General features: G+C 37.3%; 98 protein-coding genes, 1 tRNA gene and 1 pseudogene (2 of these 100 cut by a window edge). 60 read left to right on the top strand and 40 right to left on the bottom strand.

The features are described from left to right. The 10 genes from C7972_RS15685 to C7972_RS15730 all read left to right on the top strand — a co-directional run. Positions 1 to 187 carry the final stretch of an HAD family hydrolase gene (locus tag C7972_RS15685; protein WP_110357126.1) on the top strand. The gene continues 341 nt to the left of window position 1, outside the view, so the window shows 187 of its 528 coding nt (coding positions 342-528); its start codon lies off the left edge, out of view; the stop codon is at positions 185 to 187. Between the two features lie 4 nt (positions 188 to 191). Then, a complete protein-coding gene (locus C7972_RS15690) occupies positions 192 to 779 on the top strand; it encodes a Maf family nucleotide pyrophosphatase (protein WP_110357127.1) in 588 nt (195 codons plus the stop codon). Positions 780 to 814: 35 nt separating this feature from the next. After that, the gene (locus C7972_RS15695; protein ID WP_110357128.1) at positions 815 to 1,765 is read left to right on the top strand and encodes a septum formation inhibitor Maf; all 951 of its coding nucleotides are present in this window, start codon (positions 815 to 817) and stop codon (positions 1,763 to 1,765) included. A gap of 4 nt (positions 1,766 to 1,769) precedes the next feature. Then, entirely contained in the window at positions 1,770 to 2,318 is a 549-nt protein-coding gene (locus C7972_RS15700; RefSeq protein WP_110357129.1) for a mechanosensitive ion channel domain-containing protein, read from the top strand. Between the two features lie 77 nt (positions 2,319 to 2,395). Further along, positions 2,396 to 4,906: a PIG-L family deacetylase gene (locus tag C7972_RS15705; RefSeq protein WP_110357130.1), complete on the top strand. Its 2,511-nt coding sequence runs from the start codon at positions 2,396 to 2,398 to the stop codon at positions 4,904 to 4,906. Positions 4,907 to 5,031: 125 nt separating this feature from the next. After that, positions 5,032 to 6,738 (top strand): sodium:solute symporter, encoded by a 1,707-nt coding sequence (locus C7972_RS15710; protein WP_110357131.1) that lies wholly within the window; start codon positions 5,032 to 5,034, stop codon positions 6,736 to 6,738. Positions 6,739 to 6,969: 231 nt separating this feature from the next. Further along, positions 6,970 to 8,010: a LacI family DNA-binding transcriptional regulator gene (locus C7972_RS15715; protein ID WP_110357132.1), complete on the top strand. Its 1,041-nt coding sequence runs from the start codon at positions 6,970 to 6,972 to the stop codon at positions 8,008 to 8,010. A gap of 175 nt (positions 8,011 to 8,185) precedes the next feature. Then, on the top strand, positions 8,186 to 11,233 hold the full coding sequence (locus C7972_RS15720) for a SusC/RagA family TonB-linked outer membrane protein (RefSeq protein ID WP_110357133.1): 3,048 nt from the start codon (positions 8,186 to 8,188) through the stop codon (positions 11,231 to 11,233). 2 nt (positions 11,234 to 11,235) lie between these two features. After that, positions 11,236 to 12,837, top strand: coding sequence for a SusD/RagB family nutrient-binding outer membrane lipoprotein (locus C7972_RS15725; protein WP_110357134.1), 1,602 nt, complete (start codon positions 11,236 to 11,238; stop codon positions 12,835 to 12,837). An 88-nt stretch (positions 12,838 to 12,925) separates the two neighbouring features. Beyond that, the gene (locus C7972_RS15730) at positions 12,926 to 16,270 is read left to right on the top strand and encodes a VCBS repeat-containing protein (RefSeq protein ID WP_110357135.1); all 3,345 of its coding nucleotides are present in this window, start codon (positions 12,926 to 12,928) and stop codon (positions 16,268 to 16,270) included. A 211-nt stretch (positions 16,271 to 16,481) separates the two neighbouring features. Here C7972_RS15730 and C7972_RS15735 read toward each other — a convergent pair whose 3' ends face one another. After that, positions 16,482 to 17,327, bottom strand: coding sequence for a DUF2911 domain-containing protein (locus C7972_RS15735; protein WP_110357136.1), 846 nt, complete (start codon positions 17,325 to 17,327; stop codon positions 16,482 to 16,484). 440 nt (positions 17,328 to 17,767) lie between these two features. On the opposite strand from C7972_RS15735, the gene C7972_RS15740 reads away from it, so the two are divergent. The 10 genes from C7972_RS15740 to C7972_RS15785 all read left to right on the top strand — a co-directional run bounded on the left by C7972_RS15740 (position 17,768) and on the right by C7972_RS15785 (position 23,146). Next, positions 17,768 to 18,031 carry a hypothetical protein gene (locus tag C7972_RS15740; RefSeq protein WP_110357137.1) on the top strand — a complete coding sequence of 88 codons (264 nt, stop codon included), beginning with the start codon at positions 17,768 to 17,770 and terminating at the stop codon, positions 18,029 to 18,031. Between the two features lie 88 nt (positions 18,032 to 18,119). Next, complete coding sequence (locus tag C7972_RS15745; protein ID WP_110357138.1) at positions 18,120 to 18,716, top strand: Crp/Fnr family transcriptional regulator; 597 nt, start codon at positions 18,120 to 18,122, stop codon at positions 18,714 to 18,716. A gap of 76 nt (positions 18,717 to 18,792) precedes the next feature. Continuing rightward, positions 18,793 to 19,671 (top strand): pirin family protein, encoded by an 879-nt coding sequence (locus C7972_RS15750; RefSeq protein ID WP_110357139.1) that lies wholly within the window; start codon positions 18,793 to 18,795, stop codon positions 19,669 to 19,671. A 57-nt stretch (positions 19,672 to 19,728) separates the two neighbouring features. Next, positions 19,729 to 20,022: a GNAT family N-acetyltransferase gene (locus C7972_RS15755; protein ID WP_110357140.1), complete on the top strand. Its 294-nt coding sequence runs from the start codon at positions 19,729 to 19,731 to the stop codon at positions 20,020 to 20,022. A 2-nt stretch (positions 20,023 to 20,024) separates the two neighbouring features. Then, a complete protein-coding gene (locus tag C7972_RS15760; RefSeq protein ID WP_110357141.1) occupies positions 20,025 to 20,255 on the top strand; it encodes a (4Fe-4S)-binding protein in 231 nt (76 codons plus the stop codon). Positions 20,256 to 20,390: 135 nt separating this feature from the next. Beyond that, positions 20,391 to 20,933 (top strand): DUF3124 domain-containing protein, encoded by a 543-nt coding sequence (locus tag C7972_RS15765; protein ID WP_110357142.1) that lies wholly within the window; start codon positions 20,391 to 20,393, stop codon positions 20,931 to 20,933. Positions 20,934 to 21,040: 107 nt separating this feature from the next. Next, positions 21,041 to 21,331, top strand: a complete 291-nt coding sequence (locus C7972_RS15770; RefSeq protein WP_110357143.1) for a hypothetical protein — start codon at positions 21,041 to 21,043, stop codon at positions 21,329 to 21,331. A gap of 33 nt (positions 21,332 to 21,364) precedes the next feature. Next, on the top strand, positions 21,365 to 22,036 hold the full coding sequence (locus C7972_RS15775) for a lysoplasmalogenase (RefSeq protein ID WP_110357144.1): 672 nt from the start codon (positions 21,365 to 21,367) through the stop codon (positions 22,034 to 22,036). Between the two features lie 117 nt (positions 22,037 to 22,153). Next, a complete protein-coding gene (locus C7972_RS15780) occupies positions 22,154 to 22,600 on the top strand; it encodes a VOC family protein (RefSeq protein ID WP_110357145.1) in 447 nt (148 codons plus the stop codon). Positions 22,601 to 22,669: 69 nt separating this feature from the next. Beyond that, the gene (locus C7972_RS15785; RefSeq protein ID WP_110357146.1) at positions 22,670 to 23,146 is read left to right on the top strand and encodes a GAF domain-containing protein; all 477 of its coding nucleotides are present in this window, start codon (positions 22,670 to 22,672) and stop codon (positions 23,144 to 23,146) included. A 118-nt stretch (positions 23,147 to 23,264) separates the two neighbouring features. Here C7972_RS15785 and murA read toward each other — a convergent pair whose 3' ends face one another. The 3 genes from murA to C7972_RS15800 form a co-directional block, all read right to left on the bottom strand. Further along, a complete protein-coding gene (gene murA / locus C7972_RS15790; protein ID WP_110357147.1) occupies positions 23,265 to 24,572 on the bottom strand; it encodes a UDP-N-acetylglucosamine 1-carboxyvinyltransferase in 1,308 nt (435 codons plus the stop codon). A 15-nt stretch (positions 24,573 to 24,587) separates the two neighbouring features. Further along, complete coding sequence (locus tag C7972_RS15795) at positions 24,588 to 25,241, bottom strand: DUF4290 domain-containing protein (RefSeq protein WP_110357148.1); 654 nt, start codon at positions 25,239 to 25,241, stop codon at positions 24,588 to 24,590. Positions 25,242 to 25,328: 87 nt separating this feature from the next. Beyond that, positions 25,329 to 25,616: a DUF493 family protein gene (locus C7972_RS15800; RefSeq protein ID WP_110357149.1), complete on the bottom strand. Its 288-nt coding sequence runs from the start codon at positions 25,614 to 25,616 to the stop codon at positions 25,329 to 25,331. 115 nt (positions 25,617 to 25,731) lie between these two features. On the opposite strand from C7972_RS15800, the gene C7972_RS15805 reads away from it, so the two are divergent. The 5 genes from C7972_RS15805 (at position 25,732) to C7972_RS15825 (ending at position 30,248) form a co-directional block, all read left to right on the top strand. Next, on the top strand, positions 25,732 to 26,274 hold the full coding sequence (locus C7972_RS15805; RefSeq protein ID WP_110357150.1) for an AAA family ATPase: 543 nt from the start codon (positions 25,732 to 25,734) through the stop codon (positions 26,272 to 26,274). Continuing rightward, positions 26,274 to 28,178 (top strand): ATP-dependent DNA helicase RecQ, encoded by a 1,905-nt coding sequence (locus tag C7972_RS15810; RefSeq protein ID WP_110357151.1) that lies wholly within the window; start codon positions 26,274 to 26,276, stop codon positions 28,176 to 28,178. Before C7972_RS15805 ends, C7972_RS15810 begins: the two co-directional genes overlap by 1 nt. Further along, the gene (fmt, locus tag C7972_RS15815; RefSeq protein WP_110357152.1) at positions 28,175 to 29,122 is read left to right on the top strand and encodes a methionyl-tRNA formyltransferase; all 948 of its coding nucleotides are present in this window, start codon (positions 28,175 to 28,177) and stop codon (positions 29,120 to 29,122) included. Before C7972_RS15810 ends, fmt begins: the two co-directional genes overlap by 4 nt. Before the next feature lie 178 nt (positions 29,123 to 29,300). Beyond that, positions 29,301 to 29,573: an HU family DNA-binding protein gene (locus C7972_RS15820; protein WP_031443811.1), complete on the top strand. Its 273-nt coding sequence runs from the start codon at positions 29,301 to 29,303 to the stop codon at positions 29,571 to 29,573. 114 nt (positions 29,574 to 29,687) lie between these two features. Next, positions 29,688 to 30,248 (top strand): YqgE/AlgH family protein, encoded by a 561-nt coding sequence (locus tag C7972_RS15825; RefSeq protein ID WP_110357153.1) that lies wholly within the window; start codon positions 29,688 to 29,690, stop codon positions 30,246 to 30,248. Positions 30,249 to 30,250: 2 nt separating this feature from the next. On the opposite strand, the gene C7972_RS15830 is transcribed toward C7972_RS15825, so the two are convergent. Beyond that, complete coding sequence (locus tag C7972_RS15830) at positions 30,251 to 31,099, bottom strand: aminotransferase class IV (RefSeq protein ID WP_110357154.1); 849 nt, start codon at positions 31,097 to 31,099, stop codon at positions 30,251 to 30,253. 53 nt (positions 31,100 to 31,152) lie between these two features. Beyond that, positions 31,153 to 31,536: an START-like domain-containing protein gene (locus tag C7972_RS15835; RefSeq protein ID WP_110357155.1), complete on the bottom strand. Its 384-nt coding sequence runs from the start codon at positions 31,534 to 31,536 to the stop codon at positions 31,153 to 31,155. 135 nt (positions 31,537 to 31,671) lie between these two features. On the opposite strand from C7972_RS15835, the gene C7972_RS15840 reads away from it, so the two are divergent. Both C7972_RS15840 and C7972_RS15845 read left to right on the top strand, forming a co-directional pair. Then, positions 31,672 to 31,748: transfer RNA gene (locus C7972_RS15840), tRNA-Met, on the top strand. A gap of 1,023 nt (positions 31,749 to 32,771) precedes the next feature. Further along, entirely contained in the window at positions 32,772 to 34,421 is a 1,650-nt protein-coding gene (locus C7972_RS15845) for a sensor histidine kinase (RefSeq protein WP_157943814.1), read from the top strand. 72 nt (positions 34,422 to 34,493) lie between these two features. Here the strand turns inward: C7972_RS15845 and C7972_RS24335 are convergent, their stop codons facing one another. The 3 genes from C7972_RS24335 to C7972_RS23885 all read right to left on the bottom strand — a co-directional run bounded on the left by C7972_RS24335 (position 34,494) and on the right by C7972_RS23885 (position 35,721). Further along, the gene (locus C7972_RS24335; RefSeq protein WP_181422910.1) at positions 34,494 to 34,661 is read right to left on the bottom strand and encodes a DUF6747 family protein; all 168 of its coding nucleotides are present in this window, start codon (positions 34,659 to 34,661) and stop codon (positions 34,494 to 34,496) included. Between the two features lie 281 nt (positions 34,662 to 34,942). Next, positions 34,943 to 35,335 carry a response regulator gene (locus C7972_RS15850; RefSeq protein ID WP_103441856.1) on the bottom strand — a complete coding sequence of 131 codons (393 nt, stop codon included), beginning with the start codon at positions 35,333 to 35,335 and terminating at the stop codon, positions 34,943 to 34,945. A gap of 248 nt (positions 35,336 to 35,583) precedes the next feature. Continuing rightward, positions 35,584 to 35,721: a hypothetical protein gene (locus tag C7972_RS23885; RefSeq protein WP_181422911.1), complete on the bottom strand. Its 138-nt coding sequence runs from the start codon at positions 35,719 to 35,721 to the stop codon at positions 35,584 to 35,586. 330 nt (positions 35,722 to 36,051) lie between these two features. On the opposite strand from C7972_RS23885, the gene C7972_RS15855 reads away from it, so the two are divergent. Continuing rightward, entirely contained in the window at positions 36,052 to 36,744 is a 693-nt protein-coding gene (locus C7972_RS15855) for a LytTR family DNA-binding domain-containing protein (protein WP_110357156.1), read from the top strand. Between the two features lie 463 nt (positions 36,745 to 37,207). Here the strand turns inward: C7972_RS15855 and C7972_RS15860 are convergent, their stop codons facing one another. Continuing rightward, positions 37,208 to 38,047, bottom strand: coding sequence for a M23 family metallopeptidase (locus C7972_RS15860; RefSeq protein WP_110357157.1), 840 nt, complete (start codon positions 38,045 to 38,047; stop codon positions 37,208 to 37,210). A 61-nt stretch (positions 38,048 to 38,108) separates the two neighbouring features. On the opposite strand from C7972_RS15860, the gene C7972_RS15865 reads away from it, so the two are divergent. From C7972_RS15865 to C7972_RS15885, 5 genes are all read left to right on the top strand, one after another. Then, positions 38,109 to 39,332, top strand: coding sequence for a hypothetical protein (locus C7972_RS15865; protein ID WP_110357158.1), 1,224 nt, complete (start codon positions 38,109 to 38,111; stop codon positions 39,330 to 39,332). 123 nt (positions 39,333 to 39,455) lie between these two features. Next, positions 39,456 to 40,298, top strand: coding sequence for a hypothetical protein (locus C7972_RS15870; protein ID WP_110357159.1), 843 nt, complete (start codon positions 39,456 to 39,458; stop codon positions 40,296 to 40,298). Between the two features lie 67 nt (positions 40,299 to 40,365). Beyond that, positions 40,366 to 41,922: a toprim domain-containing protein gene (locus tag C7972_RS15875; protein ID WP_110357160.1), complete on the top strand. Its 1,557-nt coding sequence runs from the start codon at positions 40,366 to 40,368 to the stop codon at positions 41,920 to 41,922. Between the two features lie 76 nt (positions 41,923 to 41,998). Further along, positions 41,999 to 44,515, top strand: a complete 2,517-nt coding sequence (locus tag C7972_RS15880; RefSeq protein ID WP_110357161.1) for a type IV secretory system conjugative DNA transfer family protein — start codon at positions 41,999 to 42,001, stop codon at positions 44,513 to 44,515. Between the two features lie 21 nt (positions 44,516 to 44,536). Then, positions 44,537 to 44,935, top strand: a complete 399-nt coding sequence (locus C7972_RS15885) for a hypothetical protein (protein WP_110357162.1) — start codon at positions 44,537 to 44,539, stop codon at positions 44,933 to 44,935. Positions 44,936 to 45,309: 374 nt separating this feature from the next. Here the strand turns inward: C7972_RS15885 and C7972_RS15890 are convergent, their stop codons facing one another. From C7972_RS15890 to mobC, 8 genes are all read right to left on the bottom strand, one after another. Continuing rightward, entirely contained in the window at positions 45,310 to 48,414 is a 3,105-nt protein-coding gene (locus tag C7972_RS15890) for an ATP-dependent helicase (protein WP_110357163.1), read from the bottom strand. Positions 48,415 to 48,431: 17 nt separating this feature from the next. Then, positions 48,432 to 49,364: a 5'-nucleotidase gene (locus C7972_RS15895; RefSeq protein ID WP_110357164.1), complete on the bottom strand. Its 933-nt coding sequence runs from the start codon at positions 49,362 to 49,364 to the stop codon at positions 48,432 to 48,434. An 18-nt stretch (positions 49,365 to 49,382) separates the two neighbouring features. Then, positions 49,383 to 51,344, bottom strand: coding sequence for a DUF2779 domain-containing protein (locus C7972_RS15900; RefSeq protein WP_110357165.1), 1,962 nt, complete (start codon positions 51,342 to 51,344; stop codon positions 49,383 to 49,385). 86 nt (positions 51,345 to 51,430) lie between these two features. After that, on the bottom strand, positions 51,431 to 51,682 hold the full coding sequence (locus tag C7972_RS15905) for a hypothetical protein (RefSeq protein ID WP_110357166.1): 252 nt from the start codon (positions 51,680 to 51,682) through the stop codon (positions 51,431 to 51,433). A 5-nt stretch (positions 51,683 to 51,687) separates the two neighbouring features. Then, the gene (locus C7972_RS15910; RefSeq protein ID WP_110357167.1) at positions 51,688 to 54,870 is read right to left on the bottom strand and encodes an Eco57I restriction-modification methylase domain-containing protein; all 3,183 of its coding nucleotides are present in this window, start codon (positions 54,868 to 54,870) and stop codon (positions 51,688 to 51,690) included. 264 nt (positions 54,871 to 55,134) lie between these two features. After that, a complete protein-coding gene (locus C7972_RS15915; protein ID WP_110357168.1) occupies positions 55,135 to 56,220 on the bottom strand; it encodes a Fic family protein in 1,086 nt (361 codons plus the stop codon). Between the two features lie 173 nt (positions 56,221 to 56,393). After that, on the bottom strand, positions 56,394 to 58,688 hold the full coding sequence (locus C7972_RS15920; protein WP_110357169.1) for a relaxase/mobilization nuclease domain-containing protein: 2,295 nt from the start codon (positions 58,686 to 58,688) through the stop codon (positions 56,394 to 56,396). A 1-nt stretch (position 58,689) separates the two neighbouring features. After that, complete coding sequence (mobC, locus tag C7972_RS15925; RefSeq protein ID WP_103441843.1) at positions 58,690 to 59,073, bottom strand: plasmid mobilization relaxosome protein MobC; 384 nt, start codon at positions 59,071 to 59,073, stop codon at positions 58,690 to 58,692. A 163-nt stretch (positions 59,074 to 59,236) separates the two neighbouring features. Here mobC and C7972_RS15930 point away from each other — a divergent pair, with 163 nt between their 5' ends. The 14 genes from C7972_RS15930 (at position 59,237) to C7972_RS15995 (ending at position 72,375) form a co-directional block, all read left to right on the top strand. After that, complete coding sequence (locus tag C7972_RS15930; protein WP_110357170.1) at positions 59,237 to 59,464, top strand: hypothetical protein; 228 nt, start codon at positions 59,237 to 59,239, stop codon at positions 59,462 to 59,464. Between the two features lie 459 nt (positions 59,465 to 59,923). Next, a complete protein-coding gene (locus tag C7972_RS15935; RefSeq protein ID WP_110357171.1) occupies positions 59,924 to 60,607 on the top strand; it encodes a ParA family protein in 684 nt (227 codons plus the stop codon). Between the two features lie 11 nt (positions 60,608 to 60,618). Continuing rightward, positions 60,619 to 61,065, top strand: a complete 447-nt coding sequence (locus tag C7972_RS15940; RefSeq protein ID WP_110357172.1) for a hypothetical protein — start codon at positions 60,619 to 60,621, stop codon at positions 61,063 to 61,065. A 9-nt stretch (positions 61,066 to 61,074) separates the two neighbouring features. Then, positions 61,075 to 61,425, top strand: a complete 351-nt coding sequence (locus tag C7972_RS15945; RefSeq protein ID WP_146216337.1) for a hypothetical protein — start codon at positions 61,075 to 61,077, stop codon at positions 61,423 to 61,425. Further along, positions 61,397 to 61,717: a TrbC/VirB2 family protein gene (locus C7972_RS15950; RefSeq protein ID WP_157943811.1), complete on the top strand. Its 321-nt coding sequence runs from the start codon at positions 61,397 to 61,399 to the stop codon at positions 61,715 to 61,717. Before C7972_RS15945 ends, C7972_RS15950 begins: the two co-directional genes overlap by 29 nt. Positions 61,718 to 61,729: 12 nt before the next feature. Next, a complete protein-coding gene (locus C7972_RS15955) occupies positions 61,730 to 62,053 on the top strand; it encodes a DUF4133 domain-containing protein (RefSeq protein WP_110357175.1) in 324 nt (107 codons plus the stop codon). Continuing rightward, complete coding sequence (locus C7972_RS15960; RefSeq protein WP_110357176.1) at positions 62,038 to 64,572, top strand: TraG family conjugative transposon ATPase; 2,535 nt, start codon at positions 62,038 to 62,040, stop codon at positions 64,570 to 64,572. Before C7972_RS15955 ends, C7972_RS15960 begins: the two co-directional genes overlap by 16 nt. A 12-nt stretch (positions 64,573 to 64,584) precedes the next feature. After that, the gene (locus C7972_RS15965) at positions 64,585 to 65,202 is read left to right on the top strand and encodes a hypothetical protein (protein ID WP_110357177.1); all 618 of its coding nucleotides are present in this window, start codon (positions 64,585 to 64,587) and stop codon (positions 65,200 to 65,202) included. A gap of 7 nt (positions 65,203 to 65,209) precedes the next feature. Beyond that, positions 65,210 to 66,121, top strand: coding sequence for a type IV secretion system protein (locus C7972_RS15970; protein ID WP_103441835.1), 912 nt, complete (start codon positions 65,210 to 65,212; stop codon positions 66,119 to 66,121). 31 nt (positions 66,122 to 66,152) lie between these two features. Next, the gene (locus C7972_RS15975) at positions 66,153 to 66,785 is read left to right on the top strand and encodes a hypothetical protein (RefSeq protein WP_110357178.1); all 633 of its coding nucleotides are present in this window, start codon (positions 66,153 to 66,155) and stop codon (positions 66,783 to 66,785) included. Between the two features lie 10 nt (positions 66,786 to 66,795). Then, positions 66,796 to 67,806, top strand: a complete 1,011-nt coding sequence (gene traM / locus C7972_RS15980; protein ID WP_103441833.1) for a conjugative transposon protein TraM — start codon at positions 66,796 to 66,798, stop codon at positions 67,804 to 67,806. Positions 67,807 to 67,808: 2 nt separating this feature from the next. Next, positions 67,809 to 68,783, top strand: a complete 975-nt coding sequence (locus tag C7972_RS15985; protein ID WP_103441832.1) for a DUF4138 domain-containing protein — start codon at positions 67,809 to 67,811, stop codon at positions 68,781 to 68,783. Between the two features lie 2 nt (positions 68,784 to 68,785). Continuing rightward, positions 68,786 to 69,325: a conjugal transfer protein TraO gene (locus C7972_RS15990; RefSeq protein WP_103441831.1), complete on the top strand. Its 540-nt coding sequence runs from the start codon at positions 68,786 to 68,788 to the stop codon at positions 69,323 to 69,325. A gap of 11 nt (positions 69,326 to 69,336) precedes the next feature. Continuing rightward, complete coding sequence (locus C7972_RS15995) at positions 69,337 to 72,375, top strand: TraQ conjugal transfer family protein (protein ID WP_110357179.1); 3,039 nt, start codon at positions 69,337 to 69,339, stop codon at positions 72,373 to 72,375. 12 nt (positions 72,376 to 72,387) lie between these two features. On the opposite strand, the gene C7972_RS16000 is transcribed toward C7972_RS15995, so the two are convergent. From C7972_RS16000 to C7972_RS16050, 11 genes are all read right to left on the bottom strand, one after another. Then, positions 72,388 to 72,873, bottom strand: a complete 486-nt coding sequence (locus tag C7972_RS16000; protein WP_110357180.1) for a hypothetical protein — start codon at positions 72,871 to 72,873, stop codon at positions 72,388 to 72,390. Positions 72,874 to 73,208: 335 nt separating this feature from the next. Next, positions 73,209 to 73,403, bottom strand: a complete 195-nt coding sequence (locus tag C7972_RS16005; RefSeq protein WP_146216338.1) for a hypothetical protein — start codon at positions 73,401 to 73,403, stop codon at positions 73,209 to 73,211. Between the two features lie 82 nt (positions 73,404 to 73,485). Beyond that, entirely contained in the window at positions 73,486 to 73,947 is a 462-nt protein-coding gene (locus C7972_RS16010) for a RadC family protein (RefSeq protein WP_110357182.1), read from the bottom strand. 707 nt (positions 73,948 to 74,654) lie between these two features. After that, positions 74,655 to 75,002 (bottom strand): DNA-directed RNA polymerase subunit alpha C-terminal domain-containing protein, encoded by a 348-nt coding sequence (locus C7972_RS16015; RefSeq protein ID WP_110357183.1) that lies wholly within the window; start codon positions 75,000 to 75,002, stop codon positions 74,655 to 74,657. Between the two features lie 469 nt (positions 75,003 to 75,471). After that, the gene (locus C7972_RS16020; RefSeq protein WP_110357184.1) at positions 75,472 to 75,687 is read right to left on the bottom strand and encodes a hypothetical protein; all 216 of its coding nucleotides are present in this window, start codon (positions 75,685 to 75,687) and stop codon (positions 75,472 to 75,474) included. 183 nt (positions 75,688 to 75,870) lie between these two features. Further along, positions 75,871 to 76,083 (bottom strand): hypothetical protein, encoded by a 213-nt coding sequence (locus C7972_RS16025; RefSeq protein ID WP_110357185.1) that lies wholly within the window; start codon positions 76,081 to 76,083, stop codon positions 75,871 to 75,873. Positions 76,084 to 76,444: 361 nt separating this feature from the next. Beyond that, entirely contained in the window at positions 76,445 to 77,869 is a 1,425-nt protein-coding gene (locus C7972_RS16030; protein WP_110357186.1) for a hypothetical protein, read from the bottom strand. Beyond that, complete coding sequence (locus C7972_RS16035; protein WP_110357187.1) at positions 77,866 to 79,260, bottom strand: DUF4062 domain-containing protein; 1,395 nt, start codon at positions 79,258 to 79,260, stop codon at positions 77,866 to 77,868. The genes C7972_RS16030 and C7972_RS16035 overlap by 4 nt, the downstream gene beginning before the upstream one ends. 46 nt (positions 79,261 to 79,306) lie before the next feature. Next, positions 79,307 to 79,528: a hypothetical protein gene (locus C7972_RS16040; RefSeq protein ID WP_117018610.1), complete on the bottom strand. Its 222-nt coding sequence runs from the start codon at positions 79,526 to 79,528 to the stop codon at positions 79,307 to 79,309. A gap of 10 nt (positions 79,529 to 79,538) precedes the next feature. Then, positions 79,539 to 80,696, bottom strand: coding sequence for a S1C family serine protease (locus tag C7972_RS16045; RefSeq protein WP_110357189.1), 1,158 nt, complete (start codon positions 80,694 to 80,696; stop codon positions 79,539 to 79,541). A gap of 19 nt (positions 80,697 to 80,715) precedes the next feature. Beyond that, positions 80,716 to 81,285, bottom strand: coding sequence for a hypothetical protein (locus C7972_RS16050; protein WP_110357190.1), 570 nt, complete (start codon positions 81,283 to 81,285; stop codon positions 80,716 to 80,718). A gap of 408 nt (positions 81,286 to 81,693) precedes the next feature. Between C7972_RS16050 and C7972_RS16055 the strand changes: the two are divergent. After that, positions 81,694 to 81,948 (top strand): annotated as a pseudogene (locus C7972_RS16055) (transposase); the annotation flags it as partial. 118 nt (positions 81,949 to 82,066) lie between these two features. Here C7972_RS16055 and C7972_RS16060 read toward each other — a convergent pair. The 3 genes from C7972_RS16060 to C7972_RS16070 all read right to left on the bottom strand — a co-directional run bounded on the left by C7972_RS16060 (position 82,067) and on the right by C7972_RS16070 (position 83,943). Beyond that, the gene (locus C7972_RS16060; RefSeq protein ID WP_103441823.1) at positions 82,067 to 82,330 is read right to left on the bottom strand and encodes a hypothetical protein; all 264 of its coding nucleotides are present in this window, start codon (positions 82,328 to 82,330) and stop codon (positions 82,067 to 82,069) included. A gap of 2 nt (positions 82,331 to 82,332) precedes the next feature. Beyond that, a complete protein-coding gene (locus C7972_RS16065) occupies positions 82,333 to 82,602 on the bottom strand; it encodes a helix-turn-helix domain-containing protein (RefSeq protein ID WP_103441822.1) in 270 nt (89 codons plus the stop codon). Positions 82,603 to 82,731: 129 nt separating this feature from the next. Then, positions 82,732 to 83,943, bottom strand: coding sequence for a site-specific integrase (locus C7972_RS16070; protein ID WP_110357191.1), 1,212 nt, complete (start codon positions 83,941 to 83,943; stop codon positions 82,732 to 82,734). Between the two features lie 570 nt (positions 83,944 to 84,513). Here C7972_RS16070 and C7972_RS16075 point away from each other — a divergent pair. Beyond that, a complete protein-coding gene (locus C7972_RS16075; RefSeq protein ID WP_110357192.1) occupies positions 84,514 to 85,071 on the top strand; it encodes a hypothetical protein in 558 nt (185 codons plus the stop codon). Positions 85,072 to 85,518: 447 nt separating this feature from the next. Continuing rightward, on the top strand, positions 85,519 to 87,513 hold the full coding sequence (locus C7972_RS16080) for a YjhG/YagF family D-xylonate dehydratase (protein WP_110357193.1): 1,995 nt from the start codon (positions 85,519 to 85,521) through the stop codon (positions 87,511 to 87,513). Positions 87,514 to 88,165: 652 nt separating this feature from the next. Here the strand turns inward: C7972_RS16080 and C7972_RS16085 are convergent. Continuing rightward, positions 88,166 to 90,286: a thrombospondin type 3 repeat-containing protein gene (locus tag C7972_RS16085; RefSeq protein WP_110357194.1), complete on the bottom strand. Its 2,121-nt coding sequence runs from the start codon at positions 90,284 to 90,286 to the stop codon at positions 88,166 to 88,168. A gap of 342 nt (positions 90,287 to 90,628) precedes the next feature. On the opposite strand from C7972_RS16085, the gene C7972_RS16090 reads away from it, so the two are divergent. The 9 genes from C7972_RS16090 to C7972_RS16130 all read left to right on the top strand — a co-directional run bounded on the left by C7972_RS16090 (position 90,629) and on the right by C7972_RS16130 (position 101,038). Beyond that, positions 90,629 to 90,943, top strand: coding sequence for a hypothetical protein (locus C7972_RS16090; protein WP_110357195.1), 315 nt, complete (start codon positions 90,629 to 90,631; stop codon positions 90,941 to 90,943). Positions 90,944 to 91,157: 214 nt separating this feature from the next. After that, on the top strand, positions 91,158 to 91,700 hold the full coding sequence (locus C7972_RS16095) for a DUF2867 domain-containing protein (RefSeq protein ID WP_110357196.1): 543 nt from the start codon (positions 91,158 to 91,160) through the stop codon (positions 91,698 to 91,700). A 171-nt stretch (positions 91,701 to 91,871) separates the two neighbouring features. Further along, complete coding sequence (locus tag C7972_RS16100; protein ID WP_110357197.1) at positions 91,872 to 92,174, top strand: DUF1330 domain-containing protein; 303 nt, start codon at positions 91,872 to 91,874, stop codon at positions 92,172 to 92,174. 792 nt (positions 92,175 to 92,966) lie between these two features. After that, positions 92,967 to 94,181: a sensor histidine kinase KdpD gene (locus C7972_RS16105; protein ID WP_181422913.1), complete on the top strand. Its 1,215-nt coding sequence runs from the start codon at positions 92,967 to 92,969 to the stop codon at positions 94,179 to 94,181. A 582-nt stretch (positions 94,182 to 94,763) separates the two neighbouring features. Then, positions 94,764 to 95,831, top strand: a complete 1,068-nt coding sequence (locus C7972_RS16110; protein ID WP_181422914.1) for a serine hydrolase — start codon at positions 94,764 to 94,766, stop codon at positions 95,829 to 95,831. A 57-nt stretch (positions 95,832 to 95,888) separates the two neighbouring features. Further along, positions 95,889 to 96,929 carry a serine hydrolase gene (locus tag C7972_RS16115; RefSeq protein WP_110357200.1) on the top strand — a complete coding sequence of 347 codons (1,041 nt, stop codon included), beginning with the start codon at positions 95,889 to 95,891 and terminating at the stop codon, positions 96,927 to 96,929. 94 nt (positions 96,930 to 97,023) lie between these two features. Further along, a complete protein-coding gene (locus C7972_RS16120; RefSeq protein ID WP_110357201.1) occupies positions 97,024 to 98,454 on the top strand; it encodes a M43 family zinc metalloprotease in 1,431 nt (476 codons plus the stop codon). A 192-nt stretch (positions 98,455 to 98,646) separates the two neighbouring features. After that, positions 98,647 to 99,912: an alpha/beta hydrolase gene (locus C7972_RS16125; RefSeq protein ID WP_110357202.1), complete on the top strand. Its 1,266-nt coding sequence runs from the start codon at positions 98,647 to 98,649 to the stop codon at positions 99,910 to 99,912. A gap of 334 nt (positions 99,913 to 100,246) precedes the next feature. Continuing rightward, positions 100,247 to 101,038, top strand: coding sequence for a polysaccharide deacetylase family protein (locus tag C7972_RS16130; protein ID WP_110357203.1), 792 nt, complete (start codon positions 100,247 to 100,249; stop codon positions 101,036 to 101,038). A gap of 1,031 nt (positions 101,039 to 102,069) precedes the next feature. On the opposite strand, the gene C7972_RS16140 is transcribed toward C7972_RS16130, so the two are convergent. The 7 genes from C7972_RS16140 to C7972_RS16170 form a co-directional block, all read right to left on the bottom strand. After that, positions 102,070 to 103,020 carry a hypothetical protein gene (locus C7972_RS16140; RefSeq protein WP_110357205.1) on the bottom strand — a complete coding sequence of 317 codons (951 nt, stop codon included), beginning with the start codon at positions 103,018 to 103,020 and terminating at the stop codon, positions 102,070 to 102,072. 35 nt (positions 103,021 to 103,055) lie between these two features. Then, positions 103,056 to 104,249 carry an exo-beta-N-acetylmuramidase NamZ domain-containing protein gene (locus C7972_RS16145; protein ID WP_110357206.1) on the bottom strand — a complete coding sequence of 398 codons (1,194 nt, stop codon included), beginning with the start codon at positions 104,247 to 104,249 and terminating at the stop codon, positions 103,056 to 103,058. A 127-nt stretch (positions 104,250 to 104,376) separates the two neighbouring features. Continuing rightward, complete coding sequence (locus C7972_RS16150; RefSeq protein ID WP_110357207.1) at positions 104,377 to 106,650, bottom strand: DUF6259 domain-containing protein; 2,274 nt, start codon at positions 106,648 to 106,650, stop codon at positions 104,377 to 104,379. Positions 106,651 to 106,673: 23 nt separating this feature from the next. Beyond that, entirely contained in the window at positions 106,674 to 108,665 is a 1,992-nt protein-coding gene (locus C7972_RS16155; RefSeq protein ID WP_110357208.1) for a beta-galactosidase, read from the bottom strand. A gap of 217 nt (positions 108,666 to 108,882) precedes the next feature. Then, the gene (locus tag C7972_RS16160; RefSeq protein WP_110357209.1) at positions 108,883 to 110,325 is read right to left on the bottom strand and encodes a RagB/SusD family nutrient uptake outer membrane protein; all 1,443 of its coding nucleotides are present in this window, start codon (positions 110,323 to 110,325) and stop codon (positions 108,883 to 108,885) included. A gap of 30 nt (positions 110,326 to 110,355) precedes the next feature. Further along, positions 110,356 to 113,685, bottom strand: a complete 3,330-nt coding sequence (locus tag C7972_RS16165) for a TonB-dependent receptor (protein WP_110357210.1) — start codon at positions 113,683 to 113,685, stop codon at positions 110,356 to 110,358. A 130-nt stretch (positions 113,686 to 113,815) separates the two neighbouring features. Continuing rightward, positions 113,816 to 114,973, bottom strand: a complete 1,158-nt coding sequence (locus C7972_RS16170) for a FecR family protein (RefSeq protein ID WP_110357211.1) — start codon at positions 114,971 to 114,973, stop codon at positions 113,816 to 113,818. 165 nt (positions 114,974 to 115,138) lie between these two features. On the opposite strand from C7972_RS16170, the gene C7972_RS16175 reads away from it, so the two are divergent. Beyond that, a protein-coding gene (locus tag C7972_RS16175) for an RNA polymerase sigma factor (protein WP_110357212.1) crosses the window boundary here: on the top strand, positions 115,139 to 115,343 show its 5' portion. It continues 344 nt past the right edge of the window; only the first 205 of its 549 coding nucleotides appear in the window; the start codon lies at positions 115,139 to 115,141; its stop codon lies beyond the right edge, outside the window.

Below are 115,343 nucleotides of genomic sequence, written 5' to 3' on the forward strand. Positions count from 1 at the left end.
TGATATTCCCCCAATGAGGTTGGCGGGTATTCCTTGTTGTCCACAAAATGCTGTACCTGAGGTAAAGGCTATGTCCAAATACATTTCCCATAAACACGGAGGCGATGGCTGTGTAAGGGATGTTATAGAACAAGTACTGAAGGTAAGGGGGCATTGGGCCGAAAATTTCAGTGCCAAGAACGATTAACATTATGCCCAACAACAAACTAAAGGAATATCGGATTATACTTGCCTCGGCATCCCCTAGACGACAGCAGTTTTTTAGAGAAATGGAAATCGAATTTAAAGTACATCCGATACATGTAGACGAAATATATCCCGAGCATTTAAAGGGGGCGGAAATTTCGGATTATCTGGCAAAATTAAAGGCTGCTGGATATGAAAAAAAGCTGGATACCAGGGATATCCTCATAACGTCGGATACGGTAGTTTGGCATAACAATATATCGTTGGCAAAGCCTGCCGATCACGACGAAGCCTTTTCCATGCTAAGGACTCTTTCCAACGATTGGCACGAAGTAATTACCTCTGTCTGCCTTACCACCAAGGATCAACAACAGCTGGTGAATCAATGCACGAAGGTAAAATTCAAAAAATTGGACTACGCGGAAATAGAATACTATATCCAACACTATAACCCGTTTGACAAAGCCGGTGGCTATGGTATTCAGGATTGGATAGGGCTCATTGGAATTGAAGAAATACAGGGTTCCTATACCAATGTGGTTGGCTTGCCCACCCAATTGGTTTACAAAACGTTAATGGCCATGGCTGGTTAGTTTATTTTGAATAATTTTAGGAAAATTTTAATGCTATGCAACGTCTGCTTACTTTCATTTTTGTGCACATCTTAATTATATTTGTACTTTTAAGTGCTTGCAAGGAAAAACCAAGAGAAGCAGAGAACGTTTCCCTTGTAGGAGGTGATATAAAAATGTCCGTTGCCAAACCGGTTAAACCCGTCTTATCCGAGGAATTCAAGAATTACTGGTATGCAGGAAAGGCAGAGATAACTTCCTATAAATTGGATCAGGCCCGTTATGGTGAATTAAGGGAAGGTAATGCGGTTTTAATATATGTTACCGAACCATTTTTAGCGGACAAACAGGTGAAGGCCGATCAATCAAATCCCAATAACGTTTCTGTGTTGAAACTCAATAGCACAAAAAAGTTCCTAACCGGTATTTACCCCTATTCCATAATGAACAGTAGTTTTTATCCCGTATCGGATAAACAACATGCCATAAAGCTTTCCGCATCCGTGCAGGAATGGTGTGGCCAGGTATATACGCAGTTGAACAATAGGGATAAATTTGAAGTAAATTCCTTTTCCTATTTTGAAAGCGAAGGGGATCAAACCATCATTTTGGACAAAACGCATTTAGAAAACGAAATATGGAATAAAATAAGGATCAATCCCAACAACCTTCCTGTTGGCAACATCCATATGGTACCTTCCATGGAATATTTACGTCTGGCACACAAACAACTGAAAGCCTATGGCGCCAAAGCAGAATTGAATCTGGATGCTGATCCAAATACTTATAAAATCACCTACCCAGAATTGGATAGAACCTTGGCGATCAGCTTTTCCAAATCCTTCCCATATACCATTGAATATTGGTCCGAAAGTTATACCAGTGGGTTTGGATCCAAGGCAAAAATACTCACTACCAAGGCAACGAAAATAAAAACATTAAAAAGGGCTTATTGGCAGGAAAACAAAAATAGTGATGTATTTTTGCGCGATAGTTTAGGATTATAATTCTATGGAAACATTTTTTTTGGAGTACAAAAATGAACTTTTAGGCACGGCCATATGTTTATTGGTGCTATTGATTTTAAAATATTTAGGTACCAAGGCAATACAAAAAGTCGGCAAAATAAGTGATATAAATGAGGTTCGTACGCGCTTGATCGTTAAATATTCCACTGTTGGCCTCACTACTTTTGGAATAGTTGCCTTGATTTTGATCTGGGGGGTAGAAATGAAGGATATCGGCTTGGTGTTTTCCTCTGTTTTTGCTGTTATAGGTGTGGCCCTGTTTGCACAATGGTCCATATTGAGCAATGTTACGGCCGGGGTTATACTGTTTTTTTCCTTTCCATTTAAGATAGGTGATAAAATTAAAATAATGGATAAGGAAATTGAATTGCCCAACGAGGTATATCTTATAGAGGATATAAGGGCCTTTCATATACATCTTAGAAGAAGTAATGGAGAACTATTTACCTACCCTAACAACATGATGCTCCAGAAAGCCATAGCCTTGGCACAAACCTATGAAAACTCATTGGAAAGCAGTGAAGTTTTATAAGGTGTTAAAGTAGTTGTAAAAATTACGGCTTCGGATTTTATATTTTTATATTTGGAAACCAACTAAAACATATACGTATGCGCCTTCCTTGGGTATTCTTTATTGGGATACTATTCTCATTTCAACTTGCTGATGCTCAAGCACCTAAAAAGAATACTTCTTCGGATATTTTTCATGCCATTCAAAAATTGAATTTTTTGGGTTCGGCCCTTTATATCGCGGCTCATCCGGATGATGAAAACACACGGTTGATTTCCTATCTTTCCAATGAAACAAAAGCTAAAACGGCCTACTTATCCCTAACCCGCGGTGATGGAGGACAAAATTTAATCGGTCCCGAACTTAGAGAGCTGTTGGGGGTTTTGCGTACACAGGAACTATTGGCTGCCAGGCGTATAGACGGCGGGGAACAATTTTTTACGCGGGCTAATGATTTCGGGTACTCCAAGCACCCAAAGGAAACTCTTAAAATCTGGAACAAAGAGGCTGTGCTAAGTGATGTTATTTGGGTTATACGCAATTTTAAGCCAGATGTTATTATCAATAGATTTGACCACAGATCGCCAGGTTCTACACACGGCCATCATACTTCTTCGGCCATGCTGAGCTATGAGGCCTTCGATTTGGCCAACAACCCCAATATATATCCTGAACAATTAAAGAAGACGGATATTTGGCAGCCAAAAAGGCTTTTTTTTAATACCTCTTGGTGGTTTTATGGCAGTGAGGACAAGTTCCAAAAAGCGGACAAATCCAAGATGATCGATCTGGAGGTTGGGGTCTATTATCCTTTGAAGGGCTTATCCAACAATGAAATAGCATCTCTTGCAAGTAGTCAGCATTTGTGCCAAGGTTTTGGAAGGTTGGCAACGCGCGGTAGTGAAAAGGAATATATAGAACTTTTAAAAGGCGATCTCCCAAAGAATAGATCGGATATTTTCGACGGGATTAATACCACTTGGTCACGTGTTGAAGGAGGGGCAGCCGTTGGGAAGATTTTATATGAAATAGAAAATAACTTCGATTTTGCCCAACCGTCAAGACACCTGCCAAAGCTCATAGAAGGTTATAGGGCTATCTTAAAAATAAAGGACGAGCACTGGAAAGAAATCAAGAAAAAAGAATTGGAAGAAATCATACAAGCAGTCAGTGGACTCTATTTGGAGGCTACTTCCGCAGAATCCAATACCTACCCTGGAAGTAATATCGTTATAAATATTGAGGCTCTGAATAGAAGCAATGCCAAGATTAATCTTATAGCCGTTTCCACCAGCACCGATAATCGCATAATTAAAAAAATCGCCCTAAAAGAAAACCAGAAGGAGTTATTCCAAATGAATCTAAATGTTCCCGAAAATATAGGATACACTAGCCCATATTGGCTAAATGCCAAAGGCAGCACGGGAATGTATACGGTAGAGGATCAAAATCTAATAGGGAAACCGGAAACACCCAAAGCCTTTAAAGTAAATTTTGAACTGGATTTCAATGGGTTTACCATAAATATTGAAAAACCAATTGTATACAGATATTCCAAACCGGAAAAAGGTGAACTTTATCAACCCTTTGAGATATTGCCAGAGGCAACAGCTAGCTTTAAGGATAAGGTAATCATTTTTTCCAATTCCGAACCCAAGGAAATTCCTGTTACTATAAAAGCACTTAAAGACAATGTAAAGGGCGAATTGCAACTGTGTTTTGGAAAAGGTTGGAAAGTTGATCAGGAAATAAAACCTTTTGAAATAGCAAAAAAAGGCGACCAGCGAATATTGAAATTTGTCTTGACCCCACCTATGGTAGAAGATGAGAATTATATTTCCCCCATTATTAAAGTGGATGGCAAGGAAATATCCAAAGAATTGATAGAAATATCCTATGACCACATTCCCAAACAATCGGTGTTGATGCCTAGCGAAACCAAAGTGGTGCGTTTGGACATCGACAAGAATGGAGAAAATATTGGGTATATAGAGGGGGCTGGCGATGAAATACCTGAAAGTCTAACACAAATAGGATATAAGGTCCAAAAAATAGACCCTTCAGACATACAAGCCGGTTCCTTGACCAAGTTTGATGCCATTGTTGTAGGTATAAGGGCATACAACGTGGTGGATGAATTAAAATTTAAACAACGCTATTTATTGGATTATGTTAAGGATGGCGGCAACCTTATTGTTCAGTACAACACAGCTGGTAGAAATGGGTTGGACATGGAAAACCTTGCCCCCTACCCCCTGACCATTTCCCGGGATAGGGTTACGGATGAATCATCCAGTGTTGGCATACTGGCCAAAACACATCCCCTAGTTAATTATCCCAATAAAATAACCCAAGACGATTTTAATGGCTGGGTACAGGAACGTGGACTTTATTTCCCGAATCAATGGTCCAATGAATTTACGCCAATTCTAGCCATGAACGATGAAGGGGAATCGGCCTTATCAGGTAGTTTATTAGTTGCACCTTACGGCAAGGGGAACTATATTTATACGGGATTAAGTTTTTTTAGGGAGTTGCCGGCAGGTGTAACAGGAGCTTATAGACTGTTTGCCAACATGCTTTCCCTGAAACAAGAGACTCAAAAATAAGCTGTAGCTAATAAGAATCATTATGTTCGAAAAATTTGATTGGAAAAAAGAATATACGCTGGTAATAGCGCTCAATATTATCTATATAATTGTTTTTTATTTAATAATGACCGGAAACCGATAAAATGGCTGCAATAGATTGGATCATACTTGTCGGAACCCTTATTTTTATTGTTGGATATGGTGTTTGGAAAACAAAGGGCAGTAAGGATGTAACGGACTATGTCCTTGGTGGTCACGATGCCAAATGGTGGACCATAGGTTTGTCCGTAATGGCTACGCAGGCCAGTGCCATAACATTTTTGTCCACACCCGGACAGGCTTTTCATGATGGAATGGGGTTCGTTCAGTTTTATTTTGGCCTGCCATTGGCCATGATTATCATTTGTATTGTATTTGTTCCCATTTATCATCGTCTCAATGTATATACGGCTTATGAATTTTTGGAAAACCGCTTCGATCTAAAAACAAGGACCTTGGCGGCATTATTATTTTTAATTCAGCGCGGCCTTGCCGCAGGGATTACAATTTTTGCCCCTTCAATTATTCTTTCCGCTGTATTGGGTTGGGATTTAAAGACCCTAAATATTTTAATAGGCATTCTAGTGATAATTTATACCGTTTCGGGTGGTACCAGAGCGGTAAGTGTTACGCATAAACAACAAATGTTCATTATAATGACAGGGATGTTCATCGCGTTCTTTTTTATACTTGGTTATTTGCCTGCAGACATCACTTTTAGCAAGGCGCTGAAAATTGCTGGAGCCAGTGATAAATTGAATATTTTGGATTTTAGCATCAATACCACCAGTAGGTATACGTTTTGGAGTGGAATAACGGGCGGACTTTTCCTAGCCCTGGCCTACTTTGGTACGGACCAAAGCCAGGTTCAAAGATATCTCTCCGGAAAAACCGTAAGGGAAAGTCAACTTGGCTTAATTTTCAATGGATTGTTAAAAATACCCATGCAGTTCTTTATTTTATTGGTGGGGGTAATGGTGTTTATTTTTTTTCAGTTCAACCATTCTCCTTTAAATTTCAATCCCGCGGCTACCAATGCCATAATGGAATCTCCTTACTCGGAGGATTATAAGATATTGGAAGAGGAACAGTTGGTGTTGGAAGGTGAAAAAAGAATGGCCCAAAATAAATTTTCCGGGGCCCTTGATCTTAAGGAGTATGATGCTATTGAAGATGCCAAACAGCACATTGTAAATATAAACAACAAAGATAAGGAAAATAGAAAGGCAGCCCAGGCCCTAATTGCCATGGCCGATGACAGTGTAGAGACCAATGACAAGGATTATGTATTTATACATTTTATTTTAAATTTTCTCCCCAAAGGACTTATTGGACTTTTATTGGCGGTGATATTATCGGCAGCAATGTCCTCTACCGCCTCAGAATTAAATGCCTTGGGAACGGTTACCTCTTTGGACTTGTATAAGCGTAATAAAAAGGGTGAATTTACTCAGGCGCATTATGTAAAAGTTTCAAAGTTGTTTACCCTTATGTGGGGAGCTATAGCCATTTCAATTGCTTGTGTGGCCAATTTGTTCGATAATCTTATTCAATTAGTAAATATTATAGGGTCTATATTTTACGGAAACGTTCTTGGTATCTTTCTCATCGCCTTCTTTTTTAAATTCATTAAGGGAAATGCTGTTTTTGTAGCTGCCTTGATAACACAGTGCATCGTCATAATTGGTTTTAGTTATGACTGGATGTCCTATTTGTGGTTAAATGCCTTCGGTTGTTGTTTGATCATTATTTTGGCTACCATATTGGAAGGATTTGATCGCCTACTGAAAAACCCACCGGTTAAAGCTTAGTTTTTCTTCTCCCCTTTAGTGAAATGGGTATTGTATATGGAAAAAAACCAAAATTCTTTTCCTCGCTTTTTATCAGGATAGATTTGCGTTTTATGATTGTTATATACCGTAAAATGATGAAGCTAACGAAAATTTTAGGTAATATCTTAGGAATATTTCTATATTTAATGTTGAAAATCCATTAAGAGCTTCTTCATATGCCTAAAATTCTGTTCCAGAATCAACAATATAATGATTAAGGATAAATATACTATAAAGGACATTGCTCAAATGGCAGGTGTTTCCAAGGGAACAGTAGATAGGGTATTACATAAACGCGGGAAGGTTTCCAAAAGTGCCTTCGAGAAAGTGGATAAAATTCTTAAGGAAATAGATTATAGGCCCAATCCCATTGCCCGAAATCTTAAAAAGAATAAAACGTATAGTATACATGTACTACTTCCGGACCCCCATAAGGATCCCTATTGGATTCCTGCCAATGAAGGAGTGTTGGAGGCCGCAAATCAATTTACCCCTTTCGGAATACTTATAAGGAAGTACTTTTATGACCCTACGGATAAATCTTCCTTTTTGATCCAATCGGAAGAAGCTATTCTATCGCAACCTGATGTTCTTTTAATGGCTCCTATTTTTGAAAGTGAATCCCAAGTAATTTTGGGAAAATGTTGTAGGACCAAAATCCCTGTGGTGCTGTTCAACAACCATATGAACACATTCAAGGAACAGATTTTCATAGGTCAAGATCTGAAACAAAGCGGAAGGGTGGCAGCAAGTTTAATGGGCAAGATTATTGGGGAAAATGATGAAATAGCCATCATCCACATAAACAAAGAGCCCCATATGCAATCCAAGGAAAATGGTTTTGTAGAGTTTTTTAAGGAAAAGCCGGATAGAAATCATATTATGGTTTCCAAAACTTTTAATTCGGCCGATAAAATCGGTTTTAACCAAGAAGTATCCCAATTCATAAAAAGCCATCCTAGAATAAATGCATTTTTTGTAACCAATTCAAAAGCCTATATGTTGGTAGAAGCTTTCGAAAGTTTAGAAAAGAAAGATGGGATCATCATAGGATATGATTTATTAAAACCTAATATAAAGTATCTGGAACAAGGGGCGATAAAATTTTTGATCCATCAAAAATTAAAAAGACAAGCTTTTCTAAGCGTAAATTACTTGGCGGAACATTTTCTTTTTGGAAAACCATTGCCCTCTCAGGAACTACTCCCTATAGATATTATTACCACGGAAAACGCACATTACTACCTTTAAGTAGCCTTCGGAATCGTATTTTTCTTGACCACCGACCTTATAAAGATTAAGGTTTTATTTAATGTGCTCGTACACATTTATGCATTTACTATTTGTATTGTTAAAAAAAAAGATTAATTTCACTCTTAACTTAATATTAACAAACAACTAAATTATTAACTCAAACAATTTTATTATGGTCAAAAAATTGCTATTATTTTTTGTACTAGTGTTCGGAGCTTATCCGTTACTGGCGCAAAGCAAAACGGTGACAGGTACGGTCACCGATGCTACGGATGGTTCCCCTCTACCAGGAGTAAACGTATTGGTGCAAGGAACCACAACTGGATCTCAGACTGATTTTGATGGAAACTATTCTATTGAGGCAGCAAGCGGAGACGTATTGGTTTTTTCGTTCCTTGGAATGAAATCCCAATCGATAACTGTAGGTGCATCCAACAATTATGATGTATCCATGGAAGAAGATGCGGAACAACTGGGAGAAGTGGTTGTTACGGCTCTTGGAATCACTAAAGAACAACGTAAGGTAGGGTATTCGGTTACCACTGTAGACGCTGAAGATTTTACCAAAGCCAGAGAAGTGAATGTGGCCAATTCATTGGCAGGACGTGTTGCAGGGGTAAATATCAAGGGAACAAGTAGTGGCCCTGGTGGTACCTCTAAAATTTTCTTGCGTGGATTGTCAAGTACCTCAGGAGGTTCTCCTCTATTTGTTATTGATGGTGTTCCATTGGATAATACGCAACGAGGAAGTGCCGGCCAATGGGGTGGTGCTGACGGTGGAGATGGTATTGGGAATATAAATCCTGATGACATTGAAAAAATGACTGTCCTTAAAGGACAGTCTGCATCAGCTTTATATGGTTCTAGGGCGTCGAATGGTGTTATTTTAATTACAACAAAAAAAGGAAAGAAAGGTTCTGATTGGGAAGTGTCATACAACACAAATTATACTGTAGAACAAGGTGTTGATTTTACCGATTTTCAGGAGGAATACGGTCAGGGTGTAGGCGGTATAAAGCCTGCTACTGCGCCTGATGCACGTACTACCGCAAGATCCGCTTGGGGAGCCAAATTGGACGGCAGTCAAGTGGTTGGTTTCGATGGAAACCAGTACACCTATGATGTTGCCAAAAACAATTATCTTGATTTTTATAGGACCGGAAGTAATTTCACGAATACCATTGGGGTAACCAAAGGTGTAGGAGATGGTTCATTCAGAGTATCTGCTTCATATTTAGACGCTAAGTCCATTGTTCCTAACAGTGGTGTTAAAAGATATAATTTCATGTTTAGTGCCGATCAGAACATTACCGATAAACTTAATGTTTCTGCAAAGGTTACTTATATCGATGAACAGACTGACAATCGTCCGTTATTGAGTGATGGTCCCAAGAACCCGAATAACTTTTTGTTTTTGGCACCTAATGTGGATCCTACGATTTATGCTCCAGGTTATGATCCTGTCACTGGTGCTGAAACTGTATTTAGTGACGATATCTACGTTACCAATCCATATTTTATTGCTAACCAGGGAGTAAATGATTTTGGTAGGAAAAGAACGATATCCATTTTATCTACAAAATATAACTTTACTGATAATATTTATGCCATGGTGCGAATGGGTAATGATGTTGCCCATGATTCGGATTTTCAAGTTGATCCTTGGGGATTGGCCTACACTGGAGATCTAAAGGGTGGATTAGGCCGAAAAGGTCAATCTGAAACCGCTGAATTTAATTTGGAAGGATTGTTGGCAGGTTCTTTCGTTCTAAATGACGATTTGGAACTGGATGCCCTTTTAGGAACTAATTTAAGAAAAAACAAATATGAAACCGTTGGAGTAGGTGGTGGACGTTTCGTTCTACCTTATTTATATACACCTAACAATACAGAAACTCAATCGAGGAGTTATGGTTTTAATGAGCGAGAAGTACAATCTGCTTATTACTCTTTGGATTTGAGTTATAAAAAGTATTTGACTTTGAGTACTACTGGGCGATACGACACCTATTCCACATTACCTGCGGGTAACCGTGATATTTTTACTCCCTCCGTTACAGGTGCTTTTACCTTTTCGGACTTGGTGGATTCAGAGAGTCTTACCTATGGTAAATTTAGGGCGTCTTACGCTGTTACAAGTGGTGAACCGGAGAATCCTTATTTAACTCAAGTATATTACAATTCCGGAAACACGTTTAATGGAATACCTACTGGTTCTTCTCCAACAAGTTTACCTAACACGCTAAAACCATTTACCATTAGCGAATATGAATTTGGATTGGATCTTAAATTTTTTCAGAATAGGTTGGCTTTCGATATTTCTTATTTTGACAAGAAAACCAAAAATGAGATACAAAATGCACAGTACTCTATATCTTCCGGGTTTTCTTCTGGTGTAATTGGTAATGGATCTGTACAGAACAAAGGTTTGGAAGTATTGGTAACCGGTGTACCAATTCAGAATGATGATTTTTCATGGACTACTTCCTTGAACTTAACAACTTTGAAAAATGAGGTGTTAAAAACCGACTTGGCAGACAACCCCATTAATCTAGGACAGAACAGGGGTACTTTGGGTAATGCGGTTACCTCTTTTGTTGTAGGTGAGGCTGGTCCTCAAATCAGGGCTTATGACTATGAATATGACGCCAATGGCAACATAGTCGTGGATGCCAATGGTCTTCCTGTAAGGGGGGAGTTCAAGAATTTTGGTTCCGTGCTACCTAACCTTTACGGGGGTTGGAACAACGACTTTAGCTACAAAGGATTCAACCTTTCCTTCTTGATAGATTATAGTTTTGGAAACAAAGTGCTTTCTGCTACCGAATATTATTCTACTTGGAGAGGATTGAACAAGACAACCCTAGTAGGACGTGAAGGTGGAGTTACCACCAATGGGATTACTGCGGATGCTGAAACATATTACAAAGCTTTAGCACAAAATGTTACCGGTACAAGTGTTGTAGACGGGGACTTTATTAAATTACGCCAATTGGTTTTGGGCTATTCCCTACCTTCGGAAATGTTCCAGAATACAAAGGTACTTAAAGGAGTTAATATCTCCTTGGTTGCTAGAAACTTGGCTATCCTTATGAGAAATGCCAAAAATATTGATCCCGAGAATAATTTCGGTGCTAATATTAATTATACCGGTATTGAAGGAACTAGTTTGCCCTCCACTCGTAGTATAGGGTTAAATGTTAATTTTAAATTACAATAATTATGAAAAGATATCTTAATATATTATTTATAGGGTTCTTCTTAGTTTTATCATCATGCGATGATAATTTCGATGAAATAAATACTGACCCCAACAGAGCAGGTGCGGACATCTTTGATCCAAATTTAATATTGCCTAATGTTTTGGCTGGCTATGCCAATACCACAGTTGGGTACAGCGGATCTATTTTGTTTCAGAGCATGTGGACACAAACTTTGGCATCCACGACTACAGGCGGTGCAAACTATTATTCCAATGGGGACAAATATGTAGCTTCTGGGAGTATAAATTCCTATATCCAGAATGTCTGGAACAGTGATTTTGCCAATGCATCCAGGGCAGACCAAATGGAGAAATTGTCCAGTGATAATCCAGATTTGGTCAACTTACAGGCTTTGGGTAAGTTCATGAAAGTATTGAACTTGTCATTTATTACAGATATTTATGGGGATATTCCCTATTCAGAGGCATTAATGGCCGAAGAAGGTATTACACAACCTGTATATGATAAGCAGGAGGTTATATATCCAGCAATGCTTCAAGACCTGGAATCAGCATTGAATGCCTTGGACGCAGCTAAAAGGTCGCCTACCAATGACCCTCTTTATGCTGGGGATATAAGCAAATGGCGTAAATTTGGATATTCATTGATGCTTAAACTTGCTATGAGAATGGTGAATTCCAATCCCACTGAGGCCCAGTCCTATCTGGCCAAAGCCCTGGCAGGTGGAATTTTTGCAAGTACCGCAGATGAAGCTGTATTGCCGATGGATGCGGATAATTTTCCTAACACAAATGCTAACTCCTTAAGAACCGTTGATGATACTTATGAAGTCCGTTGGAGCAAACCACTAATAGATTACTTAGTTGCAAATGATGATCCACGATTGGGTATTTCTGCCGAAGTACCGCCTGCTGGTTTGACTGCAAACTTCGATCCCAATTCTGTGGGAGATTCAGATCCAGCTATTCAAATAGGGTTGCCAAACGGTTACGACACCAGTGGGGGCGCTACTGATATAAGTAATCACCCTGATTTTCCCGGACCATCTGGAACTGGAGATGACGAAGCCAAAATTGGTAATTATTCAAGGCCCACAGGAATATACAGGGAAAGAAGTGCTCCTATTTTTATACTCACCTATGGAGAAATACAATTACTATTGGCCGATGCTGCTGCTAGAGGTTATACTACTCCTGGAAGTGCTGCCGAACATTATAGTAACGGAATAGTAGGAGTTATGCTGTCCATGAATTCCTTTGGTTCAGCTACCCAATTAACTGAGGCGGATGCCCTTGCCTTTGCTGCTGCCAATCCTTTGGATGAGAGTTCCACGGAATCATCTTTGGAGATGATCAACGAACAATTCTGGGCTTCAACTGGGCTTATGGGTAATTTTGTTGAAACCTGGAACAACTGGAAAAGAACAGGTTACCCTGTATTGACACCTGTTAATTTCTCAGGAAATTTCTCCAATGGTCAAATTCCTTTACGACAGGTTTATCCTTCTTCAGAAAGCAGTAACAACCCTGATAATTTTAATGCTGCTGTATCCAATATGGGTGGAGATACTTGGACCACTAAAATGTGGTGGGCAAAATAACAAAAGTATTGCTTTAGAGCATAATTTTTTTTAAGTTAGTAAGAAAGGAGAGGAAACTCTCCTTTTCTGTTCTAAATACTTTTACAATATGGAAAATAGAATATTAAATATCCACCGTTTTTCGTTGCTTTTCTTCCTTTTATATTTGATCCCCAATGTTGGATTGGCCCAAGATTCAAAAAGGTTTACCCTCTTAAAATCTTCACAGACCAAAATAGAATTCAATAATAAGATCAAGGATGGAAAAGATGCCAATATCTTAATTTATTCCAATTTTTATGGAGGTGCTGGAGTAGGAGTTGGGGATTTTAACAATGATGGGTTACAAGATTTGTATTTTGCTGGCAATATGGTACCTGACAAGCTATATTTCAATCAAGGAAATTTTGAATTCAAAGATGTTACGGAATTTGCAGGAATTAAGGATGATGGTGGTTGGTCTACTGGGGTAACGGTAGCGGATGTCAACAGTGATGGTTATCTGGATATCTATGTCAGTCGGGAACTTTATGACGACAAGCCAGAGTGGAGAACCAATCTTTTATACATAAATAATGGATTTGGAAAATTTGTCGAATCGGCTGTAAAGTTTGGGATAGCAGATTCGCAAAGGACTAGGCATGCCACTTTTTTGGATTATGATAAAGACGGTTTATTGGATCTGTTTTTATTGACCCAGCCACCCAACCCGGGAAGTTATTCACCCTTTTCCGGTACCACTCTACTCAAAGAGGAATATCATGTTAAACTGTATAAGAATACCGGTAACAACTTTTTTATAGAAACGACGGATGATGCGGGATTGATGCTAACTGGATTCCCAAACGGGGTTTCGGCAAGTGACCTCAATAATGATGGTTGGACCGATTTATATGTTGCCAATGATTTTAATGCCCCTGATTTTCTTCTATTGAACAATCAGGATGGCACTTTTACCAATATATCAGATAATGCATTAAACCATATGTCCTATTATAGTATGGGAGTTGATGTAGCCGATATTAACAATGATGCCCTATTGGATATTTTTGTTGTGGACATGGTGGCCGAAGATAATTTTAGATTGAAATCGAACATGAGTGGAATGAATCCGGATTCATTTTGGAAGGTAGTCCAGGAGGGTGGTCACTACCAATATATGTACAATGCACTTCAATTAAATAATGGAAATGGAACTTTTAGCGATGTAGCACAAATAACCGGGATGGCAGCTACCGATTGGAGCTGGTCCAACCTAATAGCCGATTTTGATAATGACGGTCTAAAGGATACCTATATTACCAATGGTCTTCTACATGATATTAGGAATACTGATGCTGACAAAAAAGTTGGAAAACTTATCAACGATGCCACTTTTAAGTTTTTACAGGAGAATCCCCAAGGTGGTAATGTCAATAGTGTTTTTGATATTTTGGACCTGGACAAGGTGCTTTCAGTTCTTCCCTCCCAACCCTTGCAAAATTACGCATTCAAAAACATGGGAAGTCTTAATTTTGAAAAAGTAATGGATATTTGGGGCCTAAAGGAGAAATCGTTTTCCAATGGCTCAGCCTACGCCGATTTCGATAATGATGGGGATCTGGATCTAGTAGTAAATAACATAAATGAAAAAGCATTCATTTATAAAAATAACTCCGAGATACTAGGTGCAAGCAATTTTCTACGTATTAAATTAAACGACCCTACGAATCGCGCTCTTTTTGGCACTAAAGTTACATTGTACACTGGCGGGAACAAACAATTTTTGGAACATACCAATGTACGGGGCATTTATTCCACAAGTGAGCCCATTCTTCATTTTGGATTAAATACTACTATGGTTGTAGATAGTTTGGTGGTACAATGGCCAAACGACACTATAGAAGTCTTAACCGATGTTAGGACTAATCAATTATTAGACTTGTATATGACCAACGGCATATATAAGTCCAATTTGAACATAAAAGTTCCGCCCCCCTTATTCAAAGAGACAAGAGAAGATTTGCCGTTTAACTATACCCACATAGAAAACGATTTTGACGATTATGATTATCAAGTGTTGTTACCCCATAAAATGTCACAGTTTGGACCAGCTATTGCAAAAGGAGATATTAATAATGATGGACTAGAAGATATTTTTGTAGGAGCCGCATCTGGTATAGGGGCATCACTATTTATCGCAAACAAAAATGGTGGCTTCTCTAAAATGCAAGGTGATATATGGAAAAAGAATGCCCACTTTGAAGATGTCGATGCCTTGTTTGTGGATATCAATGGAGACAGTTTTCAAGATATATATGTGGTTAGTGGCGGAAATGAATATGAAGCCAATGATCCCCATTATATGGATCGACTATATTTAAATAATGGCAATGGTGGCTTCACAAACGGAACAATTCTCGATATTGATCTAGTAAGCGGTTCAAAGGTCGTTGCAGAAGACTTTGACAAAGATGGAGATATGGACCTTTTTGTTGGAGGGAGGCATGTACCTCATCAGTATCCCAGACCAGCAACAAGTATGATTCTAAAAAATGAAAATGGAACATTGATAAACCGAACCACTGATATAGCCCCGGAATTAAAGGAATTGGGGATGGTTACCGATGCTACATGGTGTGATTACGACAATGATGGGGATCAAGATCTTATTGTTGTAGGGGAATGGATGCCTATTACGATATTTAGAAATGATCAAGGCCATTTTAAGAAACAGGCAAATCCTGTATTGGATGGAACATCGGGCTGGTGGTACAGCTTAGAGAAAGGAGATTTTGACCAAGATGGAGATATAGATTTCATTGCTGGTAATATTGGGCTAAACTATAAATACAAAACTTCCCCAAGTAAACCTTTCGATATTTACTATAATGATTTTGACAACAATGGTAATTATGATATTGTACTGGGGTATTACAACGGTGAAAAGCATTACCCCTTGAGGGGATTTTCGTGTTCGTCTGAACAAATACCAGGCCTAAAAAACAAAATAAAAATGTATGATCTATTCGCTTCTATGGAAATAGATCAAGTTTATGGTAAAGAAAATTTGGAAACATCCTTGCATTACAAAGCTGATACCTTTGCCTCTTCCTACATAGAAAATTTAGGTAATGGCAATTTCAAGGTTTCTGCGTTACCCAATATGGCTCAGTTATCCAATATCAATGATATACTATTGGAGGATTTTAATCTGGATGGTAATCTGGATGTTTTGGCTGTGGGGAATTTATTTGTTTCTGAAATAGAAACACCTCGGAACGATGCGGGCAGCGGGATATTGTTATTGGGAGATGGGAAAGGTACCTTCGACCCGGTCGGAGTTGTGGACAGTGAATTTTTCGCCAATAAGGATGCCAAAGGAATTATATCTGTTTTAAACGGAGATAAAAAATGGGTGATAGTTGCAAACAATAACGATAAGCTACAATTTTTTGAACAAAAAAAGAAATAGTGTTATTTCTTAAGATTTTAGTTTATGCGCGAGCAATAACTCTGTCAGCATAAAAATCACTTAGGTTGGACTACAATAGCTTAAAAAAAGTATTGGTTTAGGTGGTTTATATTTGTTTAAAGAGGTACAAAGTTAACGCCAAATAATTCTTTTATAGTATTAAAAAAAGCTCACTTTTCAGTGAGCTTTTTTAATTAAGTACTTGGAAGTGCTACTTGGCCCCCCACTCTTTCAAGGAGTCTTTATTCATTTTAACATAGTCCGCATTACCAGCAGCTTCGGCAGCAGCCAGCGATTTTTTTGCAGTTTCAATGGCCTGTTTTTTATCGCCGGCCTTGGCGTAGATCAAAGATTGTTGTCTCAACTGCCAAAAAGCAGGTTTTTCCGTTAAGCTCATAGCTTTATCCATCCATTCCTTGGCTTTGTTGATATCCTTTCCGGAATTCATATAGTATACGGCAGCTGCGTAATAATCATTGGCATCCGGGCCTTTCATCACTTTATCTATGGCACTCGTAACCGCCTTATCCGTAGGAACGTCAAATTTAACCCCAACATAGACATCAGACCAAAGCAAGCCTAAAGTGGCAGCGTTATCAGAAAGCCCGTCGATAGAAATCGTAAATGTTTCAACTTTAAATGGCAATTTTTGCACAGGAGCAGTGGTTTTGGCTGCTACTTTGCTATCGTCCCATTTGGCCGGTGTTCCTCCGCCGTCAGCTTCAGTATAAAAAATAACTTCCCAAGAAGTAGTTCCCGGCTTGGTATAAATGGCATAGGAACCAGCTTTAAGTTCTTGACTTCCAATCATTACATTGTCGCTAAAAGTAACTTTGGTCCTGGCATTGGCCCCGGTTCTCCACAATTTATCATAAGGAACCAAATCGCCAAATATAGTTCTGCCCCGCATGGACGGTCGGGAATATTCCACGGTAACATCTGTTAATCCGACTTTCTGGATAAGTGTCGAGGACGGACTCGGTTGCGGTGTGTTGATCTGTGCCTGTACTCCAAGAGAGACGGCAATCATTACTACTAAAAGGGTTATTTTTTTCATGTTAATACGTGTTTATTGTTTAAAGGCTAATTTACGTATTAAAAGACTAATCTGGAAGTCTTAAATAAATATTGGTCCAGTGAAAACCGTTCAGACCAAGCTTATGGCTCCTGATAAGCGTAGGGGGCATATAAATAACACTTAGTGAATAAAAGTTAAACCTCAGGGCAGGCCTGTCTGCCGACAAAGGCAGGCCTGTCTGCCGACATAGGCAGGCCCTGAACCCAATAATAGGAAGCGACCCTAGGGTCGAGGTATTGAACCTAGATCCCGCCGAAAATGGCGGGATTAGTTCAACTTGCAATTTTAAGTGCGTCTTACTGACTTCCCAAAATTGAGTTTCACTAATAAATAAAATAGTACAGGAATTTATTAATGAAAATTAGCCCATCAACTTTTACTTCTTTTTAGTAAATTTAATAAGCTTTAATTCCCAGTGGATGCCAGAAAACAAAACCCAGCCTGCCAAGAATTCCTTTATTTCGTTTTTAAACGCTCTTGGGTATGAAGAAAAACGTAAGGATGCGCAAACCTTTTTAGATATAATTAAAGATATAACCCATAAAACACCAGTGGTGTGGGGTGAAAGCATAACAGGATTAGGAAGTTATCAAGATAAATATGATTCTGGAAGGGAGGGAACTATGTCCATGACCCGGTTTTTCCGGGCAATATCAATTTTCGGAACATTTGGAACTCCATAAAACGATTCTCCAATACACAACTGAATGTGCCGGCTCAATTGATATAGTCATGCTATGAATCTTATATAAATAAAAATTCCCGATAGATATGGATTTACAAAATTTTACAAAGTATTTAAAAGCCAAGGCAAACATACCTGAGCAGGAATTTCAGCTATTGATAAAAAAAGTAAAATTTAAAAATATTGAAAAAGGGGAATTATTATTGCGTCCTGGAGAAATTTGTCGGCATTCCTTTTTTGTTGAAAAGGGTCTCCTGCGGTCATTTACGGTAGGCAACTCCGGTAAGGAACACATTATACAATTTGGTTCGGAAAATTGGATAGTTTCGGATCGGAGCAGTACTTTCTTTAATGAACCCTCAGATTTGTTTATCGATGCCATAGAGGATACCAAGGTAGTTTTAATAAATTCTGATTTTATAGAGGCTGCTAGTGAAATAAGTTCCTCTTTTAGGCATTACAATCAAATGGCACTTCAGAACCATATCCGACATCAACAGAAAAGAATCAATCTTTTATTGAGTGCCAGTGCCGAAGCGCGATATTTAAATTTTATACAATTATACCCCGATTTAACCCTCAGGGTCCCGCAATGGATGATAGCTTCCTATTTGGGCATTACCCCTGAAAGTCTAAGTAGGGTACGCAAAGAATTGGCCCATAAAAACTTTAGACCAAACTAATCCTATCTTACCATACATCAATGCACAGGAGTAAAAGTTCCCATAATATTGTAATACAATTTAAGATGGGTAATAAATGAAGACAAAAAATATAGAAATAGTGGTTGCACCAAGAGAGCCCCACTATGTTGGTGATGGATTTAGAGTGCATAATTTTATACCGAGCGGATATAGATTGGATATGGAAAGAATGGATCCCTTTATCCTTCTGGATTACAATTCCCCTTTCTACTTCCCTCCTACCGATAAGCCTAGAGGAGTAAGTGTACATCCTCACAGGGGTTTTGAAACGGTTACCATAGCCTATCAGGGGAAAGTGGCCCATCATGATAGTTCGGGCAATAGCGGCGTAATAGATGTTGGCGACGTCCAGTGGATGACCGCTGCTTCGGGAATACTTCACAAAGAATATCACGAAGAGAAATTTAGCAAGGAAGGGGGGTATTTTCAAATGGCGCAACTGTGGGTCAACCTTCCCGCCAAGTACAAAATGTCCACACCAAAATATCAGGGAATTACCAATTCACAGATTAACAAATATCAATTGACAGATAATAAAGGAATTATTGAGGTGGTTGCCGGGAGTTATAAGGGTATTAAAGGTGCGGCGTCTACTTTTTCACCAGTAAACGTGTTCAATGCAAGGCTTGAAGCAGGTGCCAAAGCAGGATTTACTTTTCCAGCTAACTTCAATACTGCATTGTTGGTGGTAGATGGGGAGATTAATGTGAATGGCTCAGAGACCATAGCAGAAAATCATTTTGTGCTCTTCGAAAATGAAGGGGAGGAATTTAGTATTGAGGCCTCAAAAAAATCAACTGTACTGATTCTAAGTGGAGAACCGTTAAACGAACCCATAGCTGCCCAAGGACCATTTGTAATGAATACACCTGAACAAATAGCCCAGGCCATTAAAGATTATAATTTGGGGAGATTTGGCTATTTGGAAGAATAAAGTGTAAATTGGAAGTAAGATTATATAACTAGTAGTAAACGATTAATCAAGATACCTATGGACTACAATTTGATAGATAATGCAGAGGCCAAGCAATATGAATATCATATTGATGGCGTTATTGCGAAAATTGAATATATAAAGGCAAAGAATAAAATTTACCTTACCCACACCGAGGTTCCCAAGGAATTGGAAGGTAAAGGAGTGGCCTCCTCATTGGTTAAAGAAGTTTTGGCAGATGTGGAAAAAAAGGGATTGACCCTAGTGCCCATGTGTCCATTTGTTGCTGCCTATATTAAAAGGCATCCCGAATGGAAAAAATTGGTCTTAAAAGGAATTAATATTGCATAAATATGGAACAAAAGGAAAATTTTAAGGAATACAACAATGGTGAAATTACAGTGGTCTGGAAACCATCAAAATGTATTCATGCAGGTATTTGTGTAAAAACATTGCCCCAAGTCTATAACCCAAAAGCCAAACCATGGATAACCCCTGAAAAGGCTTCGACGGAAGCATTGAAATCGCAAATCCTAAAATGTCCGTCAGGTGCCTTGTCATTTTACCCGGACGGAAAACGTTGAAAAGTTATATGAATTGACAATATTGCAATACACGATTCGTCTATATAGAGTATCTTTATGCGGGACTATACAATTATGAAAAAGGATTAGATCCCTATGTTAATGAAGGAATAAGCAAAAAAGAAGCCAACAAGAATGATTAATATATTTCACCGCAGTTTTCATATTATAGCAAGTAAAATATGTATTTCTTTGTGGGTGCTGGTTATAATCCTAAGTTGTTCCGAGGAAAAAAAGATAAGTCACTTGGACCCTATAAACTGGGAAAAGAAATACACAGCCCTTCCTTCCAACGACAGTCTTATTAAAGGGAGTTCCTATCTGTCTATTTACTCATCCATATACGATGGCACGGAGAAAACATTGCATCATTTAACGGCTACGGCCAGTATGAGAAATGTAAGCAATACGGATTCCATTTATATTCTAAAAGCTGATTATTACAATACCCAAGGAGATCTTATCCGCACCTATTTTAACAAGCCTATATTCCTAAAACCCTTGGAAACCATAGAAATTGTTATTGACCAAGATGATGAATATGGTGGTACAGGTGCAAATTTTGTTTTTGATTGGGCCGTACAATCCAATAATCACGAGCCCATATTTGAGGCCGTAATGATCTCCACCACCGGCCAACAGGGAATCTCTTTTACCACACGGGGAATAAAATTGTAGTCCTTGGGGATTCATGTATTAATTTGCTTTAAGTTAGTCTTAAAGTACAGTAGTGAATTGTTACATACCCATTTACAATCAATACATTAAAAATAAGCCTTACTTGCATGAATATCATTCACAATATCCCTGAAAATATATTTGAGAGTACTGGAATTGTAGCAGGTCTTTGTGCTTGCCTGGTTATTGCCTTACAGGTTTATAAGGAATACCGGTTTAAAGGCCCCAGTAGCCTCTCCAACGGCTTTGTTTTTGGATGGGTATTTATATATCTGTTTTGGTGTTTTTACGGAATTCGTTTTAATACTTTGGCCCTTTGGCTTACCAACGCCATCGCCGTAGTCCTGCAATTGGCTCTTTGCTTTATTGTGGTCCGAAAAAGAAAACTATATACTTAAGAAACCTAGCCATTGGAACATTAATTTTTTAGCATGAAAACAAGGCAGAATGCCTTTATGGGCGTATTTATTCTTTTGGTGCTGTTGGATCTGGTAACAGGATACTTGCACTTTCAAGGCTTGAGGCAATTGAGCAAGCCGCTTATACTGCTTTCGCTGATATTGTTTTTTGGGATATACGGAAGGCAACTAGCCAAAAAAATCTATCGCTATATCTTATTGGCTCTTTTCTTTTCATTATTGGGAGACATATTCTTGCTCTATGATCATCTCTCACCTATGTATTTTATGCTTGGACTAGTAGCTTTTCTCCTTGCCCATATAACTTATGCCTTGGTATTTCTTATCCAGGGCAAAAGCATATTAAAGAGGAAAGTGCCTTTGGTCGCTTTATTGCTGCTGGTATACGGCACTACCCTTTTCATAATTCTACAAGATAACTTAGGCACGTTGAAAATCCCTGTAATTATTTATATCCTGGGTATTCTAGCAATGGCCATTACGGCCTATAGTAGAAAGGACCTTGTAGGTCCAACAAGTTTCAAATTGGTATTTATTGGAGCAGTATTCTTTATCTTGTCCGATAGCATCCTGGCCATCAATAAGTTTCTTATCACAGTACCGGGATCACATATTCTGGTAATGGGCACGTACGCCACAGCTCAATATTTAATTGTTAGAGGTCTCTTGCTTAGTAAAGACTGAATTGAATATGGAATAAATAACAATTTCCTAAAAATTACCACAAAAGTCGATTAGTCCCAATGAAATGATTCATTTTTATTTACCTTTCTTTCCAACTAATTTTAATATCAAATACACATGTATAAGCCATTACTTCCCTTTCTCTGCCTTTTTATACTATACGGAAATGCGCAGGACTTTGATTTTCAGATAGACCATTCGTCCGTGATTGTTAACGATCTGGATACCACGGCAGATTTCTATGCCAATATTTTGAAGTTAAAAGAGATACCACACCCGGACAAGGCCCCGGGATTTCGTTGGTTTTTAGTGCAAGGTAACTCACAACTACATTTGATCTACAAGGATACCGTTGTGATGAAAAAGCATAAATCCATGCATCTCTGTCTGTCGACCCCCCATTTGGATTCCTTTATTAAACATTTGGAAAGCAATAAGGTGGCCTATGAGGATTGGCCGGGAATAAAAGGGGCCGTTACATTGCGTTCGGATGGAGTGCGTCAAATTTACCTCAGAGACCCCGAAGGATATTGGATAGAAGTAAATAATGCCAAACATCATTGAATATATCTAAACAATAGTTTAACTAGAATTAGTAAATTTGGGTATTAATGAAAAAATCCATTGAAGAATATGAATAAGGACAATTTGCAACGGAGTAACGTAATAGATAGCCTCCTTAAAAATGAAAGCCCTAATTGGCAGGAAGTCCTTTCCTCTGTAATTTCGGCTTTCGATTGTACCACTGGTACGATACATTTTTTGGATGAAAAGTCGGGATTGTTAAAGGTCCGGGCACATCAAGGTATTCCTCCGTTTTTAATCCCCAAGCTTTCTGAGATTCCTATTGGTAAAGGTATGGCCGGTATAGCGGCCGAGCGGCGTGAACCTGTTGAAATGTGCAATCTACAAACCGATGATTCGGGAGTGGCACGTCCTGCCGCCAAGGAAACAAAAGTAGAAGGCTCCATTGCGGTTCCAATGTTGCTCAATGGAAAATTATACGGAACCTTGGGAATAGCCAAACCCGTTCCCTATGATTTTACGAAGGAAGAAGTGGGCGACTTATTAAGTATAGGAGAGAGAATAAGTGGGGTTATTGGCAGGTGAAAAATTCATTTTTAATAAACTATTCGTTTCAACCAATAGAAACAATGGGCTATATAGATTAAAAAAGGACTGCCCAATGGATAGTCCTTTTTTTTATAATATTACGTTTTAACTTTTGTTAAACTCTTGTAATCTTGGCACCAATAGCCCGTAATCTCGTATCAATATTTTCGTAACCCCTGTCTATCTGTTCTATATTGTGTATGGTTGATGTGCCCTTGGCAGACAAAGCGGCTATCAGCAAGGAAACACCGGCCCTAATATCCGGGGATACCATGGTAGTGGCTTTTAGACTGGATTGAAAGTTATGTCCTATAACCGTAGCCCTATGTGGATCGCAAAGAATAATCTTGGCACCCATATCAATTAATTTATCTACAAAGAACAAACGGCTTTCAAACATTTTTTGGTGGATCAGAACCTCACCTTTGGCCTGTGTAGCCATCACTAGGATTATGCTCAACAAATCTGGCGTAAGTCCAGGCCATGGTGCATCGGCCACTGTTAAAATAGAACCGTCTATATAGTTTTGAATCTCATACCCTTCTTTGTGTTCGGGAATAACGATATCGTCTCCTTTCCGCTCCAATTGTATGCCCAACTTTCTAAAAACGGTTGGAATTTGACCCAGATCGTCCCAACTAACATCCTTGATCGTTAAATGGCTTCTGGTCATAGCCGCCAAGCCGATCCAACTACCGATCTCTATCATGTCCGGGAGCATTCTGTGATCTGTTCCACCTAGGCTGTCCACTCCTTCTATTTCCAATAAATTGGAACCGATTCCCGTAATTTTGGCCCCCATCCTATTCAGCATTTTACACAATTGCTGTAAATAAGGTTCACAGGCAGCATTGTATATGGTGGTTTTGCCATCGGCCAAAACAGCTGCCATAACAATGTTTGCCGTTCCGGTAACCGACGCCTCGTCCAACAGCATATAGGTTCCCTTCAATTTTTTGGCTTCCACACCATAAAAGTGCTCCTCCTTGTTATATCGGAATTTGGCCCCCAATTTTATAAAACCTTCAAAGTGGGTATCCAAACGCCTTCGCCCTATTTTATCGCCCCCTGGTTTGGGAATATATCCCTTGCCAAAACGCGCCAATAATGGACCTACGAGCATAATGGATCCCCTGAGTCCTCTACCGTCCTCTTTAAATTGGGCCGATTGCAGATAGTCCAAATTAATGTCATCTGCCATAAAAGTATATGACCCTTGACCTTTCTTTTGGATCTTGACCCCCAAATCCTCCAATAGGGATATTAGTTTGTTTACGTCTACAATATCAGGGATATTGGTAATCGACACTTTTTCTGAAGTAAGTAGTACGGCACAGAGTATTTGTAATGCTTCATTCTTTGCCCCTTGCGGTGTAATCTCACCATGTAATTGATGACCGCCTTCTATTTTAAATGTTCCCATTAAGGTTTGAGAAGATTAATACCGCTTTTTGCCGCGGTTTTGGTTTCTTTGCGTTTTTTTACCAGAATTGGTCCTTGGTGTTTTTGCCACACGATTCTTAAGGAATTGTCCACTTTCCGTCAAGTTTTCCCCTTCCTTGGCAAGGTCTATCTGTCCATCGCTCAACTCGTAAAGATGCTTAAAAATAGCCTTGTCGTCCACAGTATCCTTATTCCAATTTAAGTAACACTTTTTCATGTGGTTGGCAATGGCATATTCCAATCCGTCGCGCATATCACCCTTTTCCCATTTTACGGCTACATCGATCATACGCTTTATGTTGTTTCCATAAAACCTATATTTTGGAAAATTCTGTGGGTATTCCAATGGCTCCGGACGCTTTTGTAGGGTCTCTTTGGAGGTTATGGGAAATGGTGATTCCACGTTCAATTTAAAATCGGACATGATAAACAATTGATCCCAAAGTTTATGTTGAAAATCGGGAACGTCCCTCAAATGTGGTTGAATATTGCCCATAACACTTATAATGGCCTGGGCCACACGGTTACGTTCCGCATCGTCTTCTATAGACATGGCATGGTCCACCATTTTTTGGAAATGGCGTCCATACTCGGGTATAATGAGCTTTGGTCGCTCAGTATTGTATTCTAAGTTTTCTACTAAATTCAAATTGAAATATTTATTGCTATTTATTTATGATAAGGAAGTACTCTTATAACGTCTGCAAATTAACAAAATTATGCCACAAATACTATTTTAGAGTGATATTACCCCTTTTACTTCCCCTACTTCCTTATATTTACGTATTACTTCATCAGGGTTTTTTAGGTTTACCGTAATACTCAGACTGGTATATTTGGCATTTTTGGATTGCTTGGATTCGATCACAGCACCGGTATTGTCAAAAATTTCCTGAATCTGTTTAATTTTTTCAGTGTCGGTCGGGACTATAAACTTATATAGGTAATTGGAAGGCCATTTACTACTTTCCGCCAATTGTTCCTTTAATCTACTATAAAATTCCTCTGATTTATCCTGATCCATGCCGATGTTTTTGCAAATATATAAAGTATCGCTGTCAATTTTTTAATCTTAAGGCTATTTCATTACTTTGCAGCACTAATTTGTACATATAAATACCATATTTAAACACCGCTATTTGAATTTAGAAAGAATTGTCATTACAGGTGGACCCAGTACCGGAAAAACATCGGTCATAGAAAAAATTGAAAGGGAAGGCTTCTTTTGTTTTAGTGAAATATCCCGTGAGATTACATTGGAAGCTAGGGAGCAGGGCATTCCCCAATTATTCGTTTCAGATCCCCTGCTTTTTAGTGAAAGAATTATTGAAGGGAGGATCCGGCAATTCCAAGCAGCCAACCAAATGGGCAGACCCATGGTTTTTTTTGATCGTGGAATTCCGGACGTGGTGGCCTATATGGATTGTTTTGGGCAGCCCTATGGTGATGATTTTATAGAAAGCTGTAAAAAATATAAATACGACCACATATTTTTATTGCCACCTTGGAAAGAAATCCACGAGTCTGACAATGAACGTTATGAAAACTTCGAAGAAGCGGAACGAATCCATACCTTTTTGGATAAAGCCTACACCAACTACGGCTACAAAATTATACCTGTTCCCAAGGAAACCGTAGAAGGAAGGGTTACCTTTATACTCAATAAATTAAAAAGGCTATAGTGCATCAGCACCCTAAGGATATATTGAAAAAAGTTTGGGGATTTCCGGATTTTAAAAATTCCCAGGAAGACATCATAGGCGCAGTATTGGAAGGGCAGGATGTTATGGCGCTGCTTCCTACGGGAGGTGGTAAGTCCTTGTGCTATCAGGTACCTGCATTGGCCCGTGAAGGTATTTGTATTGTGGTATCGCCCCTGATAGCCCTGATAAGGAACCAGGTGGACACCCTTAAAAAATTAGGCATAAAAGCAATTGCCCTTACCGGGGGAATTTCCTTTGAAGAAGTGAACAACCTATTGGACAATTGCCTGTATGGCAACTATAAGTTCCTATACCTATCCCCAGAAAGACTACAACAGGAATTGGTAAAGGAGCGTATCAGGCAAATGAACGTAAACCTTATTGCCATTGATGAAGCCCATTGCATTTCGCAATGGGGCAACGATTTTAGACCTGCCTACCTGGAATGCCATATTTTGAAGGAACTTGCACCTAATGCTCCTATGATAGCATTGACCGCTACGGCAACTGAAACGGTGGTAAAGGATATCTGCGAAAATTTACATTTGGAACAACCCTTGGTAGTCAAGGATTCCTTTTCAAGGAACAATATTACCTTCAGTGTTTGCTTGGAAGAGGACAAAAAATACCGCCTTAAGGAATTATGTGCCCAGACCAATACGAGCACCATAGTATATGTACGTAGCAGAAAAATGACCATGGAATTGTCTTACTACCTTACACGACAAGGACATACGGCTACATTTTTTCATGGGGGTATTTCCAAAAAGGACAAGGACTCCCGCTTAAACCAGTGGTTGGAAAACAAAGTAAAGATCATGGTGGCCACCAATGCTTTTGGGATGGGTATAGACAAGCCGGATGTTGGACTCGTTGTACATTACCAAATTCCGGACAGTATGGAAAACTACTTTCAGGAAGCGGGAAGGGCCGGACGGGACGGAAAACCGGCAAGAGCGGTTTTAATTACCAACCTCACGGATGAGGCCCAGGTGCGCAAGCAATTTTTAGGGGTCTTGCCCAATGTTGACTTTCTTAAATTATTGTATAGAAAATTGGCCAACTATTTTCAAATCCCCTTTGGGGAAGGTAGTGGTGAAACCTATCAATTGCCCTTTAATGCCTTTTGCGAAACCTATAAACTGAATACTACCTTAACATATAATGGTTTAAGGTTATTGGATCAAAACTCTGTAATATCCCTAACGGAAGCTTTTTCTCAAAAAACCACGATCCGCATGTTAGCTTCCAAGCATCAAATTTTCGATTACTTGGATAAAAATCAGGCATCGGCACCTATCATACAAACCATTCTGAGAACTTACGGAGGTGTTTTCGATTTCGACACCAAAATAAATTCCCTATTGATTTCGCGAAAAGCCAACAAGAGTGAAAAGGAGGTAATAACCGTTCTGGAAAAACTGGAAAAAGATGAAATAATTGAATACCATGCACAACACAGCGACCTTGAAATTACATTTTTGGTACCTAGGGAGGATGAACGCACGATCAATATCTTTGCTAAAAAAATAAAACAGATACAGCAGGTAAAAAAAGACAATGTAGAAAGTATGTTGTCTTATATTAAGGATGGCAATCTTTGCAGAAGTAGGCATATTCTAAACTACTTTGGTGAAACAGCCAACGCCAACTGTGGAAAATGTGATGTGTGTCTTCAAAAAAATCCAATTGGCAATGAAGTATTAAAAATTATAGAGCAGGATATCTTACAAGTTTTAATGGTAAAAAAAGAAAGCTCCAGAAGCCTGATGAAATTATTGAGCTATAAGGAAAGTTCCATTATTTTGGCTTTACAGAGATTATTGGAAGAGCAAAGAATAAGGGTAAATTCTATTAACCAGTACGAAATAATCAAAAAATGAGCAAACCACGAATAGTGTTTATGGGTACCCCGGATTTCGCCGTGGCCATTTTGGATAAGCTAGTAAAAAATGACTGTAATATTGTTGGGGTCATTACTGCACCGGACAAGCCTGCCGGCCGAGGAAGGAAATTACACGAATCTGCCGTGAAGGTGTATGCCGTGGAACATGGCTTACAGATTATGCAGCCCACCAATTTAAAGGATCCCAATTTTATAGAGGATTTGAAAAGATTACAACCCGAGCTTCAGGTAGTAGTGGCTTTTAGAATGTTGCCCAAGTCTGTATGGGATATGCCCAAGTTGGGCACTTTTAACCTTCATGCTTCCCTCCTGCCCCAATACCGGGGAGCGGCTCCAATTAATTGGGCCATAATAAACGGAGAAAAGGAAACCGGGGCAACCACTTTCTTTATTGATGATAAAATTGATACCGGCGCCATATTGCTTCAAAAGAAAACGAGCATCACGGAAGAGGATACTGCCGGTACCTTACACGATAAGTTAATGCATCTTGGGGCGGATCTGGTCTTGGAAACCATAAATAAATTGGAGAAGGGGGAAATTGAGCCTAGTGAACAACAGGAAGAAAAACCATTAAAAGAGGCCCACAAACTTCATAAAGAAACCTGTGAGATCAATTGGAACCATGATATTGCAAGCATCTATAATTTTATTAGGGGATTAAGCCCCTATCCCACTGCATGGACTACCCTGCACAATGGGCAGGATAAACTTTTCCTAAAGGTATACTCCGCCAAAATGGATTTGGAAGAGCACCATTTAAAGGTAGGAAGCGTTGTAGCTACCAAAAGTGAACTAAAGGTGGCCGTAGTGGGAGGTTTTATCCATTTATTGGAAATTCAATTACCCGGGAAACGAAAAATGAGCACCAAAGAGGTGTTGAACGGACTAAAATTAACAGAAAACGTCTATGTTCGGTAAACCCCCATGTTCATTGGGGGTACGACAAAACGTAAAAAACCTCCTACTTTATCAACAAACGTTTCAAGTTATTAACAAAAATGCGGATTTCCCCCTGTTTTACTTGTGTTAATGGCAAATCCGTATAAATTTGTTGAAGTATTTAATTATAATTAATAACACTTAATTTATCGAAATTATGAACAAAACAGAATTAATCGATGCAATGGCAGCTGATGCTGGCATTACTAAAGCAGCAGCTAAAAAGGCATTGGAATCTTTCCTTGGAAACGTTGAAGGTTCTCTAAAAAAAGGTGGTAGAGTATCTCTAGTAGGTTTCGGATCTTGGTCTGTATCTAAAAGAAATGCAAGAGAAGGTAGAAATCCATCAACTGGAAAGACTATCCAAATTGCAGCTAAAAATGTAGTGAAGTTTAAGGCAGGTGCTGATTTGAGCGGTGCAGTAAACTAATCATAATATTATTATACATTGAAAGCACTTCTCTAAACGGAAGTGCTTTTTTTGTACAAAAGACTTTTCAGATTAACGGAATTGTTATATTTTAGAGATACTAGAACAAACAATATGGTTGCTGAAAAGCCAAAAAAAGGCAAACTCCTTATTGCTGAGCCTACACTTTCAGGTGATGTTTCCTTTAACAGATCTATAGTCCTGTTAGCGGAACACAACCAAGAGGGGTCCGTTGGTTTTATTTTAAACAAGCCTTTGGACTACAGTATAAATGATCTGGTTACCGAAATAGATCTACCTTTTCAGGTATACAATGGTGGTCCGGTAGAACAGGACAATCTTTATTTTATCCATAAAGTACCGGAACTCATAGAAAATAGCATTGAAATTTCTGACGGCATCTATTGGGGTGGGGATTTTGGAGCTATTGTGGACTTAATCAATAATAAGGTCATTTCTGAAAACGATATCCGCTTCTTTTTAGGCTATTCGGGATGGTCTTCCCTGCAATTGGATCAGGAATTAAGTTCCAAATCGTGGGTCGTAGTAAAGAATGTCTATGAAAGTGCCATTATTCAAAAGTCTTCCAATGCTTTTTGGAAGGAAAAAATGATGGAATTGGGTGGAAATTACCTCATATGGTCCAATGCCCCTGAAAACCCCAACTTAAATTAATTTTACTGATCCAGCCGGGCAGTCGCATTGAGTTTGCCCAATAGATCGGCAGCTACTGTTGTTTCGTACTCCTTCTTTCTGTACTTTGTAATGGGTTGTATACCAATTATGGCATTGGTTATGAACAACTCATCCGCCTTCTGTAGCTCGAAGGGAGAAATGAAAGATTCCTCAAAATGGTACTTGTCCAGTGCCCCTAGAATAGCGATCAACTTTTTCCTAACTATTCCATTAAGACAACCGTCTTTTAAGGAAGGGGTCTTAATTGTATGGTCTTTCACTAAAAAGAGATTGCCATTTAAGGCTTCCACTACCTTTTTTTCATTGTTGAGCAATAAACAATTCTGGTAACCATTCTCAGCTGCAAAAATACTCCCCACTACGTTGATTACCTTATTATTGGTCTTTAGGGTAGAGAGCATATCCGGATTCACATAAAAATCCTTAAAGAGCTCTACTTCGTAGGCACTATTATCCAATGTATAGAAAGGGGAATCCATTAAACTTGCTTCAATGATATAGGATACGTCATTGGTTTCCGGAAGATATAGTCCGCCATTATTTCTAAAAACCGTAAAGCGTAGCCGGGCCGGTTTATCCAATAGGCCATTGGCTTCCACGCAGGCCAGAAGCTGTTCCTCTAAAAATTCCATGGTAAAATCCATGGGAATTTCCATTCTCAAAATCCGCATGGAAGCCATGAGTCGGAGATAGTGGTCTTCCCAAAAGAATATTTTTCCGTTTACTACCCTAATGGATTCGAACAGGGCATCGCCATAGCGCAGTCCCCTATTCTGGTGATTAAGGTAAGAAGTGTTTTTAGAAAGTAGGTTTCCGTTAAAATTAACCATAAAAAAAGCCTTGAAAAATCAAGGCCAAAGATACATTATATTCCCTTAATGTATTAGGCGGAGCCCAATACCTGTTTTAAACTGGATACTTGGTTCTCCCATAGCATTTTAGATTCGTCCACTTCATCCTCATAGGCAAAATCTGTTATAAATAGGGAAACGTCCTTGGTTATTTCATCAACTATTATGCGCATTTCAAAAAAACTATCATCATCTTCCGCTACCCAGGTGAATTTTACAAATTCATCGCTTTTCCGCTTTAGTAATTTAGCTTGCTCTTCGGAACCATCCCAAATAAAATTGAACATTTCACCCCTGGAATTTACATTATCTGCGAACCATTCGGAAAGTCCTGAGGGGGTAGATATATATTGATATAATAGTTGTGGTGAGGATTGAATTACAAATTCAACTTCAAATTTAATTTTATCGCTCATTCTGAATAGTGTTTATGGCGGACAATATATATATTTATAAATGATTAAAAAATAAAACCGAGATAATATTTTTAGCAATCTAATTTGGAAAGGACAGAAAATTAACTTTATATTTGCACCCGTTAAAAACGGCATGGCGAGGTAGCTCAGTTGGTTAGAGCGTCGGATTCATAACCCGGAGGTCGGGGGATCGTGCCCCCCTCTCGCTACCAGTAAAATCAAGTAATCCAGGAGTTTAAGCTCCTGGATTTTTTGTTAGGTACAACATAGGTACAACATTTTAAAGTTTACTTTCAAAATATTGCTTTCACTTCAAAAAGACCTATCACCAATTGTTTGACTCTCATTTTTCTAATAGATTGGTATTACACCTAGTTTTATTTGTAGGATTATGCCCAAAACCTATTTGGATGAGTCGATCAAAAAGAACCGTTTGCGCCGAATTATAATATGAATAGGAAACTAGATTCTTAAAATCGAGTCCTTTGTATTTAAATTAATTTCGATTTTTTAGCTGATGCTACCGGATTCAAAGCTGGACATATAGAAAATATTCTACACGTTCTAAACCGCTATACCTTGATTTTATTTCCTGATAAATCGGAATATTGTGGATAGGCAGACAAAACCATTTTGCTGGCCTCTAAATGCTTTAAAATAAGTTTCTGCTAGTTACTAGAATCTTATGTCTGGAAGAAAGTGATTACTTAGTGGATTTGTTTTTTAATTTCAAGCGCAGCTCCACTCTAAACAACAAACCTATTTGATAACTTTTGCCGAGTGAAAAACTGAATATGTGTAAAAAAAGTTGACTGTTGACAGCCAATATCAAGCACAATAATCAGCAATGAGTTAAATTCTAAATGCAATGAATTTTATCTTACAAAAGATTAACCTCAAAATTTATCTTTAAGGGCAAGATTTAAAACTATACAGTCTTATTGGATTCAAAACTTTTGGTCCGGTCCATAAATTATTTGGATTAAGTTTATTAGTGAAAGACTATCCGACAATCTGAATATTTCTTATATTAGTGTACTTACAATCCTACAATCCAATGTGTTATTTGTACAATAAGCGAAAAAAATTAATAGGTTGATTTTATGTGGAAAAAGGTATTTAAAATTTTCGCAATACTTTATTTTCCTCTTTTAATATTTTCCTTGGTCCTATTCATCTATCAAAAAAACGTACAAATAAAAAATTTCTCGTTGTTACAAGAGCGTGAAACAATTATGAAGAGAAAATCTTTTATAGATCTTTTTCAGGCACCCATACAAAATGCCAACTATTGGTCAAAACTGAAGTTTCCAAAAGACTTTGACCCGTTGAATACCCATAGGGCCTTCATGGAACCATACCTTGAAATTATTAAGGGAATTACCCATTACGATCAGTTTCGATTTCTTGACTTAAATGGTAAAGAATTTTTTCGTGTGCAGCGGAAAGGAATCGATTCTTTAGAATTTGGTGAATTGCAGAACAAAAGTAGCCGCACTTATTTTAAAGAGGGGATTGGCCTTAAGTACGGGCAACTTTACCTATCTCAAATTAATTTGAACAGGGAAAATGGTAAAATTGAAAAACCATACAAACCTGTTATTCGGGCAGTGCAACCCATTTTTGATGGCAATAAAAAAAAGATAGGTGTTGTGGTCATCAATTATAAAATGGATCGAATTCTTAACCAACTAAGAACCAACATAGTTGATAATAATTTCTATCTACTGGATGATAACTTGAATATAATTACCTCCAATACCTATATAAACCAAATTCCATTTGAAATATCGGATTCAGTAGTTCCTCTGAACCAAAAATATGGTCTTTCCGGCCAGTTATTTAAAAAGGATACCACCTTTTTGAGCAATGATCATATATGGTCTGTTCAAACGTTAAGTCTGAATGAGGTGTTGGATTTTGGTTCTGATACACAATTAGAAATAGTTGCTCCTTACAATTGGAAAGTTGTTCAAGAATTACCTCCAAAATTTTTACTCGCCAATTTAAAGTTCCTTTATTTTGGTATCGGTATTTTCAATTTTATAACTATTACTATGCTATTGACCATAGCTTACTTTTTTGTAAATAGCAGACGACAAAGAGAAAAGTATGTCAATGAATTGGAAACAAAGAATGCGCTGCTCTACAAAAAAAGAAATCTATTGGACAAACACAACGAGCAAATTTCCAATATAAATAGTCGATTAACGATCAGAAACAAGCAATTAAGTGAATTTAATTATTTGGTTTCGCATAACCTTAAAGCTCCCGTAACAAGTATGTCATTGATTGTATCAATGATCAACAAAGAACAGGACCCCCAAAAAAAAATAAATGAACTTCTTCCAAAACTAAGTCAAATTGCCGAAAGTATTACGGAACTCACCAAAGATATGGGTGAGTATGTATCCATTATAGATGATAGAAAGGTTAAGGTCGAGGAAGTTGATATTTTAACTTTGATAAATGAGGTCAAAAAGGATTTCTCCAAAACGCTATTGGATTCAAATGATTTTAAAATATCGCTCATTTTATCAGCTTGGCAGGATGTACACTTCTCAAGATTTTACTTAAAGAGCATAATAAATAACCTTATATCCAACGCCATAGAATATCGGCGGGATGGGGTATCATCCTATATCCATTTTGAAACTTTTATTGAAAATGATAAAAAAGTGCTCGTGATAAAGGACAATGGTATAGGAATCAATCTAAATAGACATGGTGAGAATGTATTTAAGCTGTATAAAAGATTTCATAGAAATATTTCAGGTAAAGGTATTGGTCTTTTTTTAGTTAAATCCCAATTAGAAGCTCTAGATGCAACTATAACTATTGAAAGTAAAGAGAATATAGGTACTACCTTTAAAATATATTTTTAGTTTTTATAAAAAAATCCTTCCGAAAAGCGACGGAAGGATCAAATCTTCTAATTCTTAATTCTATTAAATCCTTCAAAAAGAGAATCCAGTAATTAATCTGTACCCAAATGCATATAGGACTACTATAAACATAGCAAAACTGAACCATGAAAAAGCTTTGAAATAGCTTTTTACCAGCCAACTTCCCAGCTGCTTAAATCCATTGAGATATATTTCTTTAAAAAGTAAAATTGTTTCCATACCAAATTGTTTAGGGGTTTGGATGCAAAGGTATCGCAGTAATTTACCTTGAACTTTCTTTTTCTACAAGATGTCAATAAATACGGTTTAATGAAGAAAAATAAATATTCATCAAGAATTATGGCACTTCAACGAATTCATATCTGCATTTTATGCATTTTCAGGGAAGCCTATGAAATTACAATAAACTTTGGATGAAATGAATTGAAAGAACACTGCTATGCAAGAGCATAACGATCTTGCAATTCTCAAATGTACAGTTTTGAAAAACGATTCGTTTATTACTTTTTTGAATGAAGAATCTTTTCCATAATGCTTTTGGAAAGTGGTTTGTCAAAATGCCCTTTTATCATGGGGTGCTCCTTAGCCCTTGTCCGGTCTTTCGAATTTGAAAAGGCGGATAGAATATAGATGTCCGTTTTTTGTAAAACATTGCTGCCAATCTTTATTGTATCAAGAAATTCCCAACCGTCCATGCCGTTCATGACCAAATCTAGAAATATTAAATCCGGCACATCCTCTTTATTAATTACAGGATGGGCAAACATGTTCAAAACTTCTTCCGCAGTATCACAAACTATAGTCCTGCAATTAGAAATTGATTGTTCTATGCAATATCTTGACGCGAATTGCGACACTAAGTCGTCATCTATAATGCAAACTTTCAATTCCATTTTTGAGAAATTTAATAGTTGTAAATATGAGAAAGAATTATCAATTAATTATATAATCTAACTGGTAAACGTTCAAAAGGTCCATATTCTCGCTGTAACAAGAAAGCTTCATAAATGAGGTGCGTCTAACAGAACTTTGTTCTTTTTATTCTTTATCCGGTGTTTTAGTCATCCATTTTTAACAACCTTTAAATACCTAGTTCGGTGTAATTGCTACTTGATTTATAATAGTTACAAAACGAACGTAATTATCTGGAAATTACCAGTCTATTCAATTTCCTTCCCCGCTCGTCCACTATTACCATTAAGATGGTTACAAATTCAAAGTTGGAATGTGAAAATAGGTTATTTCTGACATCTACGGTATTTGAAAATTGCAGTTCCATTCTACTATTTTTCAAATAGAATAGCAAAAATGTTCAAGATTTTTAAAATCTAATAATAAAAATAGTTAACAGGGAAAAAGCATATTCAAAGAAATCAATATGTTCTTAACAAGTCACCTCTCCAATAAGAGGTTATGGATTACAATTGAAGAACAGTCACAAATTTAGGTTATGAAGGGCATTAATTAATCATAAATGGACTCGACCAAACTCCTAAACAATCACTACCTGCATCTACGCAACATTTTAGGTGCCGTTCACATCATTTTGACAGGCTGAAATGGCTATTTAAGTAAATTGGCCGTGATTTAAACCCCGAATATACCTATCATGAAATTAAGATGTATAATTGTAGACGATTCCTCTATGCAGCGAATCGCCGTAGCAAGATTAGTGAACAATCATCCAAACCTGGCTATGGTAGCCGAGTTCAGCAATGCCATTGAAGCAAAAAGCGGTATCAAAAATAATGACATCGACCTTATTTTCCTAGATGTAGAAATGCCGATCATCAGTGGTTTCGATCTTTTGGAATCGTTGGACAACCCTCCACAGGTAATTTTGATTACAGGCAATCCTGACTATGCCCTTAAGGCTTTTGATTATGACATTACGGATTACCTATACAAACCTATATCTTTATCCCGTTTTGATGCCTCTGTAAAAAGAGCTGTGGCCAAATACGAGCAGATTCATAAGTCAAATGAGGAAGAAGAATATATCTTCGTGAAAAGTAACCTAAAAAAACGCAAGGTAGTACTAAACGATATTAAATGGATCGAAGCTCTTGGTGATTATGTTAAATTGGTGACCAATGAAGGTAATATCGTTATACTTTCTACTATGAAATCTTTTGAAACACAGTTGCCAGGGGATAAATTCCTAAGGATACACAAATCCTATATCGTGAATTTGGAAAAAATTGAAAAATTTAACAGTAAAATTGTTCAAGTAGCTGGAACACAGGTACCATTGAGCCGAAACAAAAAAACCGAATTGGCTGATGCACTTTATAATGTTTAAAGATTATTAAAGGTATTTAGATTCCCAACACGATAGCTTTAAGAAGCTCTCGTGTTCATGTTATAGATATTTATGAAAATACTTATTATAGAGATAAAATCTAATAATTAGGTTAAGCCATAATCAAAATTAGTTATTTTATATTTTTGGATCGAGCTCCTGATGCTGGCAACAGTCAACATAGATATCCTATTTAAATTATAAACAGTGGTATAACCATGATATATAAAATCACTTTTGGCATACATCAATCCCTTTGCCACTCCTTTGAAAATTGCTTAGAAGCTATCCAGTCGTTTTTCCCCTATCTACAAAAAAACCAGTTGGGCACTAGGTAATATCTGATTCTAACATCTGTTATTTTATATTTAATAAAATAAGATTTTAGGAGTAGACCCCTTAATACTTTTTTTTAGGGGTATAACTATACTTAAATTTAGAATATTGAATCCACCACTTTCTTTTACTCCACTCCATCTTTGATGGTGTTTGATTCAATTAAATGGCTATAAATATTCTTCTTTAGATTGAATGAAAGTATTGGATCTATTTTGTTCCCATTCTTCAGTATCTCATAGTGTAGATGGTATCCTGTGGAACTTCCTGTGCTACCCACCGCGCCAATCATTTCGTGCTGTTTTACTGTTTGCCCCTTTCGGACAAGCACCTTGTTCAGGTGTCCATACAATGTTTCAAAACCAAAGCGATGTTTAATGATAATATGTGTACCATAGCCTTTTTTGGAATATAGGATATTCAGGATAGTACCTGATGCCGATGAATAAACATATTTTCCACGCGCGGTGGCCAAATCGATTCCATAATGTTTCTTCTCTTTATCTGAAATTGGATGGACACGAATGCCATAGTTACTTGAAATGGAATAATTGCCTTTCTCCAAAGGGACAGCAGAAGGAAACTGCTCTAATAACTTCGGTCGGAACTGAAGGTATGTCTCCAATGAGCTTATATAAGAGTAATCGGGTATTTGGTATAGAAAACCAACTATTTTTTCTTCGATGGTCAGTAACAATTGATCACGCTCCCTTTCTATAAGGTCCACATCCGCAGAGCTTGATACCAGATTCATTTTAAGGCGTTCCTCATAAAGCTCCATTGTGATTGTGTTGTCCTTAAGTCGTTGTGCTGTATTATAAGGACAGTGCCATATTATAAAGAACAGGCACATAATGATTAAAAAAAGAAAATAGGCGAATTCTTTTTTTCCAAAGGTTTTAGCTGACTTTGGTTTGGTGACACCCACTTTTTTCCTCCAAAAAATTGTAGATTCAAAAAAAATCATATATTTGTATTTATAAACAAAATTACTATTTACATACAAATAAACAAATTTTCGGAATAAGATGAACAACTGGCTTATAGAAGACCACCTAATACACCTTCCAAATCTCTTTGAACATTTGGGGTACCGAGTTGTGCAATCCGAAAATACCCACCTTATACTTAAGAACGGTGGTGAGCACTATGTGATCATAAATACCGAAAAAGGATATTTTTATTATAAGGTGCAACGGCCACAGGAAAAACTATCCGCCTCCGACCTAATTACTGAGCATGTATCAAAAGTTGAAGGAATCGGCAAGGAACTGATATGGGATAAGGTAGATAGCCTATATAACAAAGTATTGGAAACCATAACCCTTCTAATATCCAATAACCCGGAATCCACTCTAAAAATAGTACCAAAGGATTATAATCACTTTCTATCTTACAGGTCACCACTCCAAGATACTACCAAAGACCTATATCATGGTGTGGAAAGCTCTATTCCCTTTTCGGGGCGTGTTTTCCAAAATCATGAAGGTGGTCCGCTATTTCCATTGTTCAATCTGCAGAACGAGGTCTGCGGATATTTCCTAGATACGGACAAAGAAGTAGTTCCTTATAAAGAGTCAGCTATAAAACACTCCCTTTGGTACTCCAATATTCCAAAGAGAATAGAGGGCCTTTTTCTTTTTAAAGATCCTAAGGAAGCTTTGGCATTCCATAAAAAATTCCAATTAAAAAATGTAGTATACATGGCATTGGGAGCGATAAATTCCCAGACGACCGATATACTTTTCCAGATACAAAGGCTAACGAAAGTGGACAAACTCTTTTTAAGCTTCACGGGAAATAAAAAAATAGAGGGCTATTTGCGGGATCTCCATTTTATATCATATACAAAGGATTCCGATTTTAATTTGACCTTGACCGATAGGGATATGCTATTACGCTTCCCCATGGGAAAGGAAAAATCCTTCTCCCGCTTTTACGACCATACCAGACGCTTTAACCAAGACTTAGCCCAAAGCTTTTTGAATTTCAACAAAATCATAGACCAAAACAGGCTGAACAAATACAGTATTCTGGTTTCCAAGGATAATGAAGACATTAAAGTCCGATTACCCATTGAATCCAACGCCATTAAATTATTGGTCTGGTCGTATTACAAAAACTATCTGAACAAGACAATAGATATTCTAAAGCCAAAGTCTGACAATTGGTATACTGAATGGGAAAATTCTCAAAATCAAGTTAATGAAAGGAAGGAGGTACAATTGAAAGAATATAGGATTGCCCTATAAAATGGAAAAAGGGCGCTCCCGCCCTCTTTCCTTCAAATTCCGTAACTCACAAATCACTCCTGATTCGAAAGTCATTCAAAAGTAACAAATTCAAATTCCGTAACAATTAAAAATCACTCAAAAATGGAAAATCAAGTAGAAAACACGATCCAAAAAGTATTCGTTAATGTCAATCAAGTTTGGCAAAAGGCCGAAGCGATATCTATGGACGATAAAACCTTCAAAATAAAAGCCGGTAATAATCCATCCTTTGAAATGTTGAAGGACAGCAGAAATGTGGAAGTCCAAAAAAACAAGGACCAACAATTTGCCGAGGCCGATGTAAAAAGACGTTTGGAAGGCGCTTACATAAGTTTTGAGAAGTTGGAACCCAACATTCAAGAGTCGATTCTAGAAGGTAGGGAGCAGTTGATCGAGACAACATACATCAATGATGGCAAATTAAAGGAAACGGTCAAGATGGTCCAAATGCTATATAACTCCACTTACGGGTCCAGATTGGATGTACAGATCAAACGTAAGGAACAGATTAAACTTGAAGATGCCAATGCCTTTCAATATCAATTTACCAAGGATGAATACCATGCCATGGTACAAGAAGGCAAGACCGTTCAGTTCACAGGAACATCCTTGAGCGGCGATACCTTCCAAAAACTGGCCTATTACGAGCCAAAACTGAACGATATCCGCACTAAATCGGCTGTGTCTGCAAATATGTATGTTCTGGGCCAAATATTGACCAAACAACAGGCAGACAATTTGAACAAAGGGGAAGAAGTTAAGATCACCATTCGAAAGACACAAAAAGGACCTTTGACCTATATGGTTCGATGGAATGCTAAAAACCAACGTTTTCTTTACAAAAATTTGGACAAAACTATTGTTTTGGATAAAGAGGCCAAGGAGAACAAAACCATTGACGGCGAAAAAAAAAAGAAACAGCCTAAAAACGCCATAAGCATGTAACTCAGTTTATACTAATTCAAGCAAATGGCCGACACGCCAAGCATGTCGGCCATTTTACATCCTTCCTATGCAAAGTTCTAATTACATAGATGACCCTGAATATTATAAAAGATTGATTTCAAAAATCAATACTGAGGCCAATTTTCCGACGTACTTATATCAAAATGGATACAAATTGATTAAGAAAAGTGCAGGTTCTATGGAATTCAAGAATGACAGAGACCGCATTGTTCTACAAATTGCCAGAGAGCCGGTAACCTATTTCAACCGAAACGATTCCCAGGACAAAGGCCTTTTCTTTGGGTTTTTGATGCGGAGGAACGCGAATTTTTACCAGGCCGTGCAAGCCGGACTAGAAATTGTGAACTGGACTGGTTATATTGGAAATATACCTATGGAAGTTAGAGATACCAATACCGTGAGAAAATCCTTGGAGGATAATTTTACCATTGTTCCATTACGGAATTCAAGTTATCTAAAGCTACAACGGGGTATTTCCAAGACAACTTTAAACAGCCCTATATTTAAGGGCCGTATTTATAATGCGTATCCCACTGTGGAAAATGGCTATCAGTTCGCCAACATTGCCTTTCCAAAATACGATTTGGACGACAATCCCCAAAACTACATTCTCTACAATAAATCATATTGGAGCAGAGGGGACAACAAAATAAAAAAGTTTCGACTGGTACTAAATCAAAAGGATCATTTCCTATTTCATTCCAACCCCATCAAGAATCCTTCAAAAATTATAGTCGGGGAAAGTGGCATAGACCTCCTCTCCTACCATGAACTACATGGTAGTGCAGATAATTTTTATGTATCCTTTAGTGGCAACGTGTATCAAAAAAAGTTAGATTTCTTCGGTCAACTAACCGAACCTTACCTTAAGACAAACAGTGTATCCATGATATCCATAATGGACAATGATATCAAAGGTTTCGAGTTTGACCTAAAGTTGTTTAGCAGCCTTATCAACCGTTTAAATCCAAATGTATATTTGGAAAGTTCATATAGCCACGGAAATGTAAGGCTAACCATTAACAACACCTCAGAAGTCGGGGTTCAATTGACCAATCATATCACCTTGCTGGAGGAAAAATTAACGTCCCAACTAGGATGGGATAAACTTATGTCGAATTCTATCGAATGGGTAAGATCTACGGACAGGATTATATTGGAATTTTCCTTAGCAGAAGTTTTTAATACCATTCCTATAGACGGAGAAAAAAATCTCTTCAAAATCCTGTTAGAGACCATTAACGAACTTTATCTCCCGTTTAAGGCAACTATCCACAAATCCAAGGGAAAGGATTGGAACGATGACCTAAGGGATTCCAAGAAGGTGAAATATGTTAAAATGGAGACCCTCAACCCGAATGCTATGGTCATCGGTGATCAAATTGAATTGAAAACAACCAAAGGGCCTGAAGGCACACCTAACCTTGGTATCATAAAATCAATAAATAGCAACAGCGTGGAATGCGATTTTGGATTGAAATTTAGCTATCCCATTCCCTTTTCGGAAATCAGGGCGCATTTAAAGAAAAATGCTCCCCTTACTCCTGAAAAAAAGAAATGGGAAATAAAGAATAACAATAACTTACAAAACTTGATAGAATGATACTCATGGACCCCTTATCAGAAGAATTAAAGGACAATCTGTACTAGGTAAGTTTCTCTAACACTCTGATTACATTATGAACGACAAGAATCTGGCATTCTCGGCCATGCTACTTTCGGTAACCTTTTTTGCTATTATAGGCTTTATTTCCTATTACCCGATCGTGCAATATCTGGAATGTGATTCACAACTTTCACAAATCATACATGATTTCCTTATTCGATTTAAGCCTTTGCAAGAGCCCTTACCCGGAAGAACAATGTTATTGATGTTCATTTTAGGTTCGGTCATGCTATATAATCCCAGAAAAAAAGAGGGCAAATCATTTTTGACCGGCCTAACGTATTTTGGAATTGGCTGTGTACTCTTATTTATAACAGGATATTTTAAACCTTCCCAAATCAGTTTGCTCTGGTGCTCTTTGATTTTATATAATATCGGTTTCCTGTTTTCTGTTTCTGGTTCGGTACATCTTTTCCAAGTGATGGACTTTGTCAATGATGCCGAGGATGACCCTTTTAACGATCGGAACGAAACGTTCCGGCAAATGGAAGAACGCATAGATACAGAGTATTCCGTAAACATTCCCTATGAATACCAATACCAAGGACAACTGCGGAAAGGGTGGATCAATTTTGTCAATTTATTCCGGGCCTTATTGGTCATAGGAACCCCAGGTAGTGGAAAATCCTTTGCGCTGATCGAAGAGATTATAGAGCAAATGATAGAAAAAAACTTTACGTTGTTGATATATGATTTTAAGTTCGATACGCTTAGTAAGGTTGCCTATAACTATTGGCGAAGAAAAAAGGAGTGCACAAACGATGTCCAAGAAAAATCCAGACTACCCGAGTTTTATACTTTGAGTTTTGATGATATAGAAAAATCGCATCGCTGTAACCCTATCGACCCATATTTAATGCGAAACCAGACCGATGCCGCAGATGCCGCTACAATTATCATGAAAAATCTGAACAAAGATTGGATAAAGCGCAGTGATTTCTTTTCCAAGAGCGCCATTAGTTTTGTTTCGGGACTGATCTGGTACTTGAAGAAAAAATCCGAGGAGACGGGTGAGAATATCTGCACTTTGCCACATGTCATAACCTTATCTACAATAAACATCGAATACTTGTTGGAAATTATGATGAAGGAAGTAGAAGTCCGCAGTCTGATGATCCCTTTCAAGGATGCCATGGAGAGGCAAGCGGGCCAGCAATTGGCCGGTCAGACCGCAAGCGCCCAGATATCCCTTTCCATGCTGGCCAGCAAGGAAATTTATTACATCATGACCGGTAACGATTTTAGGTTGGACATCAATAATCCACAAAAACCTAAAATAGTCTGTATTCAAAATAATCCCGACCGTTCCGAAATCTATGCCGCTCCCATAGGACTCTATATTAATAAGGTTTTGCAAGTGGTAAATAAACCTGGCTGTAGGCCTTTGGGTCTTATCCTGGATGAACTCCCAACCGTTTTTATTATGGGACTTCGTAAGATAATCGATACCGGAAGGTCCCATTATGTGGCCACAGTACTGGGTATACAGAGTATTACACAATTGATAGCCGATTACGGCAGGGAACTGGCAGAGGTCATCTTTGACAACTGCTCCAATGTGTTCAGTGGAGCTGCAAAAGGGGAAACGGCCCGAAGGATCAGTGAGATATTTGGACGTATCCACCAAGGAAAAAAAAGCAAGGCAATTTCCAACAACGACACCACTGTAAATTTCAGTACCATTCTATCGGAATTGTTGCCAAAAAGCAAGATTACTAGTATGTCTACAGGCCATTTTGGGGGCATTGTCGCAGATACCTTTGAAAACCCTATTGAACAAAAACTGTGTTTTGGGTTGTTAAAACCCAATATGGAATCCAAAAAAATTCAAGGGAAATACGAAATGCCAGTGCATAACAAATTTAAAAGTGCAAATCATCAGGAACTAGTGGATTCGAAGATGAAACTGATACACAGCCTAGACTTTTTTGATGTTGTACGGAACCTCGATTTTGGTCAAACGAATTATTTGCACTTTTATACGACTTACATTAAGAAGTTTGCAGAAGATCAATACGATAATCATATAAAGCAAATGCAATTTGTCCCTTTGGCCCATGAGCTAAAATTGTTCGACCATCTACAAAAGTTGGAGGAATTGACAAAGAATCATTCCGACCATACAGAAAATATACAGCATTATATTGCCAATCTGGTAGATCGCATGTATATAGACAAGGAAATAGATAGGATTCTGGACGCTAATTTTTTAAAGGTGATCAAAGATATCAATGAGCTTGTTGAACGGGAATACGTTCAATGTACTGGAAATAAACCAAAGTTGGTTATTTTTGATGAACACAAAATTGGCGATAAAATAGCGGAATCTCTGGAAAAGGACGAAGTCATTGCAAAAGATTTTATGAAGAAATACCGCAGTAAATCCAGCAGGGAGTTGGCAGATGCCTTTCGTAGGCAATATGAAACACCTACTTTTGAAAGTGTTTCTGCGGTTAACCAAACAGATGTATTTACTGATTCTTTGGAAAGCTTATTGTCAAGCTATCCTATAGAAATGTATAAGGAATAATCTATATTTAAAATTAAAAATATGAAAGATATTGACGAGATGATGAGAGCCTCTACTGAGGGTTTCGCATACATCAGCGAACGTTTAAGGATGATTCGAGAAGAACTGATCGAAAAGGATACCGGCAATAAACGTTCAAGCGAGTTTTCTATTAAATCGATTACCGAACGTTTTGATATGGACTATAATACCTTGGTCAATGTAGAACGGGGGGCCATATCACTGACCACCATAAAATTGGTTTTGTATTATTACTCATTGGGCTATAATCCGGCATGGATTCTTACGGAGGATAACGAATTCATTCCAAAGGACAATATAGGGGAGAATATTGTCTACCAGACCGATGTTCAAGAGGAATACAAGGAGTTAGAATCTGCCATTGTTAATGCCCTTACGGAGTTTAAGAAGAAAATTTAAAAATAGATTGAAAAATTAGGGCTGGTAGAAAGGTTAACATCCTTTTATTGTTGAACATAAATTCATCTTCATTTCGTCATTTTGAAATCGAATTTCCAATAATGAAAAGTAACTTATTATGAGAATTAGTCAATTAGCAATGTTTTAATGTAGCCTTCCCTAAAAAATGGGTAAGGCTACAATTCATGGCCAATAAATTCATCCCCTAAGAGATTTCTAAAATATTCTCCTTAAATGTGGATATTCGAGTATTATTTTGAGTTTCCAATGATAGCCACAACTTCCCCATTGTTGTAAAATACTCTTTACAAAAGGTGCGATTTGTAAAGAGTCAGAGTAATTCATCAATATTTTGGTTTATCATAAGTATGACCTCATGACCAAAAACCTTTAAATTTTGACCATAAATTGTCTTTTTCTTTAGGCTTTGTACTATTACCACTTTCGGCTTTATTCGTTTGTGTGCTAGTGGTTCTTTTTTTAGTTTCACTCATGTCGAAAGTCTCTTTTTCTTTGGATACTGTCTTTGCGTCTAGTTTTGATTCTGTTTTTACTTTTTCAACACTTTTAGTATCATTCTTTTCTTCTATTAGATTTGAAGCCCTATTGCTCGATTCATCTTTGAGATGTGCCTCTTTAGCAATAACATTAAGTTCATCTTCAACCCTCTCGGAGATTAATTTTTCATAAATATAAATCTGCATAACGTAGTCTTCAGGAAATTGCGAAATAGCTTTTTTTCTATAATCACTATCTGCAAATTTTGACATTTTTAGTTTTGCATCAATTTGTTTGTCATAAACATATTGTTGCATATCATAATCTAAAGGAAAACTTTTAAGTGCTATATTTTTGATTTCTTTATCTTTTACAGAGGCCATATAATTCTTAGCAAGAATACTTTTATCATAGATGTGCTGTTGCATGCAAAAATCATTCTTGTATTGTTTTATCGCGTACTTTTCTAGTTCTTTATCCGTCACAGTTTCCATAAACAAAAATGCTAATACCTGATTCTTGTATACATGATCCTGCATTTCCTTATCTAATGGATACTCTTTTTTTGCAAATCGTCTTATTTTAGCGTGCACTTTTTTGTCTAGCTTTTTTTCTTTATCAGCTGCTGGTTCATTTTCTAATTTCTTAACCTCCTTATTTTTTTCTTCAATAAATATAGCTTCTTCATTATCTCTAAGGTCCTCTTCAATTCCATGCTTTTTTCTTAATATAGCAGCGGCTCTTTCTATATATGCCTCCCTCTTTTCATCTGTCAATAGGGAGAAACCCACTTGCTTTTGGCTTTTTTGATTTTCTTTGTTTTGAGTTATATTCTCTACAATTTTGGATAAACCTTTAAATTCAAAAGTTATTGGTTTAGTTGCTTCTTTAAATTCAATAGTATATTCCCCTTTTGATTCATTTACTTCAATAATTTTTCCTTCATTCCAAATTGCGTGTTTAACTATGTCTCCTACTTCGAATCTCTTTTGAATTAGTTGACGTTTAGCGTTTAAGACTAACTGTTCTTTTGCTTCTTTAATTATTTCTTGACTTAACTCTCCTTTACGAACAAAATAACTCTCGCTAATTTCAAATAAAAACCGAGATGGATATTTACTCAAACCTGTACTTAAATTGAAGCCTTCTGATTCGGTCAAATAAAATGCCTTTTCAGCTCTTGTTATAGCTACATAAGTTAAACGTCGCTCTTCTTCAAGCGCTTTGGCTCGTCTTTCTTTAATCGACATTGCGCTAGGCAGCACACCTTCTGTAAAACCACAAAGAAAAACGTATGGAAACTCAAGACCTTTCGAAGTATGAATGGTCATTAATTTGACTCTATCATTTTTATCATCATCAATATCCATATCTGTATAAAGAGCAATCTCTTGCAAATATTCAGTAAGGTTTATAGGTTCTTCATCTTGGCTTTCTAATAGAATAATTGAGTTCTGAAACTCTTTAATATTATCTAGCCTATCCGTATCTCCATCAGTTCTATAATAAGCTGAAAGACCGCTTTCATCCATTATTTCTTTTACTAGATCAGAGATAATTAAATCAACTTTTGTTCTCTTAAACTTCTCGACAAGTTCAATGAAATCGATTGCTCCCTTGCGCTTTAGGTCCTTTTCAGATATGTTTTCTTTTAATGCAGTATAAAGAGAAACGTTTTCTTTCTCGGCGATTTTGGCAACATTTTCAATAAATTTTTTACCTAAACCTCTATTGGGTCTATTAATAACCCTTAGAAATGAAAAATCATCTTCAAATTCAATCAATCTTAAATAGGATAAAACATCTTTAATTTCTTTGCGTTCAAAAAATCGTATCCCACCAAAAACTGAATATGAAATGTTCTCTCTTATTAGAGATTGTTCAATACTTCTAGAAATATGATTAGCTCTGTATAATATTGCAAAATCAGAATGTTTACAGCCTTCATCCTTTACCAGTCGTTTAATTTCATTTGCTACCCACAGTCCTTCCTCGTAATCATTTTTACCATGAAAATGAACCACTTCAACACCTTCTGGGTTTTGGGTAAACATGTCTTTATCGACTCTTATTTTGTTGTTTTTTATGATGTGATTTCCAAGACTTAAAATATTTGGTGTAGAGCGATAATTTTGATTCATTATAATTGTTTTTGAGTCAACAAATTGCTTATCAAAATCAACTAAAATTTCAGGTTTGGCGCCTCTCCATTCGTATATAGTTTGGTCTGGATCTCCAACAACAAAAAGGTTTTTATGTAATTGAGAAAGCATCTCAATCAACATAAATTGTTTTTGTGAACTATCCTGTGTTTCATCTACTTGAATATAGTGAAGTCTTTTCTGCCATTTTTCAAGTACCTCTGAGTTGTTTGAAAAAATGTAAAGAGTGAAATTGATTAAATCATCAAAATCTAAGGCAAAGTTTCTTTGTTGTTTTTCTAAATACCGAATAAAGACTTTTTCTATTTCGTTATCTGTTTCTTTTTTCTTTGAATCAAGGATGTATTGCAGATATTCCTGTGAAGTTTTTTGTTTACTGATGTATCTTAAAACTTGTTTAAAAGTGAATACTTTGGAAGTTAAACCTAATTCATTATAAACCTGCCGAAGAACAGTTTTTTGGTCTTCAACGTCCATTATGACGAAGTTTTTTGGATATTGGATTTTGTTTATGTCTTCTCTTAAAACTCTAACACAAAATCCGTGATACGTAGTGATGTAACTTAAATCAGAATTTTCACCAATTAATCTTTTTACCCTTTTACGCATTTCTTGTGCGGCCTTATTTGTAAAGGTTACACAAAGTATACTAGATGAGTTAATCCCTAATGCTTCAACAATGTAGGCGTATCTATTGGTTAGCGCTTTAGTTTTACCTGAGCCTGCGCCAGCAATTACCCTAACGTAACCTTCAGTTTCCATGACAGCTGCTAATTGCTGTTCATTTAAATTTTCCTTAAGTCTTTCGATACCATCCATTGTTCAATAGTTAATGGTTATTTTTTTGCTTCAACTCCTTGCATTTTAGAGTCTGAACTATAAGGAACTTTTCCTGACGGAACTACTTTACTTGTTTCTTTTAAATGAGTCTCTTGGTCATCAAAAAAAATGTGGGCTCCAAAAGCTTTTAGAACTTTATCTTTAGATAAACCTCCTAAAAAATGAGCTTCATCAACATAAACTCCCCATTTTCTTAAGGTTTTAATTACTCGCATATGAGATGGAGCATTTCTTGCAGTTACAATTGAGAGCCTTAGTGGAGTAAGTTCTATTGATGTTGGTAAATGCACTTGTATTTTTGAAAGTTTGATTAATAGTTTTGCAAAAGGACCTTCATTTAACGGGTCATCTTCATGTTCTGATTCATATTTATGGAAAGCTTCCATTCCCTCTGTTTTGTAACGATACTCTGAATCTTCAGAAAACAATACTGCATCAGCATCAAAAGCAATTTTAACTCTATTGTCTTTTGGGTCAAACTCTGTTGGTGGTGCATAGATAGATGCAGCCGCACAAGCGCCTGAATCAATTACAGCCTGAACGTCTTTATCATCTTTGGACAAGAAGAGATCAACGTCATATGCTTCAATGTATGGTGAAAGTGGTTCGCCACCCGATAAAGCAACTCTTGTAATATCAAGTTTATGTTTTGTAATTGAGTTTAACATTCTAACCCCAGTTTCTGGACTGTTTCTGGACATAACAACTACTTCCACAATTCTTTTGTCTGCTTGATTATTAAGTTCAAGTAGACTTTTAACTAATACAAATGCGGTACCAGGTTCTAAAGCTTCGTCTTCCCTTTCTTGTTGGTATTTTCGATAACCTTCAATTCCTTTTTTGTCAAATACAGCATTTTCCGATTCCAAATTGAAAAGTGCTCTCGATGAAACCCCTATTACTAAAATATCTGAAAAATCTACCGGCATATTTTTATAATTTGTTTTTTAATCAATCAACTCCTTAAAATGCTCATAAATCATAACCATTGCTAAGGTGTCTAGCTCGCAGTATTTAAAAAGTGCATTAGTTAACTCATCAATTTCATTTTGGGTCATATCTGTGTATTGAAGTTTACCATATGCTGTCAACGCAGCTCCGCCATTGGCAATATCTTCTATGTCCGATAAGGCATCTTCTATCTGGTCTTCACTCCATCCTTCAAAGACTGATGGTAACATTTTGTATGGGTCCTTTACAATACCTTTATCAATAACTAACCAAATGTGATCATCAGAAAAATTCTTACTTGTAACACTTATCTGATTAATAGGTTTAGAGTACTTATTTTGTAAAAAATCACTTTTAGCCAAGGAGGAAGGTAAAACAGCTTTTAGCGAATTAGATCCTTTAGTTAATGGGTTGTAATAATACCGTTTTTCAATATCCCATAAATCCACCATATCACGTTCTCCTTTCCATTTTAAGGCGCTATCTTTTTTAGAGTGTGAAATGGAATGTATAAAAGTGATGAGTGAATCTTTATCAGGTTCATCTGAGTTTAATAATTGAATGTAGATGGCATTTAAAATAGAATTCTCGTGATTTGAATATCTAAAAATTGTGCCTTTGTCATTCTCTAAAGCAGCTTTTAGTGCTCGAATGAATTCAAAATTAGGGAAGATACCTGCCTTATTATTGATGTATTCATTCGCATGAATTATGTTACCATCTCTATGGTAGATGTGATGTGAAAACTGAAAAGCAATTTGCTCGTATGGTTTTAGGTTTTTATTAAAAGGTAAGGCAGCTGCACTTGTTTCAAAATCAATAAAGTGAAGTGGAAAAACGAATGTATTCATTACATCCTTTAGCCCATCTTTATCCACATATATAAATGTGTCATCGCTTACGTCCTTTTCTATTTGGAGCCATTGCCTATGCGAGGTTGTTAACCGCCCTGGGTCTTCTTTTAAATCTATATTTTCTTCTGTAAGTTCACTTTTGAAATATATACCCTGGTCAAATAACTTATTGCCTTTTCTAAAATCGTAAATATCAAAAACATTAGGTTTAAGAAAGTCGGTAGATGTCCAATTATGTTGTTTATTGAAACATTCCTTGAATCCGGATTTTAAATCTTGTTCTTCTTCTAAATTGTTACATTTAAACTCGCACTTTTTACAAGAAGTATAACTTGTTGGCCAATTGGCGTACTCGTCCTTTTCGTAAACATTTTTGAATAATAGAATTGCTTCTTGAAAGCTCAAATTGGGATGATACATGTGCGTGTTAATCTCAATATCCCGTATAATTTGAGTAATATCTTTTTTTCCTAATACAGAATCTCCTGTTTCTTCAAGAGAATGTACTTTCTTAATTATCCCTGTACGATTACCTCCTTTTTTAGTAATTCTAAATAATTGATTCAACCCATTAATACTGGTTTTTTTAGACTTATCAACCATTATAAAGAATGACCTGATTTCCCAAGACGGAAAGGATTGTTGCATTACGTGCTTTTGGAATGCAACATCAAACAAATAAGGTTTCCAACCAGCTACCATGCCACTCTTTTTGCCTATTAGTAGAAATTCATTTTCAGGTGTAAATGATTTTGATTTTACTTCTATTAGCTGAATTTTATTGCCCTTTTTAACTAGTATATCTACTCTAATAAATAAATCGTCAAATAGAAAAGCTGCTTCATAAATAACAACATTTTCTTGCTTTAATAAATCTTGTGTTTGATTCCATGCCGTTTCATATTCCCAAGGATTACCCTCTATCAAGATTCCATTAGGATAATGCATTCTTGCAAGTTCTTCAACTTGAAAACCACCTTGTGCTAAGGCCTCTAAAAATGGGTCTTCTTTTTTGGTGTTTGCATATTCTTTCTTGCCCGTGTAATAAAGCTTATTGGGGCATTCAAGGCCTAGTTTAAATTTTGATTTGGTTAGTAACCTCATGTTAATTAACAATCTTTAATTTGTCATATGGTTTCTGTTTCCTTCGTCTGTCATCCTTTTCAAGTCCTAAAACAAAGAATCATTCCTTAGTCTTCGATTATCAATTTTTTGTCTATTAAAATAACTTTCTTAGAATAACCATTTGTTTCTGAAAAGTCAATTTCTCTTTTTATTAATTGATATTTTATAGCACTTAAGTAACTCATTCTAGCTGAGCCTGAGCCTCCATTATTTACTTGGCCATTAAAAACCTCTACCATTTCCATATCTGATAGGGTATCAAATCTTAAATTATACTCCTCATATAATTCATGTTGTAAATTCTTATTACTCTCCATGCCTTTTATTTTTCAATATTCTCAACAATCGCAATCTCGTCCTCCGTCAACCCATACAATTCATAAACCATCCTGTCTATTTCTATTTCTGTAGTGGCGATTTGTTTTTGAAGTTCTTGTGCTTTTTTCTTGTTCTCTTCAAAAAGTTCCATCCACCCAAATTCATCTTTTTCGGTTAAATCTGACACAGGTTCAAGGTTTTCTTCCGCCCTCGTTTTATTTGTGACTTTGATGGCATTGTTAAGCTCTTTGATGAAGTCACCAAACGATAGTTCATGCCAATTTTCAAGTTTTCGGGAGATTTTAAATAAATCAAATTTTTCTGTTAGATATTTCAAATATCTTAATTTGATACTATCAAATTGTGGCTGAAGTATTTGTAATTTTAAACCAAGTTTAGAAATGTTTACTCTTGAGGTAATATTGCATTTAGGCAGAGGAAAAGCTCCTAATTTGTCCAGACTAATTTTTGCAAATACTTTCCCTTTAATATCGTGTAGCAACCTATAGAAAATAGTAGCCACATTAGAATTTAAGATCGTAATTAAGTAGTCGAGAGAATAATCTTCGGTTTTGGCATAAATACCATGTATAAGTGTGTCAAAATAATAATTGTTAATGTCTTTAGCAGCTATAAACCTGTCTCCAGTTTTTCTAACTACAATTTTTTCGGTTTCAAAGAGATCAGGTGTACGTAATGCAAAGTCAATACGCGATTGTTTCTTCATTCCCTTTTTACTTTTGATATCATCAAGACTTATGGTTTCCGCTATATCATAGTCATAATTTACGAATTGACCTCCCCATTGAATTGAATTGGGATTTAACTCTTTTCCCCATATTATTGGTTTATGTTTTTCAGAAAGCTTTTCATCTGAAATAAGTATTTGCTTAATATTCCCTGGATTGAGTCCGTTTTTTAATTCATAATAATCTCTTATTGGTGTTAGAAGATGAAGCTTTTTTACGACTTTATCAGCGCCTTGAGCAATAGGGGAAATTTCAAAATGTGGGACTGAAAGAAAAAACTCTTGAGTTATATTATTTAATAGTGCCGCCTGCCCTTCATAATCAAAATATTTATCTACTGATATCAGCTTAATTTCATTTGAAATAGTTGGGTTATTAATTATCTCAAACTTTAAAATCAAACTTCCACCAACTTCCGCATCAGGAAAAACTTTTTCCGATATCATAAATATTTCGTGAACTTTAGATTGAGTGAGTAGATGTTCTCTAATGTTCTTAAAATAGGTATTGAATAAAAGAGATTTCGGGATTATAAATTGAAATAAACCTCTATCAAATATCTGAAACATTCTTTCTATAAATAAAATGTATAGATTAATTTTATAGTTGGTTAACGGGTATTTCACTTTGTAATATTCTTCTTCTTCATTTGATATGAAAATACCATAAGGCGGATTCCCAATCACCACATCAAAACCACCATCAGCAAAAACATCAGGAAACTCATTTTCCCACTTAAACGCTTTGTCACCAGCAACTTTTTTGTCATCGACCAGACTATTCCCACATTTGATATTGCTGCTTAAGTCGTTCAGCTTTCGGCGTGGCTGTGCCGTACGTAACCAAAGGGAAAGTTTGGCGATTTCCACACTTTCTTCGTTCAGGTCTACGCCATAAATGTTATTTTCAAGAATGGTGTTTTCAATATCTGGAAACTGCAAACCACCACCTAAAATTTTGGTTTTGAGTTCATCAATATAGGTATGTTCATTAATCAAAAAATCAAGAGCTTGGTTTAAAAACGCTCCAGAACCACAAGCAGGGTCACAAATTGTCAATTGTAATAACCAATCTCGATATTCATCAAGAATTTGGACAAGCCTTTCTATGGTAGTTTTATTACGATTTTTACGACCTTTAAAATACTCTTCTTCGTGGAAGTCTAACTCAATTTTCTTTTCTTCACAAAGTTTACCAACCGTATTTTCTACTATATACTTGGTAATATACTTTGGTGTATAGAAAACACCATCTTTCTTACGCTTGCTGGTTTGCTTATCAAATTCACCCCCTTCAATTTCTGAGCTCACACTTTCGATCTCGTTGAGCGAGTTTTCGAAAATATGACCCAAAATATTCACATCTACCTGACTTTCAAAATCGTAATTGGATAAGCTAAGGGTGTACTTGTACAATAGGTCACTATCAATTTCTACAGCATCAAGAATAGCGTCTGGCTTAAACAAGCCACCATTATAGGCATATATCTCGGCACGGTTTTGAGTTCCTATCCTTCCGGTATCCAAAAAATTAAAATACTGTTTAAACAGATCATACAATGGACGTTCATCTCCGAAATCTTGATCATTTTTCCATTTTTTAAGAATTTGCAAGGTGGAGTTGGATGGCAATAACATCCGGTCTTCAGCAAAAAATATAAACAGAAAACGGTCTATCAGTTTTTGTGATTTTTTAAATAACGTCAGTTTCACATTCTTCTCCAGACGGGCTATGGCGACCTGTTCATCGGCATCGATATTGGCACTGAGCTTCGCCTTGACGGTTTTAGAATTGTTGCGCACTAAATCTCTGAACAGTTCACGCTTAAATACAGAATAATCCTTATAAAAAGCTTTGGTAATTTGTTCTTCCTCAGCAATAGACGCCTCCTTTATTTTAAGTGAAGTATTATTTAGAATGCTGTCAATATGCAAACATAAATACAGTAGTTTAAATCTGTCTTGTGAAAGTGTGAACAAATCAAACTCTTCAAACTCTGTGGCATCGTTGATATAAAAACGTAGCTTTTCAAAATTTGATGTGACTACATAGATACAACCTTTTTGATTTGCTTTATAATCGAACGCTTGGCGACGAATACTCTCTAGGTCCTTCGTATTGGTTCCTTTTAATTCAATAACTCCAATAGCACTTCCATCCTTTAGAATTGCACCGTCTGCTTTGCGTGCATTCTTTTCGTTTTTAAACTCTGTGGTCAGGTTTGAGTTAGGGTTAGGGAATAACGTATAGCCTAATATATTAACGAATAATTCATTAAGAAATGTTGCTTGATATTGTTCTTCTTTTGCACTTTTGATATTTTCCTGTATCGTAGTGTTCCAGAAGTATTTTTGATACTTTTTATATGCCTTATCGACTGCTGCTTGGTTGAGTAAAGCGAGATGTGATTTAAGTACGGATGTTTGGAATAATGCCATTAACTATTGTAGAGTAATATTGAACGTCTAAAATAGTAAAACTTAATGAGCATTAATACTTTAAACATCTATAGGGTGTTAGTATTTTATTTACAAAATTCAATTTTATTTACTGCACTACTTCCTGCAATTATCTATTTTTCCAAATGTCCCTATTTTTAGCATTCCTTGGATTATGGACTTGATGTGAATCTTCAATAAATGAGGTTCCATAAAGGTATAAATTGCACTCGTACATTTCATTCCTAAACCGACACTAAACACTTAAGAGGCTTCTAAAACAGCCATCAATCTATGGTTGAGATATAATTTTTCCTTTCCTACTTTTTCAGATATTAAAAACCCAGCTTCTTCCAATGCTATTAGATAATTACCAACAGTTTTGGGTGTTCCTAATTTGGCATCGATTAAAAATTGTCTTTTAGTATATGGCAATCTAAATAATATTTCCACAAGCTCTTTAGTATATACTTTTGGCAAGGTTTCTTTAATTTCCGTGGTCATTAATTGCATTAGATCGGTTACGTCCTTTAAACGCTGTAATCCCTTTTTAGCAGTGTATTCTACCATATCGAGCATATATAATATCCACGATTCCCATGCATTATTTTCGGTAACCTCACGTAGTTTGTTATAATAATCAGCTTTATTTTTTATAATATACTCACTTAAGTAAATAGCAGGTGTATCCAGCAATTTTTCAAGTTTTAAATAGAGTAACAACAAAATACGTCCTGTTCTCCCATTACCATCGTTAAAGGGGTGAATTGCTTCAAATTGATAATGCATTAATGCCATTTTTATTAATGGGTCCATAGCATCTTCACCATTAATAAAGGTTTCTAGATTTGCCAATTTCTCTCTTATCACATTTTCACCTATAGGTGGCGTGTAGATAGTTTCACCTTTTGGATTTTTTAAAGCAGTTCCTGGTGTTGTTCTAATGCCAGCAGTATTCTTTTTAATACTTTGAACAATTTCAATGCACAAATTTGTACTTATAAAAGGGCGTTTTTCTATATCGCGCAGTCCATTCCAAAGGGCTTCTTTATAGCTTATCACTTCTTTTGTTGCAGGATTATCAAACTTTTTATCCGCCACTATAGATTTATACAGATCATCATTGGTGGTAATAATGTTCTCTATTTCGGAACTCGCTTTTGCTTCTTGTAGATGTATGGTGTCCAAAAACAGCGTTGGGTTTGGTAAATTGGTGAGCATACCATTTAGTTGTGCCAATGCCCTACTGGCATCAATGGTCTTACGCAACACCTTTGTAGTTTCCAAGGTTGCTTTCGGTGGCAATAAGGGTAGGTTATTGTATGGCGTATTTCTATTAAATGCTGTCATTTTGAACAAGAGTAATTATTACTTACGTTGAATTAACGAGGGTAAATATAACGAAAATTTACCTTTGTTATCGATATAAGGGTAAAACTTACTCTTGTTCATAATTAAGATTAACCTGTTCCCACTTGCATAATTGCCATTGCTATGTTTTCATATCCTCAATAATCAATTAATCAGGAGAGGTAAATTCCATTTCGCTTGGAATAATCCGTAAGCTCGTCTTTAAACCCATTAAATACTTCTTCCTCCTTATAATGGCTACCTCCCAAAAGAGAACTGAAGGCAAAGGCACTCCTACGCAAAATAGTTGCCTGTTGTGAATTCAACTTTTGTTTGGATACTTGAAGTAACCATTCCCGCAACCCCTTTTCTAAATGGTATTCCATAACGTCCTTATCCAAATTTGGACGTAATTTATCGTAGATCATCATAAAAGCAACTTTACCGTATAATTCTTTTTCTATCAAATAAGAAAGCCATAAATTTTTAAGCTGTCCCCTACCCTCGTCCATTATATTGGATAATGTTTTGGATTGCTCGTTCAACACTTGATCCAAATTCTTGATCGATTTAAGATATGCCTGGGTTTTTAATGCTAACGGAATACTGACCCCATGTTTTGAATAAATAGAGCTGATGCAAATATCATCCTCTATTTGCTTAAAATTAAATCCCTTGGCGTTGAACAGTTTTATATAATCGCTTGCGGATTTTTCGTATGGCAAATGGAGCCGTTCCGTTTTATGGAGATATGCCTTTAAGCTATGTTCTTCAAACCGCTTTCCATAATCCAGAGTCATTGAACTGTATAATTGGGGCAGTAACATGGGAAGGAAAAAAGCGGTGGCGCTTAAATCAAGAGCCTTACACCCTTTTTCTTCCATTAACACTTCCAATACCTTTTCATTTTGATTGATACAACCAAAGGATATGTAGGCTTCATTCTCATTTGGAATATGATAATTGTCCAGGAACATCTTAACGGAATGGATATTGGAGTTGCTATAGGAAATTGAACCATTACTATATTTGAGGCCTAAACCCTGTAGCAAATGAAATAAGGTAGTTTGGCTCCCAGAAATATCGAATACATTGGCTTCCAATACCTTTTTTAAAATCGAAACCCTGTTTTCCAGTGTTTTTAGTTCTTTTTTCGATTCCTTTATACCCAACATCATTCGCATGCTCTCAAATTCCTTTTGTACCGAAATCAATAAGGTACTACCATTATTTTCGGGCATATAATGGTTTAGAAATGAATATTGTTCAGAACTAGCTAAAAAGGGCAGCAAATCCTTAAAGCTTTTTATTATTACAAATTCCGATAACATCATTTTACCTTTATTGGCATCCAAGTAGGATTTATAAAAGGCATTTTTTATTAGTTTTTGTATTTCAAGAACAAACTGGTTGCTATCCACATCTATGCTGGTTTCCCCATCCTCGGAATTGTTTATCTGTGGATGGTTTACGACATCTATTTCTGAACCTATTTCCGAAGTACTACATATAAATCCTGATTTATCATAGATGATAATATCACTTGGTTGCATTTCATTATCGTAAAGCAATTCACAATCCAGATTCTGATAGGATTTAAGTACATCCAGCAAGTTTTCATAATGTATGTTCTCGAACAATTTAAATGTGGTCATTATCTGTTTTTCCAAACGCTTTTGTACCATAGGCAATAGTTTGGAACGCTTGTTCCGCTCAAAGACCTTTTGCAATTTTGGACCGCTAAGTTGTGGATGTACAGTGGACCCGTTGATAAATCTTGATCTGTATCCATCTTCCACTTCTATGCCAAACGATACGCCTATCCTGCCATTGTGGTCCATCGTCCTTACTTGGATGTGGTGCGGTCTCAATATTTCGGACAATTCTTTAAAGCTTCGCACCTTGTACTTCTGGAGCATGTTGTTTGTGATATCCTGTATATAGAACCTGACCCCGTTAATGTCCTCGTTCTTGAATTGTGGGATCCGATAAATTGGAAGCTCCCTGTCTTTAAGTGTTTCAGGCGATAAGGAGAGCCCAAACTGTTTTTCAAGGTATTTCTGTGTCGCTACGTTCCTTTTGAAATCATTGGAAAGGTTTATTTGCAGACAATCTTCCCTTATGGTGGTCGAGACTATGTGGACATGCTCGTGCTTGGTATCGTGGTGGCGTACCACCATATAAGGTTGTTCTCCATAGCCCATATGTTCCATGTACGCTTTGGACAGTTCAAAAAAGTCGATGTCTTCCAAATGTTCGCCTCGGGGAAGATTGATAGTCGCATGTACATATCGTCTTTCAGAATCGTGCCGATTGCCGAGATAGTAAAGGACCCTACCGAAAAATGCTGTGTTGGTATCGGTATCCGAATAGGTGTTCTGGAAGCCGAGTATGGTGCTATCGGCCTTGCCCAATACATAATTCATTACCCCCTGCACATTATTCCGATATAGTATCCTTGCTATCATTTTAACTTCCGTTGTTGATCGTTTCTATAAGTTCGAGCATCAGTTCGCTGGCTTTTTCCATCTCCCGTTCCAGGTTCGAGTTGGGGCTTCGCATATTCTTGTAGTTGGCCACCTTTACCAGTTGGTTGATGTTGGCTCCTATTTTGTTCAATTGGTAATTGAGGTTCGATATATCATCTGGAACCCTTTTCTCTTTTATCGTTTCCCTGTTTAGGATAAGTTTTCTTAGAAAAGGCCCGACGGTTCCCCTTTTAGCAAAATCAAGATTATAGGACTGCAGGATAGTCTTTACTTTTTCAATTTCCCGGCCATTGAACCTAAGCGTTATGGCATGCTCCCGCTTCCTGTCCCCCAAACGTTTTCTCCCGCCTTTGTTGATTGCCATTTTCTCCCTCTATATTATCAGTTTTCACTTCGTCAGAAGTAGGCGTTTTAAGATGCTTAAAACATAACTTGCTATCCGTCTACACGGATAAATATAGTAGAATAAAATTGATTACAACAATCTAATAATCAGTATTTTACATCTCAAATACATATCAGGCCATATGGATATAAATGGGTACAGGCATAAGAATTATATGGTCTTATTTGATGCATTGGAAATGTTGAGAAACAATGAAATACAACTATTTTTTGTGGGTCGGGTGAAAAAAGGTCAAGCGACTTTTTGGGCGCTTGTACTTTTGCGCGGTACCGAGGGTGTCGAGGAAAACAGGAACGGAAAGACTTCCAGAATGGACCGGCGAAGCGTGTCCGCATTGGGAGGATTGTAGTGGAAGGGTTGCTCGACTTCCGGAGGGATTTGGAACTATACAGAAACCAACATTATATTAAATCCCGTCCCTTCAAAAACTTAATAATGGAATAAACCATATTGAGGTGATGAAAGGAAAACCAAAACCTTATCTAGGCGTTTAAAATGGTAATAATATTCTCTACATGATTGGTAATAAGTACAAAAAATCCTGATCAAAAAACCAATGCATAAAACCATATGGAACCTCCCGCTGTACCTATCTGTTTTGATATGGTTTTATATGGACCTACATTAAAATATATTATATAAAAACCTGATTATTAATTAATTATATACATATATTTAAACTTAGAAATAGGTGCATATTCAAATATATTTATAGGTAAATATATCCCTATAAATATATATTCATATTCCTATTTATAATTATAACGGCTCAATAATATATGTATACATCAAAACTAATATCTATTTCATGGAAACAAAAATTATAAGTATCGTGGGTGAAAAAGGTGGTATCGGAAAAACGACCCTAAACCTTATCCTTGCTTCCAATCTTCATTATGCAAAAGGAAAAAAGGTAGTGCTCCTTGATGGGGACAATCCACAGTATTCGATTTATAAAAAAAGACAGCGTGAACTTAGTTTCTTGGATGCTTCGGAAATTAAGGAATTGGAGCCTTACACTATAGAACGGGTAACAGTGGGATCTATCCAAGACACAATTATGAAATATTACAGTCTTATAGATTATATTATTCTGGACCTCCCTGGGAGTCTTAACGTAGAAATGGTTAAGGGCCTATTATATGTGGAACATATTTTCATCCCATTTAGCCACGACGAATTGGAGATAGACAGCACCTCTAATTTCTATTTTACCTTAAAGAACAACTTTCTGGACAATAATGAGCGTGTACTCAAAAGTGTCAACTTATTTTTCAACAAATTTAAATTGGTAAGGAAAAACAAGTTTTCACTGCTCCGCCAACAGTTCGAAAAAGCCGGCATCCCTATAATGCAAAGCGTGGTCAAGGACAGGACTATTTACAAGGAACAATATAGGAATACCCTCTACCCTATTCCCGAAAACAAGGAAGAAGGGGATATGGATATCAAAAAATTCTTCGAAGAAGTAGAACAGTTATCAAATTTATAAACTAGATTTCAATGGGAAAACAGAAAAAAATCACCACACTTGATCTGCTCGAGCAAATGGCAAATAAAAACCAGGAGACATCAAGCACGCTAGAACAGCTCAAACTAGATCGTATGGGCCTAAAACAACAAACCACTTCCCTCAACGTTAGAAAGGAGGATGCTATTAACAAGTTGGAGAAAAATAGGAAACCGAAGGAAGAGAGTCCTTCTGAAAATAACCATAATATCGGAAAACAGTTGGATGTGTTATTGCAAACCGATAAATTGAAGAATAAAAAAGAAACCTTTTTTATGACCATCAACAGTGATTGTGCCATGAAATACGAAAAACTGGCAATGGGTATCTCCTATAAAATGGGTGTCAAGACCTCAAGGAACGATTTGATTCGAAAGGTTTTGCTGGATTTTACGAATAGAAATTATGAAAAATTAATTACGCTCATTGAGCAAAAATAAAACTGAAATTTGAGCAGTTACTGGTACATATTGTTCGGTCTTGCCCTTGTTTGGTACGGGTATATCATGTGGGTGCTATTATCCAAAAAAAGCAGAAAGACAAAAAAACATTCAAAAAAATTAGATTATTTGCGTTTAAATGATAAATTTGTATATAAATCAGATAATGATAAGACCGATTTAAACGCTGTACTCGACCAGATAAACGAAGTGGAAGACACTTCTAAACTTTTGGAAGCTTTTAGAGAGGGTTCATTTGAAGATGATTCAAATTCCATAACTCGCAAAAAGCATGAAAAACTCAAAGTCATCCGCAACAAGGATACGGCCAATGAAATACCGCCGGAATCCGAAAATTGAAACATTTCTTCTTTTTTTAATTCTGCTATCCATAACCGTGTGCTCCTATGGTCAATTCGATCAACTGCTTCAGGAAGCACAGGATTTCAAGAACGATTCGAAAAACCTCTCCAGGGAAATTGTCGATATTATTAAGGTTATTGCTGGTGTGGCCATTGCCATAACCGGTTTGACCTATCTATATATTCGAGATCAGCAGACGGACCTGGCCAATAAATTGGGCAAGATTATTATTGGTATCGCCATTTTTTTTGCTCTGATCGCCATAGGTGAGGAAATAGCTAACATCTAAATTTCCCGTATTATGGAAAACTGCCACATTCCTATAAAGAAAGGGCTGCAAAAAGATGTCTATTACAAAGGTCTCAACGCAAAATACATTTTTTACTGCGTATACCTTGGTACGACGGCAATCATAACAGGCCTTGTCCTATCCGTTTTTATTTCTATGTTGTTGGCCTTGCTAATTACTGGTATAGCAATTGTCGTCGTATTCATGATCTTGCTGTTTTACTCTAGGACCTATGGCGCCAATGGCTTTGTTAAAAAACTTGCCGATACTTCCAAACCTGATTCCATCAAAATAGGCAATGACTATAAAAAACTATTGTTATGGGAAAACAGGTAGCTCTTTGGGATGCATTCCCTATATACGGATATGAACGGCAGGCATTAATATCAAAAGAAAGGGGATGTTTAACAATTCCATTACAGCTTATTCTACCCGAAGTGTTCACATTGGACACCAAAGACTATGGAACCCTTCAAGAACTTTTCTTGAATATCATAAATATTTTAGGCCCAAATAGACTCTTGCATAGGCAAGATTTCTTCCTCCAGGAAAACTATACGCCCATATCAGAAAGACTGCAGGGCGATATGATGGAAAGGGCAAACGAAAAACATTTTCAAGGTCGCCCCTATTTAGTTGGAACGCACTATTTATATATCAGTGTTGTTCCAGAAAACTATATCAAATACAGTTCCAAACGGGCGAACTCCTTTATAGAGAAAAACCGGGATTTCTATTTGACCCAAACCGTTCCCGATGAATTCATCAATAGTAGTTTGCTAGCAGATTTTGAAGCTCAGGTACAGAACGTGAACAATCTGATTAATTCCTCTGGATACATAGCATCGCATATTCTTGAATACAACGACTTATTTTCCGAAAATGGACTTTACGCCAAATATTTTGGCCTTAAGGAAAATAACACAAATCTGGTGGATGTAGATTTTGACAACAACACCATACATGTGGGAAATAAACAAGGACAGTTTTTTACCCTTGAAAACTTGGACCAGTTTAATAAGGACCATATCGGTACCTACGAATTTTATGGAAAGTTCACTACCCGACAAAACCGGTTTCCTATAGGCAATCTTTTTTCTTTAGGTTTCAAAGTTCCTCATGAGCACGTTATTAACCAATATATCTATATTCCAAATCAAGAAAAAGTCCTCACAGGCTTAAGAAAAAAAGCCAAAAGCTTTCTGCGATTCGGTAATGGCAAAAAAGATGACAGCAATGCCATCTATGCGGACCAGATTTATGATTATACCAAAGAAATTTTGGAAAATCATAAGGAATCTGTTTTTTACCATCTCAATGTTTTTGGTTTTGAAGAAGTAGGGAATCAGCCCAAGCAAATGGAAAACTCCATTACAGGCGCTTTCAAAAAACTAAAGATAAATGCCAAACACAACACCATAGACCGAAAGAACCTTTTCTTTGCAGGAATAGCTGGTAACGCGATCGGGATATCTTCCGATATGTACTTGCCCATGCCCAGCGATATGGCCACGGCCCTACTCTATCTTGAAGGCGGTTATAAAGATGCAACCAGGGCTGTTGATGGATTGCGATTGGTTGACCGTGTTACTGGCCAACCGCTTTCAGTATCTGTGTACAGGGAACCAGAAAAAAAAGATTGGATCTTCAATCGGGGCATGTTGGTCGCCTCAGGGTCGGGTGGTGGCAAGTCTTATTTAGCCAATCATTATTTTGCTTCCGAACTAAGACAGGGCGCGGAGGCCATAATTATGGAAGATGGCAACTCATACGATAGACTTACTGAAGTATTTGGCGGTGTAACGTTGCAGCACGATGATGAAAAGGCGTTTACATTCAACCCCTTTTTATTGGACAAATATGATTCTCTTGAAAGCGACGTCAAGGGCAAAACTTTAGCTCAAGGAAAGCTAGTTTACCTTGTAACCCTTCTAAAATTGATTATTGGTCAGGATGGGAATATAGGCGGATCAGAAATAACAAATACCGTTTTGGAATTTTTGATTACCGACTATTACGAATGGATGTGGAAAAATGGAGACAAAAATTATAAGTTCGATACCTTTTTTGAATACTGCAAAATCCACATTGCAACCTATATTAAAACTAAAAAAGTCCCAAAGGAAAAGTTCGATTCTGATGTGTTCATGTTCCTTTTGGAAAAATACTATGCCAATGGCACTAGGGGAAGCTTACTGAACAAATTGGACGATCGGATTTCCAGCCTAAGTGATGAAAAGATTATTTATTTCAAATTGGGCAAATTGATCGATAACGAACTGCTATTTCCTATTACCGCCTTGATGATTATGGAAATATTCAACAAGAAAATGCACGACCCTACAAAATTATCCATTAATAAAATACTGGCCGTCGACGAAGCCTGGAAGGCTCTAGTAAGACCGGAACTTGTACACTACTTTAATAACCAGTCCAGAATGGCCAGAAAGTTGGGCGGCCAGCCAATCTTCATTTCCCAAAAAGTTGATGATTTTATATCCTCTGAAATCATCAAAAATGCTATTGTGGTCAATTCGCATATAAAAGTGTTTTTGGATATGCGCGACTTTGCCCGATCCTTTGATAAAATACAGTCCCTAATGGGATTGGGTGAAAAACAGAAACAACTCATTCTTTCTCTCAACAAAGACCTACCAAAAGACAGGAAATTCCGTGAGGTTGCATTTTGTTGGATGGACAAGGTAAAGGTGTATGGCGTGGAAACGTCTTTGGAAGAAAAGTGTATTTATGAAACCAACCCCACCGAAAATGCTAAGATCAAACAACTATACAATAAAAATCATAAAAATTGGGAGTTGACGGCTAAGGCATATGCCTTTGACAATACTCCATAAAACCAAAAAAAAATGAAACTAACTCCAGTAATTCTGAGCCTATTGCTGCACCTGGCGCTTTTTTCCCAGATTCCAGTAACAGATGTTGCCACAAACGCTAGCGTTGGAATGGTCAACAGCCAGCTCATGAATATCAACATAGAGCTAAAAGCTGTCAATAAAAACTTGTCCCAGTTGATTAATCTAATGGAGAAAAACAATAATGAAACCTCCAAATCCAGAGAAATTCTGAAAGAAGAATTGGAAGCTAAGAAACAGGCACCCAAATACGTGACCGGATCGACAGATGTGAGCTTGGCCATAGAACTAAAAACAAAGATTCTCGAAGCATATAGAACTTCCAAACAGACTGTCCAAGAATTGGAATATTTGGAGCGAAAGGAAATCGATGAATTTTTTGGTTATGCCGCCAATGCTCTTTTGGAGACTAAAAATCTATTTCAACAATGCAATGAGATTATAAATACCAAAGCCATCATTTTGCCTGAAGAACGGCTAAAGAAGGTCAATGCCATTAACCTTAAACTGGAAACCATTTTGGACAACCTAATTGTTTACAATCATAAACTATCACAAATCAATTCCCTCCGAGAATCTCGCCGCACACTGATCAATATGAATAAAAACTAATCATGGTATGAACATCACTGACAAAGGAATACGGGAATCGGTCAATGAACTTTTTGATCAATATATTTTAGATGCCTACGAAGTTGTAGACCCGATGATAGAAATCGGTCAGGTTTTCGCATGTATTGGTATCTCGGTAGTTGCCATTCTAGTGTTTCTCAATAAGGATAAGCGAGCTGATATTTTCGAACATCTCAAATGGATGCCATTGGCCTTTGTCCTTTTTAATTATCGGGCCCTGACAAGGACCATTCTTGAATTCTACCAAGGAATTGGAATGTCCCTAAAGGCTAATGATATTTCATGGGACGTCCTCCATATTAAAATCCTGGTGGCCCAGACAACTGCTATGGTGGATTTTGGGGTATCCTGGGTTCTGTTACAGGGCGATCCGGAGGCTATTCAAATACTTGTTCTCGGGGCTATCACATCTGGGGTTACAGCCATTGCATCGGTCATTTCTGCAATTGTATTTGTGGGAATAAAAGCGATGTCCGTAGTGTATTTGTTCGTGTTGATAATATTTGGGCCATTGAATATAGGGTTGTCCTTCATACCAGTATTTTCAGGTATGTGGAAGGCATGGCTACAAAAATTCATGAGTGTCTGCCTCTGGATACCCATGCTTCACCTTATTGATAACTTTATGCTGCACGTATTGGATAAGCTGATAGACTCATTACTGTCCGAAGGAGATGCAAATTTAGGTTTAGTGCTCACCTGCGGTTTGTTGATGTTAATGAACGTTTTCGTTTATCTAAAGGCCCCTATATTATCCAACTTCATCGTGCAGGGAATGAACGTCAGTGCCAGCCATTTGAAGGATCGGACTAAACACTATGTGAAAAAAGTAGCACAAACGACAGTTGATGCCAACACGGGAGGAGCTACAAAGGGAGTAAGAACCCTAATACAATAAGCAGTTTAACGATAAAAATTGACTTTAAACGATGTCAAAAAAACAGATGGACGGTAATTATAAGATTTTCAACGATTTAAGCAAGATTGGTAGTAGGAGTAATAAAGTGCTATATGTATCTTTAATTCTCACGTTCGTAACCACTATCCTCAATATCTTTTATACCTACAAGACGAACGAGAGCGCCAAAAACAATTTCTATCTGCTCGATAACGGCCAGAAGCTGGCTGCCGTCAGGATAAAGGACTACAAGCGGGCAATAGATATTTTATGTGAAGGCCATATTGCCAATTTCCATGAATTGTTTTTTGCGTTGGAACCCGATTTACGCCATATCAAGAGAAATATCGAAGATAAGGCGCTGTATATGGCCGATCATTCGGTACAAAGGCTGTACAATCGTTTGATCGATCAAAACTATTACGAGGATATCGCCAAAAGTGGCTATTCGATAGAGATAGAAAAGGATTCAATTTTCGTGGATTACTCCGAATATCCATTTCCATTTCGATTCGTTGGAAAACAAAGGATTTTAAAGAGTGGCAATGTGGAATATCGGAATATGATAACCAAAGGGTACTTGGTAGAGACCAACTCAACTCCAAATAATTTGAACGGACTTAAGATTATAAAGTTCGACGTTTTAAACAACCAAGATTTGTAATTACCAACCTATGAACCGCAGAATTGACCAATTCAATCTTTGGATAAAACGGCATAGACTGTTCGCTTTCTTTGCCCCTATTATAGTTCTTCTGGCAGTATTCTTTGTAATGACCAGTATCAGTTCTATGGGTAAGGACAAGCAAAAAAGTAACATTGACGATGCGTACAACAATAATTTGCCAGACCATAACAAACAACTCGATGCTACGAAACCTAACGATATTTACAAAAAGTTACAGCAAGATTCACTAGATCAATTGAGGTCAAAAGGACTCTTCAAGAGTATTTTAGAAACCAAGAATGAGAATGATTCGTTAGAACGTATTTTAGAGGAACTCAATAACTTTTCTTTGGATGAAATGGAAAACAGTAGCAATAGGAGTGTCAAGGACACTTCATATCCCGAATCCATTATTCCCGAGTACACTTCCAAAACCACGGATGCACAAAAAAAACTGGAATACAGAAATTTATTAATGCAAGCAAGGGATCAACGTCTTGCCCGTAGTCAGGATTATTCCGCTCCTTATACAGAACCATCCACCGACTCCAAGACGAATGCAATAGCATTCGATGCAGCAATTTACCGTGACCAGTTTATTTTACCGGGTAACCGTGTTACCCTGATCTTAAAGGATGATATCTATTACAAGGGTAGGCGATTCCCTAAGAATACATTTGTTTATGCAACTGCCAACGTTAAGGGATCAAGGGTTTTATTGGAGATAACCAATATTGACAATTTAGCAATGGAATTGACCGCAATTGATCAGGAAGATGGCATGGTCGGATTGCACAATGAGCGAGCGGGTCAATTGTTGCAGGAATTCACAGCCGATATTCAACAACAAAGTGTAAACGAATTATCGGAGGCTGTCGGCGAAACAGTAGAAATTCCATTGGCACAAAACCTGGTACGCACCTTTGGCAATTTTTTCCAAAAGAAAAAATACAAACAGAAAGACAAGATACTTTTGGTAAATGGAGACCGTGTAATTCTAAAACCAAAAAAAATATAGAGATGATGAATGCACTATTGCTCATATCGGTCCTATTTTCAGGGTATACGTTGGTTGGCCAAGCCTCTAGCGATACCTTGCAAATATCCAAGGACTTCAAGACCATTCTTATTTTTCCTGAAAACATTTCGGAAAGTAGTATCGGCAACGATTTCGGTTTTATTGTGGACTTACCAAAACCGGAAGGCGGCAAATTTAGTGGCCGAATAATAAAACTCTATTACGATGAACTCGCCATCGAAAAAGAAAATGTAACCAACTATTTGGTCATTACTGATACTGGAAACGTTTACGATTTTGTATTGGAATTAGTTGCGGTTCCGGAAAAAACGACATGGTACATCACTCAAGAAATGGCCGTTGCCAACATTGAGGGAAAACCAATTGAAAAAAGGAACGAAAATCAGCTGCAGATAGCAACACCTGAGAAGCTTAACAATGAAATGGAGAAAATGGACACTATTTCTCATATTAAAAACTCCGACAAAATAGTTGCTGGTAATTCTAAAGATAGTGCTTCCAAAGAATTGTACCTATCCGACCCCTTGGAATATTATCGCCTTCGATGTTATTATATGCAATTCGACAAGCCTAAAATCAGTCGGTATTTTTCTAGATTGGACAATGTTTTCCTATGGCTAAAAGGTGTCTACTATAACGAGGACGAGCTTTATTTTCAATATAGGATAGAAAACAAGGAAGGCCTTGATATGGATATCAATTTTATAAAGCATCAAATTGCAACCAACTATAAAAATAGCAGTAGTAACCAAAAAATGGAGCTCAAACCGGTTTTTGTCTACAAACAACCTAAAACCATAGCAGGAAAAAGCGAGAACCATTTTGTTGTGGTATTTAAAAAGTTTGCCTTGGATGAGAAAAAAGAGGTTCTGGTGGAATTGGACGAAGAGTCCGGCAACCGCAATCTTTCATTGCGCATTGGCCATGAAATTATCAATAATCCCATAAACTTTTAAAAATGAGGAACTCTATAGCAGTTTTGACACTTTTCATTACGACAATGGCATACACGCAAAGTGGCAATTATGCCTCATCGGTCGGAATAAGCGGGGGTTACGCGGAGGATGGTTATGGTATAATGGCCACGTTCAATTACCACGTAAACAGAGAGCGTTATGTGCAATTGAGCATATTTGCCGCCATTGCAGAGGATAAAGGTTCGTTTGATATTCCTTATAACATTTTCACTGTACAGCCCGGATACTTCATCAAGATTTGGGAACAGAAAAATTTTAAACGGTATGCCCTCAATTTTGGCGGTGGGGCAATTATCGGATACGAGGTCATTAACAATGGCAGCAACTTGCTTGAGAACGGAGCGATCATAGATGCTAAAAGTCAATTTATATATGGAGCCTATTTGGGACTGGAAGGGGAAATAACCCTCAGCAATGATTTCTCCTTTCTACTAAAGGCCAACGAATACTATCACGTCAATAGCGATATAGGAAATTTTTATCCTTTTGTCGGAATCGGTCTTCGCTATTTTCTGTTCTAAACACTTTGAAGATGAAAAACTACAAAAAAGTTACTAAAGTAGTACTGGGGCTTGTCGCCTTAATATCAGTGCTTATCATTGCTTGTAGCAAGGATTTTGAGGATATTATTTTGGATGATTTTGATTTCAATTTCTCCATTGAACAGCCGGAAACCAGTTTCGTTTTTGAAAGTGCCAAAACTTTATTTTCAATTATTCCTGAAAAAGAAATAAGTACTGTTCATTATTATGCGCGATATACGACTTTGAAGGGCAAAGGATACTTCATGAACATGTTAGGCGATACTATCCTTGAGAATGATACGCTGAACATTATCGACAAGCAGTGGTCATATAATTATGTCGCCATCGATACAGGCATGCATAAAATTAACTTCATTGCTTGGGATTCAAATGCCAGGGAGAAAAAATTGGAACTATTGCACTATGCCAAATACGCCAGTTTTAGCTTTTTGCTAAACAAAGGGGTCAACGATTTTATCATCAATTCCAAGAATCCTGTGAACGTAACACTACTTAGGGATAAGGAAACCGAAAACCCCGATAATAAAGGGGAATTTGAAATAACGTATCAGATTGAAAATGGAACCGGGAAACTCTATTTGAAAGAAGAAGCTTTTGACGCTGGAAAACCATTTAACTTACCAAAAGGAATTTCAGAGATGGGATACCTTCCGGATACCTTGGGCGAACATAGATTAATCGTTACGGCCAAAGCTCCTGATGGTGCTACCTTGACCGAGGTTCTTCTTCTTACTGTACTTAACCTCGGCTTTACAATTAATGCCACTGCTGCATCGACCCAAGTGGAATTAAATACTAATTTGGCCGTCGCCATAGATCTGAGGACCCAAGACGAAGAATCTGACGTAGCATATGAAATTACCCATTCCTTTTCATCTACTAGCGAAGGTGCAGGTACCGTGCGCGACCAGAACGGTGGCGTAATGGATCCAGGTAAATTTAGGCCTATAATTCCCAATTCCTACAATTTCACTTTTACGAGTACTGAACTGGGAAAACGGACAATATTCTTTGATGTGAGGGATTCAAACGGACAGATAAAACAGGACAGCGTTGAAATCGAGGTGGCGAACATCCCATTTACTTTTTCCGGTAATTCGGAAAGCAATTCAGTTTTTTTAAATGAGCGTACTCAACTCAATTTTAATATTAAATCCAATGGCAACACAGAGAATATAGATTACAATATTTCCTATGAAATTGTGGAGGGCAACGGAAGGCTGACCGGGATAAATGGCAACACCCTACAGAACTCAACAGGCTATCCAGTGGAACTTGGTAACTTTTCACTTTTTTATTATCCAGAAAGTTTAGGTTCGCACCAAATTTCATTTATTGTAACCGACAATTACGGTCAGGAAGTGGGGCCGGTCAATATTGACCTTGAAACCAAACAGAACGATTTTACATTGAGTATGACCCCGTCAAAGACTTCCGAGTTTGCAAATTTACCAGTAGATATAATTATTGACATCAATGAAATACCTGAAGGAACCAATGATACTTATGAAGCCTTTTATTCATCCGGCAGGAATAGTTCACTTCGAGTAAACGGAATAGAATACGGACCAGGCGAAAAATTTCAACTTGTACCAAATAACAATAATGTAGTCTATACTGGTACCCAAGCTGGTCAGCATGATATTGTTCTGAGTGTAGAGTCAAGTGCAAATGTGACGCATACTGCGAATACTATGGTGAACTACAACCAAGTGGATTTTCTGTTCACAGGTGGAAGTCAAAAAACAGATATTTCAGTCGGGGAGATCACCTCGCTTAACTTCAACATTTCGGAAAGTATTGGTTATTCAGAATATAATATCAGATATAGCTTAAACGGAAATGCCCTCATCAAGAATGAAAATGGCATAGAAGTGAGTGCAGGGAATATTTATGATGTTCCCAAAGGAAATTTCAACTGGAGCCTGGAAGGCACAGACGAGAGCAGTATCAATTTGACTTTTTATGTTCAAAACAATACCGGTCTTGAAAAAACGGTTACTATATCCATGGACGTAACGCCAAAGAATTATAATTTTAATGCAAACACGACACAATCTCAGGTATATACAGGAGAGATTGTTGATATTAATTTCAATATCACAGAATTGGGCATTGGAGGTGATAGCTACGTGATGTATTTTTCATCGGGAAGTAGTAACGGCAGCTTTGAATATCAAGGCAATACTTATGCGGCAGGAGAAAGTTTTGACGTTCCAGTTGGCTCTTTCCAGGGAAGGTATACTGGTATATCTGAATCCAACCATAATATTGAGTTTACGGTCAGATCATCTTCAGAGGTTGAAAAAACAGCAGATGTAAATATCAATTTTGAAAAATATGAAGAATTTTTTGATCTTACCATCGGACAATCAACACTAGACAAATATCAAAATCAACCCTTTCTATTAAATGTGGTCACAAATTCTACCGCCGGACACGATACATCTGTCATGTACCAAATGACATTTGAATTTGCCGATATGAATGGGGGTTATATAAATCATCAGGGAAAGATATATAGGGAAGGTGAGGTTATTCCCTTGGAGTATGGTTCAGTTGCCATGCAATTTTATCCACAAATTGACGACAGTTTTACTATTAATTTTCGTGTCGAAAATTCAACCGGGATATCACAGACTGCCAGTGAATCGATTTTAATGCTTAAAAAGCCCACAGCAGCCGTCAAAGGAGAGAAGCATAATATACGATGTGGTGGTCTTAATGGCTGTGACTACGTGGTTCGGATATATACCTGTTTTGCTGCAAATTGTTCAGAAGCTTATAATGGTGCCACCTTACAACAGGTGGAGGTTCGAATCTTCAATAGAAATACTAGTAGATGGGATACAATGCTATTCAATTACAATGACGCACGAGGATCAGGTGTTGAACGCTATTTTGAATTAGAGGAAGAACCAAGGGAGAATAGACTTCGATATCAAGACCAGCCTTATGAAGTTAGGGTTTTTGATTCTAACGGGCAATGGAGTGAAAAAGCTACTGGAAATATCATTCGTGTATAAATTTTCTTATAACTAGCTTTTCTTAAATGTGATTGTTACAATAACATTCTGACCACCTAAATTATCATTTGTTTCAATTTGCAGCTTACTTCTGTTAAGCTCGAGAATCCGCATCTCATTTCTCATATCAAATTGAATAATCGAATTATTTATTAATTGGTAGCTATCCTCTTCAATTGTTGAATAAGGGTCTTGATCATCACATGACAAGCCATTTTCGTTGATAGCGTATGCCCCTTTCTCCCCTACGCCCATTTTTGTAAAAAATGTAAGGTTATCCTTTAAACATTGCCTAATTTCTTGAGTATTGAACAAGTCGATATTTACCGTTCCATCCCCATTGATATCCACTGCTTTGTCAGTCATAATAGATTGATATTCCCATTGGCCAAGAAGCGCTTGAGCCCTGTCCGATTCTGAAACATTGTCATTATCATTACTACATGCAAAAAATAGCAAAATGGAAAAAATGAGAAAAACATTAGTAATAATTTTCATCTGTTTATTTTTTTTGTTTTTAAAAGGTCAGATGTAATTCGCCAATAATCATTTACTCACGAGTTTTTATTTTAAATTTTGGAGTTCGTGAATCTTCGATTTCGGTTGATATCAAGAATTGTCATGGCTCATTTCATAAGAACATGTTTTAGACCTTTGCATAAAGATAAATATTATGAGCGTAGGTATGGCAATCATTAAAACTCTAATTATATCTTCATTTAATTAAACTTCCATAAATTTACAAAAACCCTTTAGTGTAACACCTGTTGCCATGTGTGGCTTCATAGCTCTGGCTTTAGGGTTTTGTTTCTTTAAATTCTTAAGTAGAGGGTTTAATCCCGATGAAACCCATACTTTACCAACTCTTTCAATAAAGATTCATAATGCTTTTCAGGAAAGTTCCTTCGTTCATTCAGGAAATGCCGTAGGGTATCCCTGGGCATTTCACAGTTGTCCTCCAACTTCCTAATAGAGAGAGCTTCCCGTTCCAATAACCAATTTCTTAGGGGTACAAACTTATAATCCATACTGGTATAAATTTTTGAATTTATTACAAATGTACTCAAAAGCGTACAATTACAGCAATATTGTAACAGCAAAACAAAGGGCCTAAAAAAGCCCTTCATCTGCGAAGGAGTAATATCCCTCCCTAGTAACTATTATGCTGTCAAGGGTTGATATGTCCACCAACTTTGAAGCTTCCCTCAACTTGCTGGAGATTTGCTTGTCGGCTTCCGAGGGATTTAGATTCCCTGATGGATGGTTGTGAACCAAGATCAGGGAGCTTGTCTTGATCAGGATTGCCTGTCGCAGCACATCCTTTGTCGAAATGAGACAACCGTTATCGGTGCCAGATGTTAGATGGTGTATGTTCACCACCTGATTTTTACGGTTCAAATGTATGACCTTCACTTCTTCGTGATCGTCCATTACATCGTCAAAATAGGGATAAATGAACTCTCTCACGGAACTCGAAGAGGTTATTTGAAAAGTGGGTAGTTCTGTTCTCCTGTAAATGGCCGTTAACTCTCCAACGAAATCTTTAAAGGTTGCGATTCGAATGTCTTTCATAATAGTATGTTTTTAAGATTATGCGGCGAAAAAAATCAACAGGAGCGTAGCGGTGGGGATAGGTCCATGTGGAGATTTTAAAAAATTGTGGTGGGCTCCCCTGACAGGAGGGATACCCCATTTTTTCAAATACTACATGGACAGGGCAAATGCGGCTTGATTAAATTGCGGCATAAGTATGAAAAATGAATTTTTAAGCTGGAACCTGCCATATTAAACAAGAAATAACCGAATCGTTTTGAGAGGGTTCGATACCCTTGCAAAATGCAATAGAACAGTTATTGGGAGAAATTCCTAAATTTATATATAGTTTCTACAAAAGAAGATTTATATTTACATTTGTACGGAACAAAAAAAGCCCCGTCATAAAACAGGGCTTCTAAAGTTTAACTACTTATCTCAATTCTCGTAGAATCATATAGAAAAGTAGTAAATACAGAAATGCAAATTCCATATCTCAACTGTTTTGTGGAGCATTAATAATCAAAAGATCGGACCTCAATTCCGATCTTTTGTGTTTCAAGCCAGATAGCTCTGTTACTAGCTACAGCTAAGATACAATGTTTGAAAGTATCACAAATAGTATATTTAAGTCGAAAATATACATAAAATATTGTAAATCAATATTTTACATTTATTTAGGCGTTAATAACTTCTAATAACTCCCAATAATTAGCCCATTAAATGGCTAATTCGGGTTCTTTTTACTACGGCTTCATTTGGAGATTGGCGAACAGACATAGTTCCTTTATCTCGTCGACAGTTCTTCTTCCTGCATTCTTGGTGCCCAAAAGTTTCTTCATCGAGAGCTTGGCCAAGTCCTGGGTCGTTCCTTCCCATATATCGATATGGTCCATTGCTTTCAATACGTTCAATGCCCGGGTGGACAACGGCAATTGGCAAATCTTGGTGTTCTTGTCAACGTTAACAAATTTGGATATCAAGTTGACCTCCTCTTCCATTTCCTTATAAAGGAGAGGAACTTGTTTCTTGAATCTTCTTATGGTGGATAGGGCTTCCAAAAATTCATAGTAAGTGATTATTTCCTTTTTCATTACATGGTTTTGGATGGCATCACGATTGTTCTAGCTTTCAATCCTAGTGTTTTTTATTACCTTCAACCGGCCACCTTGGTTTATTGACTGGTATGCTTATGGATGAATGCTCCCAAATAATCCTGAATCGATTTAAAGTCACAACCCTAGTTGATCAAAGTAAAATCCACAGGAACTCTGTAAAATATTTGGGGTACATATCTTCAATTCTGGCCTTCTCCCTACCGTGGCAACAAGATAATATACAGCTTGCCTTTTTGGAAACGTCCAAAAAGACTTCATTAGTTCCAACGGACATTGTTCTTTTTTCAAGGTATCCAAAATTTATTCATCGGACTTAGAAGAAAAATTTTCATCCTTTATTGGAACTTTTCAGTAAGATAATAATATTGGGGTTTATTTAAAAATATGAGGCTTGGAAGAAAAATGGCATCCATGATCTAAAATCGATTAAAGGTCTTAGAGAAATTTATCTATCTAATAGAATTGCCTGTTTCATTATTAGGTTCTGAAACAATTTCACGGTTCTTTCTTGGAAGGCTTCGGGAATTTTACCACCGATAATCCATTCGTTCTTGACCAATTTCCCGTGTTTGACATTGAACTCTTTCTTAAGGCAGGCCAATGCTACTTCCCTGGTAGGGGCATCCATTTGCTCGAATAAACGCCTGATATTGTCTATCATAGGTTAGTTTTGATAAGCTATAAAAATATTGGAAAACTGGCGTCAAAAAAAAAAAATTCGATTTAAGTATCAGTAAAGTTGTCAACAGTATGTTCAGTGCTAGTGGCGGTTATTACTAGGGACTATATTTAAATTACCATTTTAATTCTCAGTATATACCCGAAATATTCAGAATTCAATCCTTTATTTAAACTTTAAATAATCCAATTTCATTGCTTTTTCGATCTCGTTTGTTCTAGATTGTCCGAATAAGTTAACCAAGTAAGTATCTGGACTAGATATCTCAGAAGCAATAATTTCATCATATTCTTCTTTGGTGATAAACCCTTTTCCAAACAACGGTTGAAACGTTTCCTTAAGTATAGGATTAATTTTTTCTATTTCTTCTTTTTTCATCCTTTATTTTGGTTTTACAATTTGTTTATATGTCTAATTTTACCAGCGATTTTCTCGATACCCTTTCGTTCCCCTGTTTCGATATAGCGTGCAGCAATGGTTATACACGAACTGCATCATCCCTTTAGAATTATAACATTAAGATTATTTATATAACTTTTATATTTATCAAATTCTTGTGATAGGTACCACAGTCACAGAAAATTGAATTTATGGCAATATCAATGTCCTCTTTCCAAGTTGAGCCAAACATCAATTGAAGTTGCAATGGCCCTATTTCCATTTTGTAATCATAATTGACATGTTCTGATCGTTTTTTTGGCATCTTTTTATCCTTTTTTTGAACTTTTCAATTATTTAATCACATATAGAAGGCATAAGATTCTTTCGGAATTTCATTTTCTCCCAAATACTTCATTATTTCTCCAACTTTTCTAGCACATGCGATAGTTATTGGATACTTATTATCGAATTGAGTATTATTCCAGTTCATTTTTGTAAGACCAAGAATCTCCCTGCAAACAGTTTTTGCAGATGAAGCTCGTTTTACTATTCTTATTTCCAACGGAGCAGGTATATACATGCCTGGGTAGGTTTGATATTGATGAACCGAACCCCTTGTGTAAAGAACATATCTTTCCTCAGTAAGTGTAAACAAAGATCCTCTGACCGGAGGATATAAGTTGTTCCTGAAAAATCTCAGGTCAGTTTCCATCACGGTTACGATATCGAACTCAGTAATTCCCATTTCATTCATTGTTTTTTCAAAGCCATCTACTTCGTCTTCATAGTATTTGGATGTTTTATGAAGTACTAAACGGGCTGGAATTGTACCCGTAGCAAATTTATATTTTGACAAAGCATCCTTTAAAAGGGAATAAGATTGTTCAAAGGTTAAATGGGGTTTCCTATCTTCTTTGTCTTCAATTACTGGTGTTCCTCTTAAAATTACTCCTTTACCGTTTTCATTGAAAATCTGCGCAAGACTTGTTTGGACTGTCTCACGGTCTCTACTGCGATAAAAACCTATACCAACAAAACATACGTTAGGTCGGTTTTCATCCACTTCCAATTTCCAAGGGATGGTTTGCAAACCCTTGTAATAAAGAGCTGTACAAAAATTCCATGCTTTGGTAGCTGCATCTTGAGACTTGTTGTCATCATGCAATACATATTCCCTAATTAATTGAATTGGAGTATTATACTGCATTGTTCTTGCTTTTAAAGCCCTTCTGAAATTCAATTCCATCTCAACACCTTCTTCGTCTTCGGCATTTTCCTCTACTGGTTGGTCATCCTTATTTTCATTTACAATTTTTCCTTCAAACGCCTTCGGAACAATACAAATTATAACATCGCAGTTTTTTATATCGGACAAGAATTTTACATGTTCAGAAACTAAGTCGACCGCATTAAGCACTTGGTCTTCATGATAATCAGCATCAAGAACTTTGGTTATTTCGTTGGGTGACAATATTCTTTCAACATTTGTGTCATAAATAAATTTTGCACAAAACCCTTGATCTTGATTAAAGCCCGGAAATGATTTGAATAACCCAGGTTGCTTCCCTTTTGGACTTGCTGGAATAAAACTTTCAAATCGCTTTAACCACTCCTTTAAATTTTCTACATCTTCCTCTATTCCCACAATTCCGATAAGTAATTGGTCCTTTCTAGCAGCTTGTACGGTATCGTAAACTTTAAGACCTGCAATGCCTTCTCTTGGGCATATACTTTTGCCTTCTCCAAAATACAGGTATGGCTCATTTAGATAGTCAGCCTTCATATATCAAATAAATCTACGTTGCCCAAGTTATCCTTTAGTTTCTTTTCGCTTGCTGCTGATTCCAATTTAACCCAAGTCATGTCAGGTACTATTGGGGCAAAATCGAACTTTTCTATCCGTCCAATCTTTAGATAAGGGTAATCCCTATATTCATCAAACAATGGTTCTGTTATCGATGGTTGTAGGTACCTCAATATAAAATTGAAATGATTGAACACATGCATATTTCTTTCGGTTTTCTTTAGCCATTGAATATTCTTAAAGCCCAAAGCAGATACCTTTAAATCTGGCCATAGAAATACCCATTCAGGTTTAATCGAAAGAAACCATTCTTTATCAAAAAGTTCAAATCGCGTTCTAAATGCATTACATCGCATATTGAAAATCTCTTCTTTATTTTTAAGATTCATTTTAATATCTACAACTTTTCTGGTTGCCTTCTTTGATCCTTTTACCCATTCTGCAGATCGATCAATCCATCTTTCCAAATCGTCTTTTTGGGTCGGTATAAAAGCGAAAAGTCCCTCTTCCCTGATCCATTTGATTTTTAACTTGTGAAGTTTGGATTCCAAACATTTTTTAAGAAGAAATTTAAAGGTTGATAAATCATCTTTTGAATTATTATAAATCTCTTCGCATGTGAATCTTTCCGCTGTACCTAAATCAATTATTTCTGTTAATGGCAAGGAAGGGTCTTTTAGGTCATGAAAAGTAAGAATTGAATCCCCCCATAGTATCCAATCATGAGGAAATCTTATATCTTTTAGTCTTAATGCGGAAATAACGTAATCAAAAAGTCCAGGACGATATTTTAGCTTAAGGCCTCGCTCCTCCATTTCAGCCTTTATGGCATTCTTATCAATTTTCAATTCCGCTCTATATACATGCTTGGGGAAGCTGATTTTTACTAGATTAGAATAAACTGGTTCGGTATTGTTGAAAAATTCATTTTGCTTTTCTTCAATCTCTCTTTTCAATGACTTTTCAATCTCAACCTGTAATTCAAAGGCATCCCGAACGGTTTTTCTAAAATATGCTGATTCTACTTTTGCTTCAAAGTTCTTTTGTAATTGCTCTTTAGCGTATGTAGTATTAAAGACCAATATTGGCTTTTTCTCGGCAAGGGCGGTTTGATATTCCAACTCAGTAATCGATTCCTTTTCTTCTGGTTGCCAACCATATCTACCACCTAAAATAAGAATATATATATCTGATTCTTTTACTTTATTTAAACATGCTGTTAGCGAATCCGCGCTTTGAGCTTCCATTGTAAATTCCGACATTAAGGGAAACCCACCAACTTTTTCAACAGCTTTTAAGGCAGCGGAACGCTCATTGGGCAAATCCGCAATGGTACTGCTAATAAATATTTTTGGCTGCGTGATAAACATGTTTTTAATTCAGTCTGACTTTTATTATTATCATTCCAATTTTCGTTTATTTGAACTTCTCAATTTTGTCTATAAGTACAATTATTTTATCTGGGTCAACATTTTCATCATACATTCTGAAAAAATGAATAGCCGTTGTATGAGCAATTTGGTTTGTACTTATTGTTTTATCAGGAATTTCTCCATCTTGTTGCCATGTAAAGCAAGAATGTTGGATGGCATCGATTCCCGGATATTCGGCTTTAAATCTGGCAATGAACTTCATCATTTTTTATCGTTTAATTAGACTTAGGTTTTAATTGTTTTGAAAAATCAACGTTCCGATACATATAAGAACCTCCTGAGCATTTTCCTTTACTACAACTAATTACTTCTGCAAATGTTCCCTTTTCATTCCAAGCATAAAGATATCCTTCACCCTCATGTAATGTACCTTTATCTTGAGTTTTTCCTTTCGAATTATAATTCGATAATACGGTCCAAGGAAGTCCATCCTTATAAATACGTTCTGACCATAATCCGCCATTTGGATAATAAAAAGTATATTTTCCACTAAATTTTGGAGCCAATTCTAATGTTTCAACTATCTGAAATGCAGGTACTATGGCGGCGAAATTCCCCGGGGTATTTGAGGCCAAATTTCCGTGAACTAAACCTATCACTTTTGGAGCAATTCCTACCTTCTCGCCTTGAATATTCATTGGTTTTTCAGTTTTATGAATTTCTAATACGGGACCACCACTAAAACCCCCAATACTTGGATCGTCGGTGATAATGAATGGATTAAGAACACTGTTATCAAATCGATCAAAATATACAATATCACTTGCACTACGAGTATTGCGAGTAATTGGACTGATTGATAAGGGAGTAACGCCTAAACCTAAAGGATAACCCATAATAGTTAGGTCATTAAAACGATTTGGTGCTTTAATAAACTCTTCTAAATATTCGTGATTAAACATAGCTATATCTTTAACTACATTATCATATATTCCTAAATGTAAAATAGCTATGTCAGCGGTAGGGTGTCTAACCCAATTCAATTTTTTTAAATCATACTTAACTGTTGTTAGTGCCTGAATTGTGATTTCCTTTTTTTGTCCATCAGTACCTAAATATTTAATTTTACTTGTACCTTTTAAGAACCTGGCAACATGTTCTGCGGTAACCAAATAAATATCGATACCTCTGATTAGAAAAAAACCTGTCCCTAACGAAGGAACCTTTTTTTCAATGATTTTTTCGGTCCATGGTTTGCGATATAAGACCTCATATTGTTCCCCGTTAATTTGTATAGTCTCTGTAGCTTCGTCAGATAAATACAAAATAGCGCTGAAATAGTCTCTTAATTCATCATCATTGATGCGGTATTGAGAATAACAAAAAAAACCAAAAAATAAAAACAATATTAAAAACTGATATGGGTATTTCATGAAATCCTTTATTTGAACTTTATTGTAAATTATATTTGTTTGAAGCGTATAGTTCAATAGCCTTCAAATAATCTTTAGAACCTTTCATTGTCATATCTTCTACGAATCCATCTAAATCATGATGATTATTCTTTATCCAACTAACTAGCGAGTCTTTCTCTTGGTTCCAAACTTCCCAATTTACATCAATGTATTCTAATTCCTCAAGCTTTGAAATTTTCTCTAAAGTAAAAGATACTTTGACCTTAAAAACCAAAGGATTGTTCTTTAAAAACTCATTGCGAACATTATCTTGGGCAATAGTCACGATAATATCATTGTTCTTTTCGTCTAATTCAACGATTTTATAGGATGGTTTAAATATGGAATCCCATTTAAAAAAATCATAAAAACTGTCATGGTTATAAGGTATCACGTAATCTCCAGAAATCATTGTAACACTATCATTTATTGTAGCTTTTATTTCATTGTAATCACCTGAATCAAAAGCATTGTAATATCTACTGACAGTTTCTTTATGACTTAATTTCTGTTCTTTGCATCCCGTTAAGAAATACAAAAGAAATAGTATGAGAAAGGTGTTTTTCATTGATCCTTTTATTGAACTTATCTATTCCTAAATATTCTTTCTAAAATTAAACAAATAAGTGTGGGTCGGGAGTTATTTCATAAACCCCTTAATTGTTAATAAATTTTGCGACATTCTAGAGTGATATTTGGTAATAATTAGTGAACTTACAGAATATAAATTTAATAAAATAGAAGATTATGGGAATTAAACCTGGACCAAAAAGAATTGCGGATTCAACAGGAAAACCAGACAGGCGTCAACGAGATAATAAAGAGACTCCTAAAAATACGCCATCACTAAAACCTCACAAGCATAAGAAAGGAGATTAACCTTTATTTTAATGAAGAGAGAAATTATCCTTTATTTAAACTTTTAAATCTTGTTTTCGTTCACTGGCATGATGTCCTAATTAATGGATTATTGAATTCCTACGCAATAAAAAGTTGGAGGGACAACTGGCAGGAACTCACCGTATTCTTCGAGTTTCCCTTGGAGATCCGTAAGATTATCAATACCACCAATCTTATAGAGAACCTCAATGGAAAAATCAGAAAGTACACCAAGAACAAACTTTAATTCCCTACCGATGATACGGTAATGAAATCCGTATATTTGGCAACAAGGGAGGCGACCAAGAAATGGTCATTGCCCATCAGGAATTGGGGCATTATTTTAAATTAGTTCCTTAGGATATATGAAAAAAAGGTCAGACTTTAAATAAAAGTCAAACCTTAGTTTGTTCAACTTACACAGTTAACAGGATAGTGTCTTTTAATGGACTAACATTTTACAATACCACTTAAATGGATAGTTCATTCCCATTTTCTTTATCTCCATTTTTATGTTTCTTGGGAATAATTTTGCTACCATCTAAAGAAAGATTTTTATTTATCGTAATTTCCTTACTATATTCTTCCATTCCTGTTTGCATAGCTTGCATGCGACTATTACCCGATTCAATGTTTTTAAACATTGGAGTCCTTAACTTCAATTCTTTAGCCAGTTCATAGCCAAGATTGAATGCTTCTATGTAATCCTTATCAACTTTTAGATTTTCTTCCATAATTAAAAAGTTTCACGAGCATACCTTTCAATATATTCGTTAATTGAATCCCGATCATAGAGAATTATTTTCCTTTGCGGTTGAGAAAATCTAATCTTTCCTTCATCCCTTAATTTCTGCAAAGTGGTTGTAGATTTTATATTTAGCAATAACATTGCTTCTTCACCATCAATCCATTTAGCCGGCTTATCTCTGCGTTTAGATTCTAAATGCTCTACCACCTTATCAAATAAAGCATAAAAAGCTTCTTCTTGTAGACATACCACCTGCATCGGATTAAATATTAAAAGTTAAATGTATGGTCATCTTCGTGATTTTTAATCCTATAATATACGACTTATGTCCATTCTTTACCAATTAATTAGGTTTAAGTTTCAATCGAATGGTCAAACGGTAATATCTCAATCAAAGTTTAGAACCTTCTCTAAAGCATCATCCGTTTCTTTGTGCATGAAATTTGACTGATAATTGACGGTGGTTGTAATAGAAGAATGCCGATATAATTTCTGAAGCATTTGAATTGGAATTTTATTGCCTGAAATATTACCGAAGCTGTGCCGTGCAATGTGCATACTGAGTTTCTTTTCAATACCAAGTTTTTCGGCTACCATTTCCAATCGCCTATTTAAGTTTCTAGTTATCGTCTTTACCCGAGTTACCACTTGCTTTTGGTCATTTAAATTAGTACCTTTTAAATAAGGAAAAACTAAATCATTTTTATGCTGTTGAACCGACGTATACAGGTATAGTAATCTTTTTGCCTTCTCAGGCACTGCTAGGGAAACTATTTTTTGGTTTTTCCCCATCCGATAATAAAGCCTATCATCTTTAAAATCCGAGCATTTCAATTTCAAAATATCACCGACCCTTATACCCGCAAAATAAAAACTTGTTAGCCACGTATTAACTGTATTTTGTTGAGCCACTGTCAAGTCTCTTGCTGTTTCAAGCAATATGATCTCTTCCTTATTCAATCCGATTTTCTCACTTTCAGGGAATTTTATCTGAATTTTTCCTTTTCCAAATGGATAGTTGCTATCGTCCACATGATATTCCTTTCGTGCCAAATTATAAACTGTTCTAATTAGCATAAGATAATTAATAGCTGTTCTTGGAGCTACCTTTCGCTCATAAAGTAGATAGGCTTCAAACCGCCTTAACAAACTAACATCCAAATCGATAAACGGCAACTCCTTGCGCCCCAAAAAATCTTTGAATATATTCAATCTCTTTTCTTGATTGTAATGTTGATCGAATTTTTTACGTCTTAGTATGTTCCCAAGAAATAATTCACTGGCTAGAAAAAAATCTACCTTGGACTTACCAAGTATTTTATTTTTTATCTTCTTGGCAGATTGGTCGTTACCTTCCCCATCACTATCAATAAGTCTGTCATTTGCTTCTGATAGTTTCTTTGCAACCAACTTATTTAAACGGCTTGAGTTCGGATGTGATTTTCTTACTCTGTCGAATTTACTATCCCAGAATTTCTCGTCAATATATTGTCCAGTAAACAAGAATGATGATTTTCTATCTATGGTTACACGAATCGCGATAGGGAATAATCCCGCTTTGTTTGGTTTCCTCCTTAAAACTGCCTGTATTGTTGCCATTATTTTGAAGTTCGATACTTCAAGATACAAAATCTAGGTACAACATAGGTACAACATTTGATGTTTTTACTTGGTTTTACAACATTTCATAATTTCACAACTCATCAATAAACTACTGATTATAAGCCATATAGAACCATATCAATACAGGTTTGTCAAAGTTCATAACCCGGAGGTCACGAGTTCAACTCTCGTTCTCGCTACAAAACTTAAGTTTATAAAAATCAACGGATTGGTTACTGCCAATCCGTTTTTTTATGCCTTCTATTTCCGTACTTTTGTCTACCGTAAACGAAAACGCAAACGTTTTTAGGATGAAATTGAACTATTCCAGAAATAAGATATGGTTTAAATAGAGAAATATTTAACACCTATCCAAACTGGAATTCTAAATATAATTCTCTTTCCATTATTCTTGGATATAGTATCTTTTAAAAACAATAACTTTAATGAAGTTTTAGAAAACTAAGCAGTTCCAATTAGGGGAAGCTAACAAAAATGCATAGCCATCGAAGGGAATGGCTATGACATCTTATACAGAAAACCTTGTGCACAATAATGACGAATCGTATGAAATTAATATCAACTGTTATTCTGATTGCTACAGCGTTAAGTGTTTATGGACAAAACAAAGTATTTGACAAGTGGACTGAAAAAGAAAAAAAGCAGTATCAGATACTGACTGAATTAGCAAAATATGTAAACGGAAAGGATAGTACTGAACTATCTAAGAAAATCCTATTTGACAAATACGTTGAATTAAACTACGTACTAAAAGACACATCAGAAATACATAAGAAGGAACGGTTAAAGGCTTTTGATGGATTATTCTACTATTTCCGTAAAACGGTGGATAGCATCGGATTAAAAAATTTGGATGCCAAACCAGTTCGATTTTATAAAAACCACAAGATTTATGAGCCATTTGATAAGGACGTGGCAATGGAGAGCATTAGTGGCAAAAAAATGTACACTCAGGATTCCAATGTTTTTGCTTATTATCAAAAGAAAGAACCTGAAGAGCCATTAGGAACATTGCTATTTGATCCAGAAACTGACAAATTGGTTGCTTGGATTATGCTAAAGCAAGGCAGATACAAATATTTTCTAACCTTCAATCTATTTTAATTACTGTGCACATCATAACCTATGAAGTAATGCGGGCAAAGGTTTTGAATCGAATCGTTTGCGTATTTTTATGTGACCGCAAAATTTTTGTGATTTCTATTTTTTGGAAAGGAATTCGTAATAACGCTGTGCTAATTTGGGAATTGAAGAATAATTACAAAACAAAAAGCTTTGGCTAAGGGCTTAAACGGAAAGGTCAGTGCTTGTCCACTACCCCACTTGCCTTAACCGGGTCGTTGTGGTGCATTCGGCACATTAAATAATTCTTGACAGATGTTTGCCCTCCTCCTTTGCTTCTTTTCCCCCTGTTGCTTAAGCCATTCCCCATTTTTAGTGTAGGTAAATGTGAAGCAGTTTAAAATGATAAAGACGTATCCTTTAGAAAAATGTTTTCCTTTGTAACAGATAGATTAACTTGATACCTTAGTATCGTGATTTTAAAGAAATATGAACAATAACGATAAAGAGCACTTCCAAGAGAACAGTCCCTTTTATTTCCCATTGGAAGTTACCCCAAGAAAAGGGCTACTACCTATATCACGGGAAGACTATGAAGACAAGCCGAGTGGTGACATCTTTGGTAAAATACAGGATGCCGGGATGAAGTGGAACCCTGAAGATGTAAATCAATCAGAATTCCTTATAATGAGTACTGCTGGAGGATTAAAGAACGGTGAAGAGACACTGGCACTGGGCATGCACTCAGGACATTTCGAATTGGGAGATGCCGCAAAGGTTGCTGCAAGTACTTTCAAAAACCTGTTTACCAAACCCTATTATGTATCGGTATCAGATCCTTGTGACGGACGTACCCAAGGCACTACAGGTATGATGAATTCATTGGCCTATCGCAATCATGCCGCCACAGTTTTAGGAGATTTAAGACGCTCTTTGCCCAATCGCAAAGGCGTAATGGGCATCGCTACTTGTGACAAAGGCCTACCTGCGATGATGATGGCATTGGCCAATGAATCCAATCTTCCAACGATTATTATGCCCGGTGGGGTAACATTGATCGCCAAAGGAATCAAAGACTTGGGTTCGGTACAGTCTTTACCATCGCTTGTTTCCCACAAAGAAATATCATTGCAAGAGGCACAATCCCATGGATGTGCTTCTTGTGGGACACCAGGGGGAGGTTGTCATTTTTTGGGAACAGCAGCCACCTCCCAAGTCGTAGCAGAAGCATTGGGAATGGCATTGCCACATTCGGCACTGGCCCCCTCTGGTGGTAAGATTTGGTATGCCCTTGCCAAAGATTCAGCAATTGCTCTGGTAAATCTGGCAAAAAACAATATAAATACCAGTCAGATCCTTACTCAAGATGCCGTTTACAATGCTATGGTAGTACATGCAGCTTTTGGCGGATCTACTAACCTCTTACTGCATATCCCTGCTATAGCCCATGCAGCGGGACTACAGATGCCTACTCGAGAAGAATGGGAGGATATTAACCGAAAAACGCCACGATTGGTCAATGTGCTCCCAGCAGGGAAGTACTCCACAGCACACGTTTATGCTGCCGGAGGAGTACCAGAGGTAATGATACATTTGCGAAAATTAGGGCTACTCAAAGAAGACTGCCTCACCGTTACAGGAAAAACCTTGGGCGAGAATTTGGATGTCTGGGAACAGGGCGGCAAAATGTTCTCTTGGGAAGCAGAGAATAAAAGAGATAGGCGTCAACAAGTACGATTTAACCTCCAATCATTTAATCCCGATGCACATCCTGATAAAGTGATACTATCCCCTGAAGCGGCGAAGAAGGCCAAGATGAAAAGCACCTTGACTTTCCCCTCCGGAAACTTGGCACCAGAAGGAGCGCTGATCAAAAGCGGTGCAATTGCTCCTGAGATGATCGATGGCAACGGCATATACTACAAAAAAGGAGTTGCTAAAGTATTTGTCTCTGAAGCAAACGCCATTAAGGCAATTAATCATGGAGAGGTAAAGCCAGGTCATATTGTAATATTGATTGGGACAGGGCCAAGTGGCACAGGAATGGAAGAAACCTTCCAAATCACAGGTGCTCTGAAACAATTATCCTTTGGAAAAGAGATAGCCCTGATTACCGACGGACGTTTTTCTGGCGTTTCCACAGGTGCATGTATAGGACATGTTGGTCCAGAGGCTCTGGTAGGAGGACCTATCAGTAAGGTTCAAGATGGAGATGTCATTGAGATCAAAATTGATTGTGATAATCTAAGTGGTAGTATAAACCTAATAGCCTCGCACAGCGATCCCGATGCCGAACTAAGTGAAGCCGACATAGCACAATTGTTTTCAAGCAGATCACCACATCCAGAACTTCGGCCACATCCAGAATTGCCCGATGATATTAAAATTTGGGCAGCAACGCAGAGCGGTATATGGGAAGGATGCGTACAGGATGCCGATCGGATTTTGAAGATTGTGAAAGCAGGAATGGATGTTTTGAAATAAGAAAAAGTACAACACAATACGTATGGACGCATATCTGCCCCTATCCTGTAGGGATGGCGACATATGGTAACTCGTTTTGTTATAAAAGATAAAAAGGGTTGTAATATTATTTGGAAATGTTTTATTTCCAAATAAGCTGGAAAGACATGTACATAGAGGGTTTCAAAATTCCATTTAGGAATCCATAACTTAGAGGTCACGAGTTCAACCCTCGTTCTAACTACATTATATAAATCACCCAAAACAGGCCTTCAGCCCTTTTGAGGATAATAGTTTTTAAAATACTAGCCGTGTAGGTAAAAAATAATTGAGACTTGATATTATTTTCTTGTGCGGTTTTCACTTAATTGACCTTACCAAACCAGTCTTCACTTCAAGTCCACGTGGCTAATGCGTACAAGCGGACTACGTTGCAGCACATTAGCTCTTCATGAAAACGAGAACTAAAACGTACACATTACCCACGCCCCATCGGCCATGGAATTCTATTGGGGTTGGATAATATGGAACCCTGACCGACAAGAGGTACAACACCTAAAAGTATTTGGACATGTATACCATTTAGACGTTCGTAAAATAAATCTTCCCAATATAGGAGGAACAATATTTTTTGTTTGAATTCCCTTTGGGAATTATCCAATATAATGTTCTGTTATTGGTTCTTTACCAAACGTACGCTATCAGCAAAAGTTCCAGGTGGATTTGTAAACCTGAAGCTAGACGGACTTGCAGCTTCAATTTTTCTTCTAAAGGGGTTTCCTTCCCCAGTATCAGTGTCTGCCCATAAATATGCTTTAATGTCTATTGAACTGTATACGCCGTTCGACCTGTATCCAGACATTGGGATATTCAATCCAGAGGATCCGCCCACTTTCATTTTTGTGCCTTGGTCCGTTCCTCTTGTTGTGTCTTCTCCATTAATATTTAAATCGCTTGCAGGCATTCCTAGTTCAGTTTCCAATATTTTCCATTCAGCATCCGTTGGCAAGTGCCAGCCTGTTGGAATTGCAGCTTGTACAGTAGCCCATTCGTACAATCGGCCATAGTTTGCATCGTTGGATATATCATCATCGTAACTATATGATCCTGAAGAATTGTAGACTAAATTCTCCGTCATCCAAACCTGAGATCCAATTTTAATTGTTCCATATGTATGACCATCCCTAGTGTCCGTAAATGATCCAGTGAACAATGTCACAAAACTTCTCACTTCACTTGAAGTCACGTGAGTAGTTGATTTTGCATCTACGCGAAAATGGTAGGTTGTTCCCAATTCAAGTTCGATTGAAGTGAAGGATAGAGCGGTTTGATTAGGACTGACCAAGTCTAAGTTTGCTGAATTCGTTCCTAAATACACATCATAAGTAATGGCATCACCTTCGGCATCAGTGGAAGCCATCCAACTAATTGTAATAGGTGTATTCACATTTGTCGCGTTAGGCGCTGGTGCCTGATCAAAGATCACTATTGAAGGAGCTGAGTCTGTCTGGGAGGCAGAACAGCCGTTGGAATTTACAGTTTCTCCTGATTGTGTCCCTGGACATAAATCAATAGCATCCGTAACCCCATCACCATCAGAGTCCTTTTGACTACCTGAGCATCCTTGAGCATCTACAGCTTCTCCTGTTGGTGTATTTGGACACTGATCCAACTCATCATTAACTGTATCCCCGTCTGAATCAGTTTGAGTAGAAGAGCATCCAATAGAGCTCACTTCTTCTCCTGAAGGGGTATTTTCACATTGGTCTAGATTATCTGTTACTCCGTCTCCGTCCGTGTCCTTTTGACTAGCTGAGCATCCTTGCGCATCTGCTGTTTCTCCTGTTGGGGTATTGGGACACTGATCCAATCCATCATTAACTGTATCCCCGTCTGAATCAGTTTGGGTAGAAGAGCATCCAATCGAGCTTACTTCTTCTCCGGAAGGGGTATTTTGACATTGGTCTAGATTATCTGTTACTCCATCTCCATCCGTGTCCTTTTGACTATCAGAACAACCTTCACTATCAACCGTTTCTTCCGATGGCGTGTCTGGACATTGATCCAATCCATCAGCAACAGAATCTCCATCAGAATCAGTCTGAGACGAAGTACAACCATTACTATTAACGGGTTCTCCCAGGGGAGTTCCTGGACACAAATCCAAATCGTTCAGAATACCATCTCCATCCATATCTTGCTGATTTTCTGCACAACCCTTATCATCAACTGTCAACCCTTGACCAGTGTCCGGACATTCATCTAAATTATCGGTAATACCATCAAGGTCAGTATCTCTCTGGCTAATGGAACAACCTGTTTCATCTACTGTTTCACCCTCTGGGGTATCGGCACATTGGTCTACATCATCAAATACAGAATCTCCATCAGAATCTACTTGACTTTCCGAACAGCCATCCATATTTACAGTTTCCCCGGTAGTGGTTTCAGGACACTTGTCAATATCGTTCGGAACCCCATCACCATCCGTATCCTCTTTTTCAAAAACGGCGATAACCTCTGTGTCCGATTGTATTGTAAATGAATAGGGATTATCTGTCCCTGTAATATCGCCACTCCAATTCTTAAAATAGAATCCATTGGAAGGAGTTGCTGATATGGTCACCTTTTCTCCTGATTCAAATGTACCTTGATTAGGGCTAATACTTCCTCCATCTATAGGAGATACATCACCTGTAAATTCATAAATGGTAATTTTTTCTTTGGAGCATGAACCAATTACGAACAGGAAAAGTGGGATTATGATAATTAAGGAATAAAATATTTTTTTCATTGTACATTTTGTTAGGCATGTTATTTAACTGCAATTCAATAAAAAAATATTCTATTGGGGGAACGAATTATAAAGATTAAAATTTACTTTAAAATTGTAAATCAAAAAATTAAAATCGATGTAATAACAATATTATGGTATGAACGATTATTCTTGAAACCTTTTTAACTAATTATATGGATTCGGATTGTCATTATGTACTACGTACTTTATATTAAAAATTAATTATATTTATTCTTACATACTGTGTTACAATGGAAAGTATTCAAGTCCTGTCCCCAATTATAGCCAAACCGCTGCGCTTGAATAGGGAAAAACAACGTTGAGAAATAAAAGTGAAAGGTGGCAAACAAAATTATTTTTTGGAAAGGATACTCTAAGGAAAGTAGGTATGAAACCCTTGATAAAATTAATCAGATTATAAATAGGTCGGGAGATGTTGTAGACGTAAAGCAGTTTTCTGATATTTCAATGTCCTTAAGAATTGAAGTTGAAGAGCAAAAAATAGAAAAACTTTATTTGGACTTAAAAAATTATATAGAGCTGGATGATTTTGATATTTTGGAATCAAGTACAAATAGTGAAAGAACAATATTTTTAAACATTTCCTTTTCACTGGGTAAAGGAAATATAGAAGTTGCCGTTCCCTATGTATAACCGTTAAATTTTAAATGATTAGGAATACGAAACTATGATTAACTACCTTCCCTATGAAAAGCACCGGTCCTACCGGATTTTTATGGACCTGGACGTTAGCTCATATCCATACCTTTAATCCCAATTGAAAATTCTGAGTAGTAAGGGATTCTATTTTACCATTGCAGGCAGGGCCATTATTGATCAATAGACCATAGAATTATGGAAATAAAAAATGAAAATAATTGAAACGACACTTCCGAACCATTCGTTGCTGAATTCTTCTGGCAACACATACGACTATGTGGATAGTTTTCAAGCTAGCCTATATGACCACGGAAATAAATTTACATCTACGGATATAGGCAGGGCATTTTTTTCAAGTGGACCAAAATGGGTAGAAAGGCTATTTGCCCTTAGAAATAAAATGGTATCCATTTTCGGGCTTAAAACCTCTGGTGATATAACCAAGAGGGAAAGGCAGCTCCAAAACTTTAAATGTGAACCAGGAGAACAAATGGGACTTTTTAAAGTGTTCGCCAAAACCGAAAACGAAGTCATTTTAGGGGAAGATGATAAACATCTGAATTTTAGGGTCTCACTATTTTTGGCACCTCATGCATCTGGAACCAAAAATAAGGACATCACCCTTACCACAACCGTAGAATTTAATAATTGGTTTGGTAAATTATACTTTCTTCCTGTTCGACCTTTCCACAAGCTAATTGTTCCAACCATGTTGAAAGGAATAATCAATAAATTGGAAATAAAGAAGTAAAAACTAAATGATAAATAAAAACGGACCATTAATAACCCTAGTAACAACTAGCAATTGTTGTATTTTTTTTAAAGTGCCTAATCCTTGGTTGTGAAATTTATTGTAATTTAAAATACGCTACTAGTTGTTCTATCACTCTACCTAACTTATACTGTAAAAGTCCCTTTAAATATGATTTACATAACCCAGCTTATATACCTTAATGAAGGACAGGAGGACGTTTTTCATCAGTTTGAGGATCTTGCGATTCCCACCATTTTAAAATACAATGGTAGACTTACCTTAAGGATTAGACCCACAGAGGATTCCGTAATTGAAAAAAATACGGAGACCCCCTATGAAATTCACTTGGTGGAGTTTAATTCCCAGGAAGACTTTGATAATTTCAAAGAAGACGAAGAACGTAAGAAGTTCTTGCATTTAAAGGAAAAGTCGATCAAATCTTCCATCTTAATCCAGGGAACCAAGTTATAGCAGTATTAAACCTGAGATTAATCCAGTATTCCATAAAGATCCTAAGTCATTTATATCATTTTTGGTACTCCAAAATGTAGTATTACATTTTTCCTACGGTCCCTAGAATAATTTTGGTTGATTAATTCTAATGGAAAACATTTAAAAAGGTGTTCTCAGGCTGGTATAACTACTTTGCCAAATGATAAATGTAACCTCTTCATCGACCTATTTAGAAATTACTGCCCTTTAATTTATTAGTCAAAACTCAATTTTGAAAAGTCAGTAAGACGCACTTAAAATTGAAAGTTGAACTAATCCCGCCTTTTTATGCGGGATCAAGGTTCAATACCTCGACCCTAGGGTCGATTCCTATTAATGGGTTCAGGGCCTGCCTTTGTCGGCAGACAGGCCTGCCCTGAGGTTTAACACCTTTTATTGATTGCCTATTAGCTCCAATCCAAGAACTGTCCACCACCTTGATAATCAGTGTTCTATGTGACCTGGATATATATAAGCACATTTAAGTTGCCAAACAAATATTAAAAAAACAGATTATTAACATTTTTTTTTAACCTTTATAAAATATAAAGAATAAAAATGACCTTAGACTACCCCTCGATATTGTTTTTTTTAGCTCTGAATAATTTATTTATTATTTCCCTCTTCATTTATCAATATTTCTATCATCACAAACAATGGTATTTTTTGCTAGTGGCACTGGGTATAACGTTTCAAACGATTGCCATTATTCTACACGGAAATAGTGATTTTTTACCACCAATCCTTGCTTTGCGCATTAATAATTTATTAATGATTGCCTGTTTTACCTTTACTTCGTTTGGTCTTATCTCTTTTGATGGTAAGAAGCGAAAAAAACTGTTACGGATTTTTGTTGTTTTTGCATTTCTATTTTATGCCGCCATTGTAATCGCTGAAAAAAACAATACCATTATGAATGTTATACGGATAATTTCCTGCTCATTTTTCTATGCGATAAGTGCTTATTATCTATTTTTCAATAAAAATAAATACAAGTTTTCCATTCTTTTAAGCGGGGTGCTTCTTTTATATTCCATATTCCAGCTCTTTCGCGCTTATAATATATACCAAATTGGCGATTCATATGTTTTCCTCAAAAGCTCTACCTTCAATAATTGGTTCCTTATAATTTCCATCCTTGTAATTAGTGCCATCAGTATTGGTTACATTATGCTTTTAAAGGAAGTAGATCAAAAAACAATACTTGAAAAAAATAAAATCATTGAACAGGATAAGCTTAAGCTTGAAGCGTTGAACCAAACCCAAAATAAACTTTTTTCAATTATAGCACACGATTTAAGAAGTCCGTTCAACAACATTTTATGCCTTTCCGAACTGCTCTCTGAAAAGGTTGCTACCACCGAAAATTCGGAATCTGAAGAGTTTGTTGATCTAATAAATACAACTGCCAAAAATACCCTGAGTCTGCTTGACAATTTATTAAATTGGGCAAAATCACAAACGGGAGAACTTGGTTTCAGCCCAGAAAAAATTAACCTGTCCAAAGTAATACTGCATATTATTGAACTTAAAATGTCCCAGGCTAAGGCCAAGAACATTTCTTTGTATTATTCCGCCACAGACGAAATTGAAATAAGTACTGATGAAAATATATTAAGAACTGTTTTACGGAACTTAATTTCGAACGCCATAAAATTCACAAATCCTGAAGGACATATAAATGTTGTAGTCAATAAAAATCATGACCATGTAGAAATTTCCATTGTGGACAATGGAGTGGGAATGGACGACACTACAATCCATAAAATCTTCGATCTATCCACCAGTGTCACCCTGCCAGGTACTGCGAACGAAAATGGTTCCGGTTTAGGTTTGGTTCTATGCAGGGAATTTGTGGAACTACTGGATGGACATCTTTGGGTGGAAAGTGAAGTAGGAAAAGGGAGTAATTTTAAATTTACCCTGCCCTTTCATATTCCAGAACCGGAATTATTGAATCCGGTTTATAGCAAGGTGATAGTATAACTGTAGAGATCTTACGGGCACCGTGGTTTACATTCCGGCGCAGAGGAATACACTGCTTACTATTAATCCATACGGATGGAGTTCCTACCTAAACCAAGCGACCCAGGGTAGCATACTTGGATAAATTGATCAAATAAGGGTGTGCAACTTAGCCCCTATTTTACTTTCGGTGCTAGTACCCTATAGAAAATTCCCAATCCAATTCCCTTCACTTATCACTATTTTCGGCCATTTATTTTAAATTATATACACCGTAGTCCCAAATAGGAAATCCAGCGTCTTCATAAGAAATGGTGTGTTACAACGGATAATTCTGTATTTTATCGATGTGGCAAGTACCGAAATCAATATTTGCTACCTTAGAAGTAAAGAATCCAATACTTGACCGTAATACTCCCCTCTGGGCTCCAGTGAAATCTTTATTGGATCTTTTGACAAAATCGGCTGGTTGGATTATAGGTCGTTAAAACAGTTATTTTGTGACTTGTGCTTTTATCGTATGCTGGCCCTCATGGTTGACAATTAAAAATCCTAGGAAAACATTATATGGGTAATACTGCCATTTATTTTAAAACCAAATTCATGAAGAACGCTCCATTCATTTTTATGATGCTCTTTTGGGCAACAGCTTCTATACACTCACAATCGACCTCTATTGACAATACCAAAACCGAAGCTGGAAAAATTGACAGTCTGATACAGCACAGTTATGAAAAAGGCATGTTCAATGGTGCTATATTGGTTAGTAGAGGGGATAAAATTATTTATAAAAATGCCCTAGGTTATGCAGACAAGGACAATAATCGAAAACTAAACATAGCTTCCGTTTTTTATTTGGCATCTGTGTCAAAACAATTTACAGCAATGGCGATTATGATTTTAAAAGAGCAAAAGAAGCTCTCTTATGATGATAAATTATCCAAGTATTTCCCTGAGTTTCCGGACTACGCCAATACTGTTACCCTAAAACATTTAATGACCCATACTTCGGGTATAGCGGACCACTATAGATTGGGTATTTATAGAAAGGGACTTAGGGATAAGGACGTATTGGAGGCCCTTGTAAAACAAAAGGAATTGGATTTTAAGCCTGGGGACGAATTCAGATATAGCAATGGGGGTTATGTGCTTTTATCACTAATAGTTACAAAAGTCTCGGGCATGCCCTTTCATAAGTTTATGGAAATAAATATTTTTAGGCCCTTGGGCATGAACAATACTTTGGTGTATGACGAATCTGCACCAGCTATTGAAAACAGAGCTGTTGGGTATAACCAAGCGGGGCAGTTGGATGATTATGAAATTTTCACAACGGGTGCTGGTGGTATGTTTTCCACGCTTGATGATCTACATCTTTGGGATCGGGCACTGTACACGGAACAGTTGATTTCGCATGCTGCCCTTGAAGAAGCATTTACCCCCGCAACCCTAAATAATGGGGAATTGACCAAGTACGGTTACGGTTGGGGAGTTTCTGAAGGAGATGGTCAAAAGGTAGTACAGCATACAGGGGGACTTGCAGGCTATAGAACCTTTATAAAACGAAATCTATATAATAAAAGTTGTTATATTATACTTACCAATCACGGTGATACATCCAATACTACGGCCATTAAAACAGCCTTGGATGAAATTTTGGAAGGAAAATGACGATAATTTTAAGATTTCCTATTTTAGCTTTAGGTCCCCATAACCAGAAAAAATAAAATGTCTAAAAAGTACACCAAACGTATCCTTAAAATTATATTTATTTTAGCAAGTATAGGCTCCTTGTATTTCGTACCATGGATTTTGGTAAAGGCGTGGATCTTGCCGTTGCCCGATACGGTGCAAGAACAAGTAAATGAAGCCATTGAACATGGTTTTGACGGTATGATAGTATATGTGGATCAAGCTGGGGAAGCAGCGGGGTTTTACGCCGGAGGCTGGCATGACCGTAAAAATAAAATACCTGCCTACCCCCAGGCCTTATTCAAGATTGCCAGCATTACCAAACTATATGTGGCCGTAGCTACCGCAAAATTGATCAAGGCCCAACGTTTGTCGTTGAACAAAACGCTTGCGGATTACTTTCCTGAACTTGTGGGTAGAATTGAAAATGCAGAAAAAATTACCTTGAAAATGATGCTACAGCACCGTAGCGGTATCCCCAATTTTGTAGATCACCCCAATTATTGGATAAACCCTCCAAAAAATAAACAAGAAACACTTGATTATGCCTTGGATTTACCGGCCGACTTTGCACCGGGGGAGGATTACGGCTATTCAAACACCAATTATATGCTAATTTCCGATCTCATTGATAAAGTGTTGGGCTATGGCCATCAACAATATATCAAGGAGGAAATTTTAACACCACTAGGACTAAAAAACACATTCGGCTCCCTAAATGAAGTGAATTTGGACGATGTTATGAGTGGCTATTATGTTGGCTATGAGGAAGATTTCAAGACTGACAATACGGGTTTGATGCTCGCCACTGCAGAAGATGTGGGTAAATTCTTGAGGGCCCTGAACGATGGATCCGTGTTTAACGAAGGGGAACAGGAAATATATTCCTCCATATACGTGTACGAGCATACAGGCCTGCTCGTGGGTTATCAGAGCATGGCGGAATATCATAAAGACTTGGATACAGTGGTTATTCAATTTAATAATACCACGGATTTTAATGGCTATGAATGGAATTTAGCGGAAATCATATATAGCAGAATTGTAAAAATTATAAGACGGGATAAAGACTCATAACAAAATATAAACCATTGCATTAAAGGCTTTCCGAAAAGAAGGTGGTAGCTACATTCCATATCTGTTCGTTGGCTTAAAACAAAAACCAGGAATTATGAAAAAGATATTTTACGTATTTCTATTATTGATCAATTTTAGTTGTAGTAGTACTGATGATAGTGAAATTGATGAACAGCAAGACCCCATTACAGTTGCTTCCCTTGAGATTTCATCCACATCCGGATCTATATTGGCAGATGGCAGTGACACAGTGACGTTTTCTGTAATAGCCCGTGATAAAAATCAAAATACCATTCAAAATTCCAATTTTGATATTTATATTGATGGGAATCTCCATGACTCCAGTACTTTTAGTACCAATACGGCTGGACAATATAAGGTGTATGCCAAAATGGATCTGGTTAAATCGAATACGATTACGATTACTGCAGAAGAAGTTCAAGTAAATTTAACCAGTATTAGCTTAAATGCCAACACCTCTTTAATTATTGCCGATGGAAATTCCAAGGCAGAATTATCCGTTATCTTTTATGATGAAAATAACAGTCCTGTTGATAATGTTGATTATGAAATAGTTGATAATGATACTGTATTGGATAATCCCAATTTAGGATATACCACTACAGTAAGTGGAATTCACGATTTAAAAATACAGGCTAAGGGTATTGAATCGAATACCATACAATTAAACGCCAGGGTAAATGTTGATTATCCTACCATTTCCGTTCCCGTAATTTTTCATATTGTACATTTTGGAGAAAGCATTGGCTCAGGGACAAACCTATCACAAGGTCAAGTTACAGCGCTTTTGGACAAACTCAACAAAGGTTTTTCAAATCAATACAACTCTGAGAATCCGAATGCTGTGGATACCAAAATTGTTTTTCGACTTGCAAATTTGGATTCCAATGATGTTCAATTACCCGAACCTGGAATAAATAGAATTGACGGGAGTACATATGATGATGGGGTTCCTGCATTTCCTGATAGTTTTGATATTGCAAATGATAAAAAATTAGCTATTAATGAATATTGGAATTTGGGACTGGAAACCATATGGGATCCAAAAATGTATTTAAACCTATGGATAGGTCCGGACCAAGAAGCTAGGGGAAGTGCCTCATTACCCTGGATTTATGAATCCTATTCTCTTGACGGTTTGGTTAGTATTCCCGATAATTCCGAACTTGAACCTAATAATGATACTTTTCCGAGTTTTTGGTTGGATACCAACAATGCTTTAACCAGTACTGCCATAATACATGAAGTGGGACATTCCCTGGGGCTATTGCACGTATTCTCCAATGACAATTGTACTACGAGTGATTATTGTCAGGATACCTATTCATACATCTTCAATGAACCAAACCAACCTTGTTCCGATAATTTAGGTGGAAATATCAATGACAATTTTATGGATTATACGGGTATTTACAATACCTTTAGTTATGAGCAAAGGGAAAGAATACATCACGTCTTCGAATACGGCTTATGGCTCAATGAATTAAAAAACTCCAATAAATAATTTATACCGACATTGGTAAGTAGCAACCAGTCCTACATGGTTATTGTGTGGGGCGTTAGGCACAGGATCAATTTGCCAGGCTTGGCGGAAGGCAATACCGCCCTAGACCGATGGTTTGTATGTATACACTGACTTGTTGCTACAGCCGGAAGTTGGCTTACATTGTGAAAAACCGAGTAACCAATTAAAATCATGAAAAACCTTTTACTATTTGTGTTTATTATTCTCGGTTTGATCAGTTGTAAACAGCAAGAAAAACCTATAGATATTGAAAACCAAAATAATCAAATAGTCATTGGACAATTGGACAGTATTTACTCCGAAATTTTGGACGAATCCCGTGAACTGTGGATACATATTCCAGAAAGTGCAAAAGATAGTTTGTCCTACAAAACTACATATCCAGTAATTTACTTGTTGGATGGTCCATCAAATTTTAATTCCGTAACTGGAATTATTGAGCATTTAAGCGGTAATATGATTGTTCCAGAAATGATTATTATTGGTATAGCCAATACAAATAGGTCTTTAGATTTGACACCTACAAAAGTAGATATTGATGTTATATCAGGAGATAGTATTCAATATCCATCAGGTGGTGGAAACAAATTTCTTGATTTCATTGAAAAAGAATTAATACCATATGTGGAAAAAACATATCCTACCACTACCTATAAAACTTTTGTAGGTCATTCTTTTGGAGGTTTAAGTGTTATCAATGCCTTAGTAAATAGAAAAGAGCTTTTTAATAATTATGTTGCAATAGACCCCAGTTTATGGTGGGACAATCGTGCTTTTTTAAATATCGCAGATTCTATTTTATCGACAAATAAATTTGATAATAAAGCACTATACGTCGGTGTGGCAAATACAATGGAATCCGATATGGATATTGACAAAGTTCAAAATGACAATATTCCCGACACCTATTTCACAGTTCATATAAAATCAATATTACAATTTGTTAATTCCCTCGACACTAAAAAAGATAATGGACTTTTATTTGAATGGAAATACTATGAAAATGACGACCATGGAAGTGTGCCATTTATTACCGAATATGACGCTTTCAGATTTCTTTTTTCCTGGTACAAATTGAATGGAGTAAATAATTTCTACTCGGAGAAGTCAACTTTGAATGCTAAAGAAATAATAAAAATAATCAGCTCCCACTATGCGAATATTTCAGATCGATTTGGTTATCAAGTAATTCCACCTGAAAAATATATTAACTCAATCGGCAAAGGATTTATGCACAATAATATGCCTGAAAAAGCATATAGCCTCTTGAATTTAAATATTAAAAACTATCCGAAAAGTGTTAATGTATTTGAATCTATGGGGGATTATTACTTATTTCAATCTGACACTTTAAATGCTATCAAAGAATTTAAAAATGGACTTAAAATTAGAGAAAAGGCAACACTAAGGGGAAAATTGGAGAAATTGGAGGATTGAACTCTGTAAAAAACAAGGAAGTGCCAACAAAGCGCTTAAACAATACGGCTTCGGGCTTTACGAAAGGTCTGTGTATATTTATAAAGTCGCTATATTGAAAATTACGCGATAGCGAAATATTCAGTTTTGGCTATGGACAACAAAAAACATAAAGCCAACCCGCCCGAACGTACGCGTTCGGTACGGGCGGGCAACAAAATTTAGCTACGTACCCAGTACATGCCAAAAAGCTTGGCAAGCGGAAACGGAAAGTTTCCTTGCCCTTGCATAGCCTGCCATTGTGCGCCATTCAGGCTTATAAAGTGATTTTATTTATTAATCAAAAAATATAATTATGAAAAGAATATTCAATTATCTAATGGTTATTATGCTGACCGTCCAATTTTCATATTCTCAAAATATATATAAGAACTTCAAATGGCCTGAAAAGAAAAAGGCCGCAGTCTGCTTAACATTTGATGATGGTCAAGATTCACATCTGGATAATGCCATACCCCTACTTGATTCCTATAATATGAAAGCAACTTTTTATTGTCCTGGGAATAAGGAGTCTTTACATAATCGCATCGCTGAATGGAAAAAAATCGTTGAAAATGGCCATGAGCTTGGCAATCATTCTTTATTTCATCCATGTGATGGTAGATTATTCGATTGGGTTACACCAGAATATGACTTAAACAATTATTCCAAGGAACAAATGCGCATGGAATTATATACTGCCAACACTCTCTTAAAGGCTGTTGATGGAAAATCGAATAGAACTTATGGTTATACCTGCTCAAATTTTAAAGTGCAGGGCGATTCAACCTACGTTGATATAGTGAAGGAACTATTTTCGGCCGCAAGAAGTGATGGCCCTATACCAAAAACCATGGAAAATATAGACATTAATTTTATGCCTAGTTGGTGTGTAGACAGTCATTCAGGCAAAGAACTTATCGATTATATAAAAGAAGCAAGAAGTAATGGGACCATTGCCACTTTTATGTTTCATAGCGTGGGTGGTGGTTACTTAAACGTATCCAATGAAGCTTTACAGGAACTGTTGGCTTATCTTAAAGAAAATGAACAGGATTATTGGGTAGATACCTTTTTTAATGTTACTGAATATATATCAAATCAATAAGTCAATATTGAATAAATTAGTGGGTTGAGATTAAAGAACGTTGACGGAAATTGGAAAACACGCAATACGCAACATTGGCTAATTCTATTGTTATTAAGCCTGCCAACTTATTTGATTAAAATAAAATTTATCATATAGATGTTATCATACCTTTCAACCCCACTACACCTGACAATTGGATTTTTTCTCCTATCGGTTTTGTCGCTTTTTATTTTTGGTAAGGACCAAGCGGAGAGTTTGTGGAACATTGGAGGTCTTGTATTTGCTTGCTATCTCATCTTCAGCTCTATACTTATTCTGTTTGATGATACGGGATGGGGTTATTTTTTGTCAATTTTGGGCTATTCTTTACTTTATCTCGTTTTTACCGGCATTTTAATTCAAATTATAATTCAGGTAAAGCAGCTTCCAGGTTCCAATGAGTCTGCCATGATATTCCTGATTATAATATTACATCCTCTTCTTCTGCTTTTTTTTAAATTAATCAAATGGTTGTTTTCAACGTTTGCGCAAAAATGAAGCTAAAAGACTAGAGACAGCAACCATATTATGATCTACAATTTTGAGTTCCACAGCTAAAGAAAAATACGCCCCAAAATTTCGCCATGTGCATGGTGTAAAGAAAACGCCTATTTATAGACTTTCCCGAAACGACCAATATTAAATGGCTATGGTACCGTTCAGTTCCCAGCTGATTGTGTTTTGGGATTCGTAACCACTATTCCGAAAAGCGGATCGTTTTACTTGCTTGGCCCACTTGCCGAACCGTTATGTACAACCTAAACCCAATGAGACATTATATTATTCGGTTTTCTCAATATTGTTTTTCAAATACAACCATACAACCTTTATAGATTATATTTCTGCTTTATAACCAAATCATGTTATATTTAATATTTATTATGAATGAATCTTATACAGTAATTGATGTTATTGTAAAAAAGTTGGCCTAACTCCACTATCCCTTACACAACACTTTAATTTGTATTAGCATCAATGCATTTAGCGATCCTTTAGGGCTATGGGATTGTTCACATACTTCCATCCATTTTAAACTTAAGCTGGGTGTCACTGCTCCATGTCTCTCCCGCCTTTACCTCCATTGGGGTATCATTCACCAGGTTGCGGTAATATTTGCTGTAATTGGTAACATCCCAAATAAATTGAATGGCCACATCATTGTTTATGTTAAACTCGCTCCCCACCACCACAGAGGTACCATTGGATTTGTTCCAGACATAGGCTGTATTGCCCATATCATTTATTTTTCTGTCTCCCGATCTGTCCAAAGTATATACCTCCGAAGTGTCCGATTGGCAAAACTCCCCTATGTCCGTTGCAATACAGGAAATGGACATATATCCTATGGCTATGGTACCGTTCAGTTCCCAGCTGATTTTGTTTTGGGATTCGTAACCGCTATGCCGAAAAACAGATCGTTTTACATGCCTGGCCTCAATAGCGGGTTTTAACTTGCTGGTCTCCCCTTCCCTGGCCGTTCTAAACATTTTGGACGTTTGTCTATAGCTAAATTCCCGGCAAGGCCTTAAGTTGAAGCTCGATGATAATTCCTCCCCGGAGAGCAATTTTTCATCCATATAAAATGCAACGTCCACCAATTTCTCGTCCCCGTGCCAACCCCCGGTAAAATCTATGGCATCCTTGGATCTATAAACACATTCCGACTCCCCCTTTGCCAGGGCTTTTAATCCGGTGGCTTCCATGGCAACGCCATTAAATCTGTATATATTGGCCCTTTGCAGTCTAAATTGATCGGTATTCACCAAGGCCGAGGTATCCAGTTCATGGGCTATTTCAAAACCATAGTAATAAGCCGTATTACCAGTATCCTGCACATAGACCGTAAATTTTTTGCGGCCCTCAAAACCCTTGGTCTCATAAGTAACATAGCACGCCTTATTGGATTTTTCCTCCGAAGTGAAATTGAACGCTAACAACAGTATTAAAATTATTTGAGCCATGGTTCCTAATGGGAATTATAATCAATTAAAACAATTTATATGGTGTGGCCCCCATAAAGTTTTACGGTATTGAGCTGTTGGCGATAGGCAGCCAGGTCTTCAAAGGAATCCAACATTTCCATGGAGCCCTGCTTCTCTACCCAGTTTCTCAATTTGTCGGTTCCATTAATAATATCGATCGGCTCTTTTTCATAATTATACTCATAGGGTGGTTTTAGCCATTCAAAATCCTCGCCAAGATGATGGTATAATTCCCTTAGAAGAAATTGTCCTACCCGCCAAGGCTTAAATATCTTCTTATCCGTTACATGGATCTGGAATCCACCACACGCCACATCGGTATATTTATGGAAGGTTGGGATGTACACTATAGGACGAAAAGTAAATCCCTGTAACTTGTTTTCTAGGGCTTGGGCGTTCAAATGGTTGGCGTAAAAGGAAAAAGGTTCCATCTTGGGATGGCCCACAATCTCAAGGGGTTGGGTGGTTCCCCTTCCTTCACTTAAATTGGTCCCTTCAAAGAGTACGGTACTTGGAAAGGTGAAGGCACTTTCATGCCGCGCCAGATTGGGCGAGGGTAAAAGCCAAGGCAATTTGGTGTCCTCAAAGGCCATTTCCCGTTGCCAATCCCGCATCTTAATAACTTTAAGGTTAGCCTTTTTGGTAGTCCAATAATCCTGATGCATTAATGCAACTTCTCCAATGGTCATCCCGTGCCGTACGGGTATGGGGTGTCTCCCTATAAACGATTGATATTCCAAGTTCAATATGTTCCCTTCAATATCCTTTCCATTCAGGGGATTTGGTCTGTCCAATACTAGAATCTCAATATCCCTATCCCCACATTTTTCCAATAAAAGGGTAAGGGTGTAAATATAGGTGTACATTCTACAACCCACGTCCTGCAGATCCACAAAAAGATGATCTATCCCTTCCAACATTTCATCGGTAGGAATCCTGGTTTCCGAATAGAGCGAAAATACGGGGATATTAAAATAGGGATGCATCGTATGATCGGTCTCTATCATGTTGTCTTGGGCATCCGTTGAAAAACCGTGTTGAGGCCCAAAAATCTTTACAAACCTGGAGCCGAACATTTCCTTAAAGCGGAAGGCTGCATGGACACATTGGGAATCTACGGAGGCATTGTGGCACAGCAAAGCTACATTGCCCTTAAAACGCCCATGATCGTTTATCAAAACCTCTAAACCAGTGGTGACTCTTTTCATTTTGTGTGGTTTTAGCAAAGTTGATTAGCCCGGGACTACTTACTGTTCGCCCCGGGCAATCTAACAACTAACTCTAACAACTAATGCTAACTCTAATTAACATTACTTTTCTACTCCCAGAAAGGCCCTATGGTGATGGAATAATTTCAATAAGGCACACTTCCCTGGGTTTTAATTGATGTTCTACGGTAATGGCATGGTCCTTATAAGAGGTCAACAATTTCCTGCCATCATTGTTTATTATATAGATCTCCCCGCTCGAAGGAAGGTCGTAATCCTTGGTGTCCACATCAAAGTTAATGAGCATATGCTTTTCACTTATACTGGTCAAGGCTATACCAACATTGCCATCATCGGCTTTCCATGCCCCGGCATATGCCAAGGGATACTTCTTTTTATAAGCGGTAACATTCTTGCCCTTTCTTCCTGCGTAAATGGACAATTTGGAAATATTCAGCTCCTCTTCCGGAATTTGCATGGAGGGCGCTCTTAAGAATTTTCCGTGTAATAGATACTTTAGTCCTTGATATCTAATTTTTGCCAAATTCAGTAAATAATCAATTTCCTCTTTTCTTTGGGTATCCAAAAAACTGTGGTAATTGGAAATGGTCGGCTGCATTCCCCAAACATAGGACCTGGCCTGCTCCATTAAAAATTGCTTGTTAAATATGGGGTCCAAGGGTTGTTCCTGATTACTGGGGGCAAATTCCTTAGGCCATAACTCGTCATAAGGTGGTGTAACCAAGGAGGAATAATTACCGTAGGTAATGGCATATTCATGATATACCGCCTGAAAAAATGGAATGGTTTCCCATTGACCAATACCGGAATACCGTTCCCTACTTACTTGGAGGGTCAAGAAAAGATCCAAGTAGGGCATCCAACTTTCGTTACCGTGCTCCCCTGCCAAAATGGGTTCCTTAACAATGGAAATTTTGGAGCGAATTTGATCTGTAAGCAATCCAAAATTCTTTAGCCAATAATTCCCGTTACCTATTTCATGTCCGTGAGCTTTATCATAACACACTTTTGTCATACAGGCCTGGTCCATATAAACACCATTGGTACCATAGGTATTTACGGCGCTTTCGGACAGGGAGGTATATTTATCTTTCCAGAATTGGGTTCCCATACACATGTTTGTGAGGGAATTGCCCGTAAAAATATTATAGGCATGGGATCTGAGATTCCCATTTATATCCTTTACGGCATGTACCGCTGCATTTTCGGTTTTCCAGCTCTCTGTAGAATCGCCCCACTGAAAGGAATTCATATAGACTATGGAGTGTACCCCTTTTTGTTGCGCCAACTTCATCGCCTTGATAAATGACTCCCCTCCTTCCCTTGGCGGAAAGTATTCCGGAAAACCTTCATCATAGGAGCACCCATGCCACCAGTGCCAAAATACATTGACAGGTAACCCCAATTTTTCTTTTAATTCCGTGGCCGGTAACAGGACATTATCGGACCTACCCCTATTCCATACCCACAAAGCGGTTTCCTCCAACCAATCAGGATTTAGACCTTTCTTAAACCTGCTTTCAGCGGACCATTTCTGTTGGGAGCCCCATTCCCTATACTCTTCGGCAGCGGTAATCCAATCTCCCTTAAACGATCCTATTACAGCTTCATAGGTTGGAGAATATGAATTGGCATTGGCATCAAAGGAAGGATAATTGGACATTTCATAAGTTAAATTATTGGCCCCGTCCAAATCAAAGGAAAAACCTTTCCTGTAGGTGAGTGTATCGTTCGAAGCAAGATATAGACCAATTTTATCAGCATTGTACAATGCCAAACATTGTAATGAAAGATGATCGGGGTAAACCCACTCCATTCTCTTTTCTTCCGTTTTTTTTGCCGAAAGAATTCCCCTCGGGTCTGTTAAAAGTTCTCCCATTATTTTGGGAAGGGCCAATTTTTCCTGCCTTAAATCCTTAAACCCGTTAATCTTGGGAAAGACCACCGTATTGATTTCTTTGCCCTGCGTGCCATCCAGGGAAATTTTCCAATAGGACAAGGCCTTGTCCCTATCGAGTTTAATTTCTGCGGTAACGGTGAGTTCCTTATTGTTATCCCCTTTAAAATTCTCCCATTTTAACACCAAGGTCAATGGGTCCAATTTTGAATATTCAAAATCCAAGGGTAGCTGTAAGGAATCCTGGGCCTGATTGAAATCAATCTCCCATGGCAATTCCATGGTCTTCTTGTCATCCAAAAATTCATAGCCATGAATCAAATCCTGGAAAACAACCAGTGAACCATTCTCCTTGCTAAAACTTAATTTTATTTTACCGTTGTCTATTGTTAAATCCTCTCCGTTATTGGTATTACAAGAGACCAGTGCTGCCAGCACGGTAAAACACAAAAGCATCCAATAATAATTTTTAATCGTTTTCATGTGTCTTTCTTTAAGATTATAATTTAGTCTTCCAAGGGGTTGACTCTTAAGAGTACTGTTGATTTTGGTTTCAATGTCAATTGGAACTGTCTAGTGGCATCATGTAGTATTTTATTCTCCAATGGATCTATCACCTGGGCCTTAAATGGAAAATTGATGGTCCTTTCCCCACCTTCTATGGTATGTATACCCATCCAGTTTCGGCCAATATAGAATACATCCTCCGTATCTATATACCTATGTACACCTGCCTTTCCCCATCTTTCTCCCAATTCCGAAGCCGACCATTTAAATTTTCCGTCCATATACAACTCCCCTTCGTTTGGATCGAAAATTTTGGTTCCTTTGCCATTGGTCCATAGTACGGTTATTCCCCTTTTGTTCCACTTTTTTATTCGGGATTCCTCCTTGGAGGTGAGTTCAAGAAACCCCATTAGCCAAACTACCTTATATTGGGTGGTTGGCATGCTTTTTAGATCCGTACGAAGAAATAGGTCGTACGAAGTCCCTGTTTTGGCGAGTGGATAACGATTGGATAAAATATTCTCTGTAAGATGTCCATAGGTGGGATCCCAAAAAGAGATTTCTTCATCCACCACTACCCCTATCTGTGGTTTCATTCTTTCACCTTGGGATGGGGGAAATGTGCTGTGGAATTGCTGTGTTTTGGCTAAAACATCCAATAGTTCAGGATCACTAAACCATCCGCCCCACATATCGAACCACCAGCCTCCATATCCATAGGCCAACATTCTTGCCGTGTTTTTCAATAAAAAGGATACCGAAGTGTCCATGTCCTCCGGGCCTAACCATACCCCGCTCTCATACTGTCCTGGAGGTGCTATCCCGGTTGATCGATCTTTCAACAAGGTAGTTATGGACGTTCTGGTATCGTTTTCCGTAAGCCATAATTTACCATGGAGGTGAACCGAGTTGATAGCTGCCATTGCTGGCCAATCCTCCCCTATTACTCTATTATAAACATTTGGACTCGAGAGATAATCCAGGTCCGGACAATCCAACAACTTCGCCAAGGCCCCGTGTCCGCGCCTAGCGTCCCCTACAAAATAGTGGTATCCGGAAAAGGCTCCCGTTAAAAGATAGCCATGACTCTTTTCTTTTACAATTTTGCTGAAATAGGCAATATTGTTGACCAAGACCTCTGCTTGGAAGCGATACGTATCAATATAGTTCCGATCCTGATCGGGATTCCTCCATTCCCTGCGTTTGGCAGGTTCATCAATATTGGCCAATTGGGCATTTTCAAAAGTCAGGGAAGGGTTGTTCCATGCCTTTTGCAAGGCATTATTGTTTTTATAACTTTCCTTTAACCATTGTCTGAATGCTTGTAAACGTACCGGATTTTGATCCTGATATTGCTTGGGATGATAAAACCATTCCTCTGTTAGGCCACTGGCAACATGGATTCCGGCCAAATAGGGGGAGTATTCGGAAGCCAAAAGCCAATCCAAACAGTCACGGAATACCTCTGCTGTTTTTTTCCTCCAGACTTCCGAGGCGAAGCATTGACGAAAAATGGTACCATCCGGGAGGTGTGCGGCTGCTTCCGGATATAATTGTGTCCACCATTCCGGTGGGTCCAAATAGAAACGGATAATAACTTTTGCCTTGGGATCTGCTTTAATAATCTTTTCAAAATCCTTGACCAATCCACTAAAATCGTATTTGCCTTCAGCCAACCAAATGGGAGTCCTAAAAGCACCTATACCCGAAACAGTATTGATTCCCCCTTCACCCAAATAGGCCGGAATGTTGTAAATATGGATTCCGGTTGCCGATATTTCCTTGTAAAATTCCTCCTCGCCCAAATAGGACATATAGGCATAAGGTGGATAGGTTTCACCGTCGATTACCAGGGAGGGATTACCTTCTGTCCATTTTATGGCCGCCTTGGATTGGGCTTGGATCTTTATATTCCCCATAAAAAACAAGCCTATAAGGAGAAGAAAAAAATAAGTGCTATTAAACAAGAGCCAAGTATTGCGTTTTTTCATTTCAACTAAAATTAATGAATATGTAAATGATTATTTACAAACGGCTGATTTCCATCCCTATAAAAATTGAATATAGGACATAGAGCAACAGCCTTGACATTCCATAGGAATCATGATCATTACCCTTGGAAATAGAGCAGTTCCATTTAAGGAAAATATGGGATATTAAATCGGAGAAGCGGCAAAAGACCACTTCTCCGATCCAAATTTTAAAACACTAGTAGCCCGGATTTTGGTCAGCCTGGCTGATATCTGGATTAGTATCTATTTCCTGTTGTGGAATGGGCCACAATAAATGAACATCCTGTACGGTTTTCCCTGTGTTCTGTAAGACCAATTCTTTGGCTTTATCAGTACGTTTTAGGTCGAACCATCGTTTTCCTTCCATATAAAGTTCGTAAGCCCTTTCCTGTAAAACAGTTTCCCTAAAAGACTCCGCCGTCCACCCACTACTTGGGTAATCAACCGGTGAGGCTAGGTTGGTGGGATACCCATAACCTCTCCTTTTTATTTTATTCAAGCTTTCAAGAGCCAAGGCGGATACCGAATTATCGGCCATTGCAGAAGCTTCCGCATATATTAGCAGAACATCGGCATATCGCAAAATTGGATAATCATTGGCGTGACCTTCCCTTTCCGGGGAATCTGGATCCCTGAATTTACTGCATAGAATTGGGGTAGAAGACGGCAAGGTTTCCAATTCCCCTGTACTCCTATTTACATACTCTGTAAATACGTTCCACTCCTTTCGCAGATCGGCATCGTCCCAATTGTCAAAAAATGGTCCAGGTACGGAATAAATAACATAATTACCGAAGGGAGAAAATTGCGTTTCACTCCATAATAGGTTCATAGGCCATCCCCAGCCATCCTGATGGCTAAACTTCATGTAAAAAATCTCTTCAGAGGAACCATTCACAGAGGGTCCGAAAATATTATTGAAATCGGCGCTGGCTGCTACCTCAATCAACGAAAACATTCCAGAATCGATTACTTCCTGTGCTTTATCCCTAGATAAACCATAGTCTTTGTGGTCTAGGTAAACTTCGGCAAGCATTGATTTTGCGGACCATTTTGAAGGTCTTCCAAACTGGGTCGGGGTAGCCGGCAAATCGGTTTCACCTGCTTTTAAATCGTCTATAATAACTTGATATACCTCTTCAACTGTTCTGCGACCTGTATCTTCCCCTTCTTCTTCCAGGTAAATTGGAACGCCTCCCCAATTTCTCACAAGATGATAATAGCAGTAGGCCCTCATAAACTTGGCTTCACCTATCAAAGCTTTTTTGTCCGTATCGGATAGATCAATATTATCGATCATGGAAATGGCAATGTTGGCGTTTCTGATGCTTTGATAAAAGCGCTCCCACATGGTACCGGCCCTATTGATATTGGTTTGGTCAAATCCCTGATACTCACCTAAGGGCTGTGTTGAACCCCTTCCATTTGCATAATCTGCCTGGATATCGAGCATTAGCATATAAAGCGATCTGAAATTATTCCTGGCGGGGACGTAAATGGCATTTACGGCGGCTACGGCATCATCCATATTGCCGTAAAAGTTATTCTCAGTAAGTCTGTCCTCAGGAACTTCATCCAGGAAATCGCTGCACGATATAATGGACAGAAAAATTAGTGTATATGATAGTATTTTTTTCATGATATTTTCTAATATTTTAGTAATAAATATTTATAAGTTAATTCTAACACCTAACATGAACGTCCTGGTGTCAGGATATCCGAACTGATCTATCCCTTTAGAAATCCCACCTCCATGAGTATTGAGTGTAGGTGAATAAAATGAATAATTCGTAAAGGTGGCCAGATTCTGTATATTAACAAATATCTGAGAATTGTGAATTGGCAAGGATTTAAAAGTATCCCCTTTCAAGGTATATGACAGGCGTACATTCTTAATTTGAACATAGGAGCCGTCTTCAATGAACCTATCCGAACCTTGGTATCTTGTATTGGAACTTATCTTTGGATATTTGGCATTTGGATCGGGATTCTCTGCTGTCCAATAATTGCCTAAAACATCTCGAATCTGATTAATTCCGAAACTAAATCCATCCGCCACATTGGACAAATTGTAATTTAGTATATCGTTACCTTGGGAACCACTTACCAATACTGTTAATCCGAAGTTCTTATAGCTCATATTGCTATTGATCCCAAAAATAAAGTCCGGGTTTGGATCCCCTATAATTTGTCTGTCCAAACTATTGATGGTACCATTTACATCCGTATCAACGTAATTGATCAGCCCATCATCGGTGAGTCCGTCTTCCACGAGGCCATAAAAGACTCCAACGGGATGGCCTTCACGAACCAAACTCATTGCAGGAAGTGCATTTCCTAGTCCAACTCCAAAAATATCGCCACCTTCGGGCAAACTCAATACCTTGTTGCGATTGGACGAAAAATTAACCCCTAGGTCCCAACTGAAATCTCCTTCCAAAACCCTTGAATCCAATGATACTTCAAATCCTCTATTTTCCATACTGCCCAAATTTGTGGTTTGGGAAGTATATCCAGATGACAAAATAACGGGTATGGAAGCCAGCAGATCTTCTGTCTTTTTATAGTAGTAGTCAAAAGTAACTTGAAATCTATTTCTAAATAATCCAAAGTCGACCCCAAAATCTGTTTGAGCCGTAGTTTCCCATTTTAGATTGGGGTTTGGCATAGAACTTCCCGGTGCATACCCTATATTAATATTGTCGTCAAAGACGGTTTGGGAACTGGATAGTATAGAGAGCGATTGATATGGTGAAACTGCCGTATTCCCGGTTTTACCCCAACTGGCCCTTAACTTTAAATTGCCAATAAGATCGTTTTCCTTTAAAAAATTCTCCTCACTTACCCGCCATGCCAGGGCTGCGGAAGGGAAGTAACCCCATTTATTTGCTTTGCCGAATACAGAAGAACCATCGGCCCGTATACTGGTAGTAAGTAAATATTTACCCTTATAACCGTAGTTTAGTCTTCCTAAACCTGAAAGTATGGAGTATTCACTACTTGCTGAAATAGGGGTTCCAGGGGAACTACCAGCCTGTATGCTGTTATTCTCAAGAATATCTGATAAAAATCCAGTAGAAGAAGCACTTAAGGATTGATTTGATGTTTTTTGGGAAGTGATCCCTCCCATAACTTTTAGATCGTGATCGTTATTAATTTCCTTGGAATACGTCAATAGGTTCTCGTTAACTATATCCGTAAATTCCCTATAGGAAATTGAGGCGGATCCTGTTGCGGAGGGTTGAAATATTGATGGGGAGTAATTGTCGCCCCTAGTATTCTCATATTGCACCCCTATAGAAGAATACAGCACCAAATCCTTGGTGATTTTACCTTCTGCAATTATATTGAGCAGTAATGCATTCTCCCTGGATAATTGTTTCCTTTCCAATGCCATGGCCACAGGGTTCTCCACTATATCCGGACTAAAGGCATAAGGTCTAACATTGCTATATTCACCATCACTGTTAAACACAGAAACTGTAGGTGGGGAAATAAGGGCCCCGCTCAACACACCAGCTCCCCGTTCTGTATTATTACTGAATATATTATTGTTTTTCTTTCTACTCAATATATTATTAAATGAAACCTTCCATTTGGAATTGATCTTATGCTCCAGGCTAGATCTTAATTGTAAATATTCGTAACCCGAGTTTATGATAATTCCCTCTTGATTAAAATAATTACCAGAAACATTGAACACCGTTTTATCATTACCTCCCGAAACTGTTATTGAATGGTTTTGAATCACTGCATTCTGAAATATTTCGTCTTGCCAGTTGGTACCATTTTCAAAGGATGCAATTTCAGCATTGGTAAAATAAGGAGCTATGTTATCGTTGGAGGCCCTCACATTGGCAAGGGTAGCAAACTCCTTGGCGTTTAACATGTCTATGGTGTTATTCACTTTTTGGAATCCGGTATATCCATTGTATTCAATGGAAGTCTTGCCTTCCTTGCCTTTCTTTGTGGAAACAATAACCACTCCATTTGCTCCTCTTGCCCCATAAATTGCGGTAGAAGAAGCATCCTTTAAAATTTCTATTGATAAAATATCATTGGGATTGATGGAACTTAGATCTCCGATAATAGGGAAGCCATCAACAACATATAAAGGATTGTTACCCCCCAAAAGTGAATTTCCCCCTCTGATCAGGACACTTAGACCACTACCTGGTTGTCCTGAATTTTGTAGAATCTGAACTCCCGTAGCTACTCCGGACAGTGCCTGCACCGGATTGCCCACCGCCTGCAAACTAACGGCTTCACCTTTAATGGAAGCTACAGAACCGGTTAGGTCACTTTTCCTTACCTGTCCATATCCCACTACCACAACCTCTTCCAGTCCAGCGGCACTTTCCTGCAGGGTTATAGTCATGTTGGTTTGTCCGTTGACCAATATCTCCTTAGTAGCAAAACCAAGATAGGATACCACCAATTCTGGATTGGCCGAGGACAATTCTATTTCAAATTGTCCATCAAAATCGGCTGTTACCCCGTTCACTGTACCTTTCTCCACAACATTGGCACCCGAAAGTGGAGTTCCGTTATTGTCTACAATTGTTCCACTTACCGTTAGTTGTGGTTTGGCAATCTTATCAATTTTAGGCATTGGGCCAAACTGCGTTTGCAGGTTCGGTTCATTCTTCAGGATAATTTGTCTATCCAATATTCTAAAGGAGATATTGGTTCCAGAAAACAAATCGGTCAATACTTTGTGGATCCTTTCCTTTTTAACGTGTACTGAAACCACTCGGTCCCTATCTATTACGTCCTGGTTTCCTAAAAATTTATATTCACTACCTGCTTCAATTTCCTCAAATACCGTCATTAATCCAACGGAATCGAGATCCAAAGTAATCTTGGCAACCTGTGAATAGGTATTGGCCTGTACCCTAAATAAGGCAATTATTAAAAAAAGAGTGGTTAACTTCATTTTTAAACTGATATTGGGATACAATGCATGCTGCATTCCCAAACGAATGTTTTTTTTATTCATACTTTTGTTTAGTTTTTGTGGTTAATATTTTAATCACCTTTTACTATCGGGGTATGTAGCAGCATATCCCGATTTTTTTATGTTATAAGATGATGGGTCAATAGAATGTTAAATCATAGGCAACTGTTATTTAAGGTTGGTTTATTTCAATTTTATTTCCTACCCTGATATATGAAAAAGGGATACTACTCTGAAAATAGGTCATTACCTGTTCAATAGTCTCCGTATCGAACTTTGCAAAAAATTGCTGACTGTCCAAAAGTCTGTAATTGTTGGTAATGGAAACATCATAATGGCGCTCCAACACCTTTAAAATTTCTGGAAATGGTCTAATCTTAAATATGATCTGCCCATTGATCCAGGAAGTATATTCATTTACGTCGACCACTGCGATATCCATATCGTTTTCCAATTTTTTCCAAGACGCAATTTGCCCTGGAGCCAGTAAATATTTGTCCTTATCCCTTAGTTCCCCTCTGGTCTGGTACAATTCAACAGCACCTTCTACCAATACAGTGCTAACAGTGTCATCGTTTGCATAGGAACTAACATCAAACTTGGTTCCCAGTACACGGATATTAATATCATCGGTGTTAACGATAAAGGGGTTGTTCTTGTCTTCAGACACTTCAAAAAAGGCTTCCCCGTCCAAGAAAACTTTTCTATTCTGATTTTTTAAGAATCGAACGGGATACTTAAAATGGGTGCCGGAATTAATGTGGACTATGGTACTATCGGAAAGAATCAATTTCATTTTCTTCCCATTGGGCACCACCAATTCGTTATAGACAAGACTTTCTTCAACTTGATTGTTGGAATTGGAAGTCGCTACATTTTTATAATCCAATTCACCTCCATCTTGCCGGCCAACAACTTTACCCGAGCTATCAACAATTACTACACTGCCATCTTCCTTAATAACCTGAATATTTCCATCCTCCTGTTTAATGGTAATGGCATTGGCATCTATATATGGTTCATCGGATTTGCCCAGGGTTAAATACATTATATAACCTATCCCGAACAGGGCTATAAGAATTGCGGCCCGTTGATACCATATGGTACTGGATCGTCTTTGTGCAATCCTATTGTCCTGGATTTTATGCAACAGTAGGGAATACTCCTTTTCCAAATCCACTTCCTGTAGACCTAAATTCAATTGATAATGGTTTTCTACAATGGCCTTGAACTTCTTTTGGTTTTTTTCCTTTTCCAACCAAACCTTAAGTCGCTCCATTTCAACACCATCAATGGAATCATCCAAGTATTTATTTATTAATTTCCTCAATTTTGATTTCCCTTAATTATTAACACATTAAATTGCGTATTCTTAGCGGAAACGAACAGAAAACAAAAAACCCTTAAAAAAGGCAAATATATTTTTCATATTTGTGACAAACCAGCTAACTTTATTAACCACCCCCTTTATACATTGAGGGACTTATAATCCAAAATGCCGCAGCAAAAAGATGTCTTTAAAATAGTATTTGAGCAACTTTACGGACCACTGCTAGCCTATACCAAAACACTTACGAACAATCACGACCAGGCCAAGGATATAGTCCAAAACTGTTTTATTACTTTATGGCAAAAGCGCCCTGATTTAGTGGAAAGTCCGGCCTTAAAGAGCTTTTTGTTTACCACCGCCTATAATTCCT

Source organism: Arenibacter sp. ARW7G5Y1 (genome assembly GCF_003201775.1).
Lineage (GTDB): Bacteria > Bacteroidota > Bacteroidia > Flavobacteriales > Flavobacteriaceae > Arenibacter.

Excerpts from the sequence above, each read along its gene's own strand:
- C7972_RS15690 (WP_110357127.1), top strand. The coding sequence starts at position 192 with ATGCCCAACAACAAACTAAAGGAATATCGGATTATACTTGCCTCGGCA.
- C7972_RS15695 (WP_110357128.1), top strand. The coding sequence starts at position 815 with ATGCAACGTCTGCTTACTTTCATTTTTGTGCACATCTTAATTATATTT.
- C7972_RS15700 (WP_110357129.1), top strand. The coding sequence starts at position 1,770 with ATGGAAACATTTTTTTTGGAGTACAAAAATGAACTTTTAGGCACGGCC.
- C7972_RS15705 (WP_110357130.1), top strand. The coding sequence starts at position 2,396 with ATGCGCCTTCCTTGGGTATTCTTTATTGGGATACTATTCTCATTTCAA.
- C7972_RS15710 (WP_110357131.1), top strand. The coding sequence starts at position 5,032 with ATGGCTGCAATAGATTGGATCATACTTGTCGGAACCCTTATTTTTATT.
- C7972_RS15715 (WP_110357132.1), top strand. The coding sequence starts at position 6,970 with ATGATTAAGGATAAATATACTATAAAGGACATTGCTCAAATGGCAGGT.
- C7972_RS15720 (WP_110357133.1), top strand. The coding sequence starts at position 8,186 with ATGGTCAAAAAATTGCTATTATTTTTTGTACTAGTGTTCGGAGCTTAT.
- C7972_RS15725 (WP_110357134.1), top strand. The coding sequence starts at position 11,236 with ATGAAAAGATATCTTAATATATTATTTATAGGGTTCTTCTTAGTTTTA.
- C7972_RS15730 (WP_110357135.1), top strand. The coding sequence starts at position 12,926 with ATGGAAAATAGAATATTAAATATCCACCGTTTTTCGTTGCTTTTCTTC.
- C7972_RS15735 (WP_110357136.1), bottom strand. The coding sequence starts at position 17,327 with ATGAAAAAAATAACCCTTTTAGTAGTAATGATTGCCGTCTCTCTTGGA.
- C7972_RS15740 (WP_110357137.1), top strand. The coding sequence starts at position 17,768 with ATGCCAGAAAACAAAACCCAGCCTGCCAAGAATTCCTTTATTTCGTTT.
- C7972_RS15745 (WP_110357138.1), top strand. The coding sequence starts at position 18,120 with ATGGATTTACAAAATTTTACAAAGTATTTAAAAGCCAAGGCAAACATA.
- C7972_RS15750 (WP_110357139.1), top strand. The coding sequence starts at position 18,793 with ATGAAGACAAAAAATATAGAAATAGTGGTTGCACCAAGAGAGCCCCAC.
- C7972_RS15755 (WP_110357140.1), top strand. The coding sequence starts at position 19,729 with ATGGACTACAATTTGATAGATAATGCAGAGGCCAAGCAATATGAATAT.
- C7972_RS15760 (WP_110357141.1), top strand. The coding sequence starts at position 20,025 with ATGGAACAAAAGGAAAATTTTAAGGAATACAACAATGGTGAAATTACA.
- C7972_RS15765 (WP_110357142.1), top strand. The coding sequence starts at position 20,391 with ATGATTAATATATTTCACCGCAGTTTTCATATTATAGCAAGTAAAATA.
- C7972_RS15770 (WP_110357143.1), top strand. The coding sequence starts at position 21,041 with ATGAATATCATTCACAATATCCCTGAAAATATATTTGAGAGTACTGGA.
- C7972_RS15775 (WP_110357144.1), top strand. The coding sequence starts at position 21,365 with ATGAAAACAAGGCAGAATGCCTTTATGGGCGTATTTATTCTTTTGGTG.
- C7972_RS15780 (WP_110357145.1), top strand. The coding sequence starts at position 22,154 with ATGTATAAGCCATTACTTCCCTTTCTCTGCCTTTTTATACTATACGGA.
- C7972_RS15785 (WP_110357146.1), top strand. The coding sequence starts at position 22,670 with ATGAATAAGGACAATTTGCAACGGAGTAACGTAATAGATAGCCTCCTT.
- murA (WP_110357147.1), bottom strand. The coding sequence starts at position 24,572 with ATGGGAACATTTAAAATAGAAGGCGGTCATCAATTACATGGTGAGATT.
- C7972_RS15800 (WP_110357149.1), bottom strand. The coding sequence starts at position 25,616 with ATGGATCAGGATAAATCAGAGGAATTTTATAGTAGATTAAAGGAACAA.
- fmt (WP_110357152.1), top strand. The coding sequence starts at position 28,175 with ATGAGCAAACCACGAATAGTGTTTATGGGTACCCCGGATTTCGCCGTG.
- C7972_RS15820 (WP_031443811.1), top strand. The coding sequence starts at position 29,301 with ATGAACAAAACAGAATTAATCGATGCAATGGCAGCTGATGCTGGCATT.
- C7972_RS15825 (WP_110357153.1), top strand. The coding sequence starts at position 29,688 with ATGGTTGCTGAAAAGCCAAAAAAAGGCAAACTCCTTATTGCTGAGCCT.
- C7972_RS15830 (WP_110357154.1), bottom strand. The coding sequence starts at position 31,099 with ATGGTTAATTTTAACGGAAACCTACTTTCTAAAAACACTTCTTACCTT.
- C7972_RS15835 (WP_110357155.1), bottom strand. The coding sequence starts at position 31,536 with ATGAGCGATAAAATTAAATTTGAAGTTGAATTTGTAATTCAATCCTCA.
- C7972_RS15845 (WP_157943814.1), top strand. The coding sequence starts at position 32,772 with ATGAAGAGAAAATCTTTTATAGATCTTTTTCAGGCACCCATACAAAAT.
- C7972_RS24335 (WP_181422910.1), bottom strand. The coding sequence starts at position 34,661 with ATGGAAACAATTTTACTTTTTAAAGAAATATATCTCAATGGATTTAAG.
- C7972_RS15850 (WP_103441856.1), bottom strand. The coding sequence starts at position 35,335 with ATGGAATTGAAAGTTTGCATTATAGATGACGACTTAGTGTCGCAATTC.
- C7972_RS23885 (WP_181422911.1), bottom strand. The coding sequence starts at position 35,721 with ATGGAACTGCAATTTTCAAATACCGTAGATGTCAGAAATAACCTATTT.
- C7972_RS15855 (WP_110357156.1), top strand. The coding sequence starts at position 36,052 with ATGAAATTAAGATGTATAATTGTAGACGATTCCTCTATGCAGCGAATC.
- C7972_RS15860 (WP_110357157.1), bottom strand. The coding sequence starts at position 38,047 with ATGATTTTTTTTGAATCTACAATTTTTTGGAGGAAAAAAGTGGGTGTC.
- C7972_RS15865 (WP_110357158.1), top strand. The coding sequence starts at position 38,109 with ATGAACAACTGGCTTATAGAAGACCACCTAATACACCTTCCAAATCTC.
- C7972_RS15870 (WP_110357159.1), top strand. The coding sequence starts at position 39,456 with ATGGAAAATCAAGTAGAAAACACGATCCAAAAAGTATTCGTTAATGTC.
- C7972_RS15875 (WP_110357160.1), top strand. The coding sequence starts at position 40,366 with ATGCAAAGTTCTAATTACATAGATGACCCTGAATATTATAAAAGATTG.
- C7972_RS15880 (WP_110357161.1), top strand. The coding sequence starts at position 41,999 with ATGAACGACAAGAATCTGGCATTCTCGGCCATGCTACTTTCGGTAACC.
- C7972_RS15885 (WP_110357162.1), top strand. The coding sequence starts at position 44,537 with ATGAAAGATATTGACGAGATGATGAGAGCCTCTACTGAGGGTTTCGCA.
- C7972_RS15890 (WP_110357163.1), bottom strand. The coding sequence starts at position 48,414 with ATGGATGGTATCGAAAGACTTAAGGAAAATTTAAATGAACAGCAATTA.
- C7972_RS15895 (WP_110357164.1), bottom strand. The coding sequence starts at position 49,364 with ATGCCGGTAGATTTTTCAGATATTTTAGTAATAGGGGTTTCATCGAGA.
- C7972_RS15900 (WP_110357165.1), bottom strand. The coding sequence starts at position 51,344 with ATGAGGTTACTAACCAAATCAAAATTTAAACTAGGCCTTGAATGCCCC.
- C7972_RS15905 (WP_110357166.1), bottom strand. The coding sequence starts at position 51,682 with ATGGAGAGTAATAAGAATTTACAACATGAATTATATGAGGAGTATAAT.
- C7972_RS15910 (WP_110357167.1), bottom strand. The coding sequence starts at position 54,870 with ATGGCATTATTCCAAACATCCGTACTTAAATCACATCTCGCTTTACTC.
- C7972_RS15915 (WP_110357168.1), bottom strand. The coding sequence starts at position 56,220 with ATGACAGCATTTAATAGAAATACGCCATACAATAACCTACCCTTATTG.
- C7972_RS15920 (WP_110357169.1), bottom strand. The coding sequence starts at position 58,688 with ATGATAGCAAGGATACTATATCGGAATAATGTGCAGGGGGTAATGAAT.
- mobC (WP_103441843.1), bottom strand. The coding sequence starts at position 59,073 with ATGGCAATCAACAAAGGCGGGAGAAAACGTTTGGGGGACAGGAAGCGG.
- C7972_RS15930 (WP_110357170.1), top strand. The coding sequence starts at position 59,237 with ATGGATATAAATGGGTACAGGCATAAGAATTATATGGTCTTATTTGAT.
- C7972_RS15935 (WP_110357171.1), top strand. The coding sequence starts at position 59,924 with ATGGAAACAAAAATTATAAGTATCGTGGGTGAAAAAGGTGGTATCGGA.
- C7972_RS15940 (WP_110357172.1), top strand. The coding sequence starts at position 60,619 with ATGGGAAAACAGAAAAAAATCACCACACTTGATCTGCTCGAGCAAATG.
- C7972_RS15950 (WP_157943811.1), top strand. The coding sequence starts at position 61,397 with ATGAAATACCGCCGGAATCCGAAAATTGAAACATTTCTTCTTTTTTTA.
- C7972_RS15955 (WP_110357175.1), top strand. The coding sequence starts at position 61,730 with ATGGAAAACTGCCACATTCCTATAAAGAAAGGGCTGCAAAAAGATGTC.
- C7972_RS15960 (WP_110357176.1), top strand. The coding sequence starts at position 62,038 with ATGGGAAAACAGGTAGCTCTTTGGGATGCATTCCCTATATACGGATAT.
- C7972_RS15965 (WP_110357177.1), top strand. The coding sequence starts at position 64,585 with ATGAAACTAACTCCAGTAATTCTGAGCCTATTGCTGCACCTGGCGCTT.
- C7972_RS15970 (WP_103441835.1), top strand. The coding sequence starts at position 65,210 with ATGAACATCACTGACAAAGGAATACGGGAATCGGTCAATGAACTTTTT.
- C7972_RS15975 (WP_110357178.1), top strand. The coding sequence starts at position 66,153 with ATGTCAAAAAAACAGATGGACGGTAATTATAAGATTTTCAACGATTTA.
- traM (WP_103441833.1), top strand. The coding sequence starts at position 66,796 with ATGAACCGCAGAATTGACCAATTCAATCTTTGGATAAAACGGCATAGA.
- C7972_RS15985 (WP_103441832.1), top strand. The coding sequence starts at position 67,809 with ATGATGAATGCACTATTGCTCATATCGGTCCTATTTTCAGGGTATACG.
- C7972_RS15990 (WP_103441831.1), top strand. The coding sequence starts at position 68,786 with ATGAGGAACTCTATAGCAGTTTTGACACTTTTCATTACGACAATGGCA.
- C7972_RS15995 (WP_110357179.1), top strand. The coding sequence starts at position 69,337 with ATGAAAAACTACAAAAAAGTTACTAAAGTAGTACTGGGGCTTGTCGCC.
- C7972_RS16000 (WP_110357180.1), bottom strand. The coding sequence starts at position 72,873 with ATGAAAATTATTACTAATGTTTTTCTCATTTTTTCCATTTTGCTATTT.
- C7972_RS16005 (WP_146216338.1), bottom strand. The coding sequence starts at position 73,403 with ATGGATTATAAGTTTGTACCCCTAAGAAATTGGTTATTGGAACGGGAA.
- C7972_RS16010 (WP_110357182.1), bottom strand. The coding sequence starts at position 73,947 with ATGAAAGACATTCGAATCGCAACCTTTAAAGATTTCGTTGGAGAGTTA.
- C7972_RS16015 (WP_110357183.1), bottom strand. The coding sequence starts at position 75,002 with ATGAAAAAGGAAATAATCACTTACTATGAATTTTTGGAAGCCCTATCC.
- C7972_RS16020 (WP_110357184.1), bottom strand. The coding sequence starts at position 75,687 with ATGATAGACAATATCAGGCGTTTATTCGAGCAAATGGATGCCCCTACC.
- C7972_RS16025 (WP_110357185.1), bottom strand. The coding sequence starts at position 76,083 with ATGAAAAAAGAAGAAATAGAAAAAATTAATCCTATACTTAAGGAAACG.
- C7972_RS16030 (WP_110357186.1), bottom strand. The coding sequence starts at position 77,869 with ATGAAGGCTGACTATCTAAATGAGCCATACCTGTATTTTGGAGAAGGC.
- C7972_RS16035 (WP_110357187.1), bottom strand. The coding sequence starts at position 79,260 with ATGTTTATCACGCAGCCAAAAATATTTATTAGCAGTACCATTGCGGAT.
- C7972_RS16040 (WP_117018610.1), bottom strand. The coding sequence starts at position 79,528 with ATGATGAAGTTCATTGCCAGATTTAAAGCCGAATATCCGGGAATCGAT.
- C7972_RS16045 (WP_110357189.1), bottom strand. The coding sequence starts at position 80,696 with ATGAAATACCCATATCAGTTTTTAATATTGTTTTTATTTTTTGGTTTT.
- C7972_RS16050 (WP_110357190.1), bottom strand. The coding sequence starts at position 81,285 with ATGAAAAACACCTTTCTCATACTATTTCTTTTGTATTTCTTAACGGGA.
- C7972_RS16060 (WP_103441823.1), bottom strand. The coding sequence starts at position 82,330 with ATGGAAGAAAATCTAAAAGTTGATAAGGATTACATAGAAGCATTCAAT.
- C7972_RS16065 (WP_103441822.1), bottom strand. The coding sequence starts at position 82,602 with ATGCAGGTGGTATGTCTACAAGAAGAAGCTTTTTATGCTTTATTTGAT.
- C7972_RS16070 (WP_110357191.1), bottom strand. The coding sequence starts at position 83,943 with ATGGCAACAATACAGGCAGTTTTAAGGAGGAAACCAAACAAAGCGGGA.
- C7972_RS16075 (WP_110357192.1), top strand. The coding sequence starts at position 84,514 with ATGAAATTAATATCAACTGTTATTCTGATTGCTACAGCGTTAAGTGTT.
- C7972_RS16080 (WP_110357193.1), top strand. The coding sequence starts at position 85,519 with ATGAACAATAACGATAAAGAGCACTTCCAAGAGAACAGTCCCTTTTAT.
- C7972_RS16085 (WP_110357194.1), bottom strand. The coding sequence starts at position 90,286 with ATGAAAAAAATATTTTATTCCTTAATTATCATAATCCCACTTTTCCTG.
- C7972_RS16095 (WP_110357196.1), top strand. The coding sequence starts at position 91,158 with ATGAAAATAATTGAAACGACACTTCCGAACCATTCGTTGCTGAATTCT.
- C7972_RS16100 (WP_110357197.1), top strand. The coding sequence starts at position 91,872 with ATGATTTACATAACCCAGCTTATATACCTTAATGAAGGACAGGAGGAC.
- C7972_RS16105 (WP_181422913.1), top strand. The coding sequence starts at position 92,967 with ATGATTGCCTGTTTTACCTTTACTTCGTTTGGTCTTATCTCTTTTGAT.
- C7972_RS16110 (WP_181422914.1), top strand. The coding sequence starts at position 94,764 with ATGAAGAACGCTCCATTCATTTTTATGATGCTCTTTTGGGCAACAGCT.
- C7972_RS16115 (WP_110357200.1), top strand. The coding sequence starts at position 95,889 with ATGTCTAAAAAGTACACCAAACGTATCCTTAAAATTATATTTATTTTA.
- C7972_RS16120 (WP_110357201.1), top strand. The coding sequence starts at position 97,024 with ATGAAAAAGATATTTTACGTATTTCTATTATTGATCAATTTTAGTTGT.
- C7972_RS16125 (WP_110357202.1), top strand. The coding sequence starts at position 98,647 with ATGAAAAACCTTTTACTATTTGTGTTTATTATTCTCGGTTTGATCAGT.
- C7972_RS16130 (WP_110357203.1), top strand. The coding sequence starts at position 100,247 with ATGAAAAGAATATTCAATTATCTAATGGTTATTATGCTGACCGTCCAA.
- C7972_RS16140 (WP_110357205.1), bottom strand. The coding sequence starts at position 103,020 with ATGGCTCAAATAATTTTAATACTGTTGTTAGCGTTCAATTTCACTTCG.
- C7972_RS16145 (WP_110357206.1), bottom strand. The coding sequence starts at position 104,249 with ATGAAAAGAGTCACCACTGGTTTAGAGGTTTTGATAAACGATCATGGG.
- C7972_RS16150 (WP_110357207.1), bottom strand. The coding sequence starts at position 106,650 with ATGAAAACGATTAAAAATTATTATTGGATGCTTTTGTGTTTTACCGTG.
- C7972_RS16155 (WP_110357208.1), bottom strand. The coding sequence starts at position 108,665 with ATGAAAAAACGCAATACTTGGCTCTTGTTTAATAGCACTTATTTTTTT.
- C7972_RS16160 (WP_110357209.1), bottom strand. The coding sequence starts at position 110,325 with ATGAAAAAAATACTATCATATACACTAATTTTTCTGTCCATTATATCG.
- C7972_RS16165 (WP_110357210.1), bottom strand. The coding sequence starts at position 113,685 with ATGAATAAAAAAAACATTCGTTTGGGAATGCAGCATGCATTGTATCCC.